The organism is Pseudorhodobacter sp. E13 (assembly GCF_003991405.1).
Lineage (GTDB): Bacteria > Pseudomonadota > Alphaproteobacteria > Rhodobacterales > Rhodobacteraceae > Pseudorhodobacter.
Genome location: NZ_RPEN01000159.1, coordinates 446,025 through 560,851, shown reverse-complemented (window position 1 = coordinate 560,851; position 114,827 = coordinate 446,025). Strand labels below are relative to the sequence as shown.

The window sequence follows — 114,827 nt, the reverse complement described above, 5'->3', positions numbered from 1 at the left end:
TGGTCGATGCCGCACCGAAGGTGGAATTGTGGCTGGACGGCGGGCATAACCCCGCCGGCGGCGAGGCTGTCGCCGCCACGCTGGCCGCCATGCCCAAACGCCCGACACATCTGATTTGCGGCATGCTCAACACCAAGGACGTGACCGGCTATATGCGCCCCTTGGCCCCGCATGTGACCACGCTGTCGGCTGTGTCGATACCGGGTGAGGCAGCGACCCTGTCGGCCACCGAAACCTGTGCTGCCGCGCGCGCAGCGGGCATCGCGGCAGAGGAAGCAGCATCGGTGCAAGCGGCGCTGGCGGCCATCGTCGCACGCGATCCGATGGCGCGGGTGTTGATTTGCGGCTCGCTCTATCTGGCCGGGCATATCCTGCGGGAAAACGGTTAGGTAACGCCGGGTAGCGGGCGGGGCAAAAAGCCATTAGGCTTTGACCCCGAACGATGCAGCCAGCAAGGCCTTCCCGATGTCCCATGTCTTTCCACGTCACAGCAAGCTTAACCCGCCCACCGCCGTTGCGGGCGAGGGGTGTTACCTGATCGACAGCACGGGCAAACGCTATCTCGATGGATCCGGCGGGGCGGCGGTGTCTTGTCTTGGCCATGGCGACGCCGAGGTGACAGCCGCGATCAAGGCGCAGTTGGATAGGCTTGCCTTCGCGCATACCGGCTTTTTCACCTCTGAACCCGCCGAGGCGCTGGCCGACTTGTTGATCGCACAAGCCCCGGCAGGGTTGGACAGGGTCTATTTCGTCTCGGGCGGGTCCGAAGCGACCGAGGCCGCGATCAAACTGGCGCGGCAGTATTTTGTTGAGCTTGGCCAGCCGAACCGCAGCCGTCTGATTGCCCGCAAGCAAAGCTATCACGGCAACACCATCGGCGCGCTGTCTGCGGGTGGCAACGCATGGCGGCGGGCGCAATTCGGGCCTTTGCTGCTGGATGTCAGCCATATCGCGCCTTGCTATGATTACCGGCTGCGCACGGCGGGGGAATCACCCGAAGACTATGGCCTGCGCGCCGCCAATGAACTGGAGGCGGAGATCCTGCGCCTTGGCCCGGAAACCGTGATGGCCTTTATGGCCGAACCGGTTGTCGGGGCCACGGCAGGTGCGGTGCCCCCCGCCCCCGGCTATTTCCGCCGTATCCGCGAGATTTGTGACCAATATGGCGTACTGTTGATTTTGGATGAGGTGATGTGCGGCATGGGGCGCACCGGCACGCTGTTTGCATCGGAACAAGATGGCATCAGCCCCGATATTGCCTGTATCGCCAAAGGCTTGGGCGCGGGCTATCAGCCGATTGGTGCGATGCTGTGTTCCGGCCAGATCTATGACGCCATTGCCGCAGGGTCGGGGTTTTTCCAGCACGGCCACACCTATATCGGCCATCCGGTTGCCACAGCGGGTGGCTTGGCCGTGGTGCAGGCCATTCTGGGCCGGGGCCTGTTGCCGCAGGTGCGCGCGCAAGGCGACAAGCTGGCCGCCGCGCTGTTGGATCGGTTCGGTCAGCATCCGCATGTCGGCGATCTGCGCGGGCGGGGCCTGTTTCGCGGGGTGGAACTGGTGGCCGACCGCGAAAGCAAAGCGCCGTTTGACCCGGCTTTGGGCCTTGCCGCCAAGATCAAGAAAGCGGCGTTTCAGGCAGGGCTTATCTGCTATCCGATGTCTGGCACGATTGACGGGCGCGCGGGCGATCACGTTTTGCTGGCCCCGCCCTTCATCATCAGCGATGCACAGATTGACGAGCTGACAGACAAGCTGGAAACGGCGATCACGGCGGCGCTTGGCGGGCGCGTCAGGTGATCCAGATGCAACGCGAAACGCCGTAAACCGCCTTAGAAGGAGGGCGGTGAGCAGGCCGAGACGATGACACAAACGCAGTCGCCGGTATTGCGGAAACGGTGCGGGATGCGGCTGTCGAACAGATAGGCATCGCCGGGGTGCAGGGTTTCGGTGCGGTCGCCCACCGTCACCTCTATCGTCCCTTCGATCACAATCCCCGCCTCTTCGGAGTTGTGGCTATACATCTCGGGGCCGGTATCTGCGCCGGGGGCATAGCGTTCATGCAGCATTTGCAGCGTATGATTGCGCGCATCCCCGACCTGCCGAAACGAAAACGGCTTTGCATCTGCGTCCGTTTTCGACAACAAATTCGCGGGATTGATCTCGCGCAGGTCCTCTTTGCGGAAAAACACGGCGTTCTGTTCGGTGAAATCATCGGCAAAAAACTCGGCCATCGACATCGGCACCGCATCCAGAATGCGTTTGAGCGATGAAATCGACGGGCTGGAGTGATTCTGTTCGATCTGGGAAATCATGCCATTGGTCACACCCGCGCGCCGTGCCAATTCACGCTGTGACAGCCGTCGCAAAGTGCGTGCCGTGCGCAGACGGTCGCCGATGTCGATACTGTCGCTTGGCGCGCTTTCCGGCATAATTTCCAATCAAACCCCCCGTTTTTTCTTTTCAAAACCCTAGGCGAAAACGGGCCAAAACCCAAGAAGTGTTTGGAAAAATATACAGGGTTGATTGAAATATTAAACACGCCTAAGCTGACCTGAGATTGGAAACGGGCCAACCAGAAGCCCGCGCCAACAGGGATGATGCCGAAACACGAAATCAAAATTCGCGGCGGTATCAGATGTGAAGACGGGGCTGCCATCCCATTTTGGCCGCCCGACCAACATCTGGGAGCAAAGCGCATAGCGCATGCCCATTTTTCTCCCAGCCCCCCGGCTTGTCCGGGGTGCCGCCAAGGGGCCATCCGGCCTCGCGTTTCGAACTTCACCGCGCATCTGATGTGGCGGTGGCCGATGAAAAAACTGAAAGGATACCAACCATGAAGCACTGGAAAGCGATCACCGCTGCGGCAGCCATGTCCCTGGCAGCTGGGTCTGTAGCGGCGGAAGAGAAATTCATCACCATCGGCACCGGTGGGCAAACCGGCGTTTACTTTGTGGTGGGCCAGTCCATCTGCCGTTTGATCAACCGTGGCACGGCCGAACATAACCTGAAATGCACCGCGCCTTCGACCGGTGGGTCCATCGCCAATATCAACGCCATTGCGGCGGGGGATATGGATATGGGCGTGGCGCAGTCTGACTGGCAGTTCCATGCCTATAACGGTTCCAGCCAGTTTGAAGGTGCCAAGGTCGACAAGCTGCGCGCCGTGTTTTCGGTGCATGGCGAACCCTTCACCGTCATCGCGCGCAAAGATGCCAATATCAACAGCTTTGATGACCTGAAGGGCAAGCGCGTCAACGTGGGCAACCCCGGTTCCGGCCAGCTTGCCACGATGGAAGTGGTTCTGGCCGCCAAAGGTTGGACCATGGCAGATTTTGCCTTGGCGTCAGAGTTGAAGCCGGCAGAGCAGGCAGCCGCCTTGGGCGATAACAAGGTGGATGCGATCATCTATACCGTTGGCCACCCGAACGGCTCTATCCAAGAGGCTGTGTCCACCGTGGATGCAAATCTCGTGCCGGTGACCGGCGAGGCGATTGACAAGCTGGTTGCCGATAACCCCTTCTACGCCTATGCCACCATTCCGGGCGGCATGTATAAAGGCACCGACGCCGACACCACGACCTTTGGTGTGAAGGCGACCTTTGTGACCTCGGCGGATGTCGATGACGAGGTGGTTTATCAGGTCGTCAAAGCGGTCTTTGACAACTTTGATCGGTTCAAGGGGCTGCACCCGGCCTTTGAAAACCTGAAAGAAGAAGAAATGATCAAGGACGGTCTGTCGGCCCCGCTGCATCCGGGCGCTGAGAAATACTACAAGGAACGTGGCTGGATGTAAGGCCACTGCCCGCCGGGGCGCCTGTTTCACGCGCCCCGGCCCTTTTCCAATAGAAACCAGATTTCAGGCCGCATCAGACCGGCTGCGCAGGGGGATTTTCAATGGTCACGCAGAACCAGCCGCAAGAGTCCGGTGTTGCAGGTTTAAGCCAGGCAGAACTTGACGAACTTGTTGCCGCCTCTGATACCGGCGCGCGCGGGTCGCAAGGCAGCGTTGGCGTTTTCCTGATGCTTGTCGCCTTGGCGTGGTCGCTGTTCCAGCTTTGGTTTGCCTCGCCGCTGCCCTTCATCTTTGGCATCGGTGTGTTCAACGATACCGAGGCGCGGTCTATCCATCTGGCCTTTGCGATTTTTCTGGCCTTTGCGGCTTTTCCTGCCACCCGAACCCCGGTGCAGCTTGGCCTTGGCATCATCGTGCCGCTGGTTGTGGGCGGGTTGTTCATGGTTTCGGCCAAGGATGGCACCCCGGTCTGGTGGATCGCCCCGATTGCGCTGGCGATTGTGGGGGCGGTTGTGCTCGGCTCTCCCAAAGATCGGATTCCGGTTTGGGAATGGGCGCTTGCCATCATTGCCGCCGCCGCATCGCTTTATCTTTATGTCTATTACCGCGATATCTCCAGCCGGGTCGGCGCGCCGATCATGCAGGATTTCGTGGTCGCCGTCATCGGCATCCTGTTGCTGCTAGAGGCGACACGCCGCGCCTTGGGGCCTGCCTTGATGATCGTGGCTTCGGTGTTCCTGATCTATACGGTGCTGGGGCCGAACATGCCCTCGATCATCGCGCATAAGGGCAATAACCTTTCCGAGATCGTGAACCACCAATGGATCACAACCGAAGGCGTCTTTGGCATCGCGCTGGGCGTGTCGACCGGGTTCGTGTTCCTGTTCGTGCTGTTCGGCTCTTTGCTGGATAAGGCGGGCGCGGGCAATTACTTCATTCAGGTCGCCTTCAGCCTGATGGGCCATATGCGCGGCGGGCCTGCCAAGGCGGCGGTTGTGTCCTCGGCCATGACGGGGCTGATTTCAGGGTCGTCCATCGCCAATGTGGTGACAACGGGCACCTTCACGATTCCCCTGATGAAGAAAGTGGGCTTTTCCGCCGAAAAGGCCGGCGCGGTAGAGGTTGCCTCCTCCGTCAACGGGCAGATCATGCCGCCGGTCATGGGGGCTGCGGCCTTCCTGATGGTGGAATATGTCGGCATCCCTTATTTCGACGTGGTCAAGCACGCCTTCCTGCCTGCCGTGATTTCCTATATCGCGCTGGTCTATATCGTGCATCTGGAAGCCTGCAAGGCAGGCATGGAAGGGCTGGAGCGCGCCTATACCCCCAAGCCCATCGTGCAGCGCCTGATCGGCATTGCCTTCACCATCGCGGTGATCTGTGCGGTATCCTTTGCCGTCTATTACGGCATGGGCTGGATCCGTCCGGCCTTCCCGGCGGCGGCGGGCTATATCATCTTTGCTTTCCTGACAGCGGTCTACATCGGCCTTCTGGCCATCGCCGCCCGCGAAGCGCCGCTGAAGCTGGATGACCCGAACGCCAAGGTTACCAAGCTGCCGCTTCCGGGGCCGACGATCCGGTCGGGCCTGCATTACATCCTGCCGGTGGTGGTGCTGGTCTGGGCCTTGATGGTGGACCGTCTGTCCCCCGGCCTCTCGGCCTTCTGGGCGACGACCTATATGGTGTTCATCCTTGTCACCCAGCGCCCGCTTCTGGCGATCCTGCGCGGGACTGGCGACATGGCTGCGGCTGTGCGCGGCGGGCTGACCGACCTTGTGGACGGGATGGTGACAGGTGCGCGCAACATGATCGGCATCGGCATTGCCACGGCAACTGCCGGTATCATCGTGGGCGCGGTCAGCCAGACGGGTGTCGGCTCTGCCCTTGCCGATGTGGTCGAGGTGCTGTCGGGTGGCAATATTCTGGCCATTCTGGTGCTGACGGCGATCTTGTCGCTGATCCTTGGCATGGGCCTGCCGACTACCGCCAATTATATCGTGGTCTCCGCGCTGCTTGCGCCGGTCATCGTGACCTTGGGCCAGCAAAATGGGCTGATCGTGCCGCTGATCGCAGTGCATTTGTTCGTGTTCTATTTCGGCATCATGGCTGATGTCACACCGCCCGTCGGCCTTGCCTCCTTTGCGGCTGCGGCGGTTTCGGGGGGCGACCCGATCAAGACCGGGGTCGTGGCGTTCTTTTACTCCATGCGCACGGCGGCCTTGCCCTTCCTGTTCATCTTCAACACCGAATTGCTGTTGATCAATGTCACGGCGGTGCAAGGTGTGTTCGTCTTCATTGTCGCGACCGTGGCGATGTTGCTGTTCGCAGCGGCAACCCAAGGCTGGTTCCTGACGCGCAACCGGATTTACGAATCGGTGGCCCTGCTGCTGATCGCCTTCACCCTGTTCCGCCCCGGCTTCTGGATGGATATGATCTATCCACCCTTTGCCGAAGAGCCGCCCGCGAACCTTGTGCAAGCGGCAGAGGCAACGCCCATCGGGGCCGATTTGCGCCTGCGCGTGGCCGGGTTGAATGAGTTGGGCGACCCGATCGAATTCGTTGCCGTCCTGCCGATCACCGAAGGTGCGACCGGGGATGAAAAGCTGGCAGCGGCAGGTCTGGCCCTGCGCAGCGATGGCGACAAGATGATCATTGACGATGTCAGCTTTGGCTCTGCCGCCGCCGATGCGGGGCTGGACTGGGATCAAGAGGTGTTGCGCGTGCTGCGCCCGGTGGATGTGCCATCGAAATACTGGATGTTCCTGCCTGCGCTGCTGGTTCTGGGCCTGATCGTGATGCTGCAACGCCGCCGCGCGGGCCCAATCGCCGCCGTAACGGCCTGAAACAGGGGGAAATTGCGATGACCAAGACAATTCTGGTTGCGATTGACGTTACCGAAGACGCGTCATGGCAGGTGGCCCTGCCCGAGGCGGTGAAGCTGGCAAAGCTGAACGAGGCGGCGCTGCATGTGCTGTATGTCGTGCCCTCTTACGGGTCTGTGCTGGTCGAGGATGCCTTGCCCAAAGGCTTTGCCAAAACCGCGCTGGCCCATGCGCTGGAACAGCTTTCGGCATTGGTCGCGCGCGAAGTGCCTGCCGAACGCGAGGCCAAGCTGCATGTGCGCCACGGCACGGTGCATACGGAAATTCTGGAGACGATCACGGCAGTCGGCGCGGATCTGGTGGTCATGGCCTCGCATGCACCTGACCGGGTGCGCGAATTTCTGGTCGGCAGCCAAGCTGACAGAGTTGTGCGCAGATCGCCTGTTTCCGTTCTTGTCGTTCGGGCGTAGAAGCAGGCGGTAGCATCTATGCACAGGCCGCGCCGCGCGCGGCTCATCTTTACCGGAGTATCCCCACAATGACCCCCTTCGCAATCGCTGGCGTTCAGATGTATGTGAATGCATTGCAGCCCAATATCGAAGGCATGTTGCAGCGCCTTGATATCCTGATGGCGCGCTTTCCATGGACCCAGATGGTTCTGTTTTCGGAACTGGCGCCGCTTGGCCCGCTGCCGCGCTTTGCGCTGCCCTTTGACAATGCGCATCTGCACCGCTTTCAGGAAGCCGCGATCAAACACAATATCTGGCTGATCCCCGGTTCGATGTTTGAACAAACCGAAACCGGCCATATCTACAACACCTCGGCGGTGATCAACCCGCAGGGGCAGGTGATCCAGAAATACCGCAAAATGTTCCCCTTCCGCCCTTACGAATCCGGGGTAGAGGCTGGCACAGAATTCTGCATTTTCGACGTGCCAGAGGTGGGCCGTTTCGGGCTGTCGATCTGCTATGACATCTGGTTCCCCGAAACCACCCGCCAACTGACCGCCGCGGGGGTCGAGGTGCTGCTGCACCCGGTTCTGACAGGCACCACCGACCGCGAGGCAGAACTGGCCATCGCCCGCGCCACCGCCGCGCAATTCCAGTGCTATGTGGTCGATGTGAATGGTCTGGGCGCGGGCGGCAACGGGCGGTCTTGTGTGATCGACCCGACAGCCACCGTGCTGCACCAATCCGCAGGGCAGGAAGACATGTTCCCGCTGGAGCTTGACCTTGCCCAAGTGCGCCGCCAGCGCGAAACCGGGATGAAAGGCTTGGGCCAGGTGCTCAAAAGCTTCCGCGACCGTGCCGTCGATTTCACCGTCTATGACCGGACCAGCGGGGCCGATGCTTACCTCAACCATCTTGGCCCCTTGGCCATCCCGCAGCAGGGCACAAAAGCCGGGCTTTCAACATTGGACTTGCGCGATACCACCGTTTCGGATGAGATCATCAGAGGAGCTCCTCAGCCGCAATTCAAAGGCGCAGACCAACCGGTTCACGCGCCCGCCCAAACTAATACCGCCGCACCACTTGCGGGCAAAACCGTAACAGGCTGAACAATTTGCGCGGAGGGGCCGCTTGCCCTTCCGCGCGATATCGCCCCCACTGGGGCCGGCCTTGACCACTAGGTAAAGGACCACGCGATGCAAACGATGAGCGACTATTATTCTGCCGTGCAGCTGCGCAGCGACCATTGGAGCACATTGCGCCAATCGCTCGACCAACTCGCCCGAGAGCCGGAAGGTCGCCACGCAAAAGCCACCCGCGCCAAGGTGGCCGAAATGTTCACCGCGCTGGAACTGATCGAACGCTATTGGGCCTTTCCCGGCATTCAGGCCTTTGACCACATGCGCCGCCAGTTTGAAAACGGCAATGTCAGCGATGTTGCCTTTACCGTGCGCCGGGCCGCGCGCGCCCTGACCACCGGGGCCTACCGCCGCCGCCATATCCCGCTGGACCGTGATATGGATGACAAGGACGAAAACGAGGATGAGGCGATCCTGTCGCCCGATGCCCGCGCCTTGGCAAAACCTTATTTCGAGGTGATGATCGTCGATGATGTGAACGAGCATCAGGAACGCTGGCTGCGGCAGAACATGGCCTCCATGCGCCGCCCCGAAGACGCCTTTACCTATGCGCCGGTCGTGGTGCCCAGCCTGCAAGACGCGCTGATCGGGGTGTTGTTCAACCACAACATTCAGGCCATCGTCGTGCGCCCCGGCCTGCGGATGGAATCCAAGGTCGAACTGGGCCTGCTGACCCGCTATCTGAACCGCGCAGGCGGGATAGAGGATATCAAGGCGCTGAACCCCGAAGATTACGGCCCCGAACTCTGCCGCCTTGTTGCCAAGGTGCGGCCCGAACTGGATGCTTATCTGGTCACCGATCGTTCTGTCGAAGATATCGCAGGGCTTGATCTGGGGATCTGCCGCCGGGTGTTTTACAACCAAGAAGACTTTATGGAGTTGCACCTGAACATCCTGCGCGGTGTTCAGGCCCGGTATAAAACCCCGTTCTTTACCGCGCTGAAGGAATATTCCAAACAGCCGACAGGCGTGTTTCACGCGATGCCCATCAGCCGGGGCAAATCCATCACCCGCAGCCATTGGATTCAGGATATGGGCGCGTTTTATGGCCCCAATATCTTTATGGCCGAAACCTCGGCCACATCCGGCGGGCTGGACAGCCTGCTGGAACCTGTCGGCACCATCAAAGAGGCGCAGGAACTTGCCGCGCGTGCCTTTGGTGCCAAACACACCTATTTTTCCACCAATGGCACATCAACCTGCAACAAGATCGTGGTGCAGGCGCTGGTCCGGCCCGGTGATATTGTGCTGGTCGACCGCGATTGCCACAAATCGCACCATTACGGCATGGTGTTGGCAGGTGCGCAGGTCAGCTACCTCGACAGCTATCCGCTGAACGAATATTCGATGTATGGCGCGGTGCCGCTGCGCGAGATCAAGCACCGCCTGCTGCAACTGAAGGCCGAAGGCAAGCTGGACCGCGTGCGGATGCTTTTGCTGACCAACTGCACCTTTGACGGCGTGGTCTATAACGTCGAACGGGTGATGGAAGAATGCCTCGCCATCAAGCCCGATCTGGTGTTTTTGTGGGATGAAGCATGGTTCGCCTTTGCCCGTTTCGGCCCGACCTATCGCCAGCGCACCGGGATGAATGCCGCCAATAATTTCCGCGAAAAGCTGCGCAGCCCGGCCCATGCCAAGGCCTATGCCGCCCAGCAGGAAAAGCTGGCCGATGCAGATATGGAAACCCTGCTGAACACCCGGTTGATCCCGCCACCCAATGCGCGGATCAGGGTCTATACCACGCAATCCACGCATAAAACCCTGACCTCGCTGCGGCAGGGGTCGATGATCCATGTCAACGATCAGGACTTCAAGGGAGAGGTAGAGCAAGCCTTCCACGAAGCCTATATGACCCATACCTCCACCAGCCCGAATTACCAGATCATCGCCAGTTTGGACGTGGGCCGCCGGCAGGTGGAACTGGAAGGGTTCGAATTTGTGCAGCGGCAGGTAGAGGCGGCCATGTCGATGCGCCGCGCCATCTCCACCCATCCGCTTTTGCAGAAATATTTCAAAGTGTTGACCGCGGGCGATATGATCCCCGAGGAATATCGCGAAAGCAAGGTGTCCAGCTATTACGACCCGGAACAGGGTTGGACGGATATCTGGGATTGCTGGGAAAAGGACGAATTCGTGCTGGATGCCACCCGTGTCACGCTGGCGGTAGGCGGCACGGGTTGGGATGGCGATACGTTCAAAACCAAGATCCTGATGGATAAATACGGCATCCAGATCAACAAGACCTCGCGTAATACCGTGCTGTTCATGACCAATATCGGCACCACGCGCTCCTCGGTCGCCTATCTGATCGAAGTGTTGGTCGAAATTGCCAAAGACCTTGATGAATTGCTGGATGACGCCTCCAAGATGGAACGGCTGGCCTTTGAACGCCGGGTCAAGAACCTGATGCAAGACCTGCCGCCCTTGCCCGATTTCAGCCGCTTCCACGATGCGTTCCTCAGCGATGGCGCAACCGGCGAAGGCGATATCCGCTCGGCGTTTTTCCTCAGCTATGATGAAAACAACTGCGATTATCTGGAACTCGACAGCACCATCAAATCGGCGATGGAGGCCGGACAAGAGGTGGTGTCAGCCTCGTTCATCATCCCCTATCCGCCGGGTTTCCCGATCCTCGTGCCGGGGCAGGTGGTCAGCGAGGAAATCCTCGCCTTCATGCGCGCGCTGGATGTCAATGAGATCCACGGCTATCGGCCCGAACTTGGCCTGCGCGTCTTTACGCCCGAGGCGCTGGCCGACCTCACACAGAAAAACAAGGCCGCAAAAAGCGGCTGACAGAACAAGGGGCGCATGGCCCCGCTCAACAGAACTTGCAGGGAAGGATACTATCCATGACCACGTCACAGTTGAACAACATCTCTGAAATCCGGCGCTTTTTCCACCGCAACGAAGACCCGATCTATTTCATCTCGGCCACCAACTTCAACCTGCTCGGGATTGATGAATGGTGCAAAAACTTCAAATATATCTGCTACTTGGATTGCTATGACGGCCGCCACCCCAACGTGTTCTGCCCGTCGGAACAGCCGCATGCGGAATTCCAGAGCATTGAGGATATCAACAACTACCTGCTTCAGCACAAAGAGGTCATCGACCTTGTAAAGCGGCGCGGCGGCAAGCCGAAGTTCGTGTTCCTTATGTTTGACGAGGAAACCGAGCGGCTGGCCAAAGAGCTTGGCGCCGATGTCTGGTTCCCCAAGGCCAGCCTGCGCACCTCGATGGATAACAAGATCGAAACCGTGCGCATCGGCAACAAGGCGGGCGTGCCTTCGGTGCCGAACGTACTGGCCGAAGTCAAAAGCTATGAGGCGCTGCGCAAGATCACCGAAAAGGCCGGGATCGGCCATGATCTTGTGCTGCAATCGGCCTTTGGCGACAGCGGGCACACCACCTTCTTCATCAAGACCGAAGCCGATTTCCGCCGGCATGAGCATGAGATCGTCGGTCAGGGCGAGATCAAGATCATGAAGCGGATTGATTGCCGCGGCTCTGCGATTGAGGCTTGCGTGACCAAACAGGGCACGATTGTCGGCCCCTTAATGACCGAACTGGTGGGGTTCAAGGAATTGACCCCTTATCGCGGCGGCTGGTGTGGCAATGAAATCCTGTCCTCGGCCTTTCCGAAAAAGGTGCGCCAACACGCCCGCGACCTGACCTTCAAATTCGGCGAGCAATTGCGCAAGGAAGGCTATCGCGGCTATTTCGAACTCGATTTCCTGATCGACAAGAAAACCGGCGATCTGTGGCTGGGGGAACTGAACCCCCGCATCACGGGTTGTTCCTCCATGACAAACCACGCTGCCTTTGCGCATGCCGATGCGCCGCTGTTCCTGTTCCACCTGCTTGAATTTTCCAAAAAGAAATTCAAACTGGATGTGGCCGAACTCAACGCACGCTGGGCCAACCCGGATATGATCGACAGTTGGTCGCAGATGGTCATCAAACACACCGAAGACAGCGTCGATATCATCACCGAAGCGCCGCAAACCGGCATCTACAAGATGCTGGATGATGGCCGCGTGGTCTATGACCGCTTTGATTATCACCGCCGCGCGGTGGAATCGGAAAACGAGGCCTTTTTCCTGCGCATCCAGAAACCCGGCGATTACCGTTATGAAGGGGCCGATCTGGGTATTCTGGTCACGCGCGGTCGGTCGATGACGCCCAGTTTCCAGATGAACGAACGCGCCAAGAAATGGGTGCATGGGATCAAGAATGCCTTTAAGGCGCGGCCGCTTCCGGTGGCCGAGGCAGGCCCGGCCATCGCCGATCCGGCCTTCAAGATTATGTAAGACGGTGATAGGCGCTGGCTCATGGAACTTTTATGGCGCGCCATTTCCGAAGCAGAGCCTGGCCCGAAATGGGCTAGGCTCTTTGCTGAATACTGGCCGGATTATCAGCGCTGGTGGCTGCGCAACGGCTTGGATGAACGGGCAACCTATTGGGAAAGCCGCCAGGCGCTTGTCACCCATATGCCCGAAATTGTGCCGCTTTATGACCAGCTTTGCGCGCTGGCGGGGGGCGGCGATCTGGCCGCGCGGTTTTTGTCCTTCTACAACCCGCCGCCCTACCTGTCCGGCTGTTCGCAAGCGGTCTGGCAAGGGGCGGACCCGATGCTGGTGCGCAATTACGACTATTCGCCAAATGCCTTTGATTGCCTTGTGCTGCACACCACTTGGCAAGGCCGCAAGGTCATGGGCACCGCAGACGGGCTGTGGGGGCTGGTGGACGGGGTCAATGATGCCGGGCTTGCGGTTTCCCTGACCTTTGGCGGGCGGCGCGTGGTGGGCACCGGGTTCGGCGTGCCGCTGATCCTGCGCTATGTGCTGCAAACCTGCGACACAGCCGAACAGGCCGGCGCTGCCCTTGCCCGCCTTCCCACCCATATGAGCTATAATGTCACCGTGTTGGACGCCAAGCGCAAGTTTCTGACGGTGCTTATGGGGCCAGACCGCCCGGCGCAGATCACCCATGCCGCTGTGGCCACCAACCACCAAGAACGCGTGGAATGGGAGGCCCATGCCCGCATGACAGCAACGGTCGAGCGGGAGCGGTATTTGCTGCAACGCCTGACCCTGCATGTCGAAAGTCAGGAAAAATTCACCCGCGCGTTTCTGCGCCCGCCGCTGTATTCCACCGCCTTTGATCGCGGCTTCGGCACGCTTTATACGGCCGTTTACCGCCCGCGTCGGCGCAGCATGGAACTGCGCTGGCCCGCCGCCACTTGGCCCTTGTCGCTGGACGCGTTCGAGGATGGGCACCGCACCATCTACACCCCGCAAATGGCCCCGCAATAAGGCGCTCAGGCCGGATCGCTTTGCAATTCCCCGGATTTGATCTGCTCGCGTTCGATGCTTTCAAACAGCGCGCGGAAATTGCCCTCGCCAAAGCCTTCGTCGCCTTTGCGCTGGATGAATTCAAAGAAAATCGGGCCGATCACGGTTTTAGAGAAGATCTGCAACAGGATCTTGGTCATCCGGTCGCCCTTGGCATCATCAAACACGCCTTCGCCATCAATCAGGATGCCGTGCTGTTTCATCCGGTCCAGCGGCTCTGAATGGCCGTTCACGCGGGCCTGCGACATCTCGTAATAGGCATCGGGCGGGCCGGGCATGAATTGCAACCCATTGGCGGCCAGTTTGTCGGTCGCGTCATACAGGCTTTCGGTGCCCACCGCGATATGCTGGATACCTTCGCCCTTATACTTGCGCAGATAGCTTTCGATCTGGCTTTTGTCATCGGTGGATTCGTTCAGCGGAATACGGATTTTCCCGCAGGGGCTGGTGATGGCGCGGCTGATAAGCCCGGTCATCTTGCCTTCGATGTCAAAGAAATGGATCTGGGTAAAGCCGAACAGCTCACGGTAGAAATCCCACCATGTATCCATATTCCCGCGATAAACGTTATGGGTCAGGTGATCGAGGTAGTAAAACCCCAGCCCTTCCGGTTTCGGGTCAGGCGCGCCCAGCCAGTCAAACTCTGCGTCATAGGCGCTGCCCTTGTCGCCATAGGTGTCGATGAAATAGAGGATAGAGCCGCCGATGCCCACAATCGCAGGCACATCCAGCGTGCGGTCCGCCGCGGTATAGGGCTTTGCCCCCTTGGCCACCGCATGGTCAAAGGCATGCTGCGCATCCACCACCCGCCACGCCATCGACGGCGCGCAGGGGCCATGTTCCTCGACAAAACGCATCGCATGGCTGCCCGGTTCGGCATTGATGACATAGGTAATATCGCCCTGCCGCCACAGCGTGATCTGCTTGGTCTTGTGCCGGGCAACGGGGATGTAACCCATCTGGGAGAAAAGTGTCTCCAGCGCTTCCGGCTCGGGGTGGGCGAATTCCACGAATTCGAACCCATCGGTGCCAACCGGGTTGGCGGCGGTAATCTCGGCGCGCGCGGCATCATGTGGGAACGGGCCCATGCGTATCCTCCATCTGTTTCCACCAGTATAGCGCAGCCATCCGCATCATTTTGCGCATTTTGCGGCGTGATGGCCCCGGTGTTTGCGTGATCCACGCGCGTCTTGGCGCTCTGGCGCGTGAAATGCGCAAGGCCGCGCGCGTCCTTTCCGTGCCGTGGCGGCTTGTCGCCACGGTTTTGGCGGCGGATCGCCTGCTGTTTTCGCGGCAAAGTGCAAAAGCGTTTTGTCTTTGCGCCCGCGCGCCGCATACTGCGCCTGCTATCTGCACCACCGCCAGCAAGGCAGGGCAGAAGGGGGGATATTGTTGCACAACGCCGGAATTGCCGCTGCTTGCGGCAAAGGTTTTTGGCCCCAGCCGGGCCGGGCCGAACCTGCGTAAATCAGATATCCATAGTGACAAACGGTGACGAGCCCTTATGAATATAAGGTCTAACGGTCATAAGACCGCGTCAAAACAGGGAGAGAGAGACGAATGAACTTTGCAAAGCTGACACTGACCGCCGCCGCCTTGGCACTGACCACCACCGCAACCGTGGCCAATGCCTCGTGCGAGGATGGCGAGGTCAAGATCAAATTCGCGCATGTGACCAATGCCGATAACCACCCCAAAGGCATCGCCGCCAATATGTTCGCTGAACGTGTGAACACCGAAATGAACGGCAAGGCCTGCGTCGAGGTGTTCCCGAACTCCACCCTTTATGATGACGATCAGGTGCTGGAGGCGATGCTGCAAGGCGATGTGCAGCTTGCAGCCCCGTCCTTGTCGAAATTCGAAGCCTTCACCAAAGTGTTCCAGATTTTCGATCTGCCCTTCATGTTCAAGAACATCAATGCGGTGGACGAATTCCAGAACTCCGAAACCGGTCAGGCGATGAAGGATTCCATGGTGCGCCGTGGCTTGCAGGGTCTGGAATTCTGGCACAACGGGATGAAGCAGTTTTCGGCCAACAAGCCGCTGCTGTTGCCCACCGATGCAGCGGGCCTGAAATTCCGCGTGCAGCCTTCTGACGTGATCGTCGCGCAGATGGAGGCGCTGGGTGCCTCGGCGCAGCCGATGGCGTTTTCGGAAGTTTACGGTGCCTTGCAGACCAAGGTTGTGGATGGTCAGGAAAACACCTGGTCGAACATTCGCGGCCAGAAGTTCTATGAAGTGCAGGACGGCACCACCGAAACCAACCACGGCCTGATCGACTATATGGTTGTGGCCTCGGTCGACTGGCTGGAAAGCCTCGATGCCGATGTGCGCGACCAGATGCTGAAAATCCTGAACGAAGTGACGGTTGAACGCAACGCCGCCGTGAACCAGGTGGATCTGGATGCCCGTCAGGCGATCATCGACGCAGGCGGCGAGATCCGCACCCTGACGGCAGAGCAGAACCAGGCTTGGGTTGATGCGATGAAGCCGGTCTGGGCGAAATTCGTTGACGGTGTTGGCCAAGAAAACATTGACGCCGCACAGGCGATCAACGCCAAGCACTAAGCCAACATACGGCGCGCGAAACTCTCGCGCGCCGCATCTTATCCCGCGGGGAGGGGGCAGGAGATGAGCGCACATTATGTGCCCAAAACGGCTTTTGGCCGGGCAATTCACACACTTGAAGAAACGGCCATCGCCCTGATCCTTGGGCTGATGACCATGCTGACATTCGCCAATGTCGTGCTGCGCTATGTGTTCAACAGCTCTATCTTCTGGGGCTTTGAAGTGACCTTGTCGCTGTTTGCATGGCTGGTGCTGTTCGGCATGTCCTATGCGGTGAAGGTTACGGCGCATCTGGGGGTGGATGCCGTTGTCAACATGCTGCCCAGCAAGACCCGCCGCATCATGTCGCTGGTCGCGGTAACGCTCTGCCTTGCCTATGCGTTCCTGCTGCTCAAGGGCGCGTGGGATTACTGGGCCCCCTTTGGCGGCTTTCAGCAAACCGGGGGGCGCTGGTTCCCCGAAGGCTTCATCAAGACCCGCGATCAGGGCTGGTATGTCACCGAAACCATTCCGATGCCCGACTGGCTGCGCTTTATCGAAGGCACGTTCAACGCGGGCGAATCCTATGACAAACTGCCGCGTTTCATCCCCTATTTCATGCTGCCCTTTGGCTGCGCGTTGCTGTTGTTCCGCTATGTTCAGGCTGCGGTGGAACTGGTGCAAGGCAAGCGCACCGCCCTGATCGTCAGCCACGAGGCCGAAGAAGCCGTGCAAGACGTCCGCCACCTGAACGCAGAGGATTAAGTCATGGAAATCGTTCTTCTCTTCGTGATGGTGGTCGGCTTCATGCTGATCGGTGTGCCGATTGCCGTGTCGCTTGGCCTCAGCTCTACCCTGTTCCTGCTGTGGTTTTCCGATACCTCGCTCGCCTCTATCGCGCAGACGCTGTATCAGGCGATGGAAGGCCATGCGACGCTGCTGGCCATTCCGTTCTTCATCCTTGCTTCCAGCTTCATGTCAACGGGCGGCGTGGCCAAACGGATTATCCGTTTCGCGATTGCCTGCGTGGGGCATTTGCCGGGCGGTTTGGCGATTGCGGGTGTGTTCGCCTGTATGCTGTTCGCCGCGCTCTCTGGCTCCTCTCCGGCGACGGTGGTTGCCATCGGGTCCATCGTCATCGCGGCGATGCGGCAGGTGGGCTATTCCAAGGATTTCGCGGCAGGGGTCATCTGTAACGCAGGCACGCTTGGCATCCTTATCCCGCCGTCGATCGTGATGGTGGTTTACGCATCGGCAACCGATGTTTCCGTGGGCCGGATGTTTCTTGCCGGGGTCTTTCCGGGCCTGTTGGCGGGCTTCATGCTGATGGCGACGATCCTTGTGATTGCCATTGTCAAAAACCTGCCCAAAGGCGCTTGGCAGGGCTGGGCCGAGATTTTCGACTCCTTCCGCGATGCTTTCTGGGGCCTGATGCTGATCGCGATCATCATGGTCGGGCTGTATGGCGTGCCGGGCATCACCAACGGTATCTTCACCCCGACCGAGGCCGCCGCCGTGGCCGCTGTCTATGCCTTCTTCGTGGCAAACTTCATCTATCGCGATATGGGGCCGTTGCAGGATGATGGCGGCAACCGGATGCTGTGGCACAAACCGCAGGCACTGGTGACGTCTTTCTTTCACCGCGACACGCGCGCCACCTTGTTTGAGGCGGGCAAGCTGACGATCACGCTGATGTTCATCATCGCCAATGCGCTGATCCTCAAACATGTGCTGACCGATGAACAAATCCCGCAAAAGATCACCGAAGCGATGCTGAGCGCGGGTTTTGGCAAGATCATGTTCCTTGTGATCGTGAACGTGATCCTGCTGATCGGCGGGCAGTTCATGGAACCTTCGGGACTGTTGCTGATCGTGGCGCCCTTGGTGTTCCCCATCGCGGTTGAGCTGGGCGTTGACCCGATTCACCTTGGCATCATTATGGTGGTGAACATGGAAATCGGGATGATCACGCCACCGGTCGGGCTCAACCTCTTTGTCACCTCGGGCGTGGCGGGGATGCCGATCATGCGCGTGGTGCGCGCGGCGCTGCCCTTCCTTGCGGTGCTGTTCGTGTTCCTGATCCTGATCACCTATGTGCCGATCATCTCTACCTATCTGCCCACGCTGATCATGGGGCCAGAGACGATCATCCGATAGAAAAAAGGCGGCGCGGGGGATGCCCTTGCGCCGCCCTTCAGGCCCGTTGCGGGGGGCTTATGGCGCGAGGCGGCGCAACTCCTCCGCCCCGATCACGCGGCCTTCAGCGGCCGAGATTTGTGCCGCGATGCCCATCGCAACCGCCCACCAGCCATCCTTCAGCCCAACCTCAGGCGTGCCGCCATGTGCCACCACATCGGCAAAGCCGCGATGCTGGTAAAAGGTTGATCCGTTATGATCGCCCGCCGCCAGCAGCGACGGGTCCACCGGCACTTCCAGCACATGCGGGCCGGCGGGTTGGCGCGGCGATACCACCACTTGCGGCACAGGGGCCGCGCCCAGATGCGCAGGCCAGAACCGCCCCGGACCGGGCACCAGCGCCTCTATCTTGCCCGCAGGCCCCACCGCGCTGATTTCTTCCTGATAGCGAGAGCCTTCGGCGAACATGCACAGTTCCAGCATTGCCCGCATGCCGTTTTCAAAATCGACGATCACATAGGCATTATCCCAGATATCCGGGGCCTCGCCGTTATAGCGTTCGTCCAGATGGTTCACCGCTTGCCCGCCCGATGCCATCACCCGCACCGGATCACAGCCCGCAATCAGGCGCATCAGGTCAAAGAAATGGCAGCATTTTTCCACCAATGTGCCGCCCGAATTGCGGTTAAACCGGTTCCAATCCCCGACCTTTTCCAGAAAAGGAAAGCGGTGTTCGCGGATGGTCAGCATCTTGATGCCACCCGTGGCCGCTTCGGCCTGCGCAATCAGATGGGCGACCGGGGGCATATAGCGGTATTCCATCGCCACCCAGATCGGCGCAGGGTATGCCGCGCGCAAGGTGGCCAGACGCGGTGCATCGGCAGGGTCGGTGAACAGCGGCTTTTCGCACAGCACAGGCAGGGGGCGGATGGCTGCGATTTCCTCCAACTGCGGCAGATGCATGAAATTGGGGCTGGTGATCAGCAGGCAATTCACCGCCTCCACCGCCAGAACCTCGGCGACCGAGCCGACCATGCGGGCCCCCGGTGCAAGCTCTGCCGCGCGCGCCCGCATCCCGGCATCGGGTTCAAAGATCGCCACCACCTCTGCCTGCGGCAGCAAGGCGATGTTGCGCAAATGCTCTTGCCCCATCATGCCGCAGCCGATGATGCCATACCGAACGGTTTTCATTCCAATCCCTCATCTTTGGCGCAGATCGCGCCGGGTCTCATTTCAAACGCGCGACATATTGCGCGATATCGGGGTCATACCATGTCCATGATGCCTCGCAGCGGCGGCCATCCTGCCCCCAACTGACCCGCGTGATCAGCGGCAGCTTCGTGCCTGCGGCATAGGCAAATTCATCCGGGGCCCAGTCCGGGCATCGGCCCAAACCTACGCGATCCTCGGCCCGCGCGATCCATAGCCCCAGCTTTTCGCGGTAATAAAGGTAAAGCGATTCCGACAGGTCGGTTTTTGCGATGCTCTGGGCATAGCTGCCGTCCAGCCAGATTTCCTCGACCGCGGCGATCTTGCCGGAAAGCGAACGCAGGCGGCGGATGCGAAAGCCCTCGGCGCTGTCGCCAAAATCGGGCAAGGCGGGGTCTTTGGTGCAACGCTCCACCGACAGCACGCGCGCGGTGGGCAAGCCGCCCCCCGTCACCAGTTCCAGCCGAAACAGCGCATAGACCGAGGCCGGCGCATTCACCGCGCGGATGTAATTGCCAGACCCCTGCACCCGCACCAACATGCCCTTGGCCGTCAATTCCTTCAGCGCTTGGCGCAAGGTGCCTACTGCGATGCCAAGCTGTGCTGCCATCTCCCGTTCAGGGGGCAGTTTTTCGCCATCAATCAACCGGCCTGCCGCGATGTCACGGATCAGCAATTCGCTGATCTGCAAAAACAGGGGAAGGGAGCCGGGAGAGGGCATGCGCACCACATCTGAAAAAATTGATACAGTATTGATCTACATCAATTCGGGTGCTACGCAAGTGAAAAGCTGAATCTCAGGGAGAGAGAATCAATGACCGTCGTTCCCATCACATCCCCCGATCTGAACGCGGCAGAGGTTAGCTGGTTCGCCGCCCTGTGTTCCGACGATTACCAATTCCTTGGCCAACCCGATGGCGCGCTGCGCTCGTCATGGGCGCATTGTTCAAACATCGTGAAACGCGCCGAAGGGCATGGGTTCCGCAACATCCTGTGCCCGTCCTCCTATCAGGTGGGGCAGGATACGCTGTCTTTCGTGGCGGGTTGCGCGCCGATCACCGACAAGATCAACTTCCTTGCCGCCATCCGCTGCGGCGAGATGCAGCCCGTCATGTTGGCCCGCACCGTGGCCACGCTGGACCATATGCTGAAAGGGCGGCTGACACTGAACGTCATTTCCTCGGATTTCCCGGGCGAGGTGGCCGATAGCAAATTCCGCTACAAGCGCAGCCATGAGGTTGTGGAAATCCTGCGCCAGGCCTGGACGCAGGATCACATCGAATATGATGGCGAGATTTACAAGATCAGCAAGGTTTCCGCCGATCCCGCCCGCCCGTATCAGCAAAACGGTGGGCCGCTGCTGTATTTCGGCGGCTATTCCCCGGATGCGCTGGAACTGTGCGGCGCGCAATGCGACGTTTACCTGATGTGGCCGGAAACCCGCGATACATTGGCCGAACGGATGAAGGCGGTTCATGCCCGCGCGGCAGCCCATGGCCGCACGCTGGATTACGGGCTGCGCGTGCATATGATCGTGCGGGATACGCAAGCCGAGGCCAAGGAATATGCCGAATATATCGCCAGCAAGCTGGATGATGAATATGGCAAACTGATCCGCGACCGCGCGCATGACAGCATTTCGCTGGGCGTGGCACATCAGGCCCGCGCGCGTGAACTGGCCGACCAATTCGGCTATATCGAACCACATATGTGGACAGGCATCGGCCGTGCGCGGTCGGGCTGCGGGGCGGCCCTTGTCGGGTCCACCGATCAGGTTATGTCGGAAATCGAAGCCTATCAGAAGATGGGCATCCGTGCTTTCATCTTCTCGGGCTATCCGCATCTGGATGAATGCGATCACTTTGGCGCCAAGGTCTTGCCGCAGCTTAAAACCTGCTCCTTGCCGCATGCATATGGCCGGGTGCCCAGCAGCACCCCGGCAACACCGCTTGGAATTGGGGAACGGCGCTGATGGAACGAATTTCGCTTGGCAAAATTGAGCTGTCACGGCTGGTCTATGGCATGTGGCGGCTGGGCGATGATGCCGATACCAGCGCGGGCCATGTGCAGGCCAAGATCGAGGCCTGCCTTGCGCAAGGCATCACCAGTTTTGACCAAGCCGACATCTATGGCGGCTATCAGGCCGAGGCGCTTTTGGGGGCCGCATTACGCGCCGCCCCCCAGCTTCGGTCGCGCATGGAGATCGTCACCAAATGCGATATCGTGGCGCCGGTTGGCCGCCATGCGTCGGCGCGGGTGAAACATTACGACACCTCTGCCGCCCATATCAACGCCAGCGTTGAGGCCAGCCTACGCGACATGGCGATCGAACAGATCGACCTGTTGCTGGTGCATCGCCCCGACCCGTTGATGGACCACCATGAAACCGGGGCGGCACTGGATGCGCTGGTGGCCGCTGGCAAGGTGCGCGCGGTGGGGGTTTCCAATTTCCGCCCTTGGGATTTTACGCTGCTGCAATCGGGCATGAAAACGCCGCTGGTCACCAACCAGATCGAACTCAGCCTTGTGGCGCATGACGGCTTTACCAATGGCGATGTCGCCTTCCATCAGGAACGCGGCATTCCCTTGATGGCATGGTCGCCCTTGGCAGGCGGGCGGCTGCTGGCCGAAGCAGGCAAGCCCCTGCGCGACCGCCTGACCGACATCGGTGAAGCCCATGGCACCGATTGGTCTGCCGCCGCTGTCGCTTGGCTTTTGCGTCATCCTGCGCGTATCATCCCGGTTCTGGGCACGAACAGCCTTGCCCGCATTGGCACGATTGCGACCGCGATGGATATTCAGATCGACCGCCAGACGTGGTTCGAACTTTATACCCTTGTCATGGGGCATGAGGTCGCGTGATGGCCGACGGAGGGCAGATGACCGAAACCAGTTTTATCCCCGATGCCAGCCAGTCCCGCGCCTTTCGCGATGCGCTGGGCTGTTTTGCCACCGGGGTGACGATCGTGACCGTGCAATCGGATCACGGGCCCATGGGCTTTACCGCCAACAGCTTTGCCAGCCTGTCGATGGACCCGCCGCTGGTGCTGTGGTCGCCGGCGAAATCTTCGTCACGCTTTGCCCATTATGCAACGGCGCGGCACTATGCCATTCACGTTCTGGCGCAGGATCAGACCGATCTGATCCAACGCTTCATCCGTGGCGGCTTGGGGTTTGAAGGCATGTCCTTTCACCACAATGCCGAAGGGGTGCCGCTGCTTCCGGGCAGTCTGGCCCGGTTTGAATGCGAACAACACGCGACCCATGAGGGAGGCGATCATCTGATCGTTGTGGGCCGTGTGCTGCGCTGCGCCATGAATGAAGGCGCACCATTGGTGTTTACAAAAGGCCAGTATGGCGGGTTTACCGCCAACTGATACGGCTGCGGGGCACAACGCCGCGCAGATATAGGGGGAGGGGCGCGCCATGGGCGCATTGCTGGGTCTGACCAACGGGCTGGGGGTGGTGAATGCCGCCCTGCTGACGCTGGGCCGCCGTCTTGGCGCGGGTATGGTGGGGCTGATGGTCATCATCATTCTGCTTCAGGTGTTCTTCCGCTATGTGCTGGATAATGCCCTTGCCTGGCCCGAGGAAGCCGCCCGCTTTCTGATGCTGTGGATGACGGGCCTGATGGCCCCCACGGCGTTTCGGCGCGGTGGCTTTGTCTCTATCGAAATGCTGACCCGGTTGTTGCCCACGCGGATGGCGGCGCTATTGTCGCTGTTGTTGTTGGGGCTGTCGCTGGTCCTGCTGCTCGTCGGCCTGCAAATCGGCTGGTCCGAGGTGACGGGCCTTGGCGGGCGCTTTACCACCGACAGCCTGCATTTCCCCACCACATGGGATCTGAGCATCTGGGACAAGGTGCCGAAAAGCTGGATGATGCTGTCGCTGGTCGTGGGGCTTGGCCTGCTGATCTCGGTCTGTGCGGAACTGATGCTGCGCAACATCGCCACCCTTGCCGGGCGCGGCGACCGGCTGATCGAGATTCCCCATGCGGTCATGGGAGGGGCGGAATAATGCTGTCCTTTTTCCTGCCGCTGTTTCTGGTGTTCCTGTTGCTGGGCCTGCCGGTGTTCTTCGGCCTGATCGCGGCCCCCGCCATTCTGCTGTGGCTGAACGGGCAGGAACGCGACATCGTCCTGCTGTATCGCAACGTCTATAACGGGATGGACAGCTTTCCGCTGATGGCGATTCCGTTTTTCATGCTGGCGGGCGAGGTGATGAACCGCTCCAACATCACCATGCGCCTTGTCGAATTCAGCCAAGCCATGATGGGCCATCTGCGCGGCGGTCTGGCGCATGTGAACGTGCTGTCGTCGATGCTGTTTGCAGGGCTGTCCGGCTCTGCGGTGGCGGATGTCTCGGCGCTGGGGTCCATGCTGATCCCCGCGATGGAAAAACAAGGCTACACCCGCAGCTTTGCCGCCGCGATCACCGCCGCCTCCTCGATCATCGGGCCGATCATCCCACCTTCGGGCATCATGATCATCTATGCCTATGTGATGGGCGAAAGCGTGGCGGCCCTGTTCCTTGCGGGCATCGTGCCGGGCATCCTGATTGCGGTTGGCCTGATGCTGACAATTCACCTGCTGGCCGATAAATACAACCTGCCGGCCCGCACCACCCGCGCCACATGGGGCGAACGCGGGCAGGCCAGCCTTAACGCCATCTGGCCGCTGCTGACCCCGGTCATCATCCTTGGCGGCATCCTTGGCGGGGTCTTTACCCCCACCGAGGCGGCCGCCGTGGCCGTGGGCTATTCCACCCTGATCGGCTTTTTCGTCATGCGCACCCTGAAACTGCGCGACATGCCCGAGGTGCTGACCAATGCGGGGATGACCTCGGCGGTGGTGCTGCTGCTGGTAGGGGCCGCCATGGCCTTCAAAACCGTGGCCAGCCTTAGCCATACGCCGGAACTTCTGGCCGCGATCATCCTTGGCCTGTCGGATAACCCGCTGGTGCTGCTGTTCCTGATCAACCTGCTGCTGTTCGTGGTTGGCATGTTTCTGGATGCAGGCCCCGCGATCATCATCCTTGGCCCCATCCTTGGCCCGATTTTCACCTCACTTGGCGTGGACTCCGTGCATTTCGCCATTATCATGGCCGTCAACCTGACCGTGGGCCTGCTGACGCCACCCATGGGGCTGGTGCTCTTTGTCACCTCCTCTGTCTCCGGACTCAGGGTGGAAACCATCGCCAAGGCCACGCTGCCCTTCCTCGCCGTTGAGGTGATCGTGATCTTCCTGATCACCTTCATCCCGGCCATCAGCCTTACCGTCCCGCGCTTTTTCGGGTTCATCCACTGACCAACCAAACCACTAGCCAACCAAACCACTAGGGAGAGAAGACCACATGAAAAACACCATCAAAACCCTGATGCTCGCCACGCTTCTGGCAGGCACCACCAGCATGGCCATGGGGCAAGCCGTCACCCTGCGCGCCACCGCAAACTCCAACGAGGCCGATGAGGATTATGACGGTCTGGTCGTCTTCAAGAACTATGTCGAAAACGCATCGAACGGTGAAATCGCGGTGGAACTGTTCATCGGCACCCAGCTTTGCGCCAAGGGCGATGAATGCCTTGCAGGCGTGGCCGATGGCTCGATTGATATCTATATCTCCACTTCGGGCGGTGCGGCGGGCCTGTTCCCCTATATTCAGGTGCTGGATCTGCCCTACCTGATGTCGGATGACCGCGTGGCCGAAACCGTGCTGACCAGCACCGATTTCACCTCGAAACTGCGCGATATGGTGATGGCAGACTCGGGCGATAAAATCCGTCTGATGACCATCGGCAACACCGGCGGCTGGCGCAACTATGCCAACACCAAAAAGCGCGTGCAGGGCCCCGGCGACCTTGCTGGTCTGAAAATGCGGACCGTCCCGGCTGACCTGCCGCAGGAATCCGCCCGCGCTGTCGGCGCATCCCCCACGCCCATCGCATGGCCAGAGCTGTTCACCTCGCTGCAAACCGGCGTTGTGGAAGGCACCGCGAATGGCATCACCGACATCATGAACATGAAGTTCCCCGATGCCGGCCTGAAATACCTGACGCTGGATGGCCACTCCTATATGGGGGCGTTCTGGTGGATGGGCCAGGACCGTTTCGCCAGCCTGACGGACGCGCAAAAGCAGGTTGTGGTGGATGGTTTTGCCGCCTTGCAGCAGGCCACCTTCGCCAGCCCGAAGCGCAAGGAAATCCAAGCCTACGCCGATTTCAAAGCCGCCGGGGGTGATATCTATGTGCCCACCGCCGACGAAAAAGCTGCCTTCAAGGCCGCTGCCGCACCGGTGTTCGAATGGTTCAAATCCAGCGTAAAAGGCGGCCCCGAAGTGCTGGACGCCTTCACCGCTGCTGTTGACCAAGCCCAAGGCGTGGTTGACGCCGAACGCGCGATGGAACTGAAGTAATCATCGCTTGAAATTGGAAACGGCGCAGGGGCAACCCCGCGCCGTTTTTGTTTGGGGGGGAAGGTCAGCTTGGATATCAAAGCGAAAGTAACTACCTAAACTCTACTTCGAGCAATTTATTCCAAAGAGATGAAAACGACTTGGTAAATTCAATGTTGTATTGCAATCTGGAAAAGCAAAAGCTTTGATTATGGTAGGAAATAAATGAAGTCATATTCTGTATTGGCGCTATTCATTATCATTGTTGCGTCAGGCTCTGGGGTCGCAAAGGCGAAAGATGGCGGGAATGCGTGTCATGCCATCAAAGTCGAAAAGGAACGACTGGACTGCTACGATAAACAAACAGAATACGAGGCTCCAGAAAAGGAAGAGGTCAGCGAAGTATCTGCGGCCACCGGGCAACAATGGAGAAAGTCAGAAGAAAGCAGTAGCCTTGATGGCCGCACGGATGTTTGGCTTTCGGTCGACAGCAAAAACTCCCAACCAAACCAGATTGGTAACCCAGAGAAGTCCACTCTTTGGGTGCGCTGCATGAACAATAGCACAAACTTGTTCATCACCTTCAACAACTATACTCCAGACAATCAAAACGTCCGCTACAAGCTCGATGATAGCCCCGTCAGAAAAGTCTGGATGGTCCACATGCAAGGCGGTGAAGGCATCGGCATCTGGTCAGGAAACTCAGCAATCCCCTTCATAAAGAAGATGTTTGACGCCGAAGATATGGTGGTGGCTTATGAAAGCTATAGTAACTCGAACCTCGAGTTTTCGTTTGATATTTCCGGCTTACGCGCACGGATTGATTCTCTTGCAGAAAGTTGCAAATGGAAACCCTAAAAGGTTCAAACGAGTTCACGCGGGTTTTTTAGGCTTCCGGACCGTCCGCAAAGCAGCCTTCTGAGTATCTCGTAACACCGCCAAAAAAATCGCGCGTCTAAGGCATTTCTTCTAATGAAATACCCTCTGCCTCGCCTGCTGTATTGCCCGCTCTTTACATCGCATCCGTGGGTTAACAGCCGGTTAAAAAAATTCTCAATATCACTATGTTACAATATCTTACCGACCATTCCGCGCGGGATTCCTATAGGAAGAATCGCACGATAATCGGCGCGATGATGGCCGTCAAAACCGCATTCAGCCCCATGCCGATGCCTGCAAAGGCCCCCGCCGTCTCATTCACCTGAAACGCTCGCGCCGTGCCGATCCCGTGCGAGGCGACGCCCACCGCGAACCCCCGTGCCTGCCAGTTCTTCACCCGCAACAGGTTCAGCAAAGGTGTCGCCATCACCGCCCCCATAATGCCTGTCAAAATCACCAGCACGGCGGTCAGCGTGGGGCTGCCCCCAATCGCCTCGGATACGCCCAAGGCCACCGGGGCCGTCACCGATTTCGGGGCCAGCGACAGCAAAACCTCACCCCGCACCCCCAGCGCATAGGCCACCCCCAACGCCGAGGCAATCGCCGTCACAGACCCTGCCAGCAGCGCCCCGATCATCGGCAGCGCCGAGGCTTTGATCTTGCCAAGGTTCGCATAAAGCGGGGCCGCCAGCGCCACCGTGGCCGGACCCAGCATGAAATGAACGAATTTCGCGCCCTCAAAATAGGTCGTGTAAGGCACGCTTGCCGCCCATAACAAAGCCGCCAGCAACACCACCGCGATCAGCACCGGGTTCACATAGGGCCGCTTGTTCACCGCCTTGAACAGCGCATCCCCGATCGCATAGGCAACCAAAGTCGCCGTCAGCCACAGCAGCGGTTCTTGCGCCAGATAGGTCCAGATCTCGGGCAGGCTGTTCATTCCTTCGCCCCGATCAGCCGCGAAAGGCCCACGAAAACCAGCGCGCCGACCGCGATGGACAGCGCCGTGCTGACCAGCAGGGCCAGCAAGATCGGCCCCCCATCCGCGCCAAGCTTGTCCAGATGCGCCACGATCCCCACCCCGGCGGGCACGAACAGCAGCGACAGATGCGACAGCAATCCTTGCGCCGTGGGTTGGATTGCCGCCGCCGCACGCGGGGCCGCGATAAAAAAGCCCAGCAGCAGCACCATCCCGATTACCGGGCCGGGCACCACCAGCCCCAAGCCGCGCGACAGGGTTTCCCCGGCCAGTTGAAAGGCCAGCAGCGTGGCCAGATGCAGGATCATGTAAGCCTCCCAATCACGGGGCAGCTTGCCCCGCCATAGGGTTAGTCTGCCGCCACGGTGAATGGCAACGCTTTTGCGGCGGCGCGATACCATTTGCGGAGGGCCGCGCGCTCTGCCTCCTCCATATAGGTGACATTCGCGGGCGGCATCGCATGGGTGACGCCCGCCTGAATATAGATCAACTCGGCGTTCTTCGCGATATCGGCCGGGGTTTCCAGAAAGATGTGTTTCGGCGCGCGGTGGATGCCCTCATACCCCGGTTCGCGGGCGTGGCACATCGCGCAACGGCCCGGCACGATGCTGGCGGCATCCTCAAACCCTGCGGCGCTGGCAAAGACCTGCTCGCGCGGGGTCAGGGCGCGGGCCTCCGACTCCTCATAGCTGTCTTGCATCAAGGGGGCGGTGGACAGGGCCATAATCAGGATGAACAGCACAACCGAAACAAGCCATGTCCATGTCGGGTTGCCTTTGCCCGCATGCAGCGAGTTGAAATAATGCCGGATGGTAACGCCCATGAGAAACACCAGCGCCGCGATCAGCCAGTTGTATTCGGTCGCGAAAGCCAGCGGGTAGTGATTGGCCAGCATCAGGAAAATCACAGGCAGCGTCAGGTAATTGTTATGGGTCGAGCGCAGCTTGGCGATCCGGCCATATTTGGCATCCGGTGTGCGGCCCTCTTGCAGGTCTTTCACCACGATCCGCTGGTTTGGCATGATGATGAAAAACACATTCGCCGTCATGATCGTGGCGGTAAAGGCACCCAGATGCAGCAAGGCGGCACGACCCGTGAAAATCTGGTTATAGCCCCAAGCCATCAGAACAAGCAGCACGAACAACAGCACCATCAGCAAGGTCGGGCGATGGCCGAGGCTGGATTTGCACAGGAAATCATAGATCAGCCAACCCAAAGTCAGCGAGGCGGCGGAAATCACGATGCCCTGAAACACCGACAGATCGGCCTTTTGCGCGTCGATCAGGTAAAGCTCTGCCCCCGCCCAATAGACGATCATCAACAGGGCCGCGCCGGACAACCACGTCGTATAGCTTTGCCATTTATGCCAGATCAGGTGGTCAGGCATGTTCGCGGGCGCGACTAGATATTTCTGGATATGATAAAACCCACCCCCATGAACCTGCCATTCTTCACCATAGGCGCCTTCGGGCATGTTGGAGGCCTTGCGCAGCCCCAGATCCAACGCGATGAAATAGAACGAGGCCCCGATCCACGCCATCGCGGTGATCACATGCAGCCACCGCACAGCAAAAGCCAGCCATTCCCAGATTATCGCCAGCTCATACATGCAGCACCTCTTGTTTTGTCGCCCTCTGCGAGCCTAGCTGAAACCGGATTAGATGGAATTGCAAAAAGGCTTCTAGCTGTTTCAAATTACCGCTAACAATAGCGCATGGCCTATCTTGATAACATTCGCACCTTTGTCCGGGTTTACGAGCTGGGGAACATGTCCTCGGCGGCGCGGGATATGCGGATTTCGGCGGCAGTGGCCTCGGCCCGGATTTCCCAGCTAGAGGAACATCTGGGCGTGCGGCTGTTTCAGCGCACCACGCGGATGCTGAACCCGACCGAGCAGGGCAACATCTTTTATCCCGGCGCGCGGAAAATTCTGGACGCGGTAGAGGAAGCCGAAGCCGAGGTGAACGCGGTGACGCTGGTGCCACGCGGGATATTGCATGTGGCGGCCCCCTTGGGCGTGGGGCGGCGGCTGATTGCACCGCAAACGGCAGCGTTTCGGGCGGAATATCCGCTGATAAAAATTCGCCTGCGCCTGTCCGATCGCAAGATCGACCTCGCGATGGAAGGGTTGGACGTGGCCTTTTTTCTGGGCATCCCGGAAGATTCCAGCCTGCGTATCCGCAAGATCGCGGATTGCCAGCGCGTGCTATGTGCCGCACCCGGTTATCTGGCCGAACGCGGTGTGCCCGACAGTATCGAGGCGCTGCGCAGCAAGCATGACTGCCTGAACCTGCGATTCCCCGGCGCGCCAGAGTTTCAATGGCCCTTGCAAACCAAAGACGGGGTAAAGCGGATTGAAGTTTCTGGGCCGTTTGAATGCGACGATGGTGATATTCTGACCGATTGGGCCTTGCAGGGGCATGGGATCATCATGAAACCGTTGTTTGAGGTGCAAGAGCATATCGCCGCAGGGCGGCTTGTGCCGGTGTTGCCGCATCAACCGCCTGTGCCCATTCAGATGGCGTGCCTGTATTCGCATCGCCGCAAGCAAGACCCGAAAGCGCGGCTGTTCATAGATTTCATGGTGGCGCGGATGGCCCGGACGTTGGAAGAAACCATCCTGCCCGCATAAGCGGCTTTCGGTGGCCGCACCCTTGCCCAGCCTATGCCGGGCGACTATCAGGTTGGGCACAGCACAGGCAAAGAGGCGGATATGACGGATAAACCGGAAAAGCAGAAAAAGGCCTCTCGGCAGCAAGTCTATACTCTGGTCATCGAAGTGGGCCGCAGCCCCGGTGACGGGCTGCCCGCGAAATCGACGGGGGCGGCGCTGATGGTCTATGCCAGCGGGGTGGATGAGGCGGAAGCGGTGCGCGAAACCGTGGCCATCCTCAAGCAAGCCGATATGTCGCCTTTGGATGTGTCGGGCTATGGCACGCTGGAAGAACGGCTGGAGGCGGGCGATGAGATTGACGAGGAAGAGCGCGGGTTGATGGACCGCGCCTTGTCGGAAAACTCGGTGATCGTCGCGCAGATGACACCGCTTTTCGACTGACCTTGTGACGCTGTGCCACTTGCGCGAGGAGCGCCCGTGAGGGAGTGACGAGCGGCTCATCCGCCCTGATGGGCGTCTTCGCTGACTGATGGGTGTGTCCAATTATGCGGCGATATTCTGCCCCAAAAGCTGCGCTTCATAGGCTTTGACCTCGGGCCGGGCGGTCGGCAGGGCGCAATCTCCTTGTGCCAGTTCGGGGAACAGCGCCAACACCTCGGCCCGCTTTTCGGCCTCCATCCCGTTCAGCACTTGCGTGCCGGGGTGGAAGCTTTCGGTTTCCAACCCGTTGGACCACAGGATTTCATGCCGGTCGCAGAGGATATGGAAATACTCCACCGGCGCGCCTGACGTTTCCAGCCGGATGCTGTGGCCGTTGATCAGATGCTTGGCGCGGACCAGCACTTCCGCAGCGCCGCAGGTCATCTGGGCCGACGCCCCGCGCATCAATACGCAATGCTGCTGTGACAGCACCAGCCGGTCATGCGCGCCAAGGCTTCCGGCCTCGAACACCACCGGGGCAAAGGGGCCGATGCCTGCCACCTTGCGCGCGCCAATCCAGCGGATCGGTTGCAACCCATGGTCGCGGGTGATCACGCGGTCGCCCACCGCCAGATCCTCGACCGCGATATCGCCGCGCGCGGTGCGGATACGGGTGCTACGCGTAAAGCATGGCACGGTGTTGACGGTGACAAAGGCGACATCGGTATTCCCGTCCGCATCCGCGACGGTATAGGTGAAGGTGTTGCTGTCAAAGCTGCCATCCGACAGCACGGTGATGGTGCCATCGCCGTTGACGGTGATCTGCTCTCCCGTGGCCAGCGTCACGACGCTGCCCGCAACCACCGGCTGCCCGTTGATCTGGGTGATCGTCAGCGTCGACCCGGTCGAGGAGGTGTCATTCGCCAGAAGGTCATAGGTGACAGGATCATTCTTGCCGATGTCAAATTCATCATCCCCGGCGATCAGTGCCACCTGAATACTGTCGCCCGCGATCAACAGGTTGCTGTCATAGATGCGGTCGCCACCATCGGCGATGGCAATCTTGATGGTATTCGTCGCACCAGCGATCACCGGCGCTTTCAGCGTCAGCGTGACGGTGAAGCCGTCCATCTCGGTGTTGAAGGGCGAGGTGGCTGCGGGGTTGTTCACAAACAGGTTGGAATTCGACGTGGTATTGATGTTGTTGATCGTGATGTCGCCGGTGCCGACCGTCAGTTCGGCCTGCACCCCATTGACCCAGATCGCGGTCGCATCGTTGAAGCCTGAATTCACATATTCCAGATACTCCTCCGAGGAAAAGGTGATCTGCATGGTCAGCACATTGCCATCGGGCACAAAGCTTGCCGTGAAAATGGCAGCGTCAAAGGTGTTCACACCTGCAATCGCGCTGAGCTGCGCATCGCCCGCACGGCCCAGATTGCCCGAGGTGTTCGCGGCCTGATTGGCCTGACCCGTGCTATTGGTGAAATCCGTCGCCCGCCCGGTGGACAAGATGACCCCGCTATCCGAAGGCACCACCCCCGGCGCGGTGGCAAGCCCGCCGGAATAGATACCCGAGGCCGCAGCGGCACCGGAATAATTGGCCGACAGGATCGTCACACCCGCGCCAAACATGGCATTCGCCATGTCCAAGGCAGAGGCGGACGTATCAATCGCAAGTTCAGCAGCAGCAACCATATCAACACCCCCCGATGTTGGCGTTCTGTCAGGCAAAACCTGCCCGACATTGGAACAGGAACTTTAGATAGATGCGCTGTTGCATAAATTTAAGGGGAATACGGCCAGTCATTCCCCCCTCGCCAAAGGGCGTTAGAGCGTTTCGCGATAAAGCTGACTCATCAAACGCTAAACCCGTTAGGCCACTGACCGCCCGCCGGTGCGGCCCAGCATGTCCAGCAGGGGAATGGTTTCATAGCCCTGAATGACCGTATGGGGGGCGAAGGTCTGGGCGGTGCTGCGCCCGTTGGTATGCGTCAGCAAGCGGCAATCCTCGGCCTGAATCAACCGGGGCACGCCAATATCCAGCGCCACACAAGAGGTCAGGGCGCGGCGCAGGTCCATCAAGGCCGCGCGCCCATCGGTCAGGTTTCGCGCCTCGGTCAGAACAGTATCTTCGCCGAACAGATATTCCACCTCATCGCCGGAAATTGCGACAAGCTGGTCGGCCGAGACAAGGATATCCGACTCCGCCCCGAAATAGGGCGCGCGCAGAACCACTGGGCTGAACGACCCCCGGCTGGGCAAATCCATCAGCGTGCGTGACAAAAGGACAGCATAGTCACCATCTTCGGTCAGCAGCATGTCACCGGGGCGCAGCTTGCCTGCGGGGCAGGGGCCATAAGGCGTATCAATCGGGGTTTGCAGGCCGACCCACGGCGCGCGGTCCGGCAGGGTCGCCCCATCCATGACACCAAACCACAGCACGGATCGGTGGCGGCGGGTTTCGTGGGTGCCGTCACAAATGCTCAGGATGTCTTCCATCAGCATCGGCATGCAATCGCGCCCGCGGGTTCGGCGGCCCTCGCCTTGGCCGGGCTGTTCCAGCGACAGCGTCCAGCTTTTCGCAGGCCCGTTCCAGCCAAAGGAAATGCGGGCAACGCCGTTGCTAGACAGCCCAAGCGGCCCCGGCAAGACATGGCGCAGCAAGCGGTCCGCCTGACGGTGCAGGATCACGACGCCCGCTTGCTCATCGACAAACACCGACAAGGCGCGGGGCCAGTCGGTATCGGTCTTGTAGTCGATCAGAATTGCAGCCCCTTCCAGCGGCAATTCAAACTCCAGCACAAGGGTCGCTTTTGCCAACAAAGGCAGGCCCACCGCTGCTTCCAGCGGGGTCGCTCTGTCGGAAAGGGCGAGCCATTGTGCCATGCGCGCTCAGGCCGCCCGGTTGGCGGCGGTCAGCAGCCGCGCCTCATAGCCGCGCAGGGTGCGGCGGGCGGCGGGGCTGTAACCATGGCCGGTTTCGGGGTCAATCTCGGGGAAGATCGCACAGATTTCGGCCACGATCTCGGCCTCAAAACTTTTGGTGGTTTGCGGCCCCGGCAAGAAGCTTTCGGTCGCCAGACCTTCGGAAAAGACCACCTGATGCCGATCAAACAGCAGGTGCACATAATCCACCTCTCCCCCCGGCACCGACAGGACGGAACGGTCGTTCACAAGGTCCTTGGCGGCGACAAGCACCTCTGCCTCGCCAAACAGCAATTCGGCCAGACTGTCGCGGATCAGGATGCGGTGCAGCGGCGAGACGAGCAGGTCGCGGTGGCTGCCAAAAGTATTGGCGCGAATGTGGATGGGGGCAAAGCTTCCTTCGGCGGCAACGCGGCGCTGCCCGATCCAGCGCAGCGGCTGCGGGCCATCATCATGGGTGATGACCAGATCACCCGCTTGCAGGCTTTCTACCGGCACTTCGCCGTCCGGGGTCAGAATGGCTGTGCCCGCAACAAAGCATGGGATGGAGTTGATGGTGACAAAGCCAACATCCGTATTCCCCAGCCCATCCTGAATCGTATAGGTGAAGGTCTTGGTTTCGATCTGCCCGTCACCGACCAGCGTGAAGGTGCCATTGGCGTTCAGCGTGATCTGTTGCCCCGACGGCAGCGTCACGGTAGAGCCAGCAGTAACCGGCACATCGTTGATATGTGTAATGACCAGCGTCGCGCCATTCTGACTGATATCATTTGCCAGAACAGATACGGTTTTGGTTCCGTTCGGGTTCAGGTTGACCGTATCATCCACCGCAATCAGCGCCGTCTGCACCGAGTCTGCCGCGATCAGCAGGTTACTGTCATATTGGGTGTCGGTCGCATCGGCCACGCCGATCCGGATAGAGTTCACCACCCCCGGATTGACCGGCATCGTCAGCGTCAGCGTGACGGTAAAGCCGTCCATCTCGGTGTTGAACGCATCATTTGTGTTGTTGACGAACAGGTTTTGCTGCGTGTTGCCGTTGATGTTGTTGACCGAGGTCACACCATTGCCCACCGTGATCGGAACATGGGTGCCGTTCACCCAAACGCCGACGACATCGTTGAACTGACTGTTGATATATTCCGGGTATTCCTCGGACGTGAACACAAAGCTCATCGTCATCAGGCTGGCGGTTGGGGTGAAATCAACGTCCAGCCAGACGGCATCATAGGTGCGCGTGCCGGCGATGGCATTGAACAGGCTGTTGTTATCAGTGCCCGAGGTGTTGGTCGACGTGCCGGTGGATCGGTTCGGATCACCGCTGCTTTGGGTAAAGCTGGTCACGTTGCCCGTGGACAGAATAACGCCCGTGGTCGAGGGCACGACCCCCGCCGCCAACTGGCCGTTGGAATAGATCGCCGAAGATGCGCTTGGCCCGGAATAGCTGGCACCGTTAACCGTGACGCCAGACCCGAAGATTGTGTTTGCCATGGCCAATGCCGATGCATTGGTCTGATAGGTGAGTTCGGCACCCGTCGCCATATCTGCCCCCAAATATTATTGGAGACAGGTCCAAACGCCTGAAAAAGACCGGATTTGCCGGTCTTGCACTGTCTTTAACCTACTCGTTTGGGCGCGTTGACCCAGCGTTTGCCCTGCCTCAGGACGTTATTATTAGTTTCATTGAATCGCAGAAATTAACTTTTGTCACGCGCCTTCGCGCAATGGTTGACAGTTGCCGTAAGGTAAGGTGGCAGGTCCGCAACAGTTCCTGTCTTGGGCTGTGCGGGTGGCCGAGTGTTGAAGCGCCGGGGCAGAACGGGTATCGGTGGGCAAATATGGTCCCAGCAGAAAGCGTGCCGATGCCCCCCTTTGAACAGCACAAAACGGTCGATCCGGTTGATCTGACAGCGGCCTTAGTGCGCTGTGCCTCGGTCACGCCTGCCGAAGGGGGCGCGCTGATGTTGCTGGAAAAGCTGCTGTCGGGCGCGGGCTTTGCCTGCACCCGCGTTGATCGGGGCGGGGTGGCCAATCTTTATGCGCGTTGGGGCCGGGCAGGGGCGAACCGCAGTTTCGGCTTTAACGGCCATACCGATGTTGTCCCCGTTGGCGATGCCTCCGCCTGGACGCATGAACCGTTTGGCGCAGAGATCGTGGACGGTTGGATGTATGGGCGCGGCACCACGGATATGAAATCCGGCGTGGCGGCCTTTGCAGCGGCGGCGATTGATTTTACCCGCAACACGCCCCCCGATGGCGCCATTATCCTTGCCATCACCGGGGATGAGGAAGGCGTGGCAACCGATGGCACCGTGGCCTTGCTGGATTGGATGGCCGCCAATAATGAGGCGATGAGTGTCTGTCTGGTGGGGGAACCGACCTGCCCCAACACCATGGGCGAGATGATGAAAGTCGGGCGGCGCGGGTCGCTGACGGCTTATTTCACCGCGCGCGGGGTGCAGGGCCATGCCGCCTATCCGCATCGGGCGAATAACCCGCTGAACGCGATGGTGCGCTTGATGGATCGTTTGGCGACCCATGAACTGGATCAGGGCACCGATCATTTCGACCCTTCCACCCTTGCCATCACCACGATTGATACCGGCAATCCGGCCAATAACGTCATCCCGGCAAGCTGCAAGGCCACGGTGAACATTCGCTTCAACGATGCGCATAGCGGGGCCTCTGTCACCGCATGGCTGCAAGCCGAGGCGGCAGCGGTGCAGGCGGTAACGGGTGTGGCGATTGACGTCGATGTCAAAATCTCGGGCGAGAGTTTCCTGACCCCGCCGGGCGCGCTGTCGGATATGGTGGCGGCGGCGGTGCAGGCGGAAACCGGGGTCGCGCCGGTTCTGTCCACATCGGGCGGCACATCGGATGCGCGTTTCGTCAAGGATCATTGCCCGGTGGTGGAATTTGGCCTTGTCGGCAAGACCATGCACCAAGTGGATGAACGGGTTGAGGTGGCGCAGATCCACCAACTCAAGGCGATCTATACCCGCATCCTGACGGATTACTTTGCATGAGCGTGCAGATTGAAGTCACGCGCGATATTGCCACCTGTCTGGAACTGCGGCGCATTGTCTTCATTGACGAACAAGGCGTATCCGAGGCGGATGAGCGGGATGATCTGGACGATGCTGCAGTGCATTTGCTGGCCCGCGCAGGTGGCGCGGCGGTTGGGTCCGCGCGGTTGCTGCACATGGGCGACGTGGGCAAGATTGGCCGCGTCTGCGTGCTGGCAACGGCGCGGGGCCAAGGCATTGGGGCCGCGCTGATCCGCGCCGCGATAGAGGTGTTTCGCGCCATGCCGGGTATCACGCAGGTCAAGCTGGGCGCGCAGACCCATGCGGTCGCCTTTTACGAACAGCTTGGCTTTACCGCTTATGGCGATGTCTATGATGATGCAGGTATTCCACACCGCGATATGGTTTTCACCCTGTAACGGGCACAACAAAACCGGGGCGATGGCCGAAATCCGCGCGCTTCACAGGTGACGGCCCGCTTTGCCCGTGCTACGCGGGCTTATGGAACAATTGCCGTCAAAACCCCAGATCCTTCAATGGCTGAGCGATAACCCAACGCTCACCTCCAAGCGCGATATAGCGCGCGCCTTTGGCATCAAAGGCAGCGCCCTGCGCATAGAGTTGAAACGCATGCTCAAAGAGCTGGAGGATGAAGGCGCTTTGACCAAGAAAAAGCGCAGCTATCGCGACAGTTCGGCGCTGCCGCCCGTATCGGTGCTGCAAGTGCTGGCCCCCGATGCCGATGGCGATCTGTTCGCCAAAGCGATGGAGTGGAACGAGGAGGCCGAGCCGCCGCGTATTCTGCTGGTCACCAAAGCCTCTGACCCGGCTTTGGGCGAAGGCGACCGGATTCTGGCGCGGCTGGAACCTGTGGGCGGCAAAGACCACGCCTATGAGGCACGGCTGATCCGCAAGATCGGCGCGAACCCCTTGAAGATACTCGGGATTTTTCGCGCGGAGTCTGAGGGCGGGCGCATCATTCCAGTCGACAAGAAAAACGACAAGGAATGGCGCGTGCTGCGCGATGGCACGATGGAGGCCCGCGATGGCGAATTGGTGGAGGCTGAACAGGCAGGCCCCCGCCGCCTTGGCCTGCCGCAAGCGCGTATCACCGCACGGCTGGGCGACCCGTCTGGCCCGCGCGCAATCTCGCTGATTGCCATTCACCAGCACGGTATCCCCGACCAATTCCCCGATAAGGTCATTGCCGAGGCGGATGCCGCCGAACCCGCCCCCATGGCTAAACGCGAAGACCTGCGCGCATTGCCGCTTGTCACCATCGACCCGGTGGATGCGCGCGACCGCGATGATGCGGTGCTGGCCCAGCCCGATACGGATAAATCCAACCCCGGCGGTTTTGTCATCTGGGTGGCGATTGCCGATGTCGCGCATTACGTCCGCCCCGGCTCCGCGCTGGACCGCGAGGCGAAAAAGCGTGGCAACTCCAGCTATTTCCCCGACCGTGTTGTGCCGATGCTGCCCGATATCCTGTCCGGCGATCTGTGCAGCCTGCATGAACATGTGGACCGCGCCTGCCTTGCCGTGCGCATGGTGATCGACGCGCAGGGCCGCAAGATCAGCCACAGGTTCACCCGTGGGATGATGCGCTCTGTCGCCTCGCTGAACTATGCGCAGGTGCAAGGCGCTGTGGATGGCAACCCCGATGCCGTGACCGAACCGCTGCTGGAGGACGTGCTGCGCCCGCTTTACGCGGCCTATGCCGCTTTGACGCTTGCGCGGGCCGAACGGCAACCGCTTGACCTCGATCTGCCCGAACGCAAGATCGTGCTGTCAGAGGAAGGCGCGGTGCTGTCGGTCGATTTCTATGAACGGTTTGATGCGCATAAGGTGATTGAGGAATTCATGATCCTTGCCAATGTCGCCGCCGCCGAGGAATTGATCCGGCTGAAACAGCCCTTGCTGTTCCGCGTGCATGAAGAACCCAGCCCCGAAAAGCTGGAGGCGCTGCGCGAAGTGGCCGAAGCCTCGGGTTTTGTGCTGGCCAAGGGGCAGGTGTTGAAAACCGCGCATCTGAACCGCTTGCTGTCGCAGGCGCAGAACACCGAATTTGATGAGTTGATGAACATCACCACCCTGCGGTCGATGACCCAAGCCTATTACAACCCGCAGAATTTCGGGCATTTCGGGCTGGCCCTGCGGAATTACGCGCATTTCACCTCGCCCATCCGCCGCTATTCCGATCTGATCGTGCATCGCGCGCTGATCGCGGGGCATCGCTGGGGCGATGATGGCCTGACCCCGCAGGATGTGGAGGAGTTGGAAGATACCGCCAAGGCGATTTCCGACACCGAGCGCCGGTCGATGCTGGCCGAGCGCGACACCACCGACCGCTATCTGGCTGCCTATCTGTCAGATCGGGTGGGCGCCACGTTTGAAGGCCGGGTGTCTGGTGTGCAGCGCTTTGGGCTGTTCGTGAAGCTGGAGGAAAGCGGGGCCGATGGGCTTATTCCCATCCGGTCCGTCGGGCGGGAGTTTTTCCATTTTGACGCCGATACCCAAACCCTGATGGGGGCAGATACCGGCCTGACCATCGGCATCGGCCAGCGGGTCAAGGTCCGCCTGACCGAAGCGGTGCCAGTGACCGGTGGCCTTATCCTTGAACTGCTGGAGATCGAGGACCGCGCGTTGCCCGCAGGGAACAGCCCGAAACGCGGGCGCAGCGGTGGCCGTATGGCCGGAAAGGCCAGCCACAAGGGCCGCGCGATCAAGCGCAAGGTGGAACGGCGGCGCAAATAGCCGCCGAAAACCGCACAGCCGCGCCGAAGCCGTTGTCAAACCGGGCCGTCTTGGTAGACTGACCGCAAAACAAGAACCCGAGGCAGGTATATGCAGTTTTTCCACCCAGTTATCGCGTGGTGTTTTGGCACGGCGGCGGCGCTTGCCGCCCCGGTGGATCAGCCTGCGCGGTTCATTGGCAAGACAGGGGCAGTGATGGTGCAAGAAACGGTTGCGGCGGATACCCAAGGGTTGCAGCGCTGGCTGGCAGGGTTTCGCACCCGTGCGGCAGCGGCGGGCATTTCGGATGCGGTGATGGATCAGGCCTTGCGGGGTCTGTCCTATGATGCCGATGTGGTTCGGCGCGATCGGAACCAATCGGAATTCACCAAGACGATCTGGGATTATCTGGATACCGCCACCTCGGACGCGCGTGTGGAAAACGGCAAGGCGGCACTGGCGAAACATCGCCGCGTGTTGCAGGCGATCGAGGATCGCTATGGCGTCGAAAAGGAAATCGTGGCCGCGATCTGGGGGCTGGAAAGCGCCTATGGCACGTTTCGCGGCTCGGTTCCGACCATCCAATCCCTTGCCACCTTGGCCTATGACGGGCGGCGCGCGGCCTTTTTCGAAGGCGAATTGCTGGCGGCGCTGAAAATCCTGCAATCGGGCGATACGACTGCTCCGCGGATGCAAGGCAGTTGGGCGGGGGCCATGGGGCATACGCAATTCATGCCGTCGTCCTATCTTGCCTATGCGGTGGATTTTGACGGCGATGGCAAGCGCAACATCTGGGAGGATGACCCGACAGATGCGTTGGCCTCGACCGCGTCCTATTTGGCGGGGTTCGGCTGGACCAAAGGCGCGCTTTGGGGCATGGAAATCACACTGCCGCAAGGGTTTGACTATGACCAGACCAGCGAGCGGGTGAAAAAACCGGTGGCCGACTGGCAGGCCATGGGCGTGCGGCGCGTGGATGGGGGCGATTTGCCTGACCATGGCACGGCCTCGGTTCTGTTGCCGGGGGGCGCGCGCGGGGCGGCCTTTCTGATCTATTCCAATTTTCAGGTGATCGAGCGGTATAACACCGCCGATGCCTATGTGATTGCGGTGGGCCATCTGGCGGATTTGCTGAAAGGCGGGCCGCGCATCGCATCGGACTGGCCGCGCGACTTGCGTGCCCTGACGCTGGACGAACGGCTGGACCTGCAAACCCGGCTGACCCGCGCGGGGTTTGACACCAAGGGCGTTGATGGCAAGATGGGGCCCAATACGATCGCAGCCGTGAAAGCGTTTCAAAGGGCCAGCGGCTTGGTGCCCGATGGCTATCCCAGCCTTGAGATTTTGCAAAAGCTGCCGTGATGCCCGGATCAGGGGAACAACAGGAAAGGAACCCGCAATGAAACCCGCAAGATTTCTGCTCTCATCCGTGCTTGGCCTTGGGCTGGCCTTTGCGATCACCGCCTGCGTTGGGCAACAAAATGAGGGGGCCGCCGTGGCTGCACCATTGTCTGGCAACTGGAAGGTTACATCGCTTGCCGGAGTGGCGCTGCCCGATACGGCCAGTGTGACGCTTGAATTTTCACCGGGCGCGGTGTCGGGCAGTTCCGGCTGCAACCGCTATAACGGCAGCTTCACCCAAGCGGGCAACGCCCTGACCTTTGGCCCCGCCGCGATGACCCGCAAAGCCTGCGCGCCGCAACTGATGGATATCGAGGCCGGGTTTTCCCAAGCGCTGGCCGCTGTTACCCGGTTCGATTTTGCGGGCAATGTCCTGCGGCTTTATGTGGGCGACCAGCTTATCATGCAGGCCGCCCAAGGCTGATTATTCCGCCGACGACTTGGCCCAGAGGTTGATATCCTCTTCCGATGAAATCCGGTCAATCTCGGCCAGTTCTGTGGCCGAGAACTCCAGATTGCCAATCGCACCTGCGCAATCGACCACCTGTTCGGGTTTCGAGGCGCCGATCAGCGCGGTGGTGATACCTTCGTTGCGCAGCACCCAGGCAATCGCCATCTGGGCCAGTGTCTGCCCGCGCGCCTTTGCCATCGCATCCAGCGCCCGCACCGAATTCAAGGCGCTTTCGGTGATGGTGGCCGGGTTCAGCGATTTGCCTTGTGCGGCGCGGCTGCCTTCGGGAATGCCGCCCAGGTATTTCTTGGTCAAAATCCCCTGCGCCAAGGGCGTAAAGGCGATGGACCCTATCCCCAGTTCGGCCAGTGTTTCCTTCAACCCGTCCTTTTCAACCCAGCGGTTCAGCAGGTTATAGCTGGGCTGGTGGATCACGCAGGGGGTGCCCAGATCCTTCAAGATCGCCGCCGCCTCGCGCGTGCGTTTGGAGTTGTAGCTGGAAATGCCCACATAAAGCGCGCGGCCTGACCGCACGATATGATCCAGCGCGCCCATGGTTTCCTCTAGCGGGGTGTCGGGATCGAAACGGTGGGAATAAAAGATATCGACGTAATCCAGCCCCATCCGCTTCAGCGACTGGTCGCAAGAGGCGATCAGATATTTCCGGCTGCCCATTTCGCCGTAGGGGCCCGGCCACATCAGATAGCCCGCCTTGGACGAGATGATCAGCTCATCCCGGTAGCCTTTGAAATCGGTGGCGAGGATGTCGCCAAACGCTTCCTCGGCGGAACCGGGCGGGGGGCCGTAGTTGTTGGCAAGGTCAAAATGGGTAATGCCATGGTCAAAAGCGGTCTGGCAAATCGCGCGTTTGGTGGCATGCGGCGTGTCATAGCCAAAGTTATGCCACAGGCCCAGCGAGATGGCCGGAAGCTTCAACCCCGACTTGCCGCAACGGCGGTAGGTCATGCGGGAATAGCGATCTTCGGCGGGTGTATAGCGCATAGCGGCTCCTTTGGTGCGGATCGGGTTTTGCGGGTCAAGGCAGGCTGCCCCGCAAGAACTGGTATGGCAGTTGTCGGGAATAATGCGCCGCAGCGCAAGCCCGTTCGGCCCGCATCGCGGGAAATTCAATGGTGGTCAGGCCAATGACGCGATGGCCGTTTGTGCCGCGCGATAGCGGGCATGACCGGCATCAAAGGCTGCCGACAGGGTTTGGTTCGGGTCAATCTGCCGCGCGATCTGGGGCATGGTTGCAATCTCGGCCCCGCTGCCTGTGGCGGCCATGATGGCCAGGCGCGCGGCCCCGAAGGCCCCGCCAAAATCCCCGGCCTTGGGCAGCAGGACAGGCACCGCCAGCGCCGTTGCAATCGCCTCCAGCCAATAGGCCGAGCGAGAGCCACCGCCCACCGCGATCACCTTTTCCAGCCGTGTGCCGGTGGCGGCCAGCGCATCGCGGCAATCGCGGAAAGCAAAGGTCACGCCTTCCAGCACCGCGCGGGTTCCGGCGGCGGTGTCGGTCGCGTGTTCCAACCCCAGAAAGGCCCCGCGAATGGCGGCATCGTTCAGCGGCGTCCGCTCCCCCCCTAGATAGGGCAGGAACAGGGGCTTGCCCGGTGCCTGCAACGGGCCCAAAGCGTCCGTTAACTGCGCCGAGGTGCCGCCCACCAGACCCGCATACCAGTTCAGCGCATCGGTCGCGGCCAGAATGACGCCCATCTGGTGCCATGTGTTCGGCAAAGCGTGACAAAAGCTGTGCACGGCGGTTTCCGGGCTGGGTTGATAGCCATCATTGGCGGCAAACAGCACGCCCGAGGTGCCAAGTGACACAAATGCCTCGCCTGCGCGCACCACACCGACACCAACGCCAGAAGCGGCATTATCGCCACCCCCCCCCGCCACGATCACCTGTGCAGGCAGACCCCAACGCGCCGCCAATGCCGGGCGCAGCTGGCCCGAAACGGCAGAGCCTTCGACCAGACGCGGCATGAAACTGCGATCCAGATGGGTGGCCGCCAGCAGATCATCCGACCAATCGCGCGCCCCGGTATCCAGCCAGCTTGTGCCCGCCGCATCCGACATTTCGGCCACATGCTCCCCAGTCAGCCACAGGCGCAGGTAGTCCTTGGGCAGCAGAACCTTGGCGATACGCTTCCAGTTCTGTGGTTCATGCAGGCGCACCCATTCCAGTTTCGGCGCGGTGAAACCGGGGAAAACGATGTTGCCCGAAATGCGCCGGAACATGGGGTCGCCATCCAGAACGGCGGCCTCGGCGGCGCTGCGCGTGTCATTCCACAGGATGCAAGGGCGGATCACCTCATCTGCGGCATCCAGCAGGGTCGCGCCATGCATATGACCCGACAGCCCGATCCCCCGGACCGCGCCCAACCCATGCGCGGCCAGTTGTTCCAGCACGGTTTCAGCCGCCGCGATCCAATGGGCCGGGCTTTGTTCGGCCCAGCCTTCCTTGGGCCGCTGCACGCTCAGCGGGGCGGTCGCCTCGGCCAGAATGGTCTGCGCCTCGTCGATCAGCACGCCTTTCAGGCCGGACGTCCCAAGATCAAGCCCGATATACATCAGACAGCAGCTTCAGAGTCGGCGGCACCCGGCTTTTTGCCGAGGATGATCATGCTCAGGATGTCCTCATCCGTGACCTCATCCACCTTCACCGTGCCCACCAATTGCCCGTTTTTCATGACGGCAGCGCGGTCGCACAATTTCATCACGTTGTGAATGTCATGCTCGATCAGGAAAATGCCAAGCCCCTGCTTTTTCAACTCCTCGATCAACTCGGCCACCATCTGCGTTTCATGCGGGCCAAGGGCGGCGGTGGGTTCATCCATGATCAGGATCTTGGCGTTGAAATAGACCGCCCGCGCAATGGCAACCGATTGGCGTTGCCCGCCCGACAGGGCCGACACCGGCACGCTGAACTTTTTGAAATTCGGGTTCAGCCGATGCATGATCTTGCGGGTTTCCGCCTCCATCTTGCTTTCATCGACAAAACCCAAGGGGCTGACCAATTCGCGCCCCAAAAACAGGTTAGAGGCCGCATCAAGGTTATCGGCCAGCGCCAGCGTCTGGTAAATGGTTTCGATGTTCTGGGCGCGGGCGTCGCGGGGGTTGGTGATCTCGACCTTCTTGCCATTGATCCAGATTTCGCCCGCATCGGCCTGATAGGCCCCCGACAGGCATTTGATCAGCGTTGATTTGCCTGCCCCGTTATGGCCCAGCAAGCCCACAACCTCGCCGGGATACAGATCAACGGTCACATGATCGACCGCCTTGATCCCCCCGAAAGAGATGGAGATGTCGCGCATTTCAACAAGGGGTGTGCCTTGGTTGCTCATGTTCATGGTCCCTTATTTTGTCGTGCGGCGATACAGAATGTCGAGATAGACGGCGAGGACCAGAACCAGCCCCACAACGATCCGCTGCACAGCCGCATCCACGCCCACCAGCACCATCCCCGATTGCAGGCTTTGCATCACAAGCGCGCCAAGGATGGCCCCGTAAATCGTGCCGAGCCCCCCCGCCAGTGACGTGCCGCCGATCACGGCTGCCGCGATGACGTAAAGCTCGTCCAAAGTGCCAAGCGCATTGGTGGCGGAATTCAGGCGCGCCGAAGCGATCACCGCCGCCAGCCCCGACAACATCCCCATCAGCGCAAAAATCTTCAGCGTCATCCAGCGGGTGTTGATGCCGGCCAGTGCCGCTGCTTCGGGGTTGCCACCGATGGCAAAGACATAGCGGCCAAAGCGGGTGCGCGTCATCAGGATGGTCATGCAGATACCCACGCCGATCAGGATCAGCACCGGAATGGCAAAGCCATGGCTGATGAACAGGCCTTCGGGCGGCACCACCAGATCGTTTGCCTTGGCATAGGCATTCACGATGCCCTTGGGCCATGGATAGGCATTGGCCAGAAAGACCGACCCGATAATCGCCCCGCAGGCAATCGCGGCCATCGACACCTCGGCCCACATCGGGCGCAGGTGGAATTCATGTTTGCGGCGCTGGGCGCGGCTATGGGCCATCATCCAGACGGCACCCATGCAGCCCAGAATCCCCACCACCCAGCTCATGCTGGAGCCGACAGCGCCATAAGGCCCACCGCCCAGCAGCGCAAAGGTTTGATCGACCGGGGAAATGGTTTTCCCGCCATTGGCCAGAAACGCAGCCCCGCGCCAGACCATCAACCCGCCAAGCGTGACGATAAAGGAAGGGATGGTCAGATAGGCAATCAGATAGCCATGCAGCGCCCCGATCAGCGCACCAAGGCCGATCCCGACAGCAACGGTGATGATCCAGATCGACCAATGCCCAAGGCCAAGATATTGCGGCAGGATATCGACCTGCAAAATCCCCATCACCATACCGGTGACGCCAATCAGCGACCCCACCGACAGGTCGATGTTGCGGGTGACAATCACCAGCACCATCCCCGTCGCCATGATCCCGATCGAGGAGGTCTGCACAGACAGGTTCCACAGGTTGCGCGGGGTCAGAAAGCCGGTTGCATCCTCGGCCGCAGCGCCCAGAAACACCGAGGGGCGGCCCAGAAACATGGCGCAATAAATCTCGAACGTGAACCAGATCAGCAGCAGCGCGCCCAACATCCCCAACAAGCGGGTGTCAAGTTCGGTCGCGTGCAAAAACCGTTTCACAGCGCCTTGCTGCTTGGTTTTAGGGCCTGTGTTTTGCGGGGTGGTGGTGTTCATCGCGGTGTATCCAACGCTAAAGCGCATGCGCCCGAACGCTTGGCCAAGCGCGTCAGCGCATAGCAGCAAGCGGAGCATAGGCAGGGGCGATCACAAGGTCGCGCCACATGTCGCCGGGGAAAAACAGCCAGCGTCGGCGCGGGGCCGACGCTGGCAAGGGTTTTCGTTACTCGCAGCCAACAACGCCGGCCATCGCACCTTCGCAAGCCTGCTCTTTCGAGATATGGCCCGCATCAATCGCGACGTTCAGGTTGTCTTTGGTCAGCGGGGTCGGTGCCAGCAGGATGGCATTCATTTCGATACCCTTCTCACCGCCCGAGAATTTGGACGCGCCTTCGATGCTGTCCAATGCTGCGCCTTCGGCCAAAGCAGAGGCGATTTCACCAGCGGCTTTGCCAAGCTGACGCGCATCTTTCCATACCGAAACGGTCTGGGTGCCACGGGCCACACGGTTGATCGCGGCCAAGTCACCATCTTGCCCGCCAACCGGGATTACAAGGCCCTGGGCTGCCAAAGCTGCGACAACACCGCCCGCCATGCCGTCGTTCTGGCTCAGCACCGCGTCAACCGCGTTGTTGTTGGAGGTCAGAATCTGCTCCATGTTCTTCTGGGCATTTTCCGGCTTCCAGCCGTCCGAGTGAATCTCGCCAACGATCTTGATCTTGCCGGCGTCCACATCGGCCTGAATGACCGACATCATGCCTTGCAGCAGGAAGCCTGCGTTCGGGTCGCCTGCGTCACCCTTGATGATGGCGTAGTTGCCTTCGGGTTTCACGGCGTAGACGGATTCGGCAATGATGCGGCCAACGCCGACGTTGTCGAAGGTCAGATAGAAGGTGCGGTCATCTTCGATCAGGCGGTCATAGCCGACAACCGGGATGCCTTCGTTCGCGGCCAGTTCGATGGCCGGGGCAATCGCGTCTTTGTCCCATGCGTTGATGATCAGCGCGTCAACACCTTGGGCGATCAACGATTCAATATCGGTCAATTGCTTGGCCGAGGACGATTCCGCGTCAGCCGACACATATTCATTGCCAGCAGCTTCAAGTGCTGCCTTTACAGCGGCTTCGTCGATCTTCCAGCGCTCTTCCTGAAAGCTGCCCCAAGACACGCCGACTTTTTTACCTTCGGCCAGTGCTGCGGATGAAAAGCCGGTGACGGCGACGACCGCCAGCAGAATTGCGTTACGCATTGTATTCCTCCCTGTGGAAACGACCCTTTGCGGGCCAGTCCGACGAGTTTGTCGGCACGGGCAGAAAATGGCGATAATAATTTCAGTTGTCAAAATAAAAATAACGGTCACTATGGAAATCAACGAAGATCACCGCCTGTTTTCGCTGCTCTGCGGCATGGTTTGCGCAAAACAGCAAGAAATCAGGCGGTTTTTAGTTTTTGGAGTGAATAAATAATGCCGCAGATGCACAATGACCCTGCATCGAACGCTGTGGCCGGTTGCGGCCCGCTCATCCCTCCCCTGTCCGATTCGTTGCGTCCCTTGCGGCAACAGATTTTCGAACGCGTGCGCGCGGCGGGGATGATTGCGCGGGTGCAGGTGGCCAAGGATCTGGCGGTCAGCCCGGCCTCGGTGACGATGGGCGTTTCGGAACTGATCGAGGCCGGGTTGATCGAAGAAGTCGCCGCCACCCGTGAGGGCGAGGCAAGCCGGGGCCGCCCCGCCGTGGCCCTTGGCGTGCGCGCCGAGGCGCATCGCGTCGCGGGGATCAAGCTGTCAGACCGTGAGCATACCGCCGTGATCGTCGATTTTGCGGGCAACCTGATCGCCAATGAGGTGGTGGAGCGTAAACCCCTTGCGATGACCTTGCCGCAGATGTTGGCTGCGATGGAAAACCTGCTGGACAAGGTTTGTGCCAAGGCAGGGATCGGGCGCAAGGAATTGTCGGGCCTTGGGCTTGGCCTGCCCGGATTTGTCGACCAGCAAAGCGGCACGGTGCTGTGGTCCTCGGTGATGATGGACCGCAATGTCGGACTGGCCGCGATTGCGGGGGCGCATCTGGGCATTCCCGTGCATGTCGATAACGATGCCAATCTGGTGACGCTGGCTGAACTGTGGTTCGGCGTAGGCCGCCGCCTGTCGGATTTCGCCGTGGTGACGATAGAGCATGGCGTTGGCATGGGGTTGGTGGTGAACCACCGCATCTATCGCGGTGCGCATGGTTTGGGGATGGAACTGGGCCATACCAAGGTGCAGCTTGATGGTGCCTTGTGCCGCTGTGGGCAGCGCGGCTGTCTGGAGGCTTATGTCGCTGATTACGCCTTGGCGCGTGAGGCGACGACCGCGCTGAACTGGATGGGCAAGGACGGGCAATCCATCAACATCCTGCTGGAAAGCCTTTATGATCATGCCAAGGCGGGCAATGCCTCGGCCCGGTCGATCTTTCGGCGGGCGGGTCGCTATCTGGCGGTGGGCCTGTCGAATGTCGTCAACCTGTTTGACCCGTCGCTGATCATTCTAAGCGGGGAGCGGATGCGGTTTGATTACCTTTATGCTGCCGATACGCTGGCCGAGATGGAAAACCTTGCCATCGCCACAGGCCGCCCGCGCCCCCCGATCGAAATTCACGCCTGGGGCGATATGCTGTGGGCGCAAGGGGCGGCGGCCTTGGCGCTGTCTGCCTTGACCGAGGATTTGATGGCCGCTGGCCGCGACTCGGCATCGCGTGAGGTGGCGGCGCAATGAAAATACCGTTGATTATGGTGCTGCTGCCGCTGGCGGCCTCCGTTTTGCCCGAAACCGCTTTGGCCGACCCGGTGTTTGTGAATCGTTCCGCCGCGCTTCCGGTGCAGCCCGTCTATGCCGGCGGGTGGGAGCATTTTGTCGGCGGCGGGGTGGCCTTGTTTGACTGCAACGCCGATGCCCGCCCCGATATCTTCGTAGCAGGGGGCGAGAATAAGGCCGAACTTCTGGTCAACACCACTGCGCCGGGGGGTGCCATTTCCTTTGACGCAGGAACTCTTGCGCCGATCACCGGTGTCACGGGGGCCTATCCTTTGGATATTGATGGCGATGGCCTGTTGGACCTTGCGGTGCTGCGCGTCGGGCCGGACCGCTTTCTAAAGGGCCTGCCCGATTGCCAGTTTCAGGATGCAACCGCGATCTGGGGGCTGGAAACGGCGGATCGTTGGTCCACCGCCTTCACCGCCACATGGGAGTCGGGGCAAAGCTGGCCCACGCTTGCCATCGGGCATTATGTTGACCGCGCCCGCGCCGATGGCCCGTTCGAAGCCTGCGATAGCAACAGCCTTTACCGCCCCGCGCCCAACGGGGGCTATGGCCCGGAAATCCCGCTTTCCCCCGGTTACTGCGCGCTGTCGATGCTGTTCTCCGATTGGCAACGCAACGGCACCGCCGATCTGCGCATTTCCAACGACCGGCATTACTATGTGCGCGGCGGCTATGAGGAGATGTGGCGCCTTTCCCCGCTTGCCCCCTATGCCGAGGCGGAATGGCCTCGGTTTTCGCTTTGGGGTATGGGCATTGCCAGCCGCGACATCACGGGCGACGGCCTGCCCGAGGTGATGATGACCTCGATGGGCGACCAGTTGCTTCAGATCAATCGCGGCGGGGGGCGGCTGGAAAACGCGCCCTTTGCCTTGGGAACCTATGCGCATCGGCCCTATATCGGCGATGATGGGCGGCCCAGCACCGGCTGGCACGCCGAATTCGGTGATATCGACAATGACGGGCGGGATGATCTGTTCATCGCCAAAGGCAATGTGGATCAGATGCCATCGAACGCGATGCATGACCCCAATAACCTGCTGATGCAGGCCGCCGATGGCAGTTTCGTCGAAAAAGGGCAGGAGGCCGGCGTGGCCACGATGGAACGGTCACGCGGGGCAGGGCTGGTTGATCTGAATGCGGATGGGCGGCTGGATATCGTTGTGGTCAACCGCCGTGTGCCGATTGAAATCTGGGAAAACCAAACGCCAGAGTCGGGCAATTGGCTGACGGTTGCGTTGCGCGGGCAGGGCGGCAACAGCATGGGCGTTGGTGCTTGGGTCGAATTGCGCACGGATGGGCGGGTGCAAGCCCGTGAGGTCACGGTGGGCGGCGGCCATGTGTCGGGCCAAGCGGTGCCGCTGCATTTCGGCTTGGACGCAGCGACACAGGCAGAGCTGCGGGTGATCTGGCCGGGCCAAGCCCCCGGTGAATGGGTTGCGGTGGCGGCCGGACAGCATGTCACCTTTGGGCCAGCGGGCCGGATGGATTAGGCCTTAGCGATCAATCGGCAAACCGCTGGGCACCCTATCGGGAATACCCAGCCGCCCGGCGATTGCCGTGGGGTCGGTCAGCGTCTCCAGAAAGGCCAGAATGGCGGTGATTTCATAGGCGGAAAGCGCCACATCCGGGGTGCGGATGGCGGCGGTGATCGCTTGCGTTTCGGCACTGTCACCGGCCAGCGCCCAATCGGGCTTGGCGGCGGCAAATTCGGCCAAAATCGCTTGCGGCTGATAGGTTTTCAACCCCTGCGCCGGGGCGGCGTGATATTCCACAAAGGCCCGCAAATCGCTGTGCCCCCCCGCATGCCCATAAGGCGCGGTGGCCGTGATGTTGCGCAACGAGGGCGTGCGGAACGCATAGGCATCCTCGGCCCGGTTGGTCACGCGCATCCGGCCAATATCACGCTGGTTGGTTTCAAAGCGTTCGGTTTTGCCGGGGCCAAGCTGCGGGCTGCCCATGGCGTGAAAGCCCTGATCCGTCAGCAGCGGCCCGGAATGGCACGTGCTGCACTGCGCCTTGCCATAAAACAGCGCGGCCCCGTCGGCGGCCAGCGGCGGCAAAGGGGCCTCATCGCGCAGCCAGGCATCAAAGGGCGCGCTGTCAGACCGCCACTCGGCGCTGATAAATGCCGCAATCGCGTTGGAAATATCGGTGAAATGGATGGGGCGGCCTTGCCCGATCTCGGGGTAGACGGCCGCGAATTGTGCCTGATACTCCGGTATCGCGGCGACCCGTGCGGCGATCCGTTCCCACGCGCCATCCGGCCCGGTCAACTGCCCGGTGCGCACCGCCTTGGCAATCTCGTTTTCCGAATAATGCCCGGCCATTTCATCGGGCGACAGCACCGGGAACATGCTTTGCGCCGACAGCAACGAGGCGAAGCCGCTGACCATCTCATCCTCCAGCGGGGTGCGGAAACCGTTGGCGCGGGTGGCGTCCGCCTCAATCCGGCCATCGTGGAAAATCGTGGTCAGGTTCAGCACGCCCAGATTGAAAAGGGCAGGCGCATTGCGCGGAATCCGCTGTTCGGGCAGGTTTTCCGGGTCACTTTTTCGTGCAGGCCCCAGCCCGACCCCCCCTTCACCCAGCGATAAAGACACCCCGTCACTTGTCCCAAATCTAGGGTGATGGCAGGTTCCACACGAAATGTTTCGGTTTCCCGACAATTCGGCATCCCAGAACAGCAATTGCCCCAGCCGGGTTTCCGCCGCGCTATGCGCACGGAAATCGCTGTCTTGCAGCGGAATGGGGCGATTTTCCGCATAAACGGGCGCTGCCATGACGGAAATCAGCATGGCGAGCGCTGGTGAGGGTAGCTTCATTTTCATCGGTGCGCGCATGAGGCGTTCTTGTCCCTGAATGGCTGTGGCAGAAATGGCCTGAACCTGCCTATGTCACAGGACACACAATAACGTCCCGTTGTGTATTCGCTATTGAAATGTCATAGATGTAGGGAAAAACAAGAAGAAAAGAGGCGAGGACGAGAATGCTGAAAAAAGGCTTGAAAGCTGTTGGTGTCGCGGCGCTGCTGATCGGTGTCGAGATATCGAATGTGCTGCCTGCCAAAGCGCTCGAACGCATTGATTTCAATGTTGCTGGCGGGGATGAAGATGTGATCGCCGCTGTGCGTGCGGCCTCTGTTCTGCTGGCCACCCAAGCCGAAGGCACCACCGACCCGCAAGACCTGTTCGCTGCCGCGCGGGCCGAATATGGCCGGATCGTCGGCGCGCTATATGCCACGGGCCGCTATTCCGGGGTTGTGAACATTCGGATCGACGGGCGCGAGGCTGCCTCCATTCCGCCGCTGGACGCGCCGCAAAGCGTGGGCGTGATTACGGTAACGGTTGATCCCGGCCCGGTGTTCACCTTTTCCAAAGCCGCCATCGCCCCGCTGGCTGCGGGCACAGAGCTGCCCGAAGGCTACCGCGTTGGGGCTGCTGCGGAAAGCGATGTCATCTCGGGCGCGGCCTCGGCGGCTGTGACGGGGTGGCGCAAGGTGGGCCATGCCAAGGCCGATGTGACGGGGCAAGACGTCACGGCCGACCACCGCGCTGCCACCTTGTCGGCGGCACTGACTGTTTCTGCCGGGCCGCGCCTGCGCTTTGGCCCGCTGTCTGTCACCGGGCATGACCGTATGGAACTGCGCCGCATCATCAAGATCGCTGGCCTGCCCGAAGGCGAACAATTCAGCCCCGCCGAACTGGAGGACGCCGAAGAGCGTTTGCGCCGCACCGGGATTTTCCGCTCTGTCGCCTTGGTCGAGGATGAGCAGATCACTGCGCCCGACTTGTTGGGCATCACCGCCAAACTGGTCGAGGAAAAACCCCGTCGCTTCAGCTTCGGGCTAGAGGTTGCCAGCTCTGAAGGTGCGAAGGTCAGCGGCTATTGGCTGCATCGCAACCTGTTTGGCGGCGGTGAACGCTTCAAGGTCGAAGGCGAGATTGCCCAACTCGGCGCGCAGAACAGCGGTGTCGATTATGCACTTGGCTTCACGCTGGATCGTCCCGCGACCCTTAGCGCCGATACCACCGCCACGTCCTTTCTGCGCTTCGGGCATGAGGATGAAGACGATTATGTGCAGGATTTCGCGGAATTCGGTCTGGGCTTTACCCATTATGTCTCGCGCGAGATGACGGCGCGGGTCGGGTTGGAATACGCGCAGTATAATGTGGATTATACCACCGGTGGCAGCGTCGATTTCCGTATCCTGTCGCTGCCGGTGGGCGTGAACTGGGACAAGCGGAATTCCAAAACTGACGCCACGCAGGGCTTTTACATCGACGCCGAAATCGCGCCTTTCCTTGGCTTTGGCTCTACCGATTCCGGCACAAAACTGGAACTGGATGCCCGCGCCTATCGCGGCTTTGGCGAGGATGACCGCTTTACCATTGCCGGACGGTTTCAGGCCAAAGGCAGCTTTGGCGGCGATGCCACCAGCTTGCCGCCGGAGTATCTGTATTACTCGGGCGGTGGCGGCACGGTGCGGGGGCACAGCTATCAATCGCTCAGCTTTACCGATCCGACCACGGGCGACAGCACCGGCGGCACCGGGTTCCTTGGTGCCTCGATCGAGTTGCGGGCCAAGGTGACGCCGACCATCGGCATCGTCGGCTTTGCCGATTTCGGGCAGATCGCCAGCGATGGTTTGTTCGGCGGGCAAACGGCCAGCCATGCAGGCGCGGGCTTTGGTATTCGCTACGCCACCGGGTTCGGCCCGATCCGCCTTGATATCGGCGCGCCGATCTCGGGCGGCAGTGGCAGCCCACAGGTTTACGTTGGTATTGGACAGGCATTTTGATGCAGAATTTTTGGCGCACCCTTTTCGTTTTTCTGCTGCTGCCGGTTCTGGCCTTTGCGCAGTCGGATGACCGTGACACCCTGACCGCCTTTCTGGAGGATAACCTGTCCTCTGCCGGGCGGCAGGTGACGGTGACGGGGTTTAGCGGTGCGTTTTCATCGCAAGCACAGATCGAAAGCCTGACCATCGCCGATACCGAAGGTGTCTGGCTGACGTTGAACGGCGTTGTGCTGGATTGGAGCCGCGCCTCGCTGCTGCGCGGGGTGGTCAGCGTGAATGAACTTGTCGCCGACGAGGTGATCGTCGCGCGCAAGCCCGTGCCCGACCCCAATGCCGTTGTGGCCCCCGAGGCGTCCGGTTTTAGCCTGCCGGAATTGCCCGTTTCGGTGACGATTGAAAAGCTGTCGGCCAAGCGGATTGCGCTGGGCGCGGAAATCCTGGGGCAAGCGTTCGAAGGCTCGCTGGAGGCCGCTGCCGTGCTGGATGGTGGGCAGGGCAACGCAGAGCTGACCTTGCTACGCACCGATGCGGGGCCGGATGCCAGCCTGTCGCTGAAAGTGGCCTATGCCAATGCAACGCGCGAACTGTCGGTTGATCTGGATCTGGCCGAGGCCGAAGGCGGCATTGGCGCCACGCTGCTCGGCCTGCCGGGGACGCCGTCTGTCGCGCTGAGAATCGCGGGCGCAGGGCCGCTGGACGATTTTACGGCGGATCTGGATTTGCGCACCGATGGCGAAGAACGGCTGCAAGGCAGTCTGACGCTGACCGGGCAAGACGATGGCGGCCAAGGCTTTCGTGCTGCGATCAATGGCGATGTGGCCCCGCTGTTTCTGCCCGAATATGCGGCCTTCTTTGGCACCGAGGTCCGGCTGGAAGTGGAAGGCGCGCGCAGCAATCTGGGGCGGCTGGACCTGACCGCGCTGACGCTGGACACCCGCGCCATTCGGCTGGACGGGTCGGCCATGATTGCCGCCGATGGCCTGCCGCAAAAGCTGTCGCTGGTGGGCAGGCTGGGCTTTGCCGATGGCGCGCCCGTGCTGTTGCCCATCGCCGGAGAGGTGGAAACCCGTGTCTCCTCTGCCGATCTGCGGTTGTCTTTTGATGCCGCGCAAGGCGATGGCTGGTCGGGGGCGGTAAACCTGACCGGGTTGCAGCGCGATGATGTGGCCTTGGGGCAAGCGCGGATTTCCGGGTCTGGCCGGATCAACCGCCGCGCAGGCAGCGGCGGCCCGATTGTCGGCGGCACACTGGTCTTTGATGCGCAAGAGGTGGCCTTGGCCGACCCGGCGCTGGCCCGCGCTTTGGGCAGTTCGCTGGATGGCCGCATGGTGTTTGACTGGCAGCAAGGCGGGCTTGGCTTTCGCATTGGCCGCCTGACCCTGCGCGAAGAAGGCTATGACATCGTTGCTTCGGTGCGGTTTGGCGATCTGGAAAGCGGCTTCCGGCTGAAAGGCAGCGTCGATGCCCGCTATGACGATCTGTCCCGCCTGTCCGATCTGGCAGGGCGCGAGATTGGCGGCGCCGCGGCCTTTCGCATCAGCGGGCAAGCCGTGCCCCTTGGCGGGGAGTTTGACGCGGTTGGCAAGGTCAGCGGCACCGATATCCGGGTCGGCATCGCAGAGGTTGATAACCTGCTTCAAGGCGGCTCTGAAATCGACTTTGCGGCGGGGCGGTCGACCAAGGGCACCTTTCTGCGCAGCCTGAATGTGACCGCGCAGGATTTGCGGGTCAACGCATCGGGCAAACTGGCCAGCGATGGCAGTGACCTGAAAGGCAAGCTGCAATTTGCCGATCTGTCGGCGCTGGGCGCGCAATATAGTGGCAGCCTGAATGCCGATGCCAGCTTTTCCGGCACCCCGGCGCAGGGGCGGATCACCTTGGATGGTTTGGCCGATGGGTTGCGCATCGGGCAAAAACAGGTGGATGCCTTGACCGCAGGGCAAAGCCGGCTGTCGGTGGATGTCGGGCTGAACGATGGGCGGTTCGATATCACCAAAGCCACGATCAACAACCAGCAGATCGCGGGTGAGGTGACAGGCTTTTACGCGCCCGCAGGGTCTGACCTTGCGCTGGATGTTGCCTTGCCAAGCATCGCGCCTTTGGGGCCGGGCTATCGCGGCGCGCTTTCGGCCGAGGCCACGTTCAAAGGCACGGTTGATGCCGGGCGGGTAGAGGTGTCGGGCCTTGGGACCGGCCTTGCCCTTGGCGTGGCCGAGGCAGACCGCGTGCTGGCCGGGCAATCGCGTCTTGCCGGGGCCGCCAATTTCAAAGGCCGCCGGATCGAGATTGAAACCCTGACCCTGTCAAACCCGCAGGTCACGCTGGCCGCAAGGGGCAGCGTCACCGACGATCAGCGCCGCCTTCAGCTAGAGGCAACGCTGGCCAATCTTGCGCTGCTGGCCCCGGATTTTCCGGGGCGGCTGACTGTAGCGGGTTCGGCGGTCGAAGATGGCAACGGGGTGGTGCTGGATCTGGCAGGCACCGGACCGGGTGGCATTGATGCAAGCGTTTCGGGCCGCATCGCCCCCAGTTTCAATTCGGCCAATCTGGCCATTCGCGGCACAGCACGGGCTGAACTGGCCAATGCGTTCATCAGCCCGCGTTCGGTATCGGGGCAAACCGCCTTTGACCTGCGGTTGAACGGGCCGCTGGCTTTGTCGTCACTTGCGGGCAGCGCATCATTGTCGCAAGGCCGTTTGTCGGCGCCAAACCTGCCCTTTGGTCTGCAAGACCTGCAAGCAACCGCAAATCTGGGTGGCAATGCGGTGCAACTATCGGTCGCGGCCTCTCCCAGCACAGGGGGGCGCATGACGGTTGATGGCAGCATCGGGCTTGCCGCGCCGAATGTGGCCGATCTGCGGGTGGGCCTGACCGATGGCATCCTGAAAGACCCCGATCTCTATGAGGTCAATCTGGGTGGCAATGTCGTGGTGCAAGGGCCGTTGCAAGGGGGGGCCAGCATCTCGGGCGCGATCAGTATCCGCGAAGCAGAGATTCAGGTGCCAACGACGGGCTTTGCGGCCCTCGGCTCGCTTCCCGGTCTGAAACACAAGAATGAACCCGCTGCCGTCAAGGCCACGCGCTACAAGGCAGGGCTGATCGACTTGGGCACCGGGGCGTCGCAGGGGGCCGCCGCGCGCCCCTTTGGGCTTGATCTGACCATCAGCGCACCGTCGCGGATTTTCATCCGGGGGCGTGGCATTGATGCGGAACTGGGCGGCAGCGTGCAATTGCGCGGCACCACGGATAACGTCATCCCCAGCGGTGGGTTTGATCTGATCCGGGGGCGGTTGGATATTCTGGGCAAGCGGCTTGATCTGGATACAGCCAGCGTGGTGCTGCAAGGTGATCTGATCCCTTATATCAACATTGTGGCCATCAACGAAGGCGATGATGTCACCACCTCGGTCGTGATCGAAGGCCGCGCGGATGAGCCCGAGATCACCTTCCAATCCGTGCCGGACCTGCCGCAAGAGGAGGTCTTGGCGCAACTGCTGTTCGGGCAGGGGCTGGACCAGATTTCGCCCTTGCAAGCGGCACAGCTTGCCTCGGCGGTGGCGACTTTGGCAGGCAAGGGCGGGGAAGGTATCGTCAGCAAATTGCGCAGTGGCTTTGGCTTGGATGATCTTGATTTTTCAACGGATTCCGAAGGAAACATCTCATTGAAAGCCGGGAAATACCTGTCCAAACGGGTCTATTCCGAGGTGGAGGTGGATCAGGATGGTCGCAGCCAGATCAACCTGAACCTTGATCTGAAAAAGAACGTGACGGTGCGTGGTTCGGTCGCGGCAGATGGCGAGGCTGGTCTGGGGATTTTCTTTGAAAAGGATTACTGAGGCGCGGCGCGGCGTCGCCGCCGATCGGCCTCCAGTTCCGCATCGACGGCAGAGCCGAGCAGCACCGCATAGCTGGACAGGTAAAACCACATCAGCAAGGCCACCACCGCCCCGATGGAGCCATAGACCTGATTGTAATTGGCAAAATTGCCAAGATAAAACACCAGCCCGCGTGACACCCCGGCCCAAAGCACCACGGCAAGCAAGGTGCCGGGGGTCAGGAAATGCAGCGTCGATGCCTCGCCCTCGCGGTTGGGGCCAAGGCGATAGGCGACCGCGATGCTGGACAGCACCAGAAACGTCACCAGTGCGAAATTCGCAAGCTTCAAGGCAACGGTTGAGGCTTGGCCCAAAGGCAGAAACTTGAGAACCAAGGGCGTTACCAGCCCGGCCATCATGGCCGACAGCACCAGCCCGATCAACACCATCGTCATTACGAACGCCCGCAACAGATGGCGGATGCCGCTGCGTCCGGGGAAACCGTGAATGGCGTTGATACCGCTGATCAAGGCGCCGACCCCGGCACGCGCGGACCACAGTGCGAAAGCCGTGGTAAGCAGCGAGGCAAGGCCAAGGCTGCGGTTGCTGGTGGCCAGAATCCGCTGCACCTGACCATAAAGCAGGTCAAACGCCTCATCCGGCAGGTAATCGGCGATCAGGTTGAGCTGCGATTGCACGACAATCGGGTCGGCCGCATAGCCCCAGATGGTAATAACCGCCGCCAAGGCCGGGAAAATCGCCAGAAAGCCGAAAAAAGCGATTCCCGCCGAGATCAGGCCGATTTCGGCATTCGAGGCCCGGTCCCAGACCCGGCAAGCCGCAGCATATAAGCGCATCATCATCCGTCAGTGCCGAATTCTGTCAAAGGACCATTTTTGTCAGGGCAAGGTCATGACAAAAAAGCCCGCCAAAGGCGGGCTTTTTGCGACGAACCTTAACCGGTTGTCGAAAGATATCAGTGGCTGCCAGAGTCAACCGAAGCAATAGCAGCCAGACCAGCCAAGGCCAGCGCACCTGCAACCAAAGCACCCGTGCCGATGGCCAGACCACCCACAACAACCGTGCCGCCAACAGCACCAGCCGTGCCACCAACTACGGCGCCAACACCCGTTCCGGCGCCGCCTGCACCAGTCGCAGCAGCGCCGCCACCAGCCTGAGCCGATGCCATAGAAGCGGTAGCCAACATTGCGCACGTTGCGAGCGCTACAGAAAACTTGTTCATTTTAATCTCCAATCCGGGACTTTTTGGTTTAGCGACACGCAAATGCCACCACTTGCGTGGACCCTACCGATTGCGGTGCCCCTAGTCAAGGCTATCAATCGTCATAGGGCCGACGAAATCACTGATAGTTTGACGCGAACGCCGAAGCTTTCCGCCTGCCTCAAGCCAATATTCATTGGTGAAGCTGCCTTCGGCACCTGTGCAGGTTTCTGTGACGTGCTGCGTGGTATAAGACCGCTCGACAATCGTCAGGTTCACACGCCCGTGGCGGGCAACCTGACAGTCAAAACGCAACACACGGGGCTTATCTTCGCCGTTCAGCAAGCTGTGGGTTCTTGTGTGGCTGCTGCCGTGGCTCAACATGGAAAGCGAGGGCACCGAAGCTGTCATCAGATCGTCGATCAGACCGCGCGTCGCAACAACAACCCCGTTGCGCATCGACAGGGTGATCTTGTCGACCGACGACCATGTTTCAACATCTTTGTTGGTGCCAATCTGCACCACCAAGGCTTGCTGCCCGTATTTCTCCAGCGTGATTCGTTTGGCCGGGACGGGTAGTGTCGCCAGCGCGGCCCGTGTCAGGCCAAGGTCCTGCACCTGTGTGGGCTGATCTTTCCGCATGAAACCGGTCATCGCCGTGGCAATGACCTTGACGGACCCGGTCACATCGGTGCTGGATTTGTCAGACCCGCAAGAGGCCAGCGTCATCGCCATTATCGCAAGCGCCAACATGCGCAGAGGGGAAAACACGGTCATTTCCAGAACCTTCCGAACTGATTGTCCAGCCCACTCTGGTGATAGCCACGGACGGATTCATACAAGCGGCCATCGACCTCCAGCTTGGCACCGCCATCCCGGCGGAAGGGGCGCAATTCCACCGGTGAGGTTTTGCGCGATGGTGTTCCCAGACCCCAGTTCAGCGGAATCACAACCTTGATCCCCTTGTCAAAAGACCCGCTGCCAAAATCAGCCGAGGAGACGTTGGTCTTGGTGGCAAAGGCGCCAACCCGCCAGCCGTTTGCGAATTCGCGGTCAAGCCGGAAGGTCGCCCCGATATCGCCCGCCAGATATTTGCCGACATCAAGCTGCACGTGAAAACCATTACCAAGCTCGTAATAGGCCGAAACATGGCCTGTAACGGTGGAATAGCTGCTGGGCCCGGTTTTGGGGCCGGAATCGGTTTCATACATGTAGACAGGCAGATCAAAGCCGAAATGCTGATCGGGGGAGCGTTGCTTGACATAGTTCAACTCACCCCCAAGTGCGAGGCGGCTGCCCGCAGGCTTCCACAGAACTTCGGCCGAAACACCACCGAACATCCGTTCCAGATAGCCAGCCGACACCCGGCCATAGATATCCTGGCCAAGCTTGCTGTGCCAATGCACGGCCAGTTTCTCAATCGCGGTGGTGCCTTCCTTGTCATAGAAATAGACGGCAGAGCGCACGGGTTGCAGGCGGCCACGATCTGGCAACGGCGGCCTGTCTTTCAGGTTTCCGGCGATCTTCTGGGTCACTTCCCCTGCAATCACAAGGCCGGGGCGCAGCTCAAACCGGCCGGTGGCCTTGATGCCGACATCCAGCTTGAACGGGGCTTTCTGATCAAAGAAACGGAACCGCGCCGTCGGGCCAAGCGACCATGTGAAGGCGGGGTAAAGATCGGGGTTCTGGTCAAACCCGGCGGTAGAGCCATTCTCGCCCGCAACCGAAACACGCTGGCTCATCTCTGCGATAGAATTGGGCGAGAATTCCAGATCTTCGAGGTCAGAGCGGCGGATGGTGACACGCGATGCGGGAACGCCATTGGCGAGCGGGACGATTTCAAAGGTTTCGACAGAGGCAGGCATTGTCTGCGTCAAGGCCCGTGCGGTGCGTCCGATGGCCTGCGCGTTGTTCAGATATCGGGTGTTGCGAATACGCACCTGCACCTTGCCAGCGGAATAGCCGACGGATTCGACGATGATGCCATCATCCTGCAACCGTTTGGCGACATCGTTGCGCAAGGCCGGTGCCCTGTCTGCTTGTGTCACCCAGTCGGTGGACCAGGCATCAGGCGCGCTGCTGCGGCTGGGCCGTGGCTTCACCGGGTTCGGTGCCTTGTCGGCAATGCCACCGCTGGGCCGCTTTTGGGGATTGATGAAAATCTGCCCCGCGAGTCCCACGGTGCTGCCATACATGTAATAGGCGCCAAGCCGGTAATATTCGCTGGGTTGGTATTCCACCCCAAAGTTGAAGGGGCTTTTGCGGTCAAAGGTGCTGCGGGTGCCTGCTTCGGTCACATAGGCGTCAGAGGAATATTCGCCCTTGAAGGTCCAACGATCGTTGAATTTCCATTCCACGCCGCCAAAGGGTGCGGCGGGGCCACGGAACCACTGGTCAAAGTTGAACTTGCCGCCAAAGCCGACATTGACCTTGGGGCGTTTTCCGAACGGCGCGCCGATATCGCCATAACTGCCCAAACGCCCCCAGCCAAGGCCCGCGGTGATTTTCAGGTTCGGCGCTATATTCTTGGTCGCGGCGATATATTCGCCGGCCTGAAGCCCGGTTCCCGCGAAATCCTGAAGCCCGATGGTGATCGCGGGCAGGTATCTGCTTTCGTTCAGAACTTTGAACCGCAGATCAAAGCTGCGGTCGTAATAGGTATCGAACTGGTCCAGACCGGTCGTGCAGGAAGGCTGGCAGGCTGCGGTTTTGTTCCAGTCCCTGATCCCCGTGAAACGGAAGCTGGCGGAAATGCGGGGGGTTATCTGGAACGACAAGGTATTGCGGCTGACCGGCCCGAAGTGGCTGGTTGTCACGGAAAGCTGCGCATCCGGTTGCGCCTCGCCCGAGGGCATGTCGATCAGCCCGGTCGCGCCATACATGTTCAGCGATGGCTTCACCTCGGCCATGGCAAAAGGCGCGGCCAAGGCAAGGCCCGCAATCGCCAGACCACCGGTGCCAATGGCTTTTACGCGGCTCCGCCAAAGGGTGTTACGGGGTTTCTTGTGCATCTGGGCCTCACGGGTTTTGGCAACCATAGTCAGGCTTGCGCGGTATCACAATCGCGCAAGGCGCTTTTCAAGGTTTTCCCGCAGACTATTGCGCCGATGCCACCTGTTCGGGCGGGCGGAAGCCTTCGACATAGGTATTGATGACCCGATGCGCATCTTCGGCAGAGCCGGTCGCGACAGCCGTCCGCAAGGCGCGCAGGGCGGTTGCCATTTCCAATTCGGTCAGGCTGCGTTCCTGCGCGCGCAGGATTTTGGAATGCGGCGTCGTCAACAGCCCTTCGCCGATCAGCAATTCCTCATGCAGCTTTTCGCCGGGGCGCAGGCCCGTCACCTTGATTTCAATATCGCCGTCAGGGCTGTCGTCGCTTTTCACCCGCAGGCCTGCCGCTTCGATCATCTGCTGGGCAAGGTCACGGATTTTCACGGGTTCGCCCATATCCAGCACGAACACATCGCCGCCGCCGCTGCCATCAGAAAACGACCCGGCCAGCAACACCAGTTGCGCTGCCTCTGCAATGGTCATGAAATAGCGCGTGACATCCTCATGCGTCAGGGTGACAGGGCCGCCCTTGGCGATCTGTTCCCGAAACAGCGGGATCACGGAACCCGATGACCCCAGCACATTGCCAAAGCGCACCATGGAAAAGACGGTGCCTTGCGACCGCTTGGCAAGATCCTGCACAACCAGTTCCGCAAGGCGCTTGGAGGCCCCCATCACATTGGTCGGGCGCACCGCCTTGTCGGTGGAAATCAGAACAAACTTGCGCACCCCCGCGTCATTTGCCGCATCGCCTAAGGTGCGCGTGCCCAATACGTTATTGGCAAGCCCGGCCAAGGGATTGGCCTCGACCAGCGGCACATGTTTGTATGCGGCGGCGTGGAACACAATTTCTACCTTGTGTTCGGCCATCACCGTGCGTGCCATCCGGCTATCGGTTACAGAGCCCAGAACAGCGACGATCCGGGTCGGCGTGCCCTTGGCCAGTTCCAGCAGCTTGCGCTCGATGTTGTAAAGGTTGATCTCGCTGACCTCGAACAAGACGATGCAGGCGGGTTTGCTGGCCAGAAGCTGCCGGCACAAGGCAGAACCTACAGAACCACCAGCCCCCGAAACCAGAACCGTGCGGCCCTGATAGGCCTCGCTGCCCATGGGCATCCGGTTTTCAACCTGACTGCGGCCCAGAAAGCTATTGGCGTCAACAGGGGTCAGCGTGTCGACAAGCCGTTCCACCCCAACGATCTGCGCGAAGGATGGCACCGACATCACCACCAGCCCCAGATCCTGAAGCCTGCGCGCGATCTGCGACAGTTTCGGGCCGGGCACCGATGGCATGGCCAACAAGATGCGATCCACCTCCAGCCGTTTCGACAGCTCCAGGATGCGGTCGGGGCTGTAAATCCGCAGCCCGCCCGAGGTCATGGATTGCAGCGACGGATTGTCGTCAACAAAGGCGACAGGCAAAATCGTGGCATGTTCGCGCAGGGCCGCGACCAGTTGCATCCCCGTGTGCCCGGCACCATAGATCAAGACCCGCTTGTGCGGACGGCCCGCCCGCAAGATCCAAAGCAACATATGCAGCATGCTGAACCGCGCGCTGACCGCGAGCAGGAAAAACACCATGCCAAACAAGATGATCCCAAGCCGCGAAAAATACAGCGGCAACTGATTGACCAGCGCGGCAAAGGCCAGCGTGACCAGAAGGGCCATCAAGCCAGTGCGCAAGATGCCGCGGGCCTCATAGGAATTCAGCTTGATATTCGGCATTTTCAGCAGAACAGACAGCGCCCCTGCCAAACCTGTCAGCAGCAGGATGATCAGAAAATGCCGTTGAATGAACTCGATACTGGGAAAGGCATTGTAAAGGATGCCGGTAGAGATCAGGAAGGCGCAAGGCGCAAGCAAGGCATCGACAGAGGCCAGCAAGGCCTTTTTCTGGGCCCGGGTCAGCCGGTCAACCAATTTAAAGAGCAGTGTTCTCAAGAACAACATGTCTAACCTCGATCACCTGTAATCACACCGCCCAAAGCACCAGCCCAAGACAACTTGGGACAAGGCTCCTTAGCCGAAGGACGTGTCGCAAACAAGCAGGACAAGGTTAATCGTGCCTTTGTGGTCATGTTTCCGCTCAATTTCGTGCAAAATGAGGTGGACTCAATCGGTCCGTAAGGGTTCTGGGGTGTAATCAAAAGGTTGTGTTGAAAAAGGAGAATCAGGTTCAATAATACCTGATGCCAAGGCGTCTATGTTAGCGCATGTCAGGCAAAGCCCACAAGCCATTGCAGCGCCCACAAGCTGCCCATGCCGATGAAAATCGCCCACATCACGCCCAGCCGCCAACCTGCGGCCAGCGCCGCCATGGCCGCCAGCATGCGCAACGGGTCAAACGCGCCGCCATGGGCGGCAGGCCAAAGGATCATGGGTGTGACCATCGCAGGCAATACGGCCACCCCGACATAGCGCAGATGGGTCAGCAGCCAATCCGGCAACTGCCGCCCGCCCAGCAGCCCCAGAAAGGAAAACCGGATCAGATAGGTGCCAATGCCCAGCACCAGCGTCACCAGCCAGAAGGTGCCATTGTCAATCATGCGACACCTGCGCTGCCCGTGCAGCCCGCCGCCGCTGCCAGAATTCGACCTGCGCGCCCGCAACCATGGCCAGCAGCGCCGCAACGATCAGGCCGAAATTCCACGGCAGCCCGGAAAAGACCACCGCCGCCGCGATGGACACACCCGCCGCCACCAGATGCGGCAAGCTGCGCAGCATCGGCGCGAACAGCGCGATGAAACAAACCGGCACCGCGAAATCCGGCGACAGCGAGGCAGGCACCGCTTGGCCCAGCAAGGCCCCAAGGAAGGTGCAGATATACCAAGGCAGGCAGACAACTGTGATACAGCCGAAATAATAGCTGATCTTTGCGTCCTGCGGCATCGCCGGGTTCGCCTCATAGGTTTGCACCGAGACGGCATAGGTCTGGTCGACCATCACATAGGCCATCAGCATCCGCAGCCCCAGCGATGCGCCACCAATATGCGGCACCAAGGCGGCCGAATACATCGCCATCCGCATGTTGACCGCAAGCGAGGCCAGCAGGACCACGAACACCGGCGCGCCCTCTTGCAACAGGCTGAGCGCGGTGAACTGGGCCGATCCGGCGATCACAATGGCCGACATGGCGACCACTTGCAGAATGTTCAGCCCGGCATCGGTGGCCACCATCCCGAACAGTGCCGAGAAAGGCACCACGATCACAATAAACGGGCTGCAATCCTTCATGCCCTGCACATAGGCTTGGCGGTTGGCGATCAGGCGCATGGCACAGCCCCGGCGCTGCGTCTATTGGCCCAATTCACACAAAGCGCCCCGCTTGCCGATCACATAGGCCGCCAGTTTCGCCCCGGCGCGCACCGCGCTTGCCACGCTGCCCCCGGTCAGCCAATCGGCCAGAAACCCGGCGTTGAAACTGTCGCCCGCTGCGGTGGTATCCACGATCTGCGCCACGGTTTCGGGGGCGTGCATCGCGGTTGCGCCGCCCTCCAACGTCAACATCTCGCCGCCACCGTTTTTCACCACCACCAGCCCCGCACCGGCATCGCCATAGCGTTTGGCCGTGGCCGCAAGGTCGGCATCGCCGAAAAAGGTGGCCTCATCCTCATGCGAGGGCAGCACGACATCCGACAGCGCCGCCGCTTCCATGATCACGCGGCACATGGTTTCGGTATCGGGCCAAAGCCGGGGGCGCAGATTGGGGTCAAACACCACCCGCGCGCCTGCCGCCCGCGCCGTGCGCAGGGCGGTGTAAAGCGTGTCACGCCCCGACCCTTCCAGAATGGCCAGCGTGATCCCCGACAGATACACAACCCCCGCCCCGGCCATGCCCGCCGCCAGCCGCGCCGCATCCTGTGCCAGCAACCGCGCCGCCGACTGGCCGCGCCAATAGGCAAAGCTGCGTTCGCCGTCTTTCAGCTCGATCAGATAGAGGCCGACCGTCCGCCCCGACAGCCGCGCGATATGGTCGGTGCCCACCCCAGCCTCGGCGATGAAGTCGACCATCCGGCCCGAAACCGCATCATCGCCCAAGGCGGTCAGGTAATCCACCTGCCAATCGGTGGGCATGACCTTGCGGGCATACCATGCGGTGTTCAGCGTATCCCCGGCAAAGCCCATCCGGTAATCGCCCACCGCCGCGCCGGGGGCCATTTCAACCATCGCTTCGCCAATCGCGACCAGCCGCTTCATCTGGGGGGGTGTCACCGTCATGTCTTATTCCTCTGTCTGGGCCCGTATCTGGTGCCGTATCTGGGCATGGCAAAACGCCAAAACCGCGTCTGTCTCGCAGGGCAGGGCGGTGCCCATGCCTTCGGCAAAGCGTTCGAATGCGTCAAGGTAGCCTGCGCTTACCGCTGTCAGCACCGGCACTGCTGCGGCCAGTGCCTGCCCGATCAACGGGCGAAAACCGCGCCCTTCGGCCTCTTGCCGGCCGAATTTGTTGATGATCAGCAAGGCAGGCCCGGCCTCCAGCGCCTGCGCCACCAACCCCACCGCTTGCTCCAGCGCCGACGGGTCAAGGCGGCAGCCTTTGGACAGGGTGCCAAGGTCTTGGCTGATGCGGATGACGCTGGTGCCGTTAAGCACATGCAAATCCATGTGGCAGGGGCGCGCGGGGTCGAATTCCTCATTCACCTGCACCACGCCCGCCAGTGCGCAGCCCTCGGCCCGAAGCCGCGCCGCTGTATCGGCCAGCAGAAGATCCATCTGCCCCCGTTCCCCACCTGTGACATAGCCGAGCATCGCCGCCCTCTTGCAACTGCTGCCACTGGCATACAAGATGCGGCAAGCCGATGAAAGCACCCGATGATGCCTGATTTCCCGATCCTGCCAAATCCCACCGATCCGCGCCTGACCCGCGCCATCACCGGGACAGACCACACCGGGGCGCAAACCGTGATTTCCGTGGTCGAGGAACGCCCGCTGACCATCTATCTGAACGCGCAGGAAATCGTGACCGCGATGACCATCGGCGATTACCCGGAATATCTTGCGCTTGGCTTTCTGCGCAATCAGGGCATGTTGCGCCCCGATGATGTGGTGACGGGCGTGGACTACGATGATGAGATTGAAACCGTGGTCGTGCGCACGCAGCGCCAGACCAGCTATGAAGACAAGGTGAAAAAGAAAACCCGCACCTCGGGCTGTGCGGTGGGCACGGTGTTCGGCGATATGATGGAAGGGCTGGAGGGGTTGACCCTGCCTGCCACCCCGGTCCGCAGCTCTTGGCTTTATGCGCTGGCGCATAAGATCAACACCACCCCCTCGCTTTATCTGGAGGCGGGGGCGATCCATGGCACGACCCTGTGCCAAGGCGATACGCCGCTGGTCTATATGGAAGATGTGGGCCGCCATAACGCGGTGGATAAGATCAGCGGTTTCATGTTTCAGCATGGCATCCCGGCGGCGGATAAAATCCTCTATACCACCGGGCGTCTGACCTCGGAAATGGTGATCAAAACCGCGCTGATGGGTATTCCCGTGCTGGCCTCTCGGTCCGGTTTCACCGCTTGGGGGGTCGAGATTGCGCGGCAAGTGGGTCTGACGCTGATCGGCCGGATGCGCGGGCAGCGGTTCATCTGCCTGAGCGGAGAAGACCGCCTGATCCGCGATGCCGACCCCAACGCGCAACCCGATGAGGGCCGCAAACATGGCCGCAAAGGGGCAGGGGATGACTGACACGCCACTTCGGCTAGAGCTTGTCTTTGACGCGGATGTTACCCGCGCGGCACTGTCCTTGCCGCTTGGCGCAGGCCCGCGTCGCCCCGCGTGGCAAAAGCTGGGTCTGGGGCTTCTGGGCGGGGGGGTGTTCGGGGGATTGGCGATTGTGGTCCTGCGCCTTGGCTTTGGCTTGCAAGACGCGCTTGCCTATCTGATCGCGGCGGTGCTGGGGGGCTGGGCGATCAACGCGTTTTGGCAATGGCATCGACACAGGTTCATGGCTCAGATATTGGGCCTGCTTGCCGCACTCGAAGCGCAGGAAGGTGTGACCAATGCCACCATCGACACGGCGGGGGTTTCGATGCGCTCTGCCAACGCGTCCAGCACGCTGGGCTGGCCGGTCATCACCGCGATTGATGCGGTTGCGGGTGGCACGGCGCTGTTGTTCGGGGCCAGCCGCTTGGTGATCCCCGATCACTGCTTGCCCGCTGACCTTGACGGCGCAGGCTTTCGTGCCCGGCTGATGGATTGGAAATCTGCGCATGGTTAGGCTTCCCGGCGTCATACTGGCAGGCGGGCGCGCCACCCGCATGGGCGGCGGCGACAAAGGCCTGCGCGTGGTGGCGGGGCAGCGGTTGCTGGACCGGGTGATCGCGCGGCTGTCAACGCAATGCGCGCCGCTGGCCATCAACGCCAATGGCGATGCCGCGCGTCTGGCCGAATTCGGCTTACCCGTGCTGCCCGACAGCCTGCCAGATCACCCCGGCCCCTTGGCAGGCGTGCTGGCGGGGCTGGATTGGGCAGCAAGCCTTGGCGCCCCCGCCATCATCACCGCCGCTGCCGATACACCTTTCTTTCCCTTGGATCTTGCCACCCGGCTTCAGGCCCATGCAGGCCCGTCCGGCCTGTGCCTTGCTGCCAGCCCGGATGAAACCGGGCGCATGCAGCGGCAACCAACCTTCGGCCTCTGGCCCGTGGCGCTGCGCGATGATCTGCGCACAGCCTTGCAAGGCGGCTTGCGCAAAATCGTGATCTGGACCCAAAGCCATGACGCGGGCCTTGCCGCCTTTGCCAGCACCCCGTTCGATCCGTTCTTCAATATCAACACGCCCGAAGATATCGAGGCCGCCGAAACACTCCTGAGGCAAGCATGAAGATTTACGGCGTCACCGGCTACAAGAACGCAGGCAAAACCGGGTTGATGGAACGGCTGGTGGCCGAAATCACGGGTCGCGGTTTTACGGTGTCCACCCTCAAACACGCGCATCACGCCACCGATATTGATCATCCGGGGCGCGACAGTTTCCGCCACCGTCAGGCGGGGGCGGCGCAGGTGCTTGTGTCCTCGCCGGTGCGCTGGGCCTTGATGACGGAACTGCGCGGGGCGGATGAACCCACGCTCGATGATCTGCTGGCCCGTATGTCCCCCGTCGATCTGATCCTGATCGAAGGCTATAAATCCGCGCCCCACCCCAAGATCGAGGCGCATCGGCACGAAACCGGCCGCCCCTTGCTGTGCCCGCAGAACCCGACCATCCGGGCCGTGGCCTCCAACACGCAGCCCGATGTGCCGGTGCCGCTGTTCGATCTGGACGATACAACCGCCATCGCGGATTTCATCCTGGCCGAGGTTGGCCTATGAGCTTTGACCGGGTGATCGTGGTGGATTGGTCGGCGGCCGGAAAGCCGACCACACAAAAGGATTCGATCTGGATTGCCTGCGCCACGCCACAAGGCACACAGGCCGAAAACATCGCCACACGCCACGCCGCCGAGGCGCGTCTGGCCACCCATATCGCAGAGGCGCTGGGCAGCGGCGCGCGGCTGCTTCTGGCCTGCGATTTTGCCTTTGGTGCGCCGCGCGGTCTGGCCGAACGGTTGACAGGCAGCCCAAAGGCGCTGGCCCTGTGGGATTGGCTTGCCGCCCGCATCACCGACACGCCGCAAAACGGCACCAATTACCGCGCCATCGCCGCCGAAATGAACCGCCATTTCCCCGGCGAAGGCCCGTTCTGGGGCAACGGCCAAAAGCTGGAAACTGCGGACCTGCCGCGCACCAAGCCTGCGCTGCCCAAGGGCATCTCTCCCTTTCGGCGGGCCGAGACGGCGGGCCATGAAAACGGGCTCCAACCCAAGACCTTGTGGCAACTGGCGGGTGCCGGGGCCGTGGGCGCGCAATCCCTGACCGGAATTCCCATGCTGCACCGCCTGCGTGCCGCCCATCCCGGCGTGGTGGCGGTCTGGCCGCTGGAACCGCATGCCGCAGCCCCCGTGGTGATCGCCGAGGCCTATCTCTCGCTTCTGAAACCCGAGGTCGCGGCCCTCGTCGCCACAGGCATGACCCCGGATGAGGCGCAAACCCGCACCCATGCCGAGGCGTTCCTTGCCATGGCACAAAATGGCGGGCTTGACGCGCTGATGACGATCGCAGAGCCAACAGACCTGCTGGAGGCCGAAGGCTGGTATCTGGGGGCGGGCAATGCAGCGGCGGTGACAGCCGCGCCTGCCCCCGCATTGACCCCGCCGCGCCTGCGCAACGATTGCTTTGCCATGCCGCAAGGGGTGGATTGGGTGCCGGTGGATACCGCGCTGACGCGCCTGCGCGAAACGCTGCACCCCATCACCACCACCGAAACCATTTCCCTGGCCCAAGCGCTTGGCCGTGTTCTCGCCGCTGATATGACGGCCGCGCGCGCCAACCCGTCGCAGGCCAATTCGGCGGTGGATGGCTATGGCTTCGCCCATGCCAGCACAGGCGCGGGCCTGTGCCAGATGCCCTTGGTGCAGGGGCGTGCCGCCGCGGGCCAACCCTTTGCAGGCGCGGTGCCCCATGGTCAGGCCATCCGTATCCTGACAGGGGCGATCCTGCCCGAAGGCGTCGACACCGTGGTGCTGGAAGAAGATTGCGCCACCACCGCCCGCCATGTCGCCTTTGACGGCCCGATCAAGCCGCGCGCCAACACTCGCCGCGCAGGCGAAGATATCGGCGCAGGTGATACCGCGCTGCGGGCAGGCCAAAAGCTCCGCCCGCCAGATCTTGCCTTGCTCGCGGCCATCGGGCGTGCCTCTGTTCCGGTTTATCGCCGCCTGCGGGTCGGCGTCCTGTCCACCGGGGATGAAATCGTCAGCCAGAATGCCGCCCCGCATCAGATTTATGACGCAAACCGCCCGATGCTGCTGGCCCTTGCCCAAGGCTGGGGGATGAAGCCTGTGGATCTTGGCCACTGCCCCGACGATACCGCCCTGATCCGTGACAGGCTAAACCGCGCCGCCACGCAATGCGATGCTATCCTGACCTCGGGCGGGGCCTCTGCCGGCGATGAAGACCATGTCTCGCGGCTTTTGTCAGCCGAAGGGGCGCTCTCAAGCTGGCGCATTGCGATGAAACCGGGGCGGCCCTTGGCGCTGGCGCTGTGGCAAGGCGTCCCGGTGTTCGGCCTGCCCGGCAACCCCGTCGCCGCACTCACCTGCGCGGTCATCCTCGCCCGCCCGGCGCTGGCCGCATTGTCGGGGGCGGGCTGGGCAATACCGCAAGCGATGACACTGCCCGCCGCCTTCGCGAAATCCAAAAAGGCAGGGCGGCGCGAATATCTGCGCGCCCGATTGACTGCCGAAGGCCGGGTCGAAGTGTTCGCCTCCGAAGGTTCGGGCCGCATTTCGGGCCTGTCATGGGCCGAAGGGCTGGTCGAACTCCCCGATCACGCCCTGACCATCCAACCCGGCGATCCCGTCCGCTTTCTGCCCTACGCCGCTTTGTTCGACTAATTCACAGCGCCAATTTCATCTTGGTTCAAATACCTGAAAACGACAGCCACCAGACAAACGCCATCCCACCGCAGACCAACCGCGTCACGCGTCCATGGCAATGCCGCCCAAGGGGGTTCGATGCCCCCGCGGGCGGCTCACCCTTTGCGGATCATGTAATACTGGGCCGCGCCCACCTCGCCCGATCCGATCAGCGTGTGACCCGCCTCGATGCAGAAATGCGGAATGTCGATCACCGCCGCCGGGTCCGTCGCCAGAACCCGCAGCACTTGCCCCGCTGCCATGGCCTTCAACCGCTTGCGGGCCTTGAGCACCGGCAAGGGGCAAAGCAGGCCCTGCGCATCCAATTCATCATCCCATTCCATGCCGCTTTCGATAGGAGAAATGCCGGGGCCTGTCCATCCTTTTGAACGCAGGGATGACAGAAGATAGCATTTGAAGCGGCAGGCTTTGATAGATGTTATCTATCACGGCACGGAACAGCCGCATCGACCCTGCGCGGGCAGATCGCTACACCCGCGCCTAGACCGCGCGCGATATAGGAGCAAGCCAATGGCACTGGATCAACAAGAGGGCATCTGGAAATCCGGCAAGGGCAAAGGCCGCCGCGCGACCAAGGGCCGCCAGTTGGACGATGCCGCATGGGATCAGGTCAAGGCATTGCTGGGCGACCGCCCGCGCCGTCGCGATCTGCTGATCGAATTCCTGCATCTGATCCAAGATGAATACGGCCATCTTTCAGCGGCCCATCTGCGGGCCTTGGCCGAAGAAATGCGCCTTTCCATGGCCGAGGTCTGGGAAGTGGCCACCTTCTACGCCCATTTCGACCCGGTCCGCGAAGGAGAGGCCTCCCCCCCCGATCTGACCATCCGCGTCTGTGACAGCCTGTCTTGCGAACTCGCAGGGTCCGAGGCGCTGTTCGAGGCGCTGTCAAACGGCCATGACCCGGCCAAGGTGCGGGTGCTGCGCGCGCCCTGCATGGGGCGGTGCGATACCGCCCCCACCTTGGAAATCGGCCATAACCATATCGACCACGCCACCCCTGCAAAGGTCGAAGCAGCGATTGCGGCCCGTGCATTTTCCCCGAAAATCCCGCTTTATGAACCCCTCGCGGCCTATCAGCATGCAGGCGGCTACAAAAAGCTGGCCGCGTTGCGCGCGGGCGGCAACTGGGAGGCGGTGCAGGATATGGTCATGGCCTCCGGCCTGCGCGGCCTTGGCGGCGCTGGCTTTCCCTCGGGCAAGAAATGGGGCTTTGTGCGCGCCAATCCCGGCCCCCGCTATCTGGCCGTGAACGGGGATGAAGGCGAACCCGGCACTTTCAAGGATCGTCATTACCTTGAACGCACGCCGCATCTGTTCCTTGAAGGTATGCTGATCGCCGCTTGGGCGGTCGAGGCGGATAAATGCTTCATCTATATGCGCGACGAATACCCCGCCGTGCTGCATATCCTCGCCCATGAAATTGCGGCACTTGAACAGGCGGGCATCGTGGCCCCCGGTTATATCGACCTGCGGCGCGGGGCAGGGGCCTATATCTGCGGCGAAGAATCCGCGATGATCGAAAGCATCGAAGGCAAGCGCGGTCTGCCCCGCCACCGCCCGCCCTTTGTGGCGCAGGTCGGCATCTTTGATCGCCCCACGCTGGTGCATAACGTCGAAACCCTGAAATGGGTGGCGCGGATCGTGCGGGAAGGGCCAGAGGTGTTGAACACCACCGCGCTGAACGGGCGCAGTGGCCTGCGGTCCTATTCCGTGTCGGGGCGCGTGGCCAAACCGGGGGTCTACCTTCTGCCCGCAGGCTCCACCATCACCGATGTGATCAAGGCCGCAGGGGGCATGGCCGCAGGCCACAGTTTCAAGGCCTATCAACCGGGCGGGCCATCCTCGGGCCTGTTGCCTGCCTCGATGCATGATATCCCGCTGGATTTCGACACGCTGCAACCGCATGGCACTTTCATCGGCTCTGCCGCTGTGGTGGTGCTGGGCCATCAAGACAGCGCCCGCGATGCCGCACTGAACATGCTGAAATTCTTCGAGGCGGAATCCTGCGGTCAATGCACCCCTTGCCGCGTCGGTTGCGAAAAGGCGGTCAAGCTGATGCAAGCACCGAAATGGAATCAGGCCCTGCTGACCGAATTGTCCAATGTCATGGTCGATGCCTCGATCTGCGGTCTGGGCCAAGCCGCCCCCAACCCGATCAAGCTGGTGATGAAACATTTCGCGGAGGAAATCTGATGTCGGTTACATTCACCCTCGATGGCCGCGAAGTCACCGCCGAAACTGGCCAGACGATCTGGGAGGTCGCCAATGGTCGCGGGCTTATCATCCCGCATCTGTGCCACAAACCAAGCCCCGGCTATCGCCCCGATGGCAACTGCCGCGCCTGCGTGGTGGAGGTAGAGGGCGAACGCACGCTTGCCGCCTCTTGCATCCGCGAACCGGTGCAAGGGATGGTGGTGCATACCAAATCCGCCCGCGCGCTTGCCGCCCGTAAGATGGTGGTGGAAATGCTGGTGACGGATCAACCCGAGGCGGCGCATGATGCATCCTCCCATATGGCCGATATGGTTGCGGCCACCGGGGCCAAGGGCAACCGCCTGCCCAAGCTGGAAAAATCCCGCATTCCGCTTCTGGATGACAGCCATGTCGCCATGCGCGTGAACCTTGACGCCTGCATTTCCTGCGGGTTGTGCGTCCGCGCCTGCCGCGAGGTGCAGGTGAATGACGTGATCGGCATGTCGGGCCGCGGGCAAGACAGCTATCCCACCTTTGATATGGCCGACCCGATGGGGGCCAGCACCTGCGTCGCTTGCGGTGAATGTGTGCAGGCCTGCCCCACAGGTGCCCTGATGCCCGCCACCGTGCTGGACGATCAGCAGCGCGGCGACAGCAAGGATTTCGACGAGGAGGTCAAATCCATCTGCCCCTTCTGCGGCGTCGGCTGTCAGGTTTCCCTGAAGGTCAAGGACGGCAAGGTGAAGTTCGTCGAAGGGATCAACGGCCCCGCGAATGAAGGGCGGCTTTGCGTCAAGGGGCGGTTTGGGTTTGACTATATCCACCACCCCCACCGCCTGACCAAACCGCTGATCCGCAAGCCGGATATGCCCAAGGGGCTGAATATCGACCCCGGCAATCTGCTCACCCATTTCCGCGAGGCGACATGGGATGAGGCGCTGGATTTCGCCGCAGGTGGCATGGCGCGGCTGCGCGGCAGCGATGGTGGCCGCGCGGTTGCGGGCTTTGGCTCGGCCAAATGCTCCAATGAGGAAGCGTATCTTTTCCAAAAGCTGATCCGCCAAGGCTTTCAGCACAATAACGTCGACCATTGCACCCGGCTGTGCCACGCCTCCTCCGTGGCGGCGCTGATGGAAAACGTGGGCTCGGCGGCGGTGACGGCCACGTTCAACCAGATCGAAAATGCCGATGTGGCGATTGTGATCGGCGCGAACCCGGTGGAAAACCACCCCGTTGCCGCGACCTATTTCAAGCAATTCACCAAACGCGGCGGCAAGCTGATCGTGATGGACCCGCGCGGCGTTGGCCTGCGCCGTTTCGCCAGCCATATGCTGCAATTCCGCCCCGGCTCTGACGTGTCGATGCTGAATGCGATCATGCATGTGATCGTCGAAGAAAAGCTGTATGATCAACAGTATATCGAGGCCTATACCGAAAATTGGGAAGCCGAAAAGGCGCATCTTGCCAATTTCGCGCCTGAAAAGATGGAAGGTATCTGCGGCATCCCCGCCGATACCCTGCGCGATGTGGCCCGCACCTTTGCCGGGGCCAAGGCCGCGATGATCTTCTGGGGCATGGGCGTGTCGCAGCATATCCACGGCACCGATAATTCCCGCTGCCTGATCTCGCTTGCCTTGATGACGGGCCAGGTGGGCCGCCCCGGCGCGGGCCTGCACCCGCTGCGCGGCCAGAACAACGTGCAAGGTGCCTCTGACGCGGGCCTGATCCCGATGTTCCTGCCCGATTACCAAACCGTTACTTCCGACAATATCCGCAACGCCTTTACCGAGGTCTGGGGCTCTGGTGACTTTTCCAATGAAAAGGGCCTGACCGTCACCGAAATCCTTGATGCCGTGCATGAAGGCCATATCAAGGGCATGTATATTCTGGGCGAAAACCCGGCGATGTCTGACCCCGATGTCACCCACGCGCGCGAGGCGCTGGCCAAGCTGGAGCATTTGGTGGTGCAGGATATCTTCCTGACAGAAACCGCCAATTACGCCGATGTCATCCTGCCCGCCGCCGCGTTTTATGAAAAATCCGGCACGGTGACGAACACCAACCGTCAGGTGCAAATGGGCCGCCCTGCCGTGAAACCGCCGGGCGAGGCGCGCGAAGATTGGGCGATCACGACCGAACTGGCAAGACGGCTGGGCCTGGGCTGGACCTATACCCACCCGTCGCAGGTCTTTGCCGAGATGAAGCTGAACATGAAATCGCTGTCCAACATCACATGGGACCGGTTGGAGCGGGAAAGCTGCGTCACCTATCCCAGCCTGTCGGAAACGGACCCCGGCCAGCCGATTGTGTTCGCAGATGGCTTCCCGCGCGCCGGGGGACGGGCCAAGTTTACGCCCGCATCGGTGATCGCCCCGGATGAGGTGCCCGATACCGACTATCCGATGATCCTGACCACGGGGCGGCAGTTGGAACATTGGCACACAGGGTCGATGACCCGCCGATCAAAGGTGCTGGACGCGGTGGAGCCAGAGGCGAATTGCTCGCTCAACCCGAAAACCCTGCGGGCCTTGGGCGTGGAACCGGGTGGTCATGTGCGGCTGTCAACGCGGCGCGGCAGCATCACCATCATGGCGCGGGCGGACCGGGCGGTGGCCGAGGATATGGTGTTCCTGCCCTTTGCCTATGTCGAGGCGGCGGCGAACATTCTGACCAACCCGGCGGTGGACCCCTACGGCAAAATCCCGGAATTCAAGTTCTCTGCGGTGAAGGTGGAAAAAGCCGAAAGCGCGGTCGCGGCGGAATAACCGCGCCGCCGCTGCACCAAAACGAATCGCAGGTTGATCTGGGGCTATTCTCTGGGGGCTGGGCCGATGGCTTGGCCCCCAATGGCATTCTGCCCCATGGCAAGCCGCCGTGGCGGGTGAATCAAGGGTTTGCCCCCTTCAAATCCTTGTCGCTGAAATGAAAATCGCCCCTTCGACACCAAGGCGTCGAAGGGGCGTTGTGCCGTCAATACCGGCGGTTCATTCTAAAAAGGCTTCGTCCGCTCTAACTTTCTAAACTATACTTTAGAATAGTCGGCTTGTCTATACGAAAGTATATGCCGGGTGCTTATCCTTGTCCAAGGATATGTAGACCCCCGGCACAGCCCGCACGCGACAAACGGCTTTCCTGTGTCCCGGCTGCGGGCTAAGCTTTCCGCAGGGTAATGCGGGTGAATGCCAGACATGACAAAACCAACCGGGCATCTGGCGGCGTGGCGATCGTTCCGGCTGTTTGAGCCGTTGGGCGCGGATGTTCTGGCCGAGGTGGCCGCCGCCGCGCATCGGCGCGAATGGGCGGCGGGGGCAACCCTGTTTCAGCGCGGCGATCCCGGCGATTACCTTGTGGCGCTGCTTACTGGCCGTATCCGTCTGGCGCTTGGCACTGCGCAGGGCCGCGAATTGGTGCTGCGCCACGCCGAGCCGGGCGATCTGTTCGGCGAGCTGTCGCTGTTCGACGGCGCCCCCCGCTCTGCCGAGGCGACAGCACTGGTCGCCAGCGCGGGCTATGTGCTGAACAGGCGCGATTTTGACCAGATCGCGGCCCGCCATCCCAGCCTGCGTGACGCGGCCACGCTTTACCTTTGCCGGATGCTGCGCGACACCACGGAACAGCTGGAAGGCATCGCGCTTTATACGCTAGAGGCGCGGGTGGCGCGGTTCTTGCTGTTCACCCTGCGCCAGATCCATGGCGATGACCTGCCGCCCAACCCGCTGCTGCGGCTAGAGATCAACCAATCCGACCTGGCAGCGGTTCTGGGGGCCAGCCGCCCCAAGGTCAACCGCGCGCTGCAAGCCCTGCGCGACACGGGTGCTGTGCAGCGCCGGGGCGAGGCGATGGAATGTGACACCGCCGCCTTGATCCGCCTTGCGGAACCACAGCCGGAATGATGCGGCAGCGGTTGCCCATCGCACTGGCGGCCCTTCTGTGCCTTGCGGGGTTTGCAGCACTTCTTGCCCGTTCGCCCCCGACGTTCCTGCTGCTGCAAGAGCGGGTGTTTGACGCCGTTCTGCGGCTGGCCTCGGCCAAGGCGACGCCTCGCGTGCAGGTCATTGATATCGCCGAGGTGGACGACCAAGGCCTGCCATGGGGCCGCGCCGCCACCGCGCGTCTGCTGGCGGCGCTTGCCACGGCTGGCCCGCAAGTGGTGGCGCTGGATATCGTGTTTTCCAGCGATTGTGGCCCCGGCCCGGCCAATGACGCTCTGGCCCATGCCATCGGGCAAAACCCGACCGTGCTGGGCTTTCTGATGTCGGCCCGCACCACCTTGCCGCTGCGCCCCGGCCCCCGGCTGGCCGTCAGCGGCACCCCCACCCTGTGGGAGGCAGCAGGCGCCGAAGGTCCCTGCACGGGGTTTGCCGATGCGGCGGCAGGCTTGGGCGTAACCGCGCTTTTGGCCGATGCGGATGGCCTTGTGCGCCGGATTCCGGCAGCGGTGCGCGCGGCGGGGGTCGTGCATCCGTCCTTGGCGCTTGAGGCGGTGCGTCTGGCGCAACCCGGTGCCGCCTCGCCCGTTCTGGCCGCTGCGGCGCAGGGGAACCGCCTGCGCGTCGGGTCTGCGATCTTTGCCACCGATGCTGCCGCACAGCTACGCTTTGCGCCCTCGCAGCCGCAGGTTTGGGCCGCGCGCACCAGCGATGCCGCCTCGCTTTTGGCCCCTGATGCCGATCTGTCGCGCTTTCAAGGCGCGGTGGTCTTCATCGGCTCCAGCCTGCCGCAACGCGGCGGCTTGCGCGCCACGGCCAGCAGCCCGATTGCGCCTTCGGTCCAGATACAAGCCGATCTGGCCCAAGGCCTGCTGACGGGCCACTTGCCCCAGCGCACCGCCGCCGCCCCTCTGTGGGAGGCCGCCGCCGCCACCACCCTCGGGCTTGCCAGCATCGCCTTGCTGCTGCTTGCCCCGGTTGGCGCAGGGGTCGGCGCCGCGCTGGGGCTTGGCGCGGTCTGGGCGCTGGGCACCGCGCTGTGGTTTGCCACCACGGGCAGCTTACTGGACCCGGTAACGCCCTTGCTGGCTGCGCTGATAGCGGGGGCGATTGCGCTTGTCGGCAGGGCTAACAGCAGCGCCCGCGCCGAACGCACCCTGCGCCGCAAACTGGCCCAGCTTTTGCCCGCCGCCGTGGTGCGCCAACTGGCCGATGATCCGCGCCGCTTTCATCTGCGCGGCGAACGGCGCGAGATTACGGCCCTGATGACCGATATCGAAGGCTTCTCCGAAACCACCCGCGCCATCGGGCCAGAGGCGCTGGTGGCCCTGCTCGACCAATATTTCGCAACCACCTGCGCAATTGTCCTGCGCCACGGCGGCATGATCGACAAAATGGTGGGCGATTCTGTGCATGCCCTGTTCAACGCACCGCTGGATCAGCCCGGCCATGTCGATGCCGCGCTTGCCTGCGCCGCCGAACTGCTGCGCGAAACCGAGGCGCTGCGCCAGCGTCCCCAAATGCAGGCCGCAGGCTTGGGGCGCACGCGGATCGGGATGGAAACCGGAATGGCGGTGCTGGGCGATGTCGGCTCTGGCCTGCGGATCGACTATACCGCGCATGGCGATGCGGTGAACCTGTCGGCGCGTCTGGAAGCAATGAACAAGAGCCTCGGCACAAGCCTTTGCATCGGCCCCAATGCCGCAGCTCAGGCGCAAGGCCCCTTGCGCAGCCTCGGCACGCATCAGGTTCGCAGCTTTGGCATGATGGAACTGTTTACCCTGCCGGACGAGGGCGTTTCGCCTTTCACCTGATCCATCGCGCATCATCCACCGCGTTGAAATCTTTGGTTTCAGGCAATTTTGGGGGATCCAGATTCAACGCGAAACGCCTTCGTCACAGCCCAACGCTGGCAAAGGCCGCGTCAATCCGCGCCTGCCCCCATTGCACGGGGGCGGTGGGCGCGGCCCCTTCGACCACATCCACCCCGGCCCCGGCAGCCACGATCTGCGCCACACCGGCAGCGGTCACGGCAACCTCGCCCCTGTCCACAAACACGGCAAAGACACCCTTGCTTTGCCCGGCAAAAAACCGGGTTCCACGCACCCCGATCTGGGCAAAGGCATTGCGGAAGGTCAGGTCCAGCTTTGGCAAATCGTCGGGCCGGTCAAACAGCATCTGGCCGCCGATGGAGATTTCGCCACCAAGCTCTGCGATGAACCGGTCAATCCCGATTTCGCTCTCCGGGCCAAGGTTGATCCGCGTCTGCGTGATCAGCAACAACTCGGCAAATCCGGCCGCCCCGGTGCGCACCAGATCACCTTCAAACAGCGGGTCATCCCGTTTCAGCATCTCGGCGGCCTGCGCGCGCATCAATACCGCCTCACCCCGAACCTGAACGGTCGCCCCGACCGAAGGGTCCGCAAAGGCGGGCAAAGGCAGCGTGGCGGCGATCCCTGCGGCAATCACCCGACGGCGGCTTAACAACGGCATGGCATGATCCAATTTTCAAATCCAATCCGCGCAGAGTGCCAGTTTTCACCTCATCGCGCTAGGGCTTCTCAACGCGCACATCTACCGCCGGCATCCCTGCCGCCGCCGCCGCTTGCAGGCCTTGATCACTGTCCTCCAGAACAAGGCAATCGCTGTGGGGCACCCCCATTTGCGCCGCCGCCATCAGAAACATCGCAGGGTCCGGCTTGGCCACCCCTGCCTCGGTCAGGCTGATGACCGGATCGAACAGCGCCGCAATCCCACAGGCCCCCAGCATCGCCTGCACCACTTCGGCCTCCGCGTTTGACGCAACCGCCATCGGCACCCGCCCAAACCAGTGCCGCGCCAACGCCAACACCGGCGGATTGGCCCGGCAGGTTGCCGCAAGCCCTGCCGTCGCCGCAATGCTGTCCCGCACGGCGCGGGGCACATCCAGCCCCCGACAGGCACTGTCGCGCAGCTCTGTCAGCAAATCCCGCCGCGCAAGCCCGGTGCGCGCAGCATACCAACCCGCGTCCATCGCGGCACCCTGCCGCGCCAAAGCCTGCGAAAACGCAGCAAAATGCAACCCCGCGCTCAGCACCAGCGTGCCGTCACAATCAAAGATCAAAGCCTTGAAGGGCGGCAAGTCGTCCAAAACTGCCATAGTGCTCTGCTCCTGTCATATGCCTCGCACCATGCCCGAGTGTCCGCGTCGGCGAAACCCACCCTGCTTTCTTTTCGGCACAAATATCCACGGGGGTGGGTCCGGGAGGGGGCAGTCAGCCCCCTCCCGGCGCGTGCCAAAATCCCGATGGCTCAAGCAGCAGGCCGGAACCTTGCCGTTGCGGCTTCGCAGCAATAGGCATCGGCCATCGGATAGGGGCTGCGGGCAAGGCTGTCGACAGCGGCAATCACCCGGTCGGCTTTCGCATCATCCATCAGCACCGACAGGTTCAGCCGCGTCCATCCCGGTTTTTCCATTTCCGCCCCACTCAGAATAGCGCTGCGGATCGCCTCTGATTCCGCCGCACCAATCCCCAACAGCCGATGCGCATAGGGGCCAGCGCAGGCACAGCCACCCCGCGCCTGAATACCATGCACATCCGACAACAGCCGCGTGAAAAGCTGGTGATGCAAAAACCCACCCCGTGCCGCGTCCCGCACCCGGAACGAAAAGATTGGCAAGGCCTGCGCTGCGCTATTGCCCATCAGCACGATATTGGGATTTGCCTGCCAGACCGCCAGCGCCCGCGCGCGCAAGGCTGCATGCCGCGCCTCCATCCGCGCCTGTCCAATCGCCGCCTTGACCAGAAACACCAAGGCCGCGCGAATATCGCCCACCACATTCGGCGTCCCGGCCTCCTCTCGCGTGGCAATATCGCTGCTGTAGTCATGCGCGCTGGGCGACACGAACTTCACCGTGCCGCCGCCGGGTTGAAACACCCTGCGCGAACAAACAGCCGCCTTGCGCAGGATCATCACCCCCGAGGCCCCCGGCCCGCCGATGAATTTATGCGCCGAAACCACAACCGCATCCTTCTCGGCATCGCTGCCTGCCCGCATGTCGATGGGCAGATACGGCCCGCCGCCCGCATAATCCCACACAGCCAAGGCACCATGGCGCTTGAGCATCCGCGTCACCGCATCGGCATCCGTCACAATGCCAGTGACGTTAGAGGCCGCCGAAAACGCCCCCACAATCCGCCGCCCGCGTGCCGCGATCAAGGCCGCCTCCAGCATCGCCATATCCGGCCCGCCGTTGGGGGCCTCAGAAATCTCCAGCACTTCGGCCCCGCTTTCGCGCCATGGCAGAATGTTGGAATGATGTTCATAGGGCCCGATCAGCACCAAGGGGGCCTCGCCGCGCGCCACCGCTTCGGACACGCCCAGCAAATGCACCAGACGGTTCAAACCCGCCGTGGCCCCAGCACCGGCAAACACCGTGGCAAAGGCCTCCGTCGCGCCGCATTGCGCGGCAATAACGGCCCGCGCCTCGCGCCGCATCCGCGTTATCAACCCGCCGCAATAGGACGCCTCGGTATGGCTGTTGGCATAGAAGGGCAGCACCTGTTCCATCACAAAGGCCTCCACCTGCCGCAGCGCGCGACCCGAGGCGACATAATCGGCGTAAAGCAGCGTTTGCACCCCAAAGGGCCCATCAAATTCCGCCCCTTCGCCAATCACACCATCCCGCAACTGCGCAATCACCTCCGGCACGGCAAGGCTGGCTGCAAAGGTTTCAATCGCGCTGGGCATCGGGCATCTCCGGGGGTCAAGCTGTTCCCGATCATAGCGTAAGGCGAACGTGGTAAACCTTACCTTTTTATATTGAAATGCCCCTTTATCTTGGGTCAAATGACCACATGAAACCAGTTTCATTAGATCAGATAGATCGCGCCATCCTGCGCGCCCTGCAACGCGACGCCGCCCAATCCCAGCGCGAATTGGCGGAAACCGTCGGCCTGTCGCAAAACGCCTGCTGGCGGCGCTTGAAAAATCTGCAAGAGGGTGGGCTGATCGCAGGCCAAACCCTGCGGCTGCATGCCAAACAGCTTGGCCTTGGCCTGACCGTCTTTGTGATGGTCCGCACCCGCCATCACAGCAAGGACTGGCTGGCGATTTTCCGGCGTGAGGTGCTGAACATCCCGCATGTCATCGACTTTTACCGCATCGCGGGCGATTATGATTACATGCTGAAAATCGTGGCCGAGGATATGAACGCCTTTGACCAGATTTACCAACGCCTGACCGCCAAGGTCGAATTGGAAACCGTCACCTCCTATATCACGATGGAGGCGATAGCCGATGCCCGCGATCTACCCGTTTAGCCGGATATAGGCGATAAACAGACCCATCAGCACCGGCTGGTGCAGCAGGTAAATCACCAGACTGTGCCGCCCGATCCATGTCGCGCGCCACAGCCAGCGCGGCACCGGATGCGGCACCAAAAGTCCCTGCTTGGCCAAAATCTTGGCCAGTGCCATGCCCAGTAAAAATGCCCCGAACCACGGGAACAGCGGCTCAAAATCCATCGACGCGGGCGTGCTGGGCGACAGGCCCAGCCACCACAGCATCGGCGTGTCAAACGCTGCATGGCGGAACATCTGCGGCAGCGCCAGAAAGACCGCGGCCAAGCCCAGCAGCGCCGCAAATGGCAGCCGCAGCATCGCAAGCCCCAGCAGCGATGACACCGCAATCGAATGCAGAATTCCGTAAAAGACGAATTGCTCGGGCATCACAAAACGCGTGGCCAGCGTGACCAGCAGCGCCGCCCCGGCAATGATGCCAAACCTGCGCCAGAACCGGGGCCAGACAATCCCGCGCCCATGCGCCAACACAAGGCCTGCGCCCGCCAGCAGCAAAAAGCTGCCCGCCACGGCACGCGCGAACATCGCCCAAAACCCGGTGACGGCGTAATTGGGCGGGGTAAAGCCGAACAGCCCAAGATCAAAGGTGAAATGGTAAATCACCATTCCCACCACAGCCAGCGCACGCGCCACGTCCAAGCCAATGATCCGCCCGCGCGGGGCCTCTGCCTCTGCCATCTGTTGCCTTCTCAGCTTGCCTTCCCCCAGCCATAGCCGAGCCTCGCGCAAAAGCCGATGCAAAAAACGCAGCTTTCCTCGGGGCGCTTGCCATTCCCGCGCCTGCGCGCAAAGCTGCGCCGAAGCCGCAGCCAAAGGACCCTTCGCCAATGCCCCAAATCACCCTTTTCGGCACCCTGCCAGATGGCCGCGCCGTGCAGCAGATCACCTTGTCCGGGGGCGGGCTGACCGCGCAGGTGCTGACCCTTGGGGCCAGCCTGCGCGATTTGCGGCTGGCGGGCCATGCGCCGGCGCTGGTTCTGGGGTTTGACAGCCTCGCGCCCTATTCTCAGGTGCCCGGCTATTTCGGCGCAACCGTGGGCCGCTGTGCCAATCGCATCGCGGGCGGGGCAGGGGTGCTGGACGGGCAGCGCTTTCAATTGGATATCAACAACGGGCCGAACCATCTGCACGGCGGGGCGGCAGGGTTTTCGCAACAGCTTTGGCAGATCGCCGATGTGCAGGCCGATCGCGTGACGCTGACGCTTGCCTCGGCCGATGGTGATATGGGCTATCCCGGTGCGCTGGCGGTGTCTGTGACCTATGCGCTTTTGCCCGGTGGGGTGATGGATATCGTGATGGAAGGCCACGCCCAAGCGCCGACCCTGTGCAATCTGGCGCATCACAGTTACTTCACCCTTGGCGGGCCGGATATCCTGTCGCACAGCCTGAAGGTCGATGCCGCGCACTATCTGCCCGTGGATGCAGGTTTGATCCCAACGGGGGAGGTTGCCGAAACGGCGGGCAGCCCGTTTGATTTCCACCAACCCCGCCTGCTGCGCGCGGCGTTGCAAGGGCTGGCGCTGGACCATAACTTCTGCCTTTCGCCGCAACGCCGTGCGCTGCGCCCTGTGGCGGTGTTGTCTTGCGGAAGGCTGAGCATGGAGCTGTCAACGACAGAGCCGGGCTTGCAAATCTATGACGCCGCGCGGATGTCGGTTGCGGTGCCCGGCCTCAATGGCCCGCTTGGCCCCTATGCCGGTATCGCGATGGAACCGCAGGTCTGGCCCGATGCGATCAACCATCCCGACTGGGCGCAACCGGTGCTGCGCCCCGGCGAGGTTTATCGCCAGCACAGTCAGTTTGCCTTTACCCTTGGTTGATGGCGCAAGCCCGGATCACCCGTCCAGCAGGTCGTCGAATGTCGCGGTTGCTCTGGTCATCTTGGCCTGCACCGCTTTCATCAAATCCTCGGCCCGCAGCATGCCTGCGTTCCATGTCGCAATCTGGTCCAGCCCTTCGGCAACCGAATGGTCGCGGGCATAGGTGACGGCTTGCTTGATCCCGGCAATCGCCAGCGGGGATTTGGCGGCGATCTCGGCCGCCATCGCCTGCGCCGCCGTGACCGTGGCCGCAGCATCGGGATGCACGGCATTCACCACACCCCAGCCGCGCGCCTCCTCCGCCGAAAACCTGCGCCCGGTATAGGCCAGTTCGCGCAGGATGCCGGGGGCCATCAGCTTGGGCAGGCGCTGCAAGGTGCCAACATCGGCGGCCATGCCGATATGAATCTCCTCGATGCCGAAGGTGGCATCCGCACTCGCCAATCGGATATCGCAGGCCGAGATCAGGTCGATCCCGCCGCCAAGGCACATGCCCTGCACCGCCGCGATGACAGGCACTCGGCAGGTTTCCAGACTGGTCAGCGCCGCCTGATAGCGCAGGATCACATCGCGCAAGGCATAGGCCCCGCGCGCGGGTTCGGCCTGCGCAAGCCCCATCAACCCCTGAAAGGCCGCAAGGTCCATGCCGCCGCTGAAATGCTTGCCCCGCCCCGACAGCACCACCACCCGCACCGCAGGGTCTGCGCCAAGGGCGACCATCAGCCGGGGCAAATCCGCCCAGAAATCAGGGCTCATGGCATTGGCCTTATCGGGGCGGTTCATCTCCAGATGGGCGATGCCGTCTTGGATGGTGCAAGCGAAAAAGCTGCTGGCAAGCGGGTCTGTCATGGCGCATGTCCTTTGTGTCACCACGCGATCATGGCCGGGGATTGCCCGCAAAACCAGCGTTCCGTGACGGCACGGGGGGCCTTAGCCGCGCAAAGGATAGCGGGCCAGCACGTCATAGCGCGGGCCGTCCTGCGTCAGCGTGGATTGATACAGCACCATCTCGGCCACCTGCCACGGCCCCGCGCGAAACCCCGCCCCGTTGATCACCGCGCGTTCCAGCCGCACCGCATCCTCGGGCAGCAGCGCGGGAAAGCGGCCCAGGGTGATATGCGGCAAAAAGCGGCGCGAGGGCACATCCGCCCCGGCCACCCGCGCCACCCGTTCCACCTTGGCCTGAAGCCGATCCAACGCGGCACTGGGGGCCAGTGCCGCGTAAACCGAGGTCGGCTTGGCCTTGCCGAAAATCCCGAACCCTGACAGCGACAGATCAAACGGTGGCATCCGCAGCGACAACAAATCGTCATGCAGCGCCTCCAGCACCTCATCGCGAACCTCGCCCAGAAAGGCCAGCGTGATGTGGAACTGATCCCGCGCCACCTTGCGCGGGATGGGCAGCAGGAATTGCTGCACCGCCAACTGGCTTTCCACATCGCCGGGGATGTCCAAAGCCACAAATGCGCGGATCATAAGCGTGCCTCCAACAGGCCCAAACGGTCCAGAATCTCGGCCCGCACCGGGCCTTCGCGCGCGGGGTCTTTCAACGTGGTCATCAAGACCTCGGCAGGGGGGCGGCCCGCCCCGCGCCATGACAGGCCACGCAACACCGCTTCGGCCTCGGGGGGTAAACGGTCAGGCTCCTCCACCCCGCGCAGTGCCGCCCAAACCCGCGTCCAGCAGCGCCCCACGCTCCATGGGTTATAGCCGCCACCCCCCAAGACCAGAAAGCGCGGCGACAGCGGGCGCAACGCCTTCACCACCGCCACATGCGCATTGTTCGACAGCGCCAAGCGCGCCAGCGGGTCCTCCTCCAACGCGTCGGCCCCGCATTGCAACACCACCGCATCCGGGGCAAACGCTGCCACACGCGGCAGGATCAGCCGCTCCAACACCACCCGCATTTCACTGTCATTGAACCCGCGCGGCACCGGCAGGTTAAAGCAGTTCCCGCCCCCGGTATCGCCAAGCGCCCCGGTAAAGGGCCAGCGCTTTTCCTCATGCACCGATATCAGCAAGGCATCGGGATCACCGGCAAACCCGGCCTCCACCCCGTCGCAATGATGGGCATCAATGTCGATATAGGCGATGCGCCGCACACCGTTCAGGCGCAACACCTTCATCCCCAGAACCACATCATTCAGGTAGCAAAACCCATTCGCGCGGTCGGGCAACCCGTGATGCGTGCCACCCCCCGGCACATGCACCACACCCCCCGCCCGCAGCATCTCGGCGGCCAGCATCACCCCCCCGGCCCCGGTGGCAGGGCGGCGAAACACCTCTGGGTAAACCGGGTTGGATACCGTGCCCAGATGATAGCGCGCGCGCACCTCCGCGCTGACGGTGCCCATGGCCTCGGCCCCTTGCAAGGCGGCGATATAGCCGGGGTCATGCCACAGATGCAGCGCCTCGGGCTTGGCGCGCGGGCTGGTGACATAGCACCCCTCCAGCCACCCCATTGCCCGACACAGATCCATCACCGTCGACACACGCGGCACCCGCAACGGATGCCCCGCCCCATAGGACGAGCCGCGGTAAATCTCTGACCCGATGAACACTGGCTCCATGGCACCCAAACCCGCCTTACGCACCCAAACTGCTTGCGCAAAGGCGGGGCTGCAAGGGCATAAACCTTGAATTTTCGGGATTTTTCGCTATATGTTAATCCATAAGCCGCAAATTGGCCGCCACACGGGCAGGCCCGGCAACACAGGCAGGTATAAGGAAATCCATGCCCAAGGATAACACCTCCCCGGCGGAGGGTTTGCATATTCAGTTCGGCGCGCTGTGCTGGCGTATCGGCAAAAAGGGGGCAGAGGTTCTGCTCATCTCCAGCCGGGAAACCGGGCGCTGGGTGATCCCGAAGGGCTGGCCGATGAAAGGCCGCGCCGGGCATGAAGCTGCGGCGATCGAGGCATGGGAAGAAGCCGGGGTCAAAGGCCAGATTGCCGAGGATCGGCTGGGCCATTTCACCTATGACAAGATCCTGAACCGCGACAGCAAGAAAGAACGCGCCAAGCCGTGCATCGTCGATGTTTACCCGTTGGAGGTGGCCAAGCTGGCCCCGGAATTTCCCGAACAGCGCCAGCGCCGCCGCAAATGGTTCGCCCCCGCCGATGCCGCCCGTAAAGTGGCAGAGCCAGAGCTGAAATCGCTGCTCGCCCTGTTCAACCCGCCTGCTTCGGCAGCCGCAAACCCACCGGACAAGGGCAGCAAGGCCTAAGGCTGATGCCGTCTTGCTTCTGCGACCAAATAGCTTAGGTAGCGGGTCACTGATCCGGCCTTTCCCGTTTCCTCGATACAGGCGAACCATGATCCGATACTCGCTCAAATGTGCTGCCGATCACAGCTTTGAAAGCTGGTTCCAATCGGCTGCCGCCTTTGATGCGCTGGCTGATGCGGGCCATGTGACCTGCCCGCAATGCGGCAGCGCCGAGATCAGCAAATCGCTCATGGCCCCCGCCGTCAGCCTGACCCGGTCCGAGGCGGCAACCCTGCCGGACAAGCCGCTGTCGACCCCGGAAAACCCGCAGGAAAAGGCGCTGGCTGCCTTGCGCGCCGAGGTAGAGGCCAATTCCGATTACGTCGGCAAGAATTTCGTGGCCGAAGCGCGCAAGATGCACGAAGGCGCCGCCACCCCCCGCGCCATCCATGGCGAGGCCCGGCTGGATGAGGCGAAAAAGCTGGTCGAGGATGGGATTCCCGTGATGCCGCTGCCCTTCCTGCCGCCGCGCAAGGTGAACTGAGCCAATTTCCCAACGCAGCATCGCCCGCATGTGCGGGCGGACCCCTTAAGCAATTGAGTTTTTGGCCCTTTTGCTGCGCTGCGGCATGAATATGCCTTGCTATTGTGCAGTTGCAGCATTTCTGTTATTGTTAGCGCTATCATTTCAAAGGTCACAGCAAAATCACAGGAACAGACAATGCCAAAAGCCGTATTGGAAGAAACGAAAATCCGCGAAGCCGCCTATGCGATCTGGGAAGCCGAAGGCCAGCCCGAAGGCCGCGACGAGGCGCATTGGTTGCAAGCCATCGAGTCGCTGACCGCCGCCGCCAAGCCCAAAGCGCCGCGCAAGGCCAAAGCCGCCCCCAAAGCTGACGCAAAGCCTGCGGCCAAGGCCAAACCGGCCGCAAAGTCACGCAAAGCTGCCGACAGCTAATCGCTGCAACCGGCGCGGCGGGCTTTTGACCCGCCGCCGCATCCAACCGCGCAGCAGATGTTAACATATGGTTAACAAAAAACGTTTTATCGTTTTTAGTCAGTGGTTTGCCGACCTCACCGCGCGCGATTCAATCCAGCGGTTTCACACTCGCCGTCACATAATTCACCGATAAATCGCGGGCCGACAGGGACCAGCTCCAACTGATCGGATTGAACACCATCCCCTTGCGATCCACGGGCCGCAGCCCGGCTTTTTCCAGCATCGAGAACAGCTCCTCCGGGGTGATGAATTTGCGCCAGTCATGGGTGCCTTTCGGCAGCCAACGCATCACCCATTCCGCCCCGACAATCCCCATCACAAAGCTTTTCGGATTGCGGTTCAGGGTGGAACAGATCATCAGCCCGCCCGGTTTCAGCAGGTCCTGGCACGCCGTCAGATATTCCTGCGGGTCCGCGACATGTTCGACCACTTCCATATTCAGAACCACATCGAACTGTTCTCCCGCCCGCGCCAGATCCTCGGCCGCACAATGGCGGTAATCTATGGTCAGGCCCATCTGCTCGGCATGCAGCTTGGCCACCGGAATATTGCGGGCAGCGGCATCCGCGCCCACCACTTCGGCCCCCAGCCGCGCCATCGGTTCTGAAAGCAATCCGCCGCCACAGCCGATATCCAGCAGCCGCAGCCCTTTGAACGGCAGCGGCGCGGTCAGGTCGCGGTCAAACTCTGCCGCGATCTGGGTCGTGATATAATCCAACCGGCATGGGTTGAGCATGTGCAGCGGCTTGAATTTCCCCGTCGGGTCCCACCAATCCGCCGCCATCGCTTCGAATTTCGCAACTTCGGCGGGGTCAATCGTGTTCAAACTCATCAGTCTCTCCTCGCGGTTTCGGGCCTTGCAGTTTCTTGCCCGGACAGGCAGGCTTGGGGGACTATATAGGGCAATCATGGACCATAGATCAGGCCAAAAGAGCGCAGCTCAGTATTTATACCCCCCGCTGGACCCTTTCGATCAACGGATGATGGATGTGGGCGGCGGGCACAGCATCTATGTGGAGCAATGCGGCAGGCCCGACGGGCTGCCCGTGATGGTGGTTCATGGCGGGCCGGGGGGCGGGTGCAGCCCGGCGATGCGGCGCTATTTCGACCCGGAAACCTATCGTATCATTCTGTTCGATCAGCGCGGCTGCGGCCGCTCGCGCCCGCATGCCTCGATTGACGAAAACACCACTTGGCATCTGGTCGCGGATATGGAGGCGATCCGCACCGCGCTGGGGATCGACCGGATGATCCTGTTTGGCGGCAGTTGGGGGGCCACGCTGGCGCTGATTTACGCCATCACCCACCCCGACCGCGCTGCCCATCTGGTCCTGCGCGGCGTTTTCACCATGACCGAGGCGGAATTGCAGTGGTTCTACGGGGGCGGGGCCGGGCGGTTTTTCCCTGAACTATGGGCGCGATTCCAATCCGCTATCCCCGAGGCAGAACGGGGCGACCTGATCACCGCCTATCACCGCAGGCTGTTTTCCGGCCACCTGATGGAAGAAATGCGCTTTGCCCGGCTTTGGGCAAATTGGGAAAACTCGCTGGCCACCATCGACGCACAGGTCAGCGCGGGCGAGGGGCCTTCGGATTACGCGCGCGCCTTTTCCCGGTTGGAGAATCATTACTTCGTCAACAGGGGGTTTCTGGGCGAAGATCGCTGGATCCTGAAAAACCGCAACCGGATCGAAACGATCGGTGCCGATATCGTGCAGGGGCGCTATGATATGGTGTGCCCGCCCGCCGCAGCCACAGACCTCGCGCAGGGCTGGGCGAATGCGCGGATGAACTTGATTCCGCTGGCCGGGCACGCCCTGTCAGAGCCGGGAATATCCGAGGCATTGGTGGCCGTGATGGACAGGCTGCGCCCGCGGTAAAGCGGATTAACCCGTCGCAGGTTACGAAAAAAGGCGCAGGTTTCCCCGCGCCAGTTTGAAAAATCACGAGGGCAGCGCGCCCCGGCGGTTAGGTGGGTTTCCTATTTCCCGAAAACCCACCGCGCCGGGACGCACCGTCAGATCAGAAGCCGTAAACCAGCGAAACGCCCAGTTTGTTGTCCGAGCGGATTGCGCGGCTGTCGTTGTATTCCGTCAGGTAGCTGATGCGGGTGGAGAACGCATCCGTCATCTTGACGTTCAGGCCCAGATCGTTGTTCACGCGCAGGGCGGATTTCGACTTCAGCACATCGGTATCCATGGTCACGAACAGGTTGTCGTTGAAGCCATAGAAGAAGCGCGACGAAACAATGCCCGCGGCTTCGGTCACAGAAGCGCCCGTGCCGTATTTGATGTAGCTCTGGCCAACACCAGCCTGCACACGCCAGGTCATCTGCTCGGTGTTGACGACGCGGTAGCCCGGACCAAAGCCAAGGAAGGCGTCTTTCTTCACATCGGTTGCCGCAGTCGCAAGGCCATCGGTCTGCACGCGCGCCAAGGCGAAGGCATAGAACTGGTCGTTGAAGTAGTAGTTCGCATCATAGACCATGAAGATATCTTCTTTGGTCGACGCGCCGGCTGCTTCCTGGAAATCAACCGCAACGCCAAGGGTCTGCACCATGGGGCCGGCTGCATAGCGCAGGCGGGTGCCGATGGTCAGGTCTTGCGACTTGTTGTTGCCGGTCTTGCCCGAGTAGGACAGCGAGGCCGAGCCGGACAGGCCGGGGCGGAACTCCGGGTTGCCAAAACGGGCCGCATCGTTGGAGCGCGCCATGTCTTCTGCGACAGCGGTGTCGATGTCGTCCAGACGGTCGTTCAGGTCTTTGGTGCCGGTCAGGTCTTGCGCAAAGGCGCCCGAGGTTGCGAGAGCCAGTGCAAAGGCTGCGATCGTGCCGGTTTTCATTTCGTTTTTCATGGCATTTCCCTTTCAAGGTTCAGGATCCCGACAAGGTGGCCGGGGTTTCATTTGCCTGTGAGACGGTTTTAGTGTCGGGGTATCCAATAGGAAAATTCGTAATAATTGGGTTTGTAGTGAGAATTACTCGTGTAATGAGCCCTTGAAACGCCATTTCCGATGCAAAAAAACGGCACTGCTTGCGGAGTTCCGTTTAAGTATTTGAAATTATTGTGGTTTGTGCCTGCTTGCGATCGTTCAGATTTTCTCGATCACTTCGGCCACGCCGTCATCGAAGTGATCGACAAGGATTTTCAGTGTTCTTTGGGCAACATCCACGATGTCTTGATCCAGATCTTCGCGCCAGACGGACCAGATCGGGTAGCCGAAAACAGGGGCATCAGGCACCAGATGTAGCGTGCCTTCGTCAATGAATCGCTTGACGTAGCGGGCGGGCAGGTAGGCGGCGCAGCGGCGGTTGATGATATAGAGCGCCGAAAGCACGCCCATATCCAGCGTCAGGCCGGGGTTGGTGAGGTGGGGCAGGTGGAGTTGGTGAAAGGTCAGGAATTCGGGCGACCAGTCAACGTAAGCGTAATGCCCGACAAGCTGGTCCAGCGTGGGGTCGGCCCATGAGGCGACGAGGATCAACTCCTCATCCGTGACCTTTTCGATGCGCAGGCCATTGCGCAGGGTGGGCTGATATGAGAGCGCGATTTGCATGACCCCCTCGGACATGGCACGGGTCAGGCTGGCGGGCATGCCGAGTTCGCCGTGGATCGCGAGGTCGGGGATTTCGGCGCGCAGGGCGTCGATCCAGCGAAAGCCGAGGCGGGGCCAAAGCGCGGTTTGCGCGCCGATGGTCAGGGATCGGGTGAAGCCTTCGGGGATGGCGACGTGCTGGCGGGCCTGTTCCCAGTTTCGCAGGAGAAGCTGGGCGAATGGTTCAAATTCCACCCCCGCCGGCGTCAGCTCTGCCCCCGCCTTGGAGCGGGTAAAGAGTGGGCGGCCCAACTGATCCTCCAGCCGCTGAATCCGCAGCGAGACGGCGGATTGGGTGACGAAAAGCCGGTCCGAGGCCGCCGCGAAAGAGCCGGTCGCCGAGACTTCCATGAAGGTGCGGATCAGGTTCAGGTCCATGCACGGGATTTGACGTGAGAGGGGCGGGGAAAGCAAGAGGGCGCGCAATGAATCGCGCGCGATTCAAATGACAGCATATTGAAATTGCTGGTTTTTCTTTGTTTTGTTAACTGAATTTTAATCTGAGTGCGCGGCCTCTACGGGCCGTTTGCCGCCTTGATCATCGCGACGAGAATTATGATTTGTGCCTTCAGATCAAGGATCGAAAGATCGGCGGGCTGTTCGCAGACTTTCAGCGCCGCGCCGACTTTGTCGCCTTTGATTTCCATCTTTCCGTCTTTGCGCATGAAGTAAAAGGCGTGGTCATAGGGGCCAACGGCGCTTGGTGCTTGGTAGATTATCGGGTGAATCGATTGCAGCGCCGTTTGCAGCTCTTCGGGATTGACGTAATTCTCAATCTCGCGGCCTTTGGTGATCCAGACGATGCCGGGGCCGGTTGCCATTTCATCCCTGATCCGCGCGGAGGCGGGTTTCAGCTTGGCGCGCGGTGACTCTTTGTCACTGTCCAGCACAACAGCAAAATTGCGGTTCAACTCTCGCAGTTTGATGAAATCCGCAATCGCGGCGTCATCGGCGCTAAGGTGTTTGATCAGCGCGCCGCCATAGAACAGGATGCTGTAATGCACGCCTTCGATCAGGCTGGGATCAACGGCGTTGATCCAATGCCGGATATAGATGCGATCTGACGGGCCTTCGACCCAGATCACGGCATTAGCCTGCATGATATCCGAGGCTTTGTAGCCCAGATCATCACAAATCTGGCGCTTGTCACCGCGCCGCAGGGCAGGGGAAACACGGGTCTGCACGCTGTCATTCCAGACGCGGTAGACGGAGGCGTTTGGCGTATCAATGAAGGCCGCCGAATGGGTGGCGATGAAATACTGGTTTTCGGTTTTGTCTTGCAGATAGCGGATCAGCTTGCGTTGCAGAACGGGGTGGAGGTGGATTTCCGGTTCCTCGATACACATGATCTTGTGCTGATGGATGGTGCAAAAGGCGGCGATGAGGATCACCTCATGGATGCCGGTGCCGAGGGAGTCCAAGGGTAGCACCTTGTTATCCATGTGGATGAGAAGGTCTTTTTTGTTATCCGGCACGTCGAGTCGGGCATCAGGCTTGCCCGTGACGGCGCGGACAAATTCGTTGATCTGGTCGAAGACCTTTCGTTTTTCAGCGTATTCAAAGTGATCGGGATTTTGTATCGCGGCGAGGTGGTTGATGAGGCCTTTGCCGGATAGATCATCAAAGGTTTCATCCTTCGGGCCGAGTTTGCGTTTGGCGAGGATCTTGAGGCATTTTGGAAAGGTGGGGATAGCCAATCTTTTGATGGCGTCAACGACAGACTTAATCTGATTGCTGGTGTTTCCCCCTCTGTATCCATCGACAGCGTTCGCTAAATCCGCCCAAGCGTATTTCCCCATCCAATTTTCGGCACCTTCGAGGTTCGGCGTATGGAAATACTCTGCGTTTTGATTGGGAACGCTATATTTTCGCCAAATATGACCTTTGCTGTTTAATTTCTCTAAAACCGTCGCAAAGGACTCTGTGGGGTTCGAATTTGGAAAATACTCACCCTTGATTTTATCTTCGACGACGTTCTCAAATTCCGAGAGTGGGCTTCCCACGGCAACCGAGAACAGCCCCGATTCTGTGCCGCGATATGCCTCGGCGGAGTTCGGTTCAATGTTAGCATTGTTTTCCTTCTCCCCAAACGGCAACCGATCATGGATCAGGTTCAGCACCACCGATTTGCCCGCGTTGTTCGGGCCGATGAAAAAGTTCATCTCGGAAAAGCCGGTGATGTATTGGGGCTCGGGGCCGATGCCGCGGTAGAATTTGGCGGCGATGGCTTGAAGATAGATGGGCATGGATACTCGCTAAGGATGAATGGGCGGATCGAAGCACAATTGGGGTGGGCTTGCAATTGGCTGGGAGGGTGGGGGAGTCGGGGTGAACCCCGACCTACAGGCGGGTGGGGTGTTGGGGGAGGGCGGGTGAACCCCGATTGGCGGCGGAGAGACTCAGCTTGCAATCATGCGGCGCTTCGCCTATATCCTCCTCAACAGCTGTTTCAGGGTCCAAACCTGAAGCTACCGGAACCTGACGCGGGCCTGTGGGCCCGTTTTTTGTTTTGGGATACCTTTTGCCAATGGATGCCCCATGTCTGACCTGATCGCCAAAACCGCCATTGATCGCCGCCTTGCCGAGATTGTGACCCCCGCCATCGAGGATTTGGGGTTTGAACTGGTGCGCATCCGGCTGATGAGCGGCAAGACCAAGGTGTTGCAGATCATGGCGGACCGTCCCGAAGGCGGCATCGTGGTGGATGATTGCGCCAAGATTTCCACGGCGGTTTCGGCCATTCTGGATGTGGAAGACCCGATTGAGGATAATTACACGCTTGAAGTTTCCTCGCCCGGGATTGACCGCCCGCTGACCCGGCTCAAGGATTTTGAGATGTGGGTCGATTATGAAGCGCGGATCGAGACGACCGAGCTGATCGACGGGCGGCGGCGTTTCAAGGGGATGCTGCGCGGCACCGAAGGTGATGAGGTGTTGATCGAATTGCAGGAAGGCAAGGAAACCGTGACCATCGGCTTGCAGTTCGACTGGTTGTCGGATGCCAAGCTGATCCTGACGGATGAATTGATTGCCGAGATGCTGCGGCAGAAAAAGGCGGACCCGGCGTTTGATGCCAGCGCCTTTGATGAGATTGAAGAAACCGAAGGGGATGAGGCCGATGTGGCCGATGAAACCCCTGTGACGAAACACTAACGGCAACAGCCGACCCTCTGGGAGAGAACCAATGGCAATTACCTCAGCAAACCAGCTTGAACTGTTGCAAACCGCCGAAGCGGTGGCGCGGGAAAAGATGATTGACCCGGATCTGGTGATCCAGGCGATGGAAGAAAGCCTCGCACGGGCGGCGAAAAGCCGTTACGGCGCAGAGCTGGACATCCGCGTGGCAATTGATCGCCGCACGGGCCGCGCGACGTTTACGCGTGTGCGCACCGTGGTCGCGGATGATGAGGTGGAAAACTATCAGGCGCAGATGAACGTCAAGGATGCGAAGGCGCATCTGGCGGACCCGAAGATCGGGGATGAGATCATCGACGAGGTGCCCCCGGTGGATCTGGGCCGGATCGCGGCGCAATCGGCCAAGCAGGTGATCTTGCAGAAGGTGCGCGAGGCGGAGCGTGACCGCCAGTATGAAGAATTCAAGGACCGCAAGGGCACGATCATCAATGGTCAGGTCAAGCGCGAGGAATATGGCAATATCATCGTGGACATTGGCCGGGGTGAGGCGATTCTGCGCCGGAATGAGAAGATTGGGCGCGAAAGCTATCGCCCGAATGACCGTATCCGCTGCTATATCAAGGATGTGCGGCGCGAGGCGCGGGGGCCGCAGGTGTTCCTGAGCCGGACCGATCCGCAGTTCATGGCAGAGCTGTTCAAGATGGAAGTGCCGGAGATTTACGACAATATCATCGAGATCAAGGCTGTGGCCCGTGATCCGGGGAGCCGCGCCAAGATTGCCGTGATTTCCTATGACAACTCGATTGACCCGGTGGGCGCCTGCGTAGGTATGCGCGGCAGCCGCGTGCAGGCTGTTGTGAACGAATTGCAGGGCGAAAAGATCGACATCATTCCGTGGAACGAAGATCAGGCGACTTTCCTTGTGAACGCGTTGCAGCCGGCGGAAGTTTCCAAGGTTGTGATCGACGAGGAGGCCGGCAAGATCGAAGTGGTGGTGCCGGATGAGCAACTGTCGCTGGCGATTGGTCGCCGCGGTCAGAACGTGCGTCTGGCCAGCCAGTTGACGGGCCTGGACATTGATATCGTGACCGAAACCGACGAATCGGCGCGCCGTCAGGCAGAGTTTGCCGAGCGGACCGGGCTGTTCATGGAAACCTTGGACATCGACGAAATGATGGCGCAGCTTTTGGTGGCCGAAGGGTTTGTCACCTTGGAAGAGGTGGCCTATGTCGATGCGGATGAGTTGCTGTCGATTGATGGTTTCGACGAGGCGACGGCAGGCGAATTGCAGACCCGCGCGCGGGAATATCTGGAAGCGGCCAATCTGAAGGCGATTGAGGCGGCAAAGGCATTGGGCATCGAAGACAGCCTGATGAACTTTGAAGGCTTGACCCCGCAGATGCTGGAAGCGCTGGCCAAAGACGGCATCAAGACGCTGGAAGATTTCGCGACCTGTGCCGATTGGGAACTGGCCGGTGGCTGGACCACGGAAAAAGGCGTGCGCGTCAAGGATGAAGGCGTGTTGGAAAAATTTGACGTCAGCCTTGAAGAGGCGCAAAATCTGGTCATGACCGCGCGTGTCATGCTGGGCTGGGTCGACCCGACAGAGCTGGAAAGCGATGAAGAGGATGACGCAGACGACCATGAGGAGGACGAGGCCTAAGGGCCCCAGAACCCATGACACGCGGAGGCCGGGAAAAAGACCGAGAGGATGGGCCGGAGCGCCGGTGCATTGTCACGGGCGTCAGCCAGCCACGGGGCGGTTTGATCCGCTTCGTGGTCGGGCCGGACGCGCAGGTTGTCCCTGATCTTTTGGGGCGGCTTCCCGGTCGCGGCATCTATGTGGCGGCGGATCGGGCCGCGGTTGCCAAGGCGGCGACCAAAGGGTTGTTTTCCCGGGCGGCGCGACAGGCTGTCAAGGCGCCGGACGGGCTGGCCGAGCAGGTTGAAGCTTTGCTGGCGCGGCGGGTGATCGAATTGCTGAGCCTTGCCCGAAAGGCAGGGCAGGCCGTGACGGGCTATGAGAAGGTGAAGGACTGGTTGGTGAAAGGGCAAGCGATTGCCTTGATACAGGCCAGCGATGGGTCGGAGCGCGGAAAATCGAAACTGCGCCCGCCCGAACGCAAGAACGGGTTTATCGGTTGTTTGTCGGCTCAGGAAATGGGTTTGGCATTCGGGCGGGAACATGCAATACACGGCGCGCTTGCCGCTGGTGGACTCGGTCTTCGTGTTGTAGAGGAAGCGGCAAGGCTTGCGGGTTTCCGTGAGCAAGCAGGCGGGACGACCGCCGATGAGGATAGACAAGACGCATGAGCGATACAGACGGTAAAAAACCCCTCGGCCTTGGTGGCACCCCCCGTTCGGGGCAGGTGAAGCAAAGCTTCAGCCATGGCCGCACGAAAAGTGTAGTGGTGGAAACGAAACGCAAACGCGTGGTCGTACCGAAACCGGGTGCGCCCGGCAGCGCCGCCGCAGCGGGCGGTAACGCCCATCTGGGGGATCCTTCGAAGCGGCCTGCGGGCATCTCGGATGCGGAAATGGAGCGTCGTCTTTCGGCGTTGCGCGCGGCCAAGGCCCGCGAAGCCGAGGATGCAGAGCGCCGCGCCGCCGAAGAGGCTGCGCGCGAAGAAGAGCGTGCGCGCAAGCGTGAAGAAATGGAAGCCAAGGAACGCGAGGATCGCGAACGCGAAGAAGCCCTGCGCGCCAAGGCCGAAGAAGAAGCCCGCGCCAAAGCGCTGGCCGAAGAAGATGCCAAGCGCATCGAAGCTGCGAAAGCTGCGCCCCGGCCCAAGCCTTCGGCAACGGCAGCCGCCCCGGCGGTGGATGAGCGTGGCCCGATGGGTGCCAAGCCCGGCCTGACCCCGGCCCGCAGCAAGAATGACCGCGACCGTGACAGCCGCGCCGATGATGGTGGCCGTGGCAAGGTCAAGGGCGATGACAACCGCCGCACGGGTCGTTTGTCGCTGAATGATGCGCTGGCCGGTGAAGGCGGGCGCACACGTTCAATGGCGGCGATGAAGCGCAAGCAGGAAAAGGCCCGTCAAAAGGCGCTTGGCCAGCAAGCGCGCCCGGAAAAGCAGGTGCGCGATGTGAAAGTGCCGGAAACCATCGTGGTTTCGGAACTTGCCAACCGTATGGCCGAACGTGCCGCCGATGTGGTCAAAAGCCTGATGAAAATGGGCATGATGGTCACGATGAACGAGGCGATCGACGCCGATACCGCCGAACTGGTGATCGAAGAATTCGGCCACAAGATTGTGCGCGTGTCGGATTCGGACGTGGAACAGGTGATCGAATCGGTCGATGACGATCCGAAAGATTTGCAGACGCGCCCGCCGATCGTGACGATCATGGGCCATGTCGACCACGGCAAGACCAGCCTGTTGGATGCGATCCGCTCGGCCAAGGTTGTTTCGGGCGAAGCGGGGGGGATTACCCAGCATATCGGTGCTTATCAGGTGAAAACCGATGGCGGCGCGTTGCTGACCTTCCTTGATACGCCCGGCCACGCGGCCTTTACCTCGATGCGGGCCCGTGGCGCGCAGGTGACGGATATCGTGGTGCTGGTGGTGGCTGCCGATGACGCGGTGATGCCGCAAACGGTAGAGGCGATCAAACACGCCAAAGCCGCTGGTGTGCCGATGATCGTGGCGATCAACAAGATCGACAAGCATGATGCCAACCCGACCAAAGTGCGCACCGATCTGTTGCAGCACGAAGTTGTGGTCGAGGCGATGTCGGGCGATGTGCAGGATGTGGAACTTTCGGCCAAGACGGGCCAGGGGATCGACAAGCTGCTGGAAGCGATTGCCTTGCAAGCCGAGATTCTGGAGCTGAAGGCGAACCCGAACCGGGCCGCCGCCGCTGCCGTGATCGAAGCCAAGCTGGACGTGGGCCGTGGCCCGGTTGCGACCGTTCTGGTCAGCAGCGGGACGCTGCGCCGTGGCGATATCTTCGTTGTGGGCGAGCAGTGGGGCAAAGTGCGGGCCTTGATCAACGATCAGGGTGAGCGCGTCGAGGAGGCTGGCCCGTCGACCCCGGTCGAAGTGCTGGGCCTGTCGGGCACGCCGGCTGCCGGTGATGTGCTGAACGTGGTGGAAACCGAAGCGCAGGCGCGCGAAATCGCGACCTATCGTGAGAAAGCCGCCAAGGACAAGCGCGCGGCCATCGGTGCGGCCACCACGCTGGAGCAGTTGATGGCGAAGGCCAAGGCTGACAAAGATGTGGCCGAGCTGCCGATCATTGTGAAAGCCGATGTGCAGGGCTCTGCCGAGGCAATCGTTCAGGCGATGGAGAAGATTGGCAATGATGAGGTGCGCGTGCGCGTGCTGCATTATGGCGTGGGCGCGATCACCGACAGCGATGTCGGCTTGGCCGAAGCGTCGAATGCGCCGATCATCGGGTTCAACGTGCGGGCCAATGCATCGGCCCGTCAGTCCGCGAACCAGAAGGGTGTCGAAATCCGCTATTACTCGATCATTTATGATCTGGTGGATGACATCAAAGACGCCGCTTCGGGCCTGTTGAAAGCCGAAGTGCGCGAAACCTTCATCGGTTATGCGCAGATCAAAGAAGTGTTCAAGGTTACCGGCGTTGGCCATGTGGCGGGTTGTATCGTGACCGAAGGCGTTGCGCGCCGCTCGGCCGGGGTGCGCTTGCTGCGGGATGATGTGGTAATCCATGAGGGCACGCTGAAGACGTTGAAGCGCTACAAGGATGAAGTGAAGGAAGTCACCTCTGGCCAAGAATGTGGCATGGCGTTTGAACGCTATGAGGATATTCGTCAGGGTGATGTGATCGAAATCTTTGAGCGGGAAGAGATCGAGCGCAAGCTGGCTTGATGTGACCGCGTGAAACGAAAAAGGGCCGGGCAGATGCCCGGCCTTTTTGTTTGCTTCTGTAAACGCTTTGGCCGCGCCGTGAGCAGGCTGCGACGAAGGTTAATAGGCCACAGCGACAGCTTGCGGTTCAACCTTGCGGCTTGGCATGATCGGCGTGCCGACGAAGTTCTTTTCATCCACCCGCACGATGATTTTGCCATCCGGCAACTGGCCGACTTGCAGCCCCTGCACCGAAACGCAGCTTCCGATTGTAATTGTTCGCAGCATTGCCAATCCCCCAACTAGCATTGCTCTAAGATAGTCGGAAAAAGATTAAAATCCAGTTACAATTTTCATGAAACGCCCAGGATTGTCGCGTGTTTCAAAGCCAATCGCGCAGAATCGGGATCAGCGGCAGGTCTGCCGGGGGCATTGGGTAGTCCCGCAGGTTTTCCGGGCGGACCCAGGCCAGTTTTTGCCCTTCGCGGCCCTGAACGATTCCCTGCCATTTGCGGCAGGCAAAGAGGGGCATCAGCAGGTGGAAATCGGGGTAGCTGTGGCTGGCGAAGGTCAGCGGGGCGAGGCAGGAGGCCCATGTGTCGATGCCCAGTTCTTCCTGCAACTCGCGGATCAGGGCGGTTTCCGGCGTTTCTCCGGCGTCGACCTTGCCGCCCGGGAATTCCCACAGACCGGCGAGGGATTTACCTTCGGGACGTTGGGCGAGAAGGATGCGGCCATCGGGATCAATCAGGGCGACGGCGGAGACGAGTATAATTTTCATGATGCGCCTTATGGGGCAGCGCCGGGGGGCTGTCTGCCCCCCGGACCCCCCGAGGATATTTGTGCCGAAAAGAAAGCGGGATCAGGAGCGGTAATCGGCGTTGATGTCGATATAGCCGTGGGTCAGATCGCAGGTCCAGACGGTTTTCTTGGCGCGGCCGAGGCCCATATCGACGCCGATCACGAGTTCATCGTTTTTCATATAGGCGGAGGTGGCCTCTTCGGAGTAGCCGGGGCTGCGCCAGCCGTTTTCGGCCACCACCAGATCGCCGAAGCGGATGGAAAGCTTGTCGCGTTCGGCTTTGGCGCCGGATTTGCCGATGGCCATGACGACGCGGCCCCAATTGGCATCTTCGCCCGCGACGGCGGTTTTCACCAAGGGCGAATTGGCGATGGCCATGGCGGCGAGATGGGCGTCGCGGTCGCTTGCGGCACCGGTGATCTGCACCTCGACCAATTTGGTGGCCCCTTCGCCGTCACGGGTGACTTGTTTGGCGAGGTCGAGCATGACGCCGTGCAGCGCTGTCTCAAACGCTTTGGCGACAGGCCCTTTGACAGGGGCGGCGGCGCTTTGGCCGGTGGCGCAGAGCAAGAGCGCGTCGGAGGTGGAGGTGTCACTGTCGACGGTGATGGCGTTGAACGTGCTGTCGACGTTGCGCGAGAGCATGCGTTGCAAGGCGGCGGGGGTGATTTTGGCATCGGTGAAGATATAGACCAGCATGGTCGCCATATCGGGCGCGATCATGCCCGAGCCTTTGGCGATGCCAGAGATGTGGATGGTGCCGCCATCGCCTTGCACGGTGGCCGCAGCACCTTTGGGGAAGGTGTCGGTGGTCATGATGGCTTGGGCGGCCATATCGACGGCATCGGTTTTCAGCCCGGCGGCAAGATCGCCGATCACGGCAAGGATACGGTCGTGCGGCAGGGGTTCACCGATCACACCGGTGGAGGAGGAAAAGACGCGGGTGGCGGGGATGCCGAGCGCCTCGGCCACGCCGCCGGTTACGGCATCAACCGATTGCTGGCCCAAAGCCCCGGTGAAGGCGTTGGAATTGCCGGAGTTCACGATGATCGCAGCGCCCGCATCGGCAGGGGCCTTGAGGGCGAGTTTGGCCTGACAATCCAACACGCAGGCGGCGCGGGTGGTGGATTTGGTGAAAACGCCCGCAATCGCGGTGCCCGGTGCAAGGCGCACCAGCATCACATCCTTGCGGTTCTTGTATTTCACGCCTGCTTCAATCGCGGCGAATTCCGCCCCGGCGATGTGCGGCAATTTGGGGAAGCCGCCCTTGGGGGCCAGCGGAGAGACGGTTTTGGCCGCCTTGGTTTTTGGGGGGGCAGTAGTGGCCGCAACGCTGACGGCAGCGTCATGGATACGCAGTTCCATTTCGCCCTTCAACGCGTTGAACTTCTTTTTCAGCTTCTTGGCTTTGGATTTCCAGTCGGTCTTGGCCATGTCATGCCCCCCTTTGGGTCAGTTATTTATCGAGCAGCGATTGATCCCGCAGCACAGCGGGGTCGAATCCTTCGCCGGGACGTTCAATCTTTGCCGCATCGGTGATGGATTTGATATGGGCTTCAACGGCCGCCTGTTCGATTTCGGCGGCGAGTTCTTCGCGCATGTCATCGAGGCTGGGGGCGGATTTGATCCGGGTTTCCTTGAGCTGGATCAGGTGCCAGCCGAATTGGGTTTCCACCGGGTCGGAGACCTTGCCGACCTCCATCGCAAAGACCGCGTCCTGAAAGGGTTTGACCATCATGCCTTCGGAAAACCAGCCCAGATCGCCACCATTGGCTGCGGCCCCATCCGAGGAATGCTGCTTTGCCATATCGGCAAAATCTGCGCCCGCGTCGATCTGGGTTTTCAGCTCTTTCGCCTCTTCCTCGGTTTTCACGAGGATATGGGCGGCGTTGTATTCCTTGGTTTCAGCGGCATTGGCGAATTTGGCGTCATAGGCTTTTTGCAGCGCTTCATCGGTGACAGCGCCACCCGCAACCGATTGCAGCGCCACGCCGGACAAATAGCCGCGCTGGTCATTTTCCATCGCCAATGTGTCGCGCAGGGTGGTCTTGCCTTCGACGCTTTGCGCCAGTGCGGCCTGTTGCACCAATTGGTCCAGAATGCCTTTGAACAGGATTTCATCGGGCAGCGATTGGTATTGTGCGGGCAAATTGGCGCGCAGCACGATCATGTGACCCAGCGTGATGGGCGTGCCGTTGACCGTGGCCACAACCGCGCTTGCCCCGCCTTCCGGCACCTTTGCGGCTGTGGTTGCGGTGTCTTGTGCGGCAAGGGGGGCTGCCGCCAATGCCATGGCAAAGGCGCAGATTGCCCCGAAAGTTGCAGAATGACCCATCTTTATTATCCTCAGGCTGGGGCTGCGCTGTTGCGCAACGTTGACTTGCCCGGCAGCGCCGCTTACATCGCGAAGGTCGTGTGCAGCGGGCCACCAAATGCTTCTTCCCCTATCTATGGAAGGGAGGAGGGGCGGGCAAGGCCAGACGCTCGCACGATCATGTCAGGATGCCCTGATATGGCAGGAACGCGCCACGGAGAAAACATGCTGGGTCTCGGAACACTTGCCAAAAAGGTCTTTGGAACGCCAAATGACCGCAAGGTTAAATCGGTTCGCCCGCTGGTCGCAAAGATCAACGCGCTGGAGCCGGACTTCAAAGCCCTGACGGACGATGAAATCAAAGCAAAGACGGAAAACCTTGCGATGCGGGCGCAACAGGGGGAAAGCCTTGACGCCTTGCTGCCCGAGGCTTTTGCCAATTGCCGTGAAGCCGCGCGCCGCGCTTTGGGGCTGCGGGCCTTTGACGTGCAGTTGAAGGGCGGGATTTTCCTGCATCAGGGCAATATCGCGGAAATGAAAACCGGTGAAGGCAAGACGCTGATGGCGACTTTCCCGGCCTATCTGAATGCGTTGGCGGGCAAGGGCGTGCATATCGTCACGGTCAACGACTATCTGGCCAAGCGCGATGCGGAATGGATGAGCAAGGTTTACGGTGCCTTGGGCCTGACGACCGGGGTGGTTTACCCCTATCAGCCCGATGAGGAAAAGCGCGAAGCCTACCGCGCCGATATCACCTATGCGACCAATAACGAGTTGGGCTTTGACTATCTGCGCGACAACATGAAAGCCTCGATCGAGGATATGTCGCAGCGCGGGCATTTCTTTGCGATTGTCGATGAGGTGGACAGTATCCTGATCGACGAGGCGCGGACGCCGTTGATCATTTCGGGCCCTTCGCAGGATCGCAGCGATCTTTATACCAAGATCGATGCGCTGATCCCCGAGATTTTGCCCGAGCATTTCACGCTGGACGAAAAGACCCGCAACGTGACCTATACCGACGATGGCAATGAGTTCATCGAACAACGTCTGCGGGCGGCGGGTTTGTTGCCGGAGGGTCAGAACCTCTATGATCCCGAAAGCACGACTTTGGTACATCACGTCACCCAGGCTCTGCGCGCCCACAAGCTGTTCCATCGTGACCAGCAATATATGGTGCGGGACGGCGAGGTGATGCTGATTGACGAATTCACCGGACGGATGATGCGCGGGCGGCGGTTGTCGGACGGCTTGCATCAGGCGATTGAGGCCAAGGAAGGCGTGGCGATTCAGCCCGAGAACATCACGCTGGCTTCGGTGACGTTCCAGAACTATTTCCGGCTGTATGAAAAGCTGGCCGGGATGACCGGCACGGCCAAGACCGAGGCCGAGGAATTCATGGAAATCTATGGGCTGGGCGTGGTGGAAGTGCCCACCAACCGCCCCATCGCCCGTGTTGATGACCACGATCAGGTTTACCGCACCGCGCGGGAAAAATTCGAAGGCGTCGTCGCCTCGATCAAGGAAGCGCATGCCAAGGGGCAGCCGATCCTTGTGGGCACCACCTCGATTGAGAAGTCTGAGGCGCTGTCGGAAATGCTGAAAAAGGAAGGCGTCCCGCATAATGTGCTGAACGCCCGTCAGCATGAACAAGAAGCCCAGATCGTTGCCGATGCAGGCAAATTCGGCGCGGTGACGATTGCCACCAACATGGCCGGGCGCGGCACCGATATTCAGCTTGGCGGTAACGTCGAGATGAAGGTGCTGGAGGCGTTGGCCGCCGATCCCGAAGCCCATCCCGACGAAATCCGCCAGCGGATCGAGGCGGAACATGCCGAGGAAAAAGAACGCGTCAAGGCTGCGGGCGGCTTGTTCGTTCTGGGCACGGAACGCCACGAATCCCGCCGGATTGATAACCAGTTGCGCGGCCGCTCTGGCCGTCAGGGCGATCCGGGGCGGTCGTCGTTCTTCCTGAGCCTTGAGGATGACCTGATGCGGATTTTCGGGTCCGAGCGTCTGGATTCCGTTCTGTCCAAGCTGGGCATGAAGGAAGGCGAGGCCATCGTTCACCCGTGGGTCAACAAAAGCCTTGAAAAAGCGCAGGCCAAGGTGGAAGGCCGCAACTTCGATATCCGCAAGCAATTGCTGAAGTTCGACGATGTGATGAACGACCAGCGCAAGGCGATCTTTGGTCAACGGCTGGAGATCATGGAAGCCAAAGATGTTTCCGAGATCACTGAAGACATGCGGCATCAGGTTATCGACGATCTGATTGAACTTTACCTGCCCGCGAAATCCTATGCCGATCAGTGGAACGCCGATGGGCTTTATGCCTCGGTGCTGGAAAAGCTGGGGCTGGATATCCCGATCATCGACTGGGCCAAGGAAGAAGGCGTCGATCAAGAGTTGATGCGCGAACGCATTTGCGAGGCCTCTGACAAGAAGATGGCCGAGAAGATGGAGGCCTTTGGCCCCGAAACCATGCGCAACATCGAAAAGCAGGTGTTGTTGCAGACCATCGACACCAAATGGCGCGAGCATCTGCTGACGCTGGAACATCTGCGCTCTGTCGTGGGGTTCCGTGGCTATGCGCAGCGTGACCCGCTGTCGGAATACAAGACCGAAGGCTTTGCGCTGTTTGAATCGCTGCTCAACTCTCTGCGGCAGGATGTGACACAAAAGCTGGCGCAGGTGCGGCCGCTTACCGAAGCCGAGCAAAAGGCGATGATGGAGCAGTATCTGGCCCAACAACGCGCGGCGGCGGGCGGTGCAACAGCGGTTCACCCCGATGCCGCGCCGGAGGGTGAGGCCGAGGCCGAAGCAGACAGCGGCTTTGATGAAAACAACCCTGAAACCTGGGGCGATCCGGGCCGGAATGATCCTTGCCCCTGCGGTTCTGGAAACAAATTCAAGCATTGCCACGGTCGAATCGCCTAAGGCGCAACAGACCGGACGATGAAAAACATGGGGAACGGGGGTGCAGGCTGCGCCCCCGTTTTGCTTTGCGGCGCAGATAAGGCGGCATTGGCCGCAATTGATGGAAACATTCCCCATTCTTGCCACGCCCCTGCCTTTCTGCCCGCCTATCTCTTTGGCGTTAGCTCGATGCCAAGGAGGCATGTGATGGAATTGAAACGCAAAGTTGCGATGGCCGCAGCGACGCTCTCGGTCGCACTGGGCGCAGGGCATCTGATGCAAAACGGGTTTGGTGGTGCAACGCAAACCGCCGCCCTGCAAGGCGAAACACCGCAGGCGATCACGCCGTTGGCGGCGGGCGTCAGCACCGGACCTGCGGTGGAGGCCCCTGCCCCTGGCGCACCCGTTCTGCCCGAAACCGCATTCGCCCCAACGCCTGCGCAAGACGCGCCACGCGAAACCGCCGACTTGCCCGCCCCCGCCCCCGAATTGGTCGAGGATGCGCCGGATATGGTTCTGTCGGGCGATAGTATCAATTGTCCGATCACGCTGGACCTGATTGCAAGCGCGCAGGCCACATTGGATCTGACCCTCGTCGCCCCATGCCGCGCTTCGGAACGGGTTGTGATTCGTCATGGCGGGTTGACTGTGACGGGCGTGACCTCATTGACAGGCACGCTGTTTGCGTCTGTTCCAGGGATGGAACCCACGGGCGATGTCGCTGTTTATTTCAACGATGGGGTCGAGGTCAGCGCCGCTGAATCCCTGCCCGATCTGCCGCTTTATCGTCGCTTTGCGGTGCAATGGGTGGCCGAGGATGCCTTCCAGTTGCATGCGTTTGAATCCGGGGCCAGCTATGGCGAGCCGGGCCATGTTTCGGCCACCAACCCGGCGCGGCGCTTGCAAAACGTCCCGATGCAGGGCGGCTACCTGAGCCTTCTGGGCGATTCCAACGCGCCTTTGCCGATGCTGGCCGAGGTCTATACCTTCCCGCTTGATCCGGCCCAGCCCGTCGATCTGACGATCGAAGCCAGCGTGACCGAGGCCACCTGTGACCGCGAATTGCTGGGCGAAGTGCTGCTGAGCGAAGGCGGAACCGTGACAAAGACCGATTTGACGATGGCAACGCCCAGTTGTGATGCAATTGGTGACGTTCTGGTGTTGAATAATCCGCTTCCTGACCTGAAACTCGCCGCAGCGAACTAAGGTTTCAGGCGGGCTTATATGCGGTGGATCACCGGGGGCGCTGCGTTTATCGCGGCGCTCCTTTTTGCAGTTTCTGCGGGGGCGCAAGACGTCTCTTTGACGGCGCGCGATGGCGGGCTGGTGCTTGATGGGCAATTGATCAGCTATGACGGAGAGTTTTACCGGATCGACACAGTTTATGGCGGGCTGACGGTTGCCGCCGAAGGGGTCATCTGCTCTGGCCCTGCCTGCCCGGACCTGTCCGCGCCTTTGGCCGTGATCCGCGTTGTGGGCGCCGGGGATGCCGCCGCGCGGCTGCTTCACCCGCTGTTCCAGGGGTTCGCGGCAGGGCGGGGCCTGCGGTTTGTTGCGGGGCAGGGGGGGGAGGCCGAAATTTCTGACCCCGCCACCGGGCAGACCCTCGCCAAGATCAGCTTTGCCGCGATGCCGCCAGATATGGCCAAAACCGAAGTTTTGGCCCGCAAAGCCACGCTTGTGCTGGGGTTTGAAGCCGCTGGCAACCTGCGTAATCGCGCTGTGGGGTTGGAACCGTTGGTCCCGATTGTCGCCGCCGAAAATGGGTTTCCCGCCATTCGCAGCACCGATCTTGCAGCGGCGCTTTCCGGCGGGGTGACGAATTGGCAAGAGTTGGGCGGCCCCGAAATGCCCATCGTTGTGCATGGTTTGGCGCAGGGCACAGCGCTCGCCGCAGCCATCAGCGCCCGCTTGGGCAAACTGGCCGATGGCCCGCGCCACGCGGATGCTGCGGCTTTGGCAGCGGCAGTGGCCCGCGACCCTTGGGCCTTGGCCGTGATCGGCCAGTCCGACCTTGGCCCCGCCCGCGCGCTGCCCCTGACCGATTCCTGTGATTTCCCGCTGCTTGCCAGCACGCTGAACGTAAAGGCCGAAGATTACCCGCTGACGCTGCCCCTGTTTCTCGGCGCGGCGCGTCACCGCCAACCGCTGCTGCTGCGCGAGTTTCTGGAATATCTCGCCACAGACGCGGCCCAAGCGGCGGTGGCCGAAGCCGGCTATGTGGATCGCAGGCTTGGCACCGCCCCGCTGACCGAGGATGGCCAACGCCTGCTGGGGGCGATCCGCAATGCCGGGCCAGAGATTTCCTTGCCCGAATTGCAACGGCTTGCGGCAGCGATGACAGGCGGGCAGCGCCTGTCGCTGACGTTCCGTTTTCAGGATGGCTCGGCCCAGCTTGACGCCCATTCCCGCGAGAATTTGGAAGACCTCGCACGTCATATCGCGGCGGGGCGCTTTGCCGGGGCCGAACTGGTGCTGGCCGGGTTTTCTGATGGCACGGGCAATGCCGATGTGAACCTTGACCTGTCCAAAACCCGCGCCGATGCCGTGCGCAGCGCCTTGCGCACGCTGGCCCCCGACCTGACCGAGGCGCAACTGCCAAAGGTTCTGGCCTTTGGCGAGGCGCTGCCAATGGCTTGCGACACCACTGCCACGGGCCGCCAGATCAACCGCCGGGTAGAGCTTTGGGCGCATCCGCTGGCAAATGCCGCACCCTAAGCGGCAGGGCTACAAATAGCCTTGCGCGCGGAAACTCAACTCCCGCTCCTTTCCGATGATCAGGTGATCATGAAGCGTGATACCCAACACCGCTGCGGCATCCTGCACTTGCCCCGTCATGGTAATGTCGGCATCCGAAGGGGTCGGATCGCCTGAGGGGTGATTATGCACCAAAATCAAGGCACTGGCGTTCAATTCCAACGCCCGTTTCACCACCTCTCGCGGATAGACAGGCACATGATCCACCGTGCCCCGTGCCTGCTCCTCATCCGCGATCAGCACATTCTTGCGGTCGAGGTAAAGAATGCGAAACTGTTCCGTCTCGCGATGGGCCATGGCCGTGTGACAATAATCCAGCAAAGCATCCCATGAGGACAAAACCGCCCGATTCATCACCCGCGCCCGCATCATGCGCTGAGCAGCAGCCTCGACGATCTTCAATTCCTGCACCACGGCATCGCCCACACCCTGCACCGCGACCAAACGCGGCGCAGGTGCTGTGACCACCCGGTTAAAATCGCCAAATATGTCCAGCAATCGCCGCGCAAGCGGCTTTACATCCTGCCGCGGAATCGCGCGGAACAGAACCAGTTCCAGCAACTCATAGTCCGGCATTGCCGCAGCGCCGCCTTCCATGAACCGGGCCCGCAACCGCTTACGATGATCCGCGATATAAGACGGCAACTTGCCCGAGGGCACGGCCACCACGGCCGCCTCATCGGCATCCGCAAACAGCGGCAAGGCAGCTTCCTGAAAGGCGTTGTTCTGGCTCATGCCGCAACGCTGCCACAGGCTTGGTAAAAGAAGCGTTAAAGAAATCGCGCCTGATCTTCATCTTGGCAAAAATACCTGCGCCGCAGGCATCAACACGCCCCACAAGATCCGCAGTCGGGGGCTGTGTGGCGGCAGCGCCAAAGGCGGGGGTTCGATGCCCCCGCCTTTGGCTCCCCCCTTTAGCCTTTCATCCCTTCCCAAAAGGTTTTCACCTTGGAAAAGAAGCTGCGGCCTTCGGGGTTATTGTCTTCCGACAGCTTTTCAAACTCTCGCAGCATCTCTTTTTGCCGCGAGGTCAGGTTCACGGGCGTCTCTACCGCCAGCTCGATCAGCATATCGCCAACTCCGCCGCCCCGCAGCGCGGGCATGCCCTTGGACCGCAGGCGCATTTGCTTGCCGGTCTGGCTTCCGGCGGGCACTTTCACCCGGCTTTTGCCGCCGTCGATCGTGGGCACTTCCACCTCACCACCAAGGGCTGCGGTCGCCATCGTCACCGGCACACGGCAGAACAGATGCGCGCCTTCGCGTTGAAAGATCGCATGCTCGCGCACTTCGATGAAGATATACAGATCGCCCGCCGGCCCACCGCGCAAACCCGCCTCGCCTTCACCGGCCAAGCGGATGCGGGTGCCGGTTTCCACCCCTGCCGGGATATTCACCGAGAGCGAGCGCTCTTGCTCCACCCGGCCTGCACCTGCGCATTTCTTGCAAGGGTTCTTGATGGTCTGGCCCATGCCGTTACAGGTGGGGCAGGTCCGCTCCACCGTGAAAAAGCCTTGCTGGGCGCGCACTTTGCCCATGCCCGAACAGGTCGGGCAGGTCATCGGTTCGGCACCGCCTTCGGCACCCGACCCGCGACAGGATTCGCAGGCCACCGAGGTCGGCACATTGATGGTTTTCTGGATGCCCGCAAAGGCTTCCTCCAGCGTCACCCGCAAGTTATAGCGCAGGTCAGAGCCACGCTGCGCGCGCGACCGGCCGCCGCCACCGCGCTGGCCGCCCATGAAATCGCCAAACAGGTCCTCGAACACATCCGAGAAAGCCGAGGCGAAATCGCCTTGCCCGCCGGGATGCCCGCCCCGGTGCCCGCCACCCATGCCACCTTCAAACGCGGCATGGCCATAGCGGTCATAGGCGGCCTTCTTGTCGGCATCTTTCAAGACCTCATAGGCCTCGTTCACTTCTTTGAACTGTTCTTCGGCCTTGGGGTTGTCAGAGTTGCGGTCTGGGTGCAGCTCTTTCGCTTTGGTGCGATAGGCTTTCTTCAGCTCATCCGCCGAAGCGCCGCGCGTGGCCCCCAACACCTCATAGTAATCGCGTTTTGCCATAGAGCAAACCTCTGCTTGTCAGAACGGGAACGGGGCGGCCCCTCATCAAGGCCGCCCCTTTTTCCGATCCCGCGCTGTTACTTGCGCTTGCTGTCGCCAAGATCTTCGAAGTCGGCATCGACGATATCGTCATCCACCGAACGCGGTGCATCTTCGTCCTTGCCTTCCGCTTCGGCCTGGCTTGCCTTGTAGATGGCTTCGCCCAGCTTCATCGCGGCTTCGGTCAGGTTCTGGATACCCGACTTGATCTTGCCTGCGTCTTCGGCCTTCAAGGCTTCTTCCAAAGGCTGCATCGCGAATTCGATGGCTTCCACGGTGGACGGGTCCACCTTGTCGCCATGCTCGTCCAGCGATTTGCGGGTGGAATGCAGCAGGCTTTCGGCCTGGTTGCGGGTTTCCACCAATTCGCGGCGTTCCTTGTCGGCTTCGGCGTTTGCTTCTGCGTCCTTCACCATCTTTTCGATGTCTTCATCCGACAGACCGCCCGAGGCCTGAATGGTGATCTTTTGCTCTTTGTTGGTGCCTTTGTCCTTTGCGCCGACCGACACGATACCGTTGGCATCAATGTCAAACGTCACTTCGATCTGCGGCATCCCACGCGGAGCGGGCGGAATGTCTTCGAGGTTGAACTGGCCGAGGATCTTGTTATCGGCAGCCATTTCCCGCTCGCCCTGGAACACCCGGATCGTCACGGCGTTCTGGTTGTCTTCGGCGGTGGAGAACACCTGAGACTTCTTGGTCGGGATCGTGGTGTTGCGGTCGATCAGGCGGGTGAACACGCCCCCAAGGGTTTCAATGCCCAAGGACAGCGGCGTCACGTCCAGCAGAACAACGTCTTTCACGTCGCCTTGCAGAACACCGGCCTGAATAGCGGCACCAAGGGCCACAACCTCATCCGGGTTCACGCCTTTGTGCGGCTCTTTGCCAAAGAACTTGGTCACTTCTTCGACAACGCGCGGCATGCGGGTCATACCACCGACCAGAACCACTTCGTCGATGTCAGATGTGGTCAGACCAGCATCTTTCAGCGCAGCCTGGCACGGCTTGATCGACGCCTTGATCAGATCGCCAACAAGGCTTTCCAGCTTGGCGCGGGTCAGTTTCATGACCAGGTGCAGCGGTGTGCCCGAGGAGCCCATCGAGATGAACGGCTGGTTGATCTCGGTCTGCTGGCTGGAGGACAGCTCAATCTTGGCCTTTTCAGCGGCCTCTTTCAAACGCTGCAACGCCATCTTGTCTTGGGTCAGATCAACGCCATGCTCTTTCTTGAACTCCTCGGCGAGGTAATTCACGATCCGCATGTCGAAATCTTCACCGCCAAGGAAGGTGTCGCCGTTGGTCGATTTCACTTCGAACAGGCCGTCGTCGATTTCCAGAATGGTGATATCGAAAGTGCCGCCGCCAAGGTCATAAACTGCGATGGTGCGGGCGTCTTTTTTATCAAGGCCATAAGCCAGCGCTGCCGCTGTCGGCTCGTTGATGATGCGCAGCACTTCCAGACCGGCAATCTTGCCCGCGTCCTTGGTGGCCTGACGCTGGGCGTCGTTGAAATACGCCGGAACCGTGATAACGGCCTGCGTCACATCCTCGCCCAAATAGCTTTCGGCGGTTTCTTTCATCTTGCCCAGAATGAAGGCCGAGATCTGGCTGGGCGAATATTTCTCGCCACGCACTTTGACCCATGCGTCGCCATTGCCACCGTCGACCAATTCGTAGGGCAGGTTTTTCTTGTCTTTGGCAACGTGGCTGTCATTGATCGGACGACCGATCAGGCGCTTCACTGCAAAGACGGTGTTGGAGGGGTTGGTGACAGCCTGACGCTTGGCGGGCTGGCCGACCAGACGTTCTGTTTCTGTGAAACCAACGATAGACGGCGTGGTGCGCGCGCCTTCTGCGTTTTCAATGACTCGGGGCTGCGAACCATCCATGATGGCGACGCAAGAGTTGGTTGTCCCGAGGTCGATCCCGATGACTTTGGCCATGATAAATACCTCTTCATATTCGGCGATGTTATGGGGGTCAGGCCCGTTATGGCCCCTGATCCCCGATCCCAGTTGTAGACGGCTAGGCACGGCCGCCTTTTCCGGCTACCGGGCGTATATAAGGAGCCGAACCGCACCCTGCAAGCATCTGACGCGGTGGTTTTTCACCAGAATCGCCGTATTTTCTTAGCGATCCTTCAAGGCTTGGCGCAAATGGCAAAAAAACCTGCGCCAAGCCGGACAAAGCCGGATCAGCGGGGCGGCAATTCGCCCGTGACCACCTGTGCGGCAAGCCGTGGGTCGGCGTGCTGCCAGATCGGGCGACCGATGACGATATGGTCCGCGCCTGCGGCAATCGCGCTGGCAGGGGTGGCGATGCGCTTTTGGTCATCGCTGGGCGATCCTGTGGGGCGCACGCCGGGGGTGATGATCAGGCGCCCTTCGGCAATCGGCAGGGCACGGATCATCGTGGCCTCATGCGGGCTGGCGATCACGCCATCGGCCCCGGCTTCCAGTGCGTTATGGGCCCGTTCCAGCGTAATTTCGGCCAGATCACCGGGTTTGATCAGGTTCGCATCCAGATCGGCCCGGTCCAGCGAGGTCAGCACCGTGACCCCCAGAATTTTCAGATTGCTGCCCGCAGCCCCTTGCTTCGCGGCGCGCACCACTTGCGGGTCGCCGTGAACGGTCAGGAAATCCAGATCGAACTGGGCAATGCCGCGCACGGCGGCTTCGACCGTGGCGCCGATGTCAAAGAATTTCATATCCAGAAAAATGCGCTTGCCGTGTTCCTGCTTCAGCTCATTCGCCAGTGCAAGGCCACCGCCTGTCAGCATGCCCAGCCCGATCTTGTAGAAGGAAACGGCATCACCGATTTTGCGCGTCAGCTCCAGGCCCTGCACCACGTTCGGCACGTCCAGTGCCACGATCAAACGATCATCTGCCATTCTTCAACCCCTGTTCGCTGCGAAAACCGCTGCGTGATGGGCGCTTCTGCCTGCCCTGTCAAGCGTGGCGGATTGACAGGGCGCATGGGGCAGGATTCAATCGCGGCAGGTAAAAACGGGCAGCGCAAGTCGTAAGGGGCCGCAAATGCAGATTAATATTGAGTTTGAGCGCCCGGATGAGGGCCCCGCCTCTGGTCCGGTGACGGTGGGATGGTTTCTGACCAAGGACAAAGGGTCCATTCTGTTTGACCCGCCAGAGCGGTTGACGGTGCGCCAAACCAACAAGACCCACGCGAAATCGGCCAGCCGTTGCCCGGCGGTGATCCAGATGGAAAGCCGCTATTTTGTGGTGAAATGCCCGTTTGACATGCATATCGGCTTTGGCCGGGATGAAAAGGGCAAGCCGCATCTGATCAATCGGGCCGGAAACGCCTCGCCGATCCGGGCCAGCAAGCTGTCAGAGGCGCTGGTGCTGGTGAATGAGGCAGAGTGGCGCTTTCCCGACCGCCCGACGGTGCAGTTGATCTTGCCCTATTGCTTCATCGCGGATGAAACCGTTTATCTGACCCAGCTTGGCACCTTTGCACATTACCGCCCCGACCCGCTGCCCGGCACCATCTTTGGCGGGCGCTTTCCGGTGAACCTGTGGCCGCGCGGGTTGATGTGGGCGTTTGAATGGCACGATACCAGTAAAGACCTGATCCTGCGCCGGGGCGAGCCGCTGTTTTATTGCCAGTTTGAGGCGAACAGCCCCGACCGCCCGGTGCAATTGGTCGAGGCAGAGCGCACCCCGGCACTGGAAGAATACATGGAAAAGATCGCCGGGGCGGTGAACTATGTGAACCAGACCTTCAGCCTGTTCAAAGCGGCGGAATCAGTGCGCCCCGCCAAACTGCTGACCCCGA

General features: G+C 61.0%; 98 protein-coding genes (2 of these 98 cut by a window edge). 53 read left to right on the top strand and 45 right to left on the bottom strand.

The window, feature by feature from the left end:
* Nucleotides 1-389, top strand: the final stretch of a protein-coding gene (locus EGN72_RS18785; protein WP_370323344.1) for a folylpolyglutamate synthase/dihydrofolate synthase family protein. The gene continues 844 nt to the left of window position 1, outside the view; 389 of the gene's 1,233 nt are visible here — the last part of the coding sequence; its start codon lies beyond the left edge, outside the window; its stop codon occupies nt 387-389.
* 76 nt (nt 390-465) lie between these two features.
* The gene (locus EGN72_RS18780; protein WP_127050410.1) at nt 466-1,800 is read left to right on the top strand and encodes an aspartate aminotransferase family protein; all 1,335 of its coding nucleotides are present in this window, start codon (nt 466-468) and stop codon (nt 1,798-1,800) included.
* A 32-nt stretch (nt 1,801-1,832) separates the two neighbouring features.
* Here the strand turns inward: EGN72_RS18780 and EGN72_RS18775 are convergent, their stop codons facing one another.
* On the bottom strand, nt 1,833-2,432 hold the full coding sequence (locus EGN72_RS18775) for a cupin domain-containing protein (protein WP_199743781.1): 600 nt from the start codon (nt 2,430-2,432) through the stop codon (nt 1,833-1,835).
* A gap of 404 nt (nt 2,433-2,836) precedes the next feature.
* On the opposite strand from EGN72_RS18775, the gene EGN72_RS18770 reads away from it, so the two are divergent.
* From EGN72_RS18770 to EGN72_RS18740, 7 genes are all read left to right on the top strand, one after another.
* Nucleotides 2,837-3,796 carry a TAXI family TRAP transporter solute-binding subunit gene (locus tag EGN72_RS18770; RefSeq protein ID WP_127050407.1) on the top strand — a complete coding sequence of 320 codons (960 nt, stop codon included), beginning with the start codon at nt 2,837-2,839 and terminating at the stop codon, nt 3,794-3,796.
* Between the two features lie 101 nt (nt 3,797-3,897).
* Complete coding sequence (locus tag EGN72_RS18765) at nt 3,898-6,639, top strand: TRAP transporter permease (protein WP_199743780.1); 2,742 nt, start codon at nt 3,898-3,900, stop codon at nt 6,637-6,639.
* A gap of 17 nt (nt 6,640-6,656) precedes the next feature.
* Entirely contained in the window at nt 6,657-7,088 is a 432-nt protein-coding gene (locus tag EGN72_RS18760; protein ID WP_127050405.1) for a universal stress protein, read from the top strand.
* Between the two features lie 68 nt (nt 7,089-7,156).
* Nucleotides 7,157-8,176, top strand: coding sequence for a carbon-nitrogen hydrolase family protein (locus EGN72_RS18755; protein WP_127050402.1), 1,020 nt, complete (start codon nt 7,157-7,159; stop codon nt 8,174-8,176).
* A gap of 87 nt (nt 8,177-8,263) precedes the next feature.
* The gene (locus EGN72_RS18750) at nt 8,264-11,002 is read left to right on the top strand and encodes an aminotransferase class I/II-fold pyridoxal phosphate-dependent enzyme (RefSeq protein WP_127050400.1); all 2,739 of its coding nucleotides are present in this window, start codon (nt 8,264-8,266) and stop codon (nt 11,000-11,002) included.
* A 56-nt stretch (nt 11,003-11,058) separates the two neighbouring features.
* The gene (locus tag EGN72_RS18745; RefSeq protein WP_127050398.1) at nt 11,059-12,519 is read left to right on the top strand and encodes a biotin carboxylase; all 1,461 of its coding nucleotides are present in this window, start codon (nt 11,059-11,061) and stop codon (nt 12,517-12,519) included.
* Nucleotides 12,520-12,540: 21 nt separating this feature from the next.
* Nucleotides 12,541-13,524 (top strand): C45 family autoproteolytic acyltransferase/hydolase, encoded by a 984-nt coding sequence (locus EGN72_RS18740; RefSeq protein ID WP_127050396.1) that lies wholly within the window; start codon nt 12,541-12,543, stop codon nt 13,522-13,524.
* A gap of 5 nt (nt 13,525-13,529) precedes the next feature.
* Here the strand turns inward: EGN72_RS18740 and hppD are convergent, their stop codons facing one another.
* Nucleotides 13,530-14,651, bottom strand: coding sequence for a 4-hydroxyphenylpyruvate dioxygenase (hppD, locus tag EGN72_RS18735; protein ID WP_127050394.1), 1,122 nt, complete (start codon nt 14,649-14,651; stop codon nt 13,530-13,532).
* A 472-nt stretch (nt 14,652-15,123) separates the two neighbouring features.
* Here hppD and EGN72_RS18730 point away from each other — a divergent pair, with 472 nt between their 5' ends.
* From EGN72_RS18730 to EGN72_RS18720, 3 genes are all read left to right on the top strand, one after another.
* Nucleotides 15,124-16,131, top strand: a complete 1,008-nt coding sequence (locus tag EGN72_RS18730; protein ID WP_127050392.1) for a DctP family TRAP transporter solute-binding subunit — start codon at nt 15,124-15,126, stop codon at nt 16,129-16,131.
* A gap of 63 nt (nt 16,132-16,194) precedes the next feature.
* Nucleotides 16,195-16,875 carry a TRAP transporter small permease gene (locus EGN72_RS18725; RefSeq protein ID WP_127050390.1) on the top strand — a complete coding sequence of 227 codons (681 nt, stop codon included), beginning with the start codon at nt 16,195-16,197 and terminating at the stop codon, nt 16,873-16,875.
* Between the two features lie 3 nt (nt 16,876-16,878).
* Entirely contained in the window at nt 16,879-18,267 is a 1,389-nt protein-coding gene (locus EGN72_RS18720) for a TRAP transporter large permease (RefSeq protein WP_127050388.1), read from the top strand.
* Nucleotides 18,268-18,324: 57 nt separating this feature from the next.
* On the opposite strand, the gene EGN72_RS18715 is transcribed toward EGN72_RS18720, so the two are convergent.
* Together EGN72_RS18715 and EGN72_RS18710 are read right to left on the bottom strand one after the other, a co-directional pair.
* Nucleotides 18,325-19,437, bottom strand: a complete 1,113-nt coding sequence (locus tag EGN72_RS18715; RefSeq protein WP_127050386.1) for a Gfo/Idh/MocA family protein — start codon at nt 19,435-19,437, stop codon at nt 18,325-18,327.
* 37 nt (nt 19,438-19,474) lie between these two features.
* Nucleotides 19,475-20,176, bottom strand: coding sequence for a GntR family transcriptional regulator (locus EGN72_RS18710; RefSeq protein ID WP_127050384.1), 702 nt, complete (start codon nt 20,174-20,176; stop codon nt 19,475-19,477).
* Nucleotides 20,177-20,269: 93 nt separating this feature from the next.
* Here EGN72_RS18710 and EGN72_RS18705 point away from each other — a divergent pair, with 93 nt between their 5' ends.
* The 7 genes from EGN72_RS18705 to EGN72_RS18675 all read left to right on the top strand — a co-directional run bounded on the left by EGN72_RS18705 (nt 20,270) and on the right by EGN72_RS18675 (nt 26,703).
* Nucleotides 20,270-21,427, top strand: a complete 1,158-nt coding sequence (locus EGN72_RS18705) for an LLM class flavin-dependent oxidoreductase (protein ID WP_127050382.1) — start codon at nt 20,270-20,272, stop codon at nt 21,425-21,427.
* Nucleotides 21,427-22,317 (top strand): aldo/keto reductase family oxidoreductase, encoded by an 891-nt coding sequence (locus EGN72_RS18700; RefSeq protein ID WP_127050381.1) that lies wholly within the window; start codon nt 21,427-21,429, stop codon nt 22,315-22,317. Before EGN72_RS18705 ends, EGN72_RS18700 begins: the two co-directional genes overlap by 1 nt.
* Nucleotides 22,317-22,832 carry a flavin reductase family protein gene (locus EGN72_RS18695; protein ID WP_370323336.1) on the top strand — a complete coding sequence of 172 codons (516 nt, stop codon included), beginning with the start codon at nt 22,317-22,319 and terminating at the stop codon, nt 22,830-22,832. The genes EGN72_RS18700 and EGN72_RS18695 overlap by 1 nt, the downstream gene beginning before the upstream one ends.
* Nucleotides 22,833-22,881: 49 nt before the next feature.
* Complete coding sequence (locus EGN72_RS18690) at nt 22,882-23,472, top strand: TRAP transporter small permease (RefSeq protein ID WP_127050377.1); 591 nt, start codon at nt 22,882-22,884, stop codon at nt 23,470-23,472.
* Complete coding sequence (locus EGN72_RS18685; protein WP_127050375.1) at nt 23,472-24,761, top strand: TRAP transporter large permease; 1,290 nt, start codon at nt 23,472-23,474, stop codon at nt 24,759-24,761. Before EGN72_RS18690 ends, EGN72_RS18685 begins: the two co-directional genes overlap by 1 nt.
* Nucleotides 24,762-24,807: 46 nt before the next feature.
* Nucleotides 24,808-25,866 carry a TRAP transporter substrate-binding protein DctP gene (gene dctP, locus EGN72_RS18680; RefSeq protein WP_127050373.1) on the top strand — a complete coding sequence of 353 codons (1,059 nt, stop codon included), beginning with the start codon at nt 24,808-24,810 and terminating at the stop codon, nt 25,864-25,866.
* A gap of 204 nt (nt 25,867-26,070) precedes the next feature.
* Complete coding sequence (locus tag EGN72_RS18675; RefSeq protein WP_127050371.1) at nt 26,071-26,703, top strand: type VI secretion system-associated protein TagO; 633 nt, start codon at nt 26,071-26,073, stop codon at nt 26,701-26,703.
* A gap of 244 nt (nt 26,704-26,947) precedes the next feature.
* Here the strand turns inward: EGN72_RS18675 and EGN72_RS18670 are convergent, their stop codons facing one another.
* The 3 genes from EGN72_RS18670 to EGN72_RS18660 are packed head-to-tail and all read right to left on the bottom strand — an operon-like array spanning nt 26,948 to nt 29,312.
* A complete protein-coding gene (locus EGN72_RS18670; protein WP_127050369.1) occupies nt 26,948-27,664 on the bottom strand; it encodes an LrgB family protein in 717 nt (238 codons plus the stop codon).
* Nucleotides 27,661-28,011 (bottom strand): CidA/LrgA family protein, encoded by a 351-nt coding sequence (locus tag EGN72_RS18665; protein WP_127050367.1) that lies wholly within the window; start codon nt 28,009-28,011, stop codon nt 27,661-27,663. Before EGN72_RS18665 ends, EGN72_RS18670 begins: the two co-directional genes overlap by 4 nt.
* Before the next feature lie 41 nt (nt 28,012-28,052).
* Entirely contained in the window at nt 28,053-29,312 is a 1,260-nt protein-coding gene (locus tag EGN72_RS18660; RefSeq protein WP_127050365.1) for a urate hydroxylase PuuD, read from the bottom strand.
* Nucleotides 29,313-29,417: 105 nt separating this feature from the next.
* Here EGN72_RS18660 and EGN72_RS18655 point away from each other — a divergent pair, with 105 nt between their 5' ends.
* Together EGN72_RS18655 and EGN72_RS18650 are read left to right on the top strand one after the other, a co-directional pair.
* Nucleotides 29,418-30,335, top strand: coding sequence for a LysR family transcriptional regulator (locus EGN72_RS18655; RefSeq protein ID WP_127050362.1), 918 nt, complete (start codon nt 29,418-29,420; stop codon nt 30,333-30,335).
* 81 nt (nt 30,336-30,416) lie between these two features.
* Nucleotides 30,417-30,758, top strand: a complete 342-nt coding sequence (locus EGN72_RS18650; protein ID WP_127050360.1) for a hypothetical protein — start codon at nt 30,417-30,419, stop codon at nt 30,756-30,758.
* A gap of 102 nt (nt 30,759-30,860) precedes the next feature.
* Here EGN72_RS18650 and EGN72_RS18645 read toward each other — a convergent pair whose 3' ends face one another.
* The 3 genes from EGN72_RS18645 to EGN72_RS18635 all read right to left on the bottom strand — a co-directional run bounded on the left by EGN72_RS18645 (nt 30,861) and on the right by EGN72_RS18635 (nt 35,207).
* Nucleotides 30,861-32,435, bottom strand: coding sequence for a choice-of-anchor L domain-containing protein (locus EGN72_RS18645; protein WP_127050358.1), 1,575 nt, complete (start codon nt 32,433-32,435; stop codon nt 30,861-30,863).
* A 177-nt stretch (nt 32,436-32,612) separates the two neighbouring features.
* On the bottom strand, nt 32,613-33,626 hold the full coding sequence (locus EGN72_RS18640) for a Hint domain-containing protein (protein ID WP_127050356.1): 1,014 nt from the start codon (nt 33,624-33,626) through the stop codon (nt 32,613-32,615).
* Between the two features lie 6 nt (nt 33,627-33,632).
* Nucleotides 33,633-35,207 (bottom strand): Hint domain-containing protein, encoded by a 1,575-nt coding sequence (locus EGN72_RS18635; protein ID WP_233587190.1) that lies wholly within the window; start codon nt 35,205-35,207, stop codon nt 33,633-33,635.
* A 320-nt stretch (nt 35,208-35,527) separates the two neighbouring features.
* Between EGN72_RS18635 and dapE the strand changes: the two genes are divergently transcribed.
* The 5 genes from dapE to EGN72_RS18610 all read left to right on the top strand — a co-directional run bounded on the left by dapE (nt 35,528) and on the right by EGN72_RS18610 (nt 41,252).
* Nucleotides 35,528-36,691 (top strand): succinyl-diaminopimelate desuccinylase, encoded by a 1,164-nt coding sequence (gene dapE / locus EGN72_RS18630; protein ID WP_127050354.1) that lies wholly within the window; start codon nt 35,528-35,530, stop codon nt 36,689-36,691.
* Complete coding sequence (locus EGN72_RS18625) at nt 36,688-37,110, top strand: GNAT family N-acetyltransferase (RefSeq protein WP_127050352.1); 423 nt, start codon at nt 36,688-36,690, stop codon at nt 37,108-37,110. Before dapE ends, EGN72_RS18625 begins: the two co-directional genes overlap by 4 nt.
* Before the next feature lie 82 nt (nt 37,111-37,192).
* Nucleotides 37,193-39,448 (top strand): ribonuclease R, encoded by a 2,256-nt coding sequence (gene rnr / locus EGN72_RS18620; RefSeq protein WP_127050543.1) that lies wholly within the window; start codon nt 37,193-37,195, stop codon nt 39,446-39,448.
* Nucleotides 39,449-39,538: 90 nt separating this feature from the next.
* Complete coding sequence (locus EGN72_RS18615; protein ID WP_127050350.1) at nt 39,539-40,789, top strand: lytic murein transglycosylase; 1,251 nt, start codon at nt 39,539-39,541, stop codon at nt 40,787-40,789.
* Nucleotides 40,790-40,826: 37 nt separating this feature from the next.
* Nucleotides 40,827-41,252, top strand: coding sequence for an META domain-containing protein (locus EGN72_RS18610; protein WP_158623226.1), 426 nt, complete (start codon nt 40,827-40,829; stop codon nt 41,250-41,252).
* Here EGN72_RS18610 and mgrA read toward each other — a convergent pair whose 3' ends face one another.
* The 5 genes from mgrA to EGN72_RS18585 all read right to left on the bottom strand — a co-directional run bounded on the left by mgrA (nt 41,253) and on the right by EGN72_RS18585 (nt 47,189).
* Nucleotides 41,253-42,281 carry an L-glyceraldehyde 3-phosphate reductase gene (gene mgrA, locus EGN72_RS18605; protein WP_127050347.1) on the bottom strand — a complete coding sequence of 343 codons (1,029 nt, stop codon included), beginning with the start codon at nt 42,279-42,281 and terminating at the stop codon, nt 41,253-41,255. It lies immediately after the preceding gene.
* Between the two features lie 135 nt (nt 42,282-42,416).
* Nucleotides 42,417-43,853 carry a xylulokinase gene (gene xylB, locus EGN72_RS18600; protein ID WP_127050345.1) on the bottom strand — a complete coding sequence of 479 codons (1,437 nt, stop codon included), beginning with the start codon at nt 43,851-43,853 and terminating at the stop codon, nt 42,417-42,419.
* Nucleotides 43,853-44,626, bottom strand: coding sequence for an ATP-binding cassette domain-containing protein (locus EGN72_RS18595; RefSeq protein ID WP_127050343.1), 774 nt, complete (start codon nt 44,624-44,626; stop codon nt 43,853-43,855). Before EGN72_RS18595 ends, xylB begins: the two co-directional genes overlap by 1 nt.
* Before the next feature lie 12 nt (nt 44,627-44,638).
* Nucleotides 44,639-45,997, bottom strand: coding sequence for a sugar ABC transporter permease (locus EGN72_RS18590; protein WP_127050541.1), 1,359 nt, complete (start codon nt 45,995-45,997; stop codon nt 44,639-44,641).
* 166 nt (nt 45,998-46,163) lie between these two features.
* Nucleotides 46,164-47,189 (bottom strand): substrate-binding domain-containing protein, encoded by a 1,026-nt coding sequence (locus EGN72_RS18585; RefSeq protein WP_127050341.1) that lies wholly within the window; start codon nt 47,187-47,189, stop codon nt 46,164-46,166.
* 213 nt (nt 47,190-47,402) lie between these two features.
* On the opposite strand from EGN72_RS18585, the gene EGN72_RS18580 reads away from it, so the two are divergent.
* Both EGN72_RS18580 and EGN72_RS18575 read left to right on the top strand, forming a co-directional pair.
* Nucleotides 47,403-48,695: an ROK family protein gene (locus tag EGN72_RS18580; RefSeq protein ID WP_370323343.1), complete on the top strand. Its 1,293-nt coding sequence runs from the start codon at nt 47,403-47,405 to the stop codon at nt 48,693-48,695.
* A complete protein-coding gene (locus EGN72_RS18575; RefSeq protein WP_127050337.1) occupies nt 48,692-50,230 on the top strand; it encodes a CRTAC1 family protein in 1,539 nt (512 codons plus the stop codon). Before EGN72_RS18580 ends, EGN72_RS18575 begins: the two co-directional genes overlap by 4 nt.
* A 3-nt stretch (nt 50,231-50,233) precedes the next feature.
* Here the strand turns inward: EGN72_RS18575 and EGN72_RS18570 are convergent, their stop codons facing one another.
* The gene (locus EGN72_RS18570) at nt 50,234-51,562 is read right to left on the bottom strand and encodes a cytochrome-c peroxidase (protein ID WP_127050539.1); all 1,329 of its coding nucleotides are present in this window, start codon (nt 51,560-51,562) and stop codon (nt 50,234-50,236) included.
* A 164-nt stretch (nt 51,563-51,726) separates the two neighbouring features.
* On the opposite strand from EGN72_RS18570, the gene EGN72_RS18565 reads away from it, so the two are divergent.
* Nucleotides 51,727-53,538: an autotransporter assembly complex family protein gene (locus EGN72_RS18565; RefSeq protein ID WP_127050335.1), complete on the top strand. Its 1,812-nt coding sequence runs from the start codon at nt 51,727-51,729 to the stop codon at nt 53,536-53,538.
* Nucleotides 53,538-57,374 (top strand): translocation/assembly module TamB domain-containing protein, encoded by a 3,837-nt coding sequence (locus EGN72_RS18560; protein WP_127050333.1) that lies wholly within the window; start codon nt 53,538-53,540, stop codon nt 57,372-57,374. Before EGN72_RS18565 ends, EGN72_RS18560 begins: the two co-directional genes overlap by 1 nt.
* On the opposite strand, the gene EGN72_RS18555 is transcribed toward EGN72_RS18560, so the two are convergent.
* The 9 genes from EGN72_RS18555 to EGN72_RS18515 all read right to left on the bottom strand — a co-directional run bounded on the left by EGN72_RS18555 (nt 57,368) and on the right by EGN72_RS18515 (nt 66,375).
* Entirely contained in the window at nt 57,368-58,216 is an 849-nt protein-coding gene (locus tag EGN72_RS18555; protein WP_127050331.1) for a YihY/virulence factor BrkB family protein, read from the bottom strand. The genes EGN72_RS18560 and EGN72_RS18555 overlap by 7 nt on opposite strands.
* A 113-nt stretch (nt 58,217-58,329) precedes the next feature.
* A complete protein-coding gene (locus tag EGN72_RS18550) occupies nt 58,330-58,542 on the bottom strand; it encodes a hypothetical protein (RefSeq protein ID WP_127050329.1) in 213 nt (70 codons plus the stop codon).
* Nucleotides 58,543-58,677: 135 nt separating this feature from the next.
* Nucleotides 58,678-59,352, bottom strand: coding sequence for a YjbF family lipoprotein (locus EGN72_RS18545; RefSeq protein WP_127050327.1), 675 nt, complete (start codon nt 59,350-59,352; stop codon nt 58,678-58,680).
* The gene (locus tag EGN72_RS18540; protein ID WP_233587189.1) at nt 59,349-61,613 is read right to left on the bottom strand and encodes a YjbH domain-containing protein; all 2,265 of its coding nucleotides are present in this window, start codon (nt 61,611-61,613) and stop codon (nt 59,349-59,351) included. Before EGN72_RS18540 ends, EGN72_RS18545 begins: the two co-directional genes overlap by 4 nt.
* Nucleotides 61,614-61,671: 58 nt before the next feature.
* Nucleotides 61,672-63,567 (bottom strand): nucleoside-diphosphate sugar epimerase/dehydratase, encoded by a 1,896-nt coding sequence (locus tag EGN72_RS18535; RefSeq protein WP_127050537.1) that lies wholly within the window; start codon nt 63,565-63,567, stop codon nt 61,672-61,674.
* Nucleotides 63,568-63,842: 275 nt separating this feature from the next.
* Complete coding sequence (locus EGN72_RS18530; protein WP_127050323.1) at nt 63,843-64,172, bottom strand: AzlD domain-containing protein; 330 nt, start codon at nt 64,170-64,172, stop codon at nt 63,843-63,845.
* On the bottom strand, nt 64,165-64,899 hold the full coding sequence (locus EGN72_RS18525) for an AzlC family ABC transporter permease (RefSeq protein ID WP_127050321.1): 735 nt from the start codon (nt 64,897-64,899) through the stop codon (nt 64,165-64,167). The genes EGN72_RS18530 and EGN72_RS18525 overlap by 8 nt, the downstream gene beginning before the upstream one ends.
* Before the next feature lie 21 nt (nt 64,900-64,920).
* Nucleotides 64,921-65,844: a sugar kinase gene (locus EGN72_RS18520; protein ID WP_233587187.1), complete on the bottom strand. Its 924-nt coding sequence runs from the start codon at nt 65,842-65,844 to the stop codon at nt 64,921-64,923.
* Nucleotides 65,845-65,847: 3 nt separating this feature from the next.
* Nucleotides 65,848-66,375 (bottom strand): DUF2478 domain-containing protein, encoded by a 528-nt coding sequence (locus EGN72_RS18515; protein WP_127050319.1) that lies wholly within the window; start codon nt 66,373-66,375, stop codon nt 65,848-65,850.
* A gap of 66 nt (nt 66,376-66,441) precedes the next feature.
* On the opposite strand from EGN72_RS18515, the gene EGN72_RS18510 reads away from it, so the two are divergent.
* From EGN72_RS18510 to glp, 5 genes are read left to right on the top strand one after another with little or no spacing between them, the layout of a single operon-like run.
* Nucleotides 66,442-67,311 (top strand): formate dehydrogenase accessory sulfurtransferase FdhD, encoded by an 870-nt coding sequence (locus EGN72_RS18510; protein WP_199743786.1) that lies wholly within the window; start codon nt 66,442-66,444, stop codon nt 67,309-67,311.
* Nucleotides 67,304-67,843 (top strand): hypothetical protein, encoded by a 540-nt coding sequence (locus EGN72_RS18505; protein WP_127050315.1) that lies wholly within the window; start codon nt 67,304-67,306, stop codon nt 67,841-67,843. Before EGN72_RS18510 ends, EGN72_RS18505 begins: the two co-directional genes overlap by 8 nt.
* Nucleotides 67,836-68,447, top strand: coding sequence for a molybdenum cofactor guanylyltransferase MobA (gene mobA, locus EGN72_RS18500; RefSeq protein ID WP_127050314.1), 612 nt, complete (start codon nt 67,836-67,838; stop codon nt 68,445-68,447). The genes EGN72_RS18505 and mobA overlap by 8 nt, the downstream gene beginning before the upstream one ends.
* Entirely contained in the window at nt 68,444-68,935 is a 492-nt protein-coding gene (gene mobB / locus EGN72_RS18495; RefSeq protein WP_127050313.1) for a molybdopterin-guanine dinucleotide biosynthesis protein B, read from the top strand. Before mobA ends, mobB begins: the two co-directional genes overlap by 4 nt.
* The gene (gene glp, locus EGN72_RS18490) at nt 68,932-71,058 is read left to right on the top strand and encodes a gephyrin-like molybdotransferase Glp (protein ID WP_127050312.1); all 2,127 of its coding nucleotides are present in this window, start codon (nt 68,932-68,934) and stop codon (nt 71,056-71,058) included. Before mobB ends, glp begins: the two co-directional genes overlap by 4 nt.
* 137 nt (nt 71,059-71,195) lie before the next feature.
* On the opposite strand, the gene EGN72_RS18485 is transcribed toward glp, so the two are convergent.
* A complete protein-coding gene (locus tag EGN72_RS18485; protein ID WP_127050311.1) occupies nt 71,196-71,423 on the bottom strand; it encodes a sulfurtransferase TusA family protein in 228 nt (75 codons plus the stop codon).
* Nucleotides 71,424-71,610: 187 nt separating this feature from the next.
* Between EGN72_RS18485 and EGN72_RS18480 the strand changes: the two genes are divergently transcribed.
* The 4 genes from EGN72_RS18480 (at nt 71,611) to EGN72_RS18465 (ending at nt 79,039) form a co-directional block, all read left to right on the top strand.
* Nucleotides 71,611-73,296: an NAD(P)H-dependent oxidoreductase subunit E gene (locus tag EGN72_RS18480; RefSeq protein ID WP_127050310.1), complete on the top strand. Its 1,686-nt coding sequence runs from the start codon at nt 71,611-71,613 to the stop codon at nt 73,294-73,296.
* Nucleotides 73,296-76,061, top strand: a complete 2,766-nt coding sequence (fdhF, locus tag EGN72_RS18475) for a formate dehydrogenase subunit alpha (protein ID WP_127050309.1) — start codon at nt 73,296-73,298, stop codon at nt 76,059-76,061. Before EGN72_RS18480 ends, fdhF begins: the two co-directional genes overlap by 1 nt.
* 423 nt (nt 76,062-76,484) lie before the next feature.
* Complete coding sequence (locus EGN72_RS18470; protein WP_127050533.1) at nt 76,485-77,189, top strand: Crp/Fnr family transcriptional regulator; 705 nt, start codon at nt 76,485-76,487, stop codon at nt 77,187-77,189.
* Nucleotides 77,190-77,200: 11 nt separating this feature from the next.
* A complete protein-coding gene (locus EGN72_RS18465; RefSeq protein WP_233587186.1) occupies nt 77,201-79,039 on the top strand; it encodes an adenylate/guanylate cyclase domain-containing protein in 1,839 nt (612 codons plus the stop codon).
* Between the two features lie 82 nt (nt 79,040-79,121).
* Here the strand turns inward: EGN72_RS18465 and EGN72_RS18460 are convergent, their stop codons facing one another.
* The 3 genes from EGN72_RS18460 to EGN72_RS18450 form a co-directional block, all read right to left on the bottom strand.
* Nucleotides 79,122-79,718, bottom strand: a complete 597-nt coding sequence (locus tag EGN72_RS18460; RefSeq protein ID WP_127050307.1) for a FecR domain-containing protein — start codon at nt 79,716-79,718, stop codon at nt 79,122-79,124.
* Nucleotides 79,719-79,776: 58 nt separating this feature from the next.
* On the bottom strand, nt 79,777-80,364 hold the full coding sequence (locus tag EGN72_RS18455; RefSeq protein ID WP_127050305.1) for an HAD family phosphatase: 588 nt from the start codon (nt 80,362-80,364) through the stop codon (nt 79,777-79,779).
* Nucleotides 80,365-80,516: 152 nt separating this feature from the next.
* Complete coding sequence (locus tag EGN72_RS18450) at nt 80,517-81,956, bottom strand: aminotransferase class V-fold PLP-dependent enzyme (RefSeq protein ID WP_127050303.1); 1,440 nt, start codon at nt 81,954-81,956, stop codon at nt 80,517-80,519.
* A 107-nt stretch (nt 81,957-82,063) separates the two neighbouring features.
* On the opposite strand from EGN72_RS18450, the gene EGN72_RS18445 reads away from it, so the two are divergent.
* The gene (locus tag EGN72_RS18445; protein ID WP_127050301.1) at nt 82,064-82,528 is read left to right on the top strand and encodes an Lrp/AsnC family transcriptional regulator; all 465 of its coding nucleotides are present in this window, start codon (nt 82,064-82,066) and stop codon (nt 82,526-82,528) included.
* Here EGN72_RS18445 and EGN72_RS18440 read toward each other — a convergent pair.
* Complete coding sequence (locus EGN72_RS18440) at nt 82,517-83,245, bottom strand: heparan-alpha-glucosaminide N-acetyltransferase (protein WP_127050299.1); 729 nt, start codon at nt 83,243-83,245, stop codon at nt 82,517-82,519. The genes EGN72_RS18445 and EGN72_RS18440 overlap by 12 nt on opposite strands.
* A 149-nt stretch (nt 83,246-83,394) precedes the next feature.
* Between EGN72_RS18440 and EGN72_RS18435 the strand changes: the two genes are divergently transcribed.
* A complete protein-coding gene (locus EGN72_RS18435) occupies nt 83,395-84,387 on the top strand; it encodes an aldose epimerase family protein (RefSeq protein ID WP_199743779.1) in 993 nt (330 codons plus the stop codon).
* Between the two features lie 15 nt (nt 84,388-84,402).
* On the opposite strand, the gene EGN72_RS18430 is transcribed toward EGN72_RS18435, so the two are convergent.
* The 3 genes from EGN72_RS18430 to EGN72_RS18420 all read right to left on the bottom strand — a co-directional run bounded on the left by EGN72_RS18430 (nt 84,403) and on the right by EGN72_RS18420 (nt 86,957).
* Nucleotides 84,403-85,236 carry a crotonase/enoyl-CoA hydratase family protein gene (locus tag EGN72_RS18430; RefSeq protein WP_127050297.1) on the bottom strand — a complete coding sequence of 278 codons (834 nt, stop codon included), beginning with the start codon at nt 85,234-85,236 and terminating at the stop codon, nt 84,403-84,405.
* An 81-nt stretch (nt 85,237-85,317) separates the two neighbouring features.
* On the bottom strand, nt 85,318-85,863 hold the full coding sequence (gene thpR, locus EGN72_RS18425; protein ID WP_127050295.1) for an RNA 2',3'-cyclic phosphodiesterase: 546 nt from the start codon (nt 85,861-85,863) through the stop codon (nt 85,318-85,320).
* Complete coding sequence (locus EGN72_RS18420; protein ID WP_127050293.1) at nt 85,860-86,957, bottom strand: acetoin utilization protein AcuC; 1,098 nt, start codon at nt 86,955-86,957, stop codon at nt 85,860-85,862. Before EGN72_RS18420 ends, thpR begins: the two co-directional genes overlap by 4 nt.
* A gap of 164 nt (nt 86,958-87,121) precedes the next feature.
* Here EGN72_RS18420 and EGN72_RS18415 point away from each other — a divergent pair, with 164 nt between their 5' ends.
* From EGN72_RS18415 to EGN72_RS18405, 3 genes are all read left to right on the top strand, one after another.
* A complete protein-coding gene (locus EGN72_RS18415; RefSeq protein ID WP_127050290.1) occupies nt 87,122-87,613 on the top strand; it encodes an NUDIX hydrolase in 492 nt (163 codons plus the stop codon).
* An 88-nt stretch (nt 87,614-87,701) separates the two neighbouring features.
* Nucleotides 87,702-88,136 carry a DUF1178 family protein gene (locus EGN72_RS18410; RefSeq protein WP_127050288.1) on the top strand — a complete coding sequence of 145 codons (435 nt, stop codon included), beginning with the start codon at nt 87,702-87,704 and terminating at the stop codon, nt 88,134-88,136.
* A gap of 177 nt (nt 88,137-88,313) precedes the next feature.
* On the top strand, nt 88,314-88,550 hold the full coding sequence (locus EGN72_RS18405) for a DUF2934 domain-containing protein (protein WP_127050286.1): 237 nt from the start codon (nt 88,314-88,316) through the stop codon (nt 88,548-88,550).
* Nucleotides 88,551-88,680: 130 nt separating this feature from the next.
* Here EGN72_RS18405 and ubiG read toward each other — a convergent pair whose 3' ends face one another.
* Nucleotides 88,681-89,424, bottom strand: coding sequence for a bifunctional 2-polyprenyl-6-hydroxyphenol methylase/3-demethylubiquinol 3-O-methyltransferase UbiG (gene ubiG / locus EGN72_RS18400; protein WP_370323335.1), 744 nt, complete (start codon nt 89,422-89,424; stop codon nt 88,681-88,683).
* 76 nt (nt 89,425-89,500) lie between these two features.
* On the opposite strand from ubiG, the gene pip reads away from it, so the two are divergent.
* Nucleotides 89,501-90,472, top strand: a complete 972-nt coding sequence (pip, locus tag EGN72_RS18395) for a prolyl aminopeptidase (protein WP_127050284.1) — start codon at nt 89,501-89,503, stop codon at nt 90,470-90,472.
* A gap of 142 nt (nt 90,473-90,614) precedes the next feature.
* Here the strand turns inward: pip and EGN72_RS18390 are convergent, their stop codons facing one another.
* From EGN72_RS18390 to EGN72_RS18380, 3 genes are all read right to left on the bottom strand, one after another.
* Nucleotides 90,615-91,445, bottom strand: a complete 831-nt coding sequence (locus EGN72_RS18390; RefSeq protein ID WP_127050282.1) for a YdiY family protein — start codon at nt 91,443-91,445, stop codon at nt 90,615-90,617.
* Nucleotides 91,446-91,682: 237 nt separating this feature from the next.
* A complete protein-coding gene (locus EGN72_RS18385) occupies nt 91,683-92,564 on the bottom strand; it encodes a LysR family transcriptional regulator (RefSeq protein WP_127050280.1) in 882 nt (293 codons plus the stop codon).
* Between the two features lie 137 nt (nt 92,565-92,701).
* Nucleotides 92,702-94,348, bottom strand: a complete 1,647-nt coding sequence (locus EGN72_RS18380; protein WP_255417443.1) for an AAA family ATPase — start codon at nt 94,346-94,348, stop codon at nt 92,702-92,704.
* Nucleotides 94,349-94,724: 376 nt separating this feature from the next.
* Here EGN72_RS18380 and rimP point away from each other — a divergent pair, with 376 nt between their 5' ends.
* From rimP to infB, 4 genes are read left to right on the top strand one after another with little or no spacing between them, the layout of a single operon-like run.
* Complete coding sequence (gene rimP / locus EGN72_RS18375; protein WP_127050276.1) at nt 94,725-95,339, top strand: ribosome maturation factor RimP; 615 nt, start codon at nt 94,725-94,727, stop codon at nt 95,337-95,339.
* 31 nt (nt 95,340-95,370) lie between these two features.
* Nucleotides 95,371-96,984 (top strand): transcription termination factor NusA, encoded by a 1,614-nt coding sequence (gene nusA, locus EGN72_RS18370; RefSeq protein WP_127050274.1) that lies wholly within the window; start codon nt 95,371-95,373, stop codon nt 96,982-96,984.
* A gap of 14 nt (nt 96,985-96,998) precedes the next feature.
* Nucleotides 96,999-97,634, top strand: coding sequence for an RNA-binding protein (locus EGN72_RS18365; RefSeq protein WP_127050272.1), 636 nt, complete (start codon nt 96,999-97,001; stop codon nt 97,632-97,634).
* Nucleotides 97,631-100,162, top strand: a complete 2,532-nt coding sequence (gene infB, locus EGN72_RS18360) for a translation initiation factor IF-2 (protein ID WP_127050270.1) — start codon at nt 97,631-97,633, stop codon at nt 100,160-100,162. The genes EGN72_RS18365 and infB overlap by 4 nt, the downstream gene beginning before the upstream one ends.
* A gap of 99 nt (nt 100,163-100,261) precedes the next feature.
* Here infB and EGN72_RS18355 read toward each other — a convergent pair whose 3' ends face one another.
* The 4 genes from EGN72_RS18355 to EGN72_RS18340 form a co-directional block, all read right to left on the bottom strand.
* A complete protein-coding gene (locus tag EGN72_RS18355; RefSeq protein WP_127050268.1) occupies nt 100,262-100,429 on the bottom strand; it encodes a hypothetical protein in 168 nt (55 codons plus the stop codon).
* A gap of 94 nt (nt 100,430-100,523) precedes the next feature.
* Nucleotides 100,524-100,922, bottom strand: coding sequence for an 8-oxo-dGTP diphosphatase MutT (gene mutT / locus EGN72_RS18350; RefSeq protein WP_127050266.1), 399 nt, complete (start codon nt 100,920-100,922; stop codon nt 100,524-100,526).
* 81 nt (nt 100,923-101,003) lie between these two features.
* A complete protein-coding gene (gene argJ, locus EGN72_RS18345; RefSeq protein ID WP_370323342.1) occupies nt 101,004-102,308 on the bottom strand; it encodes a bifunctional glutamate N-acetyltransferase/amino-acid acetyltransferase ArgJ in 1,305 nt (434 codons plus the stop codon).
* A gap of 91 nt (nt 102,309-102,399) precedes the next feature.
* On the bottom strand, nt 102,400-103,278 hold the full coding sequence (locus tag EGN72_RS18340; protein WP_127050262.1) for a peptidylprolyl isomerase: 879 nt from the start codon (nt 103,276-103,278) through the stop codon (nt 102,400-102,402).
* A gap of 204 nt (nt 103,279-103,482) precedes the next feature.
* On the opposite strand from EGN72_RS18340, the gene secA reads away from it, so the two are divergent.
* The 3 genes from secA (at nt 103,483) to EGN72_RS18325 (ending at nt 108,891) form a co-directional block, all read left to right on the top strand.
* Nucleotides 103,483-106,194, top strand: coding sequence for a preprotein translocase subunit SecA (secA, locus tag EGN72_RS18335; protein WP_127050260.1), 2,712 nt, complete (start codon nt 103,483-103,485; stop codon nt 106,192-106,194).
* A 186-nt stretch (nt 106,195-106,380) separates the two neighbouring features.
* Nucleotides 106,381-107,379, top strand: coding sequence for a hypothetical protein (locus tag EGN72_RS18330; protein WP_127050258.1), 999 nt, complete (start codon nt 106,381-106,383; stop codon nt 107,377-107,379).
* A gap of 18 nt (nt 107,380-107,397) precedes the next feature.
* On the top strand, nt 107,398-108,891 hold the full coding sequence (locus tag EGN72_RS18325; protein ID WP_127050256.1) for an OmpA family protein: 1,494 nt from the start codon (nt 107,398-107,400) through the stop codon (nt 108,889-108,891).
* Between the two features lie 9 nt (nt 108,892-108,900).
* On the opposite strand, the gene radC is transcribed toward EGN72_RS18325, so the two are convergent.
* The 4 genes from radC to pyrF form a co-directional block, all read right to left on the bottom strand.
* Nucleotides 108,901-109,665, bottom strand: a complete 765-nt coding sequence (gene radC / locus EGN72_RS18320; protein WP_127050254.1) for a DNA repair protein RadC — start codon at nt 109,663-109,665, stop codon at nt 108,901-108,903.
* Between the two features lie 179 nt (nt 109,666-109,844).
* Complete coding sequence (gene dnaJ, locus EGN72_RS18315) at nt 109,845-110,993, bottom strand: molecular chaperone DnaJ (protein ID WP_127050252.1); 1,149 nt, start codon at nt 110,991-110,993, stop codon at nt 109,845-109,847.
* Nucleotides 110,994-111,070: 77 nt separating this feature from the next.
* A complete protein-coding gene (gene dnaK / locus EGN72_RS18310; protein ID WP_127050250.1) occupies nt 111,071-112,975 on the bottom strand; it encodes a molecular chaperone DnaK in 1,905 nt (634 codons plus the stop codon).
* Between the two features lie 251 nt (nt 112,976-113,226).
* Nucleotides 113,227-113,922 (bottom strand): orotidine-5'-phosphate decarboxylase, encoded by a 696-nt coding sequence (gene pyrF, locus EGN72_RS18305; RefSeq protein WP_127050248.1) that lies wholly within the window; start codon nt 113,920-113,922, stop codon nt 113,227-113,229.
* Between the two features lie 145 nt (nt 113,923-114,067).
* Here pyrF and EGN72_RS18300 point away from each other — a divergent pair, with 145 nt between their 5' ends.
* Nucleotides 114,068-114,827: the 5' portion of a hypothetical protein gene (locus tag EGN72_RS18300; RefSeq protein WP_127050246.1), read on the top strand. The gene runs 14 nt beyond the window's last position; the window shows 760 of its 774 coding nt (coding positions 1-760); the start codon lies at nt 114,068-114,070; its stop codon lies beyond the right edge, outside the window.

What these genes read in the sequence shown, in the direction of transcription:
- EGN72_RS18780 (WP_127050410.1), top strand. Translation starts at nt 466, where the DNA reads ATGTCCCATGTCTTTCCACGTCACAGCAAGCTTAACCCGCCCACCGCC.
- EGN72_RS18775 (WP_199743781.1), bottom strand. Translation starts at nt 2,432, where the DNA reads ATGCCGGAAAGCGCGCCAAGCGACAGTATCGACATCGGCGACCGTCTG.
- EGN72_RS18770 (WP_127050407.1), top strand. Translation starts at nt 2,837, where the DNA reads ATGAAGCACTGGAAAGCGATCACCGCTGCGGCAGCCATGTCCCTGGCA.
- EGN72_RS18765 (WP_199743780.1), top strand. Translation starts at nt 3,898, where the DNA reads ATGGTCACGCAGAACCAGCCGCAAGAGTCCGGTGTTGCAGGTTTAAGC.
- EGN72_RS18760 (WP_127050405.1), top strand. Translation starts at nt 6,657, where the DNA reads ATGACCAAGACAATTCTGGTTGCGATTGACGTTACCGAAGACGCGTCA.
- EGN72_RS18755 (WP_127050402.1), top strand. Translation starts at nt 7,157, where the DNA reads ATGACCCCCTTCGCAATCGCTGGCGTTCAGATGTATGTGAATGCATTG.
- EGN72_RS18750 (WP_127050400.1), top strand. Translation starts at nt 8,264, where the DNA reads ATGCAAACGATGAGCGACTATTATTCTGCCGTGCAGCTGCGCAGCGAC.
- EGN72_RS18745 (WP_127050398.1), top strand. Translation starts at nt 11,059, where the DNA reads ATGACCACGTCACAGTTGAACAACATCTCTGAAATCCGGCGCTTTTTC.
- EGN72_RS18740 (WP_127050396.1), top strand. Translation starts at nt 12,541, where the DNA reads ATGGAACTTTTATGGCGCGCCATTTCCGAAGCAGAGCCTGGCCCGAAA.
- hppD (WP_127050394.1), bottom strand. Translation starts at nt 14,651, where the DNA reads ATGGGCCCGTTCCCACATGATGCCGCGCGCGCCGAGATTACCGCCGCC.
- EGN72_RS18730 (WP_127050392.1), top strand. Translation starts at nt 15,124, where the DNA reads ATGAACTTTGCAAAGCTGACACTGACCGCCGCCGCCTTGGCACTGACC.
- EGN72_RS18725 (WP_127050390.1), top strand. Translation starts at nt 16,195, where the DNA reads ATGAGCGCACATTATGTGCCCAAAACGGCTTTTGGCCGGGCAATTCAC.
- EGN72_RS18720 (WP_127050388.1), top strand. Translation starts at nt 16,879, where the DNA reads ATGGAAATCGTTCTTCTCTTCGTGATGGTGGTCGGCTTCATGCTGATC.
- EGN72_RS18715 (WP_127050386.1), bottom strand. Translation starts at nt 19,437, where the DNA reads ATGAAAACCGTTCGGTATGGCATCATCGGCTGCGGCATGATGGGGCAA.
- EGN72_RS18710 (WP_127050384.1), bottom strand. Translation starts at nt 20,176, where the DNA reads ATGCCCTCTCCCGGCTCCCTTCCCCTGTTTTTGCAGATCAGCGAATTG.
- EGN72_RS18705 (WP_127050382.1), top strand. Translation starts at nt 20,270, where the DNA reads ATGACCGTCGTTCCCATCACATCCCCCGATCTGAACGCGGCAGAGGTT.
- EGN72_RS18700 (WP_127050381.1), top strand. Translation starts at nt 21,427, where the DNA reads ATGGAACGAATTTCGCTTGGCAAAATTGAGCTGTCACGGCTGGTCTAT.
- EGN72_RS18695 (WP_370323336.1), top strand. Translation starts at nt 22,317, where the DNA reads ATGGCCGACGGAGGGCAGATGACCGAAACCAGTTTTATCCCCGATGCC.
- EGN72_RS18690 (WP_127050377.1), top strand. Translation starts at nt 22,882, where the DNA reads ATGGGCGCATTGCTGGGTCTGACCAACGGGCTGGGGGTGGTGAATGCC.
- EGN72_RS18685 (WP_127050375.1), top strand. Translation starts at nt 23,472, where the DNA reads ATGCTGTCCTTTTTCCTGCCGCTGTTTCTGGTGTTCCTGTTGCTGGGC.
- dctP (WP_127050373.1), top strand. Translation starts at nt 24,808, where the DNA reads ATGAAAAACACCATCAAAACCCTGATGCTCGCCACGCTTCTGGCAGGC.
- EGN72_RS18675 (WP_127050371.1), top strand. Translation starts at nt 26,071, where the DNA reads ATGAAGTCATATTCTGTATTGGCGCTATTCATTATCATTGTTGCGTCA.
- EGN72_RS18670 (WP_127050369.1), bottom strand. Translation starts at nt 27,664, where the DNA reads ATGAACAGCCTGCCCGAGATCTGGACCTATCTGGCGCAAGAACCGCTG.
- EGN72_RS18665 (WP_127050367.1), bottom strand. Translation starts at nt 28,011, where the DNA reads ATGATCCTGCATCTGGCCACGCTGCTGGCCTTTCAACTGGCCGGGGAA.
- EGN72_RS18660 (WP_127050365.1), bottom strand. Translation starts at nt 29,312, where the DNA reads ATGTATGAGCTGGCGATAATCTGGGAATGGCTGGCTTTTGCTGTGCGG.
- EGN72_RS18655 (WP_127050362.1), top strand. Translation starts at nt 29,418, where the DNA reads ATGGCCTATCTTGATAACATTCGCACCTTTGTCCGGGTTTACGAGCTG.
- EGN72_RS18650 (WP_127050360.1), top strand. Translation starts at nt 30,417, where the DNA reads ATGACGGATAAACCGGAAAAGCAGAAAAAGGCCTCTCGGCAGCAAGTC.
- EGN72_RS18645 (WP_127050358.1), bottom strand. Translation starts at nt 32,435, where the DNA reads ATGGTTGCTGCTGCTGAACTTGCGATTGATACGTCCGCCTCTGCCTTG.
- EGN72_RS18640 (WP_127050356.1), bottom strand. Translation starts at nt 33,626, where the DNA reads ATGGCACAATGGCTCGCCCTTTCCGACAGAGCGACCCCGCTGGAAGCA.
- EGN72_RS18635 (WP_233587190.1), bottom strand. Translation starts at nt 35,207, where the DNA reads ATGGCGACGGGTGCCGAACTCACCTATCAGACCAATGCATCGGCATTG.
- dapE (WP_127050354.1), top strand. Translation starts at nt 35,528, where the DNA reads ATGCCCCCCTTTGAACAGCACAAAACGGTCGATCCGGTTGATCTGACA.
- EGN72_RS18625 (WP_127050352.1), top strand. Translation starts at nt 36,688, where the DNA reads ATGAGCGTGCAGATTGAAGTCACGCGCGATATTGCCACCTGTCTGGAA.
- rnr (WP_127050543.1), top strand. Translation starts at nt 37,193, where the DNA reads ATGGAACAATTGCCGTCAAAACCCCAGATCCTTCAATGGCTGAGCGAT.
- EGN72_RS18615 (WP_127050350.1), top strand. Translation starts at nt 39,539, where the DNA reads ATGCAGTTTTTCCACCCAGTTATCGCGTGGTGTTTTGGCACGGCGGCG.
- EGN72_RS18610 (WP_158623226.1), top strand. Translation starts at nt 40,827, where the DNA reads ATGAAACCCGCAAGATTTCTGCTCTCATCCGTGCTTGGCCTTGGGCTG.
- mgrA (WP_127050347.1), bottom strand. Translation starts at nt 42,281, where the DNA reads ATGCGCTATACACCCGCCGAAGATCGCTATTCCCGCATGACCTACCGC.
- xylB (WP_127050345.1), bottom strand. Translation starts at nt 43,853, where the DNA reads ATGTATATCGGGCTTGATCTTGGGACGTCCGGCCTGAAAGGCGTGCTG.
- EGN72_RS18595 (WP_127050343.1), bottom strand. Translation starts at nt 44,626, where the DNA reads ATGAGCAACCAAGGCACACCCCTTGTTGAAATGCGCGACATCTCCATC.
- EGN72_RS18590 (WP_127050541.1), bottom strand. Translation starts at nt 45,997, where the DNA reads ATGAACACCACCACCCCGCAAAACACAGGCCCTAAAACCAAGCAGCAA.
- EGN72_RS18585 (WP_127050341.1), bottom strand. Translation starts at nt 47,189, where the DNA reads ATGCGTAACGCAATTCTGCTGGCGGTCGTCGCCGTCACCGGCTTTTCA.
- EGN72_RS18575 (WP_127050337.1), top strand. Translation starts at nt 48,692, where the DNA reads ATGAAAATACCGTTGATTATGGTGCTGCTGCCGCTGGCGGCCTCCGTT.
- EGN72_RS18570 (WP_127050539.1), bottom strand. Translation starts at nt 51,562, where the DNA reads ATGAAGCTACCCTCACCAGCGCTCGCCATGCTGATTTCCGTCATGGCA.
- EGN72_RS18565 (WP_127050335.1), top strand. Translation starts at nt 51,727, where the DNA reads ATGCTGAAAAAAGGCTTGAAAGCTGTTGGTGTCGCGGCGCTGCTGATC.
- EGN72_RS18560 (WP_127050333.1), top strand. Translation starts at nt 53,538, where the DNA reads ATGCAGAATTTTTGGCGCACCCTTTTCGTTTTTCTGCTGCTGCCGGTT.
- EGN72_RS18555 (WP_127050331.1), bottom strand. Translation starts at nt 58,216, where the DNA reads ATGATGATGCGCTTATATGCTGCGGCTTGCCGGGTCTGGGACCGGGCC.
- EGN72_RS18550 (WP_127050329.1), bottom strand. Translation starts at nt 58,542, where the DNA reads ATGGCATCGGCTCAGGCTGGTGGCGGCGCTGCTGCGACTGGTGCAGGC.
- EGN72_RS18545 (WP_127050327.1), bottom strand. Translation starts at nt 59,352, where the DNA reads ATGACCGTGTTTTCCCCTCTGCGCATGTTGGCGCTTGCGATAATGGCG.
- EGN72_RS18540 (WP_233587189.1), bottom strand. Translation starts at nt 61,613, where the DNA reads ATGGTTGCCAAAACCCGTGAGGCCCAGATGCACAAGAAACCCCGTAAC.
- EGN72_RS18530 (WP_127050323.1), bottom strand. Translation starts at nt 64,172, where the DNA reads ATGATTGACAATGGCACCTTCTGGCTGGTGACGCTGGTGCTGGGCATT.
- EGN72_RS18525 (WP_127050321.1), bottom strand. Translation starts at nt 64,899, where the DNA reads ATGCGCCTGATCGCCAACCGCCAAGCCTATGTGCAGGGCATGAAGGAT.
- EGN72_RS18520 (WP_233587187.1), bottom strand. Translation starts at nt 65,844, where the DNA reads ATGACGGTGACACCCCCCCAGATGAAGCGGCTGGTCGCGATTGGCGAA.
- EGN72_RS18515 (WP_127050319.1), bottom strand. Translation starts at nt 66,375, where the DNA reads ATGCTCGGCTATGTCACAGGTGGGGAACGGGGGCAGATGGATCTTCTG.
- EGN72_RS18510 (WP_199743786.1), top strand. Translation starts at nt 66,442, where the DNA reads ATGCCTGATTTCCCGATCCTGCCAAATCCCACCGATCCGCGCCTGACC.
- EGN72_RS18505 (WP_127050315.1), top strand. Translation starts at nt 67,304, where the DNA reads ATGACTGACACGCCACTTCGGCTAGAGCTTGTCTTTGACGCGGATGTT.
- mobA (WP_127050314.1), top strand. Translation starts at nt 67,836, where the DNA reads ATGGTTAGGCTTCCCGGCGTCATACTGGCAGGCGGGCGCGCCACCCGC.
- mobB (WP_127050313.1), top strand. Translation starts at nt 68,444, where the DNA reads ATGAAGATTTACGGCGTCACCGGCTACAAGAACGCAGGCAAAACCGGG.
- glp (WP_127050312.1), top strand. Translation starts at nt 68,932, where the DNA reads ATGAGCTTTGACCGGGTGATCGTGGTGGATTGGTCGGCGGCCGGAAAG.
- EGN72_RS18485 (WP_127050311.1), bottom strand. Translation starts at nt 71,423, where the DNA reads ATGGAATGGGATGATGAATTGGATGCGCAGGGCCTGCTTTGCCCCTTG.
- EGN72_RS18480 (WP_127050310.1), top strand. Translation starts at nt 71,611, where the DNA reads ATGGCACTGGATCAACAAGAGGGCATCTGGAAATCCGGCAAGGGCAAA.
- fdhF (WP_127050309.1), top strand. Translation starts at nt 73,296, where the DNA reads ATGTCGGTTACATTCACCCTCGATGGCCGCGAAGTCACCGCCGAAACT.
- EGN72_RS18470 (WP_127050533.1), top strand. Translation starts at nt 76,485, where the DNA reads ATGACAAAACCAACCGGGCATCTGGCGGCGTGGCGATCGTTCCGGCTG.
- EGN72_RS18460 (WP_127050307.1), bottom strand. Translation starts at nt 79,718, where the DNA reads ATGCCGTTGTTAAGCCGCCGTCGGGTGATTGCCGCAGGGATCGCCGCC.
- EGN72_RS18455 (WP_127050305.1), bottom strand. Translation starts at nt 80,364, where the DNA reads ATGGCAGTTTTGGACGACTTGCCGCCCTTCAAGGCTTTGATCTTTGAT.
- EGN72_RS18450 (WP_127050303.1), bottom strand. Translation starts at nt 81,956, where the DNA reads ATGCCCAGCGCGATTGAAACCTTTGCAGCCAGCCTTGCCGTGCCGGAG.
- EGN72_RS18445 (WP_127050301.1), top strand. Translation starts at nt 82,064, where the DNA reads ATGAAACCAGTTTCATTAGATCAGATAGATCGCGCCATCCTGCGCGCC.
- EGN72_RS18440 (WP_127050299.1), bottom strand. Translation starts at nt 83,245, where the DNA reads ATGGCAGAGGCAGAGGCCCCGCGCGGGCGGATCATTGGCTTGGACGTG.
- EGN72_RS18435 (WP_199743779.1), top strand. Translation starts at nt 83,395, where the DNA reads ATGCCCCAAATCACCCTTTTCGGCACCCTGCCAGATGGCCGCGCCGTG.
- EGN72_RS18430 (WP_127050297.1), bottom strand. Translation starts at nt 85,236, where the DNA reads ATGACAGACCCGCTTGCCAGCAGCTTTTTCGCTTGCACCATCCAAGAC.
- thpR (WP_127050295.1), bottom strand. Translation starts at nt 85,863, where the DNA reads ATGATCCGCGCATTTGTGGCTTTGGACATCCCCGGCGATGTGGAAAGC.
- EGN72_RS18420 (WP_127050293.1), bottom strand. Translation starts at nt 86,957, where the DNA reads ATGGAGCCAGTGTTCATCGGGTCAGAGATTTACCGCGGCTCGTCCTAT.
- EGN72_RS18415 (WP_127050290.1), top strand. Translation starts at nt 87,122, where the DNA reads ATGCCCAAGGATAACACCTCCCCGGCGGAGGGTTTGCATATTCAGTTC.
- EGN72_RS18410 (WP_127050288.1), top strand. Translation starts at nt 87,702, where the DNA reads ATGATCCGATACTCGCTCAAATGTGCTGCCGATCACAGCTTTGAAAGC.
- EGN72_RS18405 (WP_127050286.1), top strand. Translation starts at nt 88,314, where the DNA reads ATGCCAAAAGCCGTATTGGAAGAAACGAAAATCCGCGAAGCCGCCTAT.
- ubiG (WP_370323335.1), bottom strand. Translation starts at nt 89,424, where the DNA reads ATGAGTTTGAACACGATTGACCCCGCCGAAGTTGCGAAATTCGAAGCG.
- pip (WP_127050284.1), top strand. Translation starts at nt 89,501, where the DNA reads ATGGACCATAGATCAGGCCAAAAGAGCGCAGCTCAGTATTTATACCCC.
- EGN72_RS18390 (WP_127050282.1), bottom strand. Translation starts at nt 91,445, where the DNA reads ATGAAAAACGAAATGAAAACCGGCACGATCGCAGCCTTTGCACTGGCT.
- EGN72_RS18385 (WP_127050280.1), bottom strand. Translation starts at nt 92,564, where the DNA reads ATGGACCTGAACCTGATCCGCACCTTCATGGAAGTCTCGGCGACCGGC.
- EGN72_RS18380 (WP_255417443.1), bottom strand. Translation starts at nt 94,348, where the DNA reads ATGAACTTTTTCATCGGCCCGAACAACGCGGGCAAATCGGTGGTGCTG.
- rimP (WP_127050276.1), top strand. Translation starts at nt 94,725, where the DNA reads ATGTCTGACCTGATCGCCAAAACCGCCATTGATCGCCGCCTTGCCGAG.
- nusA (WP_127050274.1), top strand. Translation starts at nt 95,371, where the DNA reads ATGGCAATTACCTCAGCAAACCAGCTTGAACTGTTGCAAACCGCCGAA.
- EGN72_RS18365 (WP_127050272.1), top strand. Translation starts at nt 96,999, where the DNA reads ATGACACGCGGAGGCCGGGAAAAAGACCGAGAGGATGGGCCGGAGCGC.
- infB (WP_127050270.1), top strand. Translation starts at nt 97,631, where the DNA reads ATGAGCGATACAGACGGTAAAAAACCCCTCGGCCTTGGTGGCACCCCC.
- EGN72_RS18355 (WP_127050268.1), bottom strand. Translation starts at nt 100,429, where the DNA reads ATGCTGCGAACAATTACAATCGGAAGCTGCGTTTCGGTGCAGGGGCTG.
- mutT (WP_127050266.1), bottom strand. Translation starts at nt 100,922, where the DNA reads ATGAAAATTATACTCGTCTCCGCCGTCGCCCTGATTGATCCCGATGGC.
- argJ (WP_370323342.1), bottom strand. Translation starts at nt 102,308, where the DNA reads ATGGAACTGCGTATCCATGACGCTGCCGTCAGCGTTGCGGCCACTACT.
- EGN72_RS18340 (WP_127050262.1), bottom strand. Translation starts at nt 103,278, where the DNA reads ATGGGTCATTCTGCAACTTTCGGGGCAATCTGCGCCTTTGCCATGGCA.
- secA (WP_127050260.1), top strand. Translation starts at nt 103,483, where the DNA reads ATGCTGGGTCTCGGAACACTTGCCAAAAAGGTCTTTGGAACGCCAAAT.
- EGN72_RS18330 (WP_127050258.1), top strand. Translation starts at nt 106,381, where the DNA reads ATGGAATTGAAACGCAAAGTTGCGATGGCCGCAGCGACGCTCTCGGTC.
- EGN72_RS18325 (WP_127050256.1), top strand. Translation starts at nt 107,398, where the DNA reads ATGCGGTGGATCACCGGGGGCGCTGCGTTTATCGCGGCGCTCCTTTTT.
- radC (WP_127050254.1), bottom strand. Translation starts at nt 109,665, where the DNA reads ATGAGCCAGAACAACGCCTTTCAGGAAGCTGCCTTGCCGCTGTTTGCG.
- dnaJ (WP_127050252.1), bottom strand. Translation starts at nt 110,993, where the DNA reads ATGGCAAAACGCGATTACTATGAGGTGTTGGGGGCCACGCGCGGCGCT.
- dnaK (WP_127050250.1), bottom strand. Translation starts at nt 112,975, where the DNA reads ATGGCCAAAGTCATCGGGATCGACCTCGGGACAACCAACTCTTGCGTC.
- pyrF (WP_127050248.1), bottom strand. Translation starts at nt 113,922, where the DNA reads ATGGCAGATGATCGTTTGATCGTGGCACTGGACGTGCCGAACGTGGTG.